This is a genomic window from Rhodococcus sp. NPDC056960 (genome assembly GCF_042674125.1).
GTDB lineage: Bacteria > Actinomycetota > Actinomycetes > Mycobacteriales > Mycobacteriaceae > Rhodococcus_F.
Genome location: NZ_JBHURF010000013.1, coordinates 113,062 through 225,950 on the forward strand (window position 1 = coordinate 113,062; position 112,889 = coordinate 225,950).

Consider the following 112,889-nt stretch of genomic DNA (forward strand, 5'->3'; position numbering starts at 1 on the left):
CACGGTGATCGAACGGGAAGACCGGGTGCTGGCCCGCGTCGCCAGCCCCGAACTGTCCACCGCCCTCACCGACTTCCACCGCACTCGCGGCACTCGCATCCTCACCGGTGCCGAGGTCCGCGAGATCACCGGAACGGCCGGCCGAGTCGGCGGCGTCACCCTCGGCGACGGTACCGACATCCCGTGCGACCTCGTGCTGGTCGGCGTCGGCGCGATCCCGAACGACGCGCTGGCACGCGAGTCCGGCCTCGAGTGCCTCGCCGGGATCGTCGTCGACGGTTCGGCACGCACCAGCGATCCGCACGTCCTCGCGATCGGGGACGTGACCTACCGCCTGCACGACACGCTCGGAAAGATGGTGCGGCTCGAAAGCATCCCCAGCGCAGTCGAACAGGCGAAGCAGGCGGCGGCGGTGATCATGAACGCACCCCTGCCGCCGCACGAGGTGCCGTGGTTCTGGTCGGATCAGTTCGACCTGAAGATGAAGATGGCGGGGATGGTCGGTCCCGACACGAGGGCCGTCCTGCGCGGCGACGCCTCCGACACCTCGTTCGCCCTGTTCCACCTCGACAGTGACGGGATTCCCGTGGCGGTCGAGACCGTGAATGCGGCAAGCGAATTCATGGCAGGAAAGAAGTTCATCGGCAACCGCACCAAGGTGGACCGCACCGCCCTCGCCGATCCCGCGACGCCGTTGCGGGAAACCGTTCTCTGATCATTCGATTTCCACCGGTCCTGCAGGGCCGGCCCACACCACAGGGAGCATTGATGATGGAAGCACTCGCAGCAGTCGCGAGAGAACCGCACACCGAGTTCACCCTCGAACCGATCACCATCGACGGACCGAGGGCCGGCGAGGTGCTCGTCGAGATCGAGGCCGTCGGCATCTGCCACACCGACCTCGCCGCCCGCGACGGCGCCCTCCCGACCGCACTGCCGGCCGTCCTCGGGCACGAAGGATGCGGTGTCGTCCGGGAAGTCGGCGACGGCGTCACCAAGGTCGCACCCGGCGACCGCGTCGCCATCACCTTCAACAGCTGCGGAACCTGTCCGTCGTGCACCACCGGGGCGCCCTCCTACTGCCACCAGTTCATGCACCTCGCCTACGACGGCGTCCGCGACGACGGCACCGGCCCGATCACCACCCCCGACGGCGAATCCCTGACCGGTCTGTTCTTCGGACAGTCGTCGTTCGCCACCTACAGCCTCGCGTTCGAACGCAACGTGGTGAAGGTTCCCGCCGACGTTCCCGCCGAACTCCTCGCACCGCTGGGCTGCGGCATCCAGACCGGCGCGGGCGCCGTCATGCGTTCTCTCGACTGCCGGCCCGGATCCGCGATCCTCGTCGCCGGCGCCGGATCGGTCGGGCTGGCCGCCGTCATGGGCGCCGTCGTGCAGGGCTGCGCCACCATCATCGCCGTCGAACCCCACCAGTCGAGGCGCGACCTCGCCCTCGAACTCGGCGCCACCCACGCCCTCGATCCCGCCGCCGGCCCAGTCGCCGAGCAGGTCCGCGCCATCATCCCCGCCGGCGTGGACTACGCGATCGACACGTCCGGCATCCCCGCCGTGATCGAATCGCTCATCGGCTCCATGACCTTCCACGGCAAGGTCGGGCTGATCGGTGTGCCCGCCGACCCGGAGTCCTCGGTGCCGCTGAACATCATCAACTCCCTCGCCATGGGTCTCACGATCACCGGAATCATCGAGGGCGACAGCGTCCCCGACGAGTTCATCCCCGAACTCGTCGAGCTGTACAAGGCCGGCCGGTTCCCGCTCGACAAGCTCGTCACCACATTCCCGTTCGCCAAGATCAACGACGCGATCGACGCGCAGCACCGCGGCGAGGTCCTCAAACCCGTGCTCGTGCAGGACTGACCACCCCCTCACCGAACTTCCCGAGAAGGACACCCGATGACGATCGACTACACCGATCTCTATATCCGCGGCGGATGGACCCGGCCGTCCGGCGCCGCCACCATCCCGGTCATCTCCCCGACCACCGAGCAGCAGATCGGCTCGGTCCCGGAGGGCGCCGAGACCGACATCGACGACGCTGTCGACGCCGCGCGCGCCGCACTCACCGAGTGGGCGTCGTGGACCGCCGCACAGCGCGCCGAGGTACTCGGCCGCTTCGCCGACGAACTCGAGGCCCGCGCCGAGGACACCGCCACCCGGGTGAGCAGCCAGAACGGTATGCCCATCACCCTCGCGCGGCAGTTCGAGGGCGGCTTCCCGCCCGTCCTGCTCCGCTATTACGCCGAGATGGCGGCGAAGCAGGAGGACGAGATCCGGCCCGGCATGCTCGGCGGTTCCACCCTCGTCACCCGCTCCCCGATCGGCGTCGTCGGCGCCATCGTCCCGTGGAACGTGCCGCAGGCCATCACGTTCCTCAAACTCGCCCCCGCCCTCGCCGCCGGGTGCACCGTCGTCCTCAAGCCCTCACCCGAGACCGTGCTCGACGCGTTCCTCATGGCCGAGGCCGCCATCGCCGCCGGGCTCCCCGCGGGTGTGCTGAACATCGTTCCCGGCGGCCGGGAACTCGGCGCCTACCTCGTCGCCCATCCCGGCATCGACAAGGTCTCGTTCACCGGCTCCACCGGGGCCGGTCGCGCCATCGCCCGCACCTGCGGCGAACTGCTCCGCCCGGTCACCCTCGAACTCGGCGGCAAATCCGCCGCCGTCGTCCTCGACGACGCCGATCTCGCCGCGAACCTCGAATCCTTCTTCGCGGCAACGCTGCTGAACAACGGGCAGATCTGCTGGCTCGGCACCCGCGTCCTCGCGCCACGGTCGCGGTACGACGAGATCGTCGACACCATCACCGATCTCGCGAGGGGCCTGTCGGTCGGCGATCCCCTGTCCGACACCACGCAGATGGGACCACTCGTCTCCGCCCGACAACGGCACCGCGTCGAAAGCTACATCGACAAGGGCCGCGCCGACGGCGGACGCGTCACCACCGGTGGCCGCCGGCCCGACAACGCCGACCACGGCTGGTTCGTCGAACCCACCGTGTTCGCCGACGTCGACACCGGTCACACCATCGCCCAGGAAGAGATCTTCGGACCCGTCCTGTCGGTCATCCCCTACACCGACGAGGCCGAGGCCATCGCCATCGCCAACGACTCCGACTACGGACTCGGCGGCTCGATCTGGACCGCCGACCCCGAGCGCGGCGCCCAGTTCGCCCGCAACGTCGCCAGCGGAACCGTCGGCATCAACGGCTATTCCAACGATCCCACCGCCCCCTTCGGCGGGATCAAGAGCAGCGGCCTCGGCCGCGAACTCGGACCCGAGGGACTCGCGAGCTACCAGCAGCTCAAGAGCATCTACCTCGACGTGCGATGACCCACCGGGTGCGGCCGTGCGACTTTTCGCACGGCCGCACCCGCGTACCCCGACAGAAGAGAGAAGGAGACGTCGTGACCAGGGAAGAACTCGGCATGCTCGACTTCGCGGTCAAATGGGCACCCTTCGGCGGCGGCGACGACCACATCCTCCCCGAATTCGGGATCTTTCCGGCCGTGTTCTACCGCCGGTTGCAGCGTCTCCTCGCCCATGCCACCGTCGACGACAGCGTCCGGCGGCGGCTCGACGAGCTGTGCACGACGAAACTCGCGCCCGCGCGACCGGGCAGGAAAAGGTCGTACTCGCGGGTCCGGACGGCGCGCTCGAGCACGTCTCCGGCAGGAACCAGGTGACAGCTTCACAGAAGGTCCCAGGCACCACGTAGTTCGTCCCTCGAAAGTTCTCGGCAGCCCATCCGGCGTTCCGCCACGGCCGTCTTCGGCACCAGGCTCCCAATCGCAGAGCGATCGGAAAATTACATCAATCTACTTTGATGTATCTGGTGGTATGCTCGTGTCGTGGTACCGGTCCGTCAACCCGTCCCGTCCTTCGTGCAGCTGGCCGCTCATCCGCTGCGGTGGCAGCTGTTGACGACCCTGTCGGGCAGTGACTACCGGGTCCGGGAGATGGTGACACTGATCGGTGAGCCGCAGAACCTGATTTCGTACCACCTGCGCCTGCTGCGCGACGGCGGACTGGTGAAGGCCACCCGCAGCAGCTTCGACGGCCGCGACAGCTACTACCACCTGAACCTGAGCCGCTGCACTCAGATGCTGGCAGGAACCGGCGCCGCACTCCACCCGGCGCTCGACCTGAGCCCCACACCCCCGTCGTTCGACCCGACTACACCCCTGGCGGTGTTGTTCGTGTGCACCGGGAACAGCGCACGCTCCGCCATCGCGGAAGCACTGCTGCGCCGCCACACCGACGGCCTCGTCGAAACAATCAGCGCCGGCACCCGCCCTAAACCGCACATGCATCCCAATGCGGTCCGGGTGCTACGAGAAGAGTTCGGAATCGACATCTCCGACCAGGATCCCCGCCACCTCGATACCCTCGCCGACCTCCGGTTCGACACCGTAATCACATTGTGCGACAAGGCCCGCGAGGTCTGTCCGGAGTTCGGCGACGGCACACGCTGGATCCATTGGAGCATTCCCGACCCGGCGTCAGCAGGGGACACCGACGCGGACACCTACCCAGCCTTCCAGGCCACCGCCACCGAGATCGACACCCGCATCCGGTACCTGCTGCCGATTCTCACCGCCGAACCGTGAAAAGGAGTGCCCGATGACCACCCCAGACCAATACGCCAGCGTCCGCTACCTCGTCGACGACGTGCCCGCAGCCATCGCCTTCTACACCCGCCACCTCGGCTTCACCCTGCACACCAACCCAGCCCCCGCCTTCGCCGACGTGATCCGCGGCTCCCTGCGCCTACTGCTGTCCGGCCCAGCCACCTCGGGCGCTCGCGCCACCCCCACCGACATCACCGGCCCGGGCGGCAACCGCATCCACCTCATCGTCAGTGACCTCGACGCCGAGATCGCCCGCCTGCGCGATGCCGACGTCGCATTCCGCAGCGACATGGTCACCGGCCCCGGCGGCCGCCAGATCCTGATCGCCGACCCCGCCGGCAATCTGATCGAACTCTTCCAGCCCGCCGCCCGCACACCTCCCCACCGATCCTGACCCGTGTTCACCGGCGTCGACACCGGTCACACCGGACCACCGCGGCTATTTCGGTGCGGATTCCTCGACGACCCTGAGCCAGTGCGCATGCGCCTGCGCCGACCACTGTTCGCGGCGTCTCTGGAAGAGCACCGCGCCGTCACGGCCGATCCATTCCGGCAAGAGTTCCTTGGGGAGTTGTGGGTCGAGCCTCATGAACCTCTGTTGCAGACTCACGAGTTCGATGTAGGCAAGTAGCAGTTCATCATCGTCGCCCGGCTCGGATGCACCGTCCTGTATGAGCAGTGTTTGGTAGCTTTCGGCAAGGTCGGTCAGATCCCACGCTCTCTCCACGACGTCGTAGTTGCCCAGCCCTCCCGGGCGAAGATTGCCGGTGAGAACGAGTGCCGATTCGGTCAGACCGAGCGTCGAGATCAATTCGCTCAGCTCTCGCGCCCTGTCGACGTGCGGTGTAACCCAGACTCCTGGTGTCGGATTGCCCATCCCCAACCAGGTCAGGCCTCCGTTGAGGCGGTTGCGAACCGAGTTCTTGCGCTGGGGCACCGTTATCGTCAGCACGAGCCATTCGTCCTTCCACGGCGATGGCCCGTCGAGGAACGCATGCGACCGCTTGATACCGTCGGCCGCCAACGCGCGACCGTGGTCGGCGAGATGCCAGCGCACCCCACGACCGACGCGTTCACGCTTGATCCACTTGGCCGATGCGGCGCGCGAGAGCAATTGCCGCGCAGCGTGATCCTCTATCCCCATCCCACCGAGGACCTTCATCAGTGCAGCGGTCCACGCCCCCTCTTCGGCGTCGTACAAGAACTCACCGATGACCGTCAACAGCATCGACCGCGCACTCGGCGGCGGCAGTGGCTGCCGAGCAAGACGGTTCGACGCTATCAACGAGTCCTCCTACTGTGTTGCAACGAACGTATTCACTTCGACCCGTGAAAAGAACTCGTAGGCCCCCAACTTCTCCTCCAACGACTCGATGTCGACGCTCGACGCCGATGCGGGTGTCAGCGTCACGGTCACTTCTCGGCGCAGACCGGTGTCGTCGAGCGCGATATCGCAGACTACGGGTGCCCGGCTCGAACTCGACACGACGTGACGAACCTCGTCCTTCAAAGCCAATGCGCGGAGCGCAGGCTTCGATATCTTACCGACGGGAGTCAGCGGCAGTCGATCGAGCACCGTGACATGGACCGGGGTAGCCGCTTTCTCCTGCACATGTTCGCGGCAGAACTGCAACAGGTCGGCGGACTCGGCAACATGCCCCGCCTTGAGCTGGACATACGCGACCGGCATCTCCCCCTTCGCCTGGTCCGGTCGACCCACGGCAGCCACCACTTCTACCGCAGGATGCGAGCCCAGCGCCTCCTCGATGTCTCGTGGATCGATATTGTGGCCACCACGAATGATCAGATCCTTGCTGCGTCCCGACACCCAGACGAATCCCGAGGCGTCCACGGTTCCCAGGTCGCCCGTCCGTCCCCATACTCCACCGCCGGGCACACCGGCCACGAAGAAGCCGGCATCGAGATGCGCATCGTGGTATCCGGGGCTTACAGTCGGTCCGCCGATCAGCAACTCTCCCTGCTCCCCTGGATTGCAGTCACGAATCCACCGGCCGTCGATATCGAGAACGACAGCGCGCACCTGGGAATGCGGCAGGGGCCGGCCGGCCGAGCCCACGCGCGGTTCGACACCGTCGTTCGGATGCCCGGTGATCGTTCCGTGAAACTCTGTGCCACCCCAACATTCGCGCAGCCATATTCCGAACCGATCGTGGAACGTCCGGATCAGAGCAGTGGACACCGTGCTTCCACCGACGTGGAAGTCGGTCAGCGTCGTCGAGCCCTTCGGTGCGTCCGCCGCGTTCAGGATCGCGAATGCTGTCGTCGGGGTGGCCATCGTCGATGTCATGCCGTATCGCTCGACGATCGCCCAGAAATTCTCGACAACGTCCCGTGACCGGAAGCCACCGGACGTCAAAGTCAGCAACGTCTGTCCGTAGACGACCGATCGAAGGGCAAGCGCGATGCTTCCGCCGCAGTGAAAGTTCGGCATACCGTGGCCGACCACGGCATCTTCCTCGCACCCCATCAGTGCTCCGACGTTCCACGCCACGACGAGTTGACCGCTCTGTGACATGCGCACCAACTTCGGCGCACCCGTCGTACCACCGGTAGGCATGACCATTGCATCCCGGTGGGGGTCGTCCTCGACGCCGACGGTGCGGCCGCGATGTTCGGTCAATGCTTCCGTGAACGTGCTGTTGTCACCGCCGACGAGAAGGACATCCCGAAGCGTCGGGACAGTCGTCAGAACCGCAGCCGCGTCCACACCGCGTTCCCGAAGGATCTCGTCGGTCGTGACCAGAACGGTCGCCGAGGTGAGCTTCAGGATGTTGACGAGTGAGGCGAGTTCGAGAAAGGGGTTCAGCGGCACCGCCGTCCCCACCCGCTGAGCACCCCAGGTGGCGAACAATCCCTCGGGCACCATCGGGACCATCACGGCGACCACACTCGGAGCGTCCGCAGCACGCTCGAGGAACACCGATGCCGACGCCTCCACCCCTCCGAGCAGCTCGCGGTAGGTGACCTCTCGGGTCGGCGTCATGAAGTCCGGACCGTCGAGATGCAGAATCGCGCTCTTGTCCGGGTGCCGACGAGCCGATTCGGTAAGACATGCGTGAATGGTCGAGCCGGGTAGCAGGTGCTGGTGTCGCTGCTGTTCCACGTCGAGGATGTCCTCGCTCGACCGGACACGACGGCGCACCAAGGGCGCACGTGTGCTCATCTCAGGCAACGGAGATACCACCGTTCACACTGATCACCTGTCCTGTAATTCTGCGCGAGAGTGGAGATGCGAGGAACAGAATTGCATCGGCCAGGTCCTCGGGCTCGGTCAGACCCAGCTGGGCCTGTGAGACGATCTTGTCGAAGATCTTCTTGCTGAACTCGGCATTCATCGCCCGATCGTACGATCCGGTGTTGACGATGAGTGACGGTGTCAGAACATTGACACGAACGCCGTATCGCTTGGCTTCGACGGCGAGTGTTTGCGAGAACGTCACGATCGCAGCCATCGCAGCACCGATTCCGGTCTCTCCCGGGGTGGGGACCTTCGCTGCGTCCGACGCGATGGTGACGATCGCGCCGTGTCCGCGCTCGCGCATCACGGGCACGACGGCCCTGCTCATCAAGATCGGTCCGATTGCCTGCTGGACCAGGATGTCGATCAGCTTGTCGGGTTCGATGTCGTGCAGCAACGTGGGCTGATATTGCGCGACCGTAGAGTTGACGAGAACATCGACTGCGCCCAGATGTTGGTGTGCCTGCCGGACGACTTCGTCCGCTGCCCCGGCTTCGTTGACATCTGCGGCGACGAACAGGACGTCGCATCCGGGGTTGGTCTCTGCGAGCCGAGCAAGTGCGTCCTTACCGCGACGTTCGTTGCGGCCGACCAGTACCTGCTTCGTTGCCCCTGCGTCGGCGAAGTATCTCGCGGTGGCAAGACCCACCCCCGACGTCCCACCCGCAATGAGAATGCCTGAGCCGGAAAAGTCGTACGCGCGCTGCGCGGACAGTGGCGATGTGTGCGGAGGGATCATTGTGCGTTGCTCGCTTTCATTGAAGATGACGGAGAAGTCTGCGTGACAGCCGAGTCCTGCTGCGGAGCGTGAATCTTGACGATGTAGGCGGCGCTGACGGCACCCAGAGCGCATAGTGCGAGGCACAGCGCGCTGACGGTCCACACACCGCCGGCGGTGGGTTCGAGCGCGGTCGCGACCAGTGGCGCGAAGCCGGCAACCAGCGCCGCCAGCTGCATTCCGAACGATCCTGCGGTGTATCGCACAGCGGCAGGCAGGCTCTCGACGACGAAGGCCGGGAAGATGCCGTTGACCACCGCGTGCCCCAGCCCTGCAACGAGGATGAGTGAGATGAACACCAGCGCCAGGTTGCCGACGCCGAGCGTTGCGAAGTAGAAGAACAGAAGTACGGCCTCGCTGAGCAAACCGAAGACGATGAGCCGACTTCGACTGACCTTGTCGGAGAGTGCCCCCCATACCGGGTTCATGAGGACGACGACCAGCGTTGCTGCAGAGACCACCCACAACATGCTCGTTCGAGGGATACCCGCGTGGTTGACGGCATAACTGAGGCTGTACACGGTAATGACGTACCAGATGGACATCATTCCGGCCATGATGAACGTGATACCGAGGATCGTCATCGGATGCTTCGAGAGCGCGTCACGAATCGGATTGTGCTTGACCGCAGCCGCGTCAGAGGACGAAGCAGCACGGTCGGCCTGACTCTGCTTGAAGTCGGGTGTCTCGTCCAGACCGCGGCGGATCAACATTCCGACGAGAACGATGACGGCACTGAGCAGGAACGGAATCCGCCAACCCCACGAATTGAACCGCTCGTCCGGCATCAACGTGACGACGGCGAAGACGATCGTCGCAAGGAGTGTTCCGCCCTGGGCGCCCGCGGTAGAGAAGCTGCCGTAGAAGCCACGCTTGTTCTTCGGGGCATGTTCGACCGAGATCAGGACAGCTCCACCCAGTTCACCGCCGACTGCCAGTCCCTGCAGGACTCGTAGGACGACGAGGAGGACCGGGGCAAACGAACCGATCGAGTCGTACGTCGGGAGCAAACCGATGCACACGGTCGCGGCGCCCATAACGGAGATCGTGAGCAACACTGCGGTCCGGCGACCATACTTGTCGCCGATGTATCCGAACAACAACCCACCGAGTGGACGAGCTACGTATCCTGCGGCGAAGGTGGCGAAGGACAGCAGCAGTGCGACATGGGTGCTGACGTCGCGGAAGAAGAGATCGCTGAAGACGAGGGCTGCGGCAGTTCCATAGGCAACGAGGTCGTAGTACTCGATTGCCGATCCCGAGAAGGCCGCAAGAGATGCGCGGCGGGAGGTTGCTTTCGATGGTGGCGTGACTATGTCGAGAGGCAGGGACGAAGTCATATCTGCTCCTGGAGCACTGGAAGAGGAAGGATCGCGACGAAGGGTCGACCGCGACGTCGATTGCCGAGCGGCCCGCGAATGGAATGACCATAAAATGTGACGTGCATCTCGTCAAGTGGACCGTCCGGACGGATTGGCGTGAGGCCTGTTGCAGGCAAACGTATTTCGTCATTTCGCGCGAGCCGGCAGCAAGCCACCACACATCGCTCCCGTGATCCGGTTCGCACGTTCGTAGCCTCCACATCCGCCTCGCACTCATCAGAGTAGCCCATCTAGCTGCAACGTTGTACAAATTTTTAAACATCTAGTTGCAACTTGTGAAAAATGGGCGCATGATCGCTCCTGTCGGGTACGTCACAACCGAAGACGCGTGCCTGGGTCCAGCGCCATGAGTCACACGAGAAAAGGACGGGCGAGAACCATGCCGTCGACATTCACACGGGCAATGCGCGCCATGAGCGCCGTCGCCGATAGTCCGAACGACTATGTCGCACAGTGGAAAAAGCGAACCGGGAGAATGGCACTCGGAGTGTTTCCGATGAACTTTCCCGCCGAACTCGCGCACGCCGCAGGTGTACTTCCCGTGATCATCCAAGAAGACCGGCAACCGATCACCGTCGGGCGTAATCTGCTGGGCGAGTTCAACTGTGGATATACCCGAAACGTCGCCGATCAAGCAGCACTCGGCCGTTTGGACGTCTACGACGGCTTCTTCCATGCCGACCATTGCATCCAGTTGCTGGGTGCCATCGACGTCGTGCGCGAGGATGAATCGGACAAGCCGGTCTACTTCGGCCAATTGATGTCCTCCATGAGCGACGATTGGGCATTTCCGCAGGTACTGGGAAAAATGGAAGATTTTCGCAGCGAGCTCGAGAAGTTCGCTGATCGCAGGATCTCCGACGCGGATCTCTCGCGAAGCATCGACGTCTTCGACGCCAACCGGCGCCTGATGCGGACGATCTTCGAGAACAGGCGGTCCGGCGACGCCGCACTGACATCCGCCCAGCTCCAGGTCCTCGTCAAGTCCAGCATGATCATGGACAAAGAGGAACACACAGAACTACTTGGCGACGTGATGGGCGACTCGAGCCATGTGCCGCGCGACGACCGCATCCGCATCCACCTCTCCGGCCACTTCTGCCACGCCCCCAAACCGGAACTCCTGGACGTCATCGAGGACTGCGGAGCCATCGTGGTCGACGACGATCTGTTCCACGGAACACGGTACGTATCAACCGATGTCGGATCTGGAGGCGATCCTCTCGAAGCCGTCGCGTCGGTGTACCTCCGGCGCAACACCGCCGTACCCTGTCCCACCCGCGTTCAGCACGAAGTGGACTGGGACCGGTTCCTCGTCGACTCGGTCGCCGCCAGCGGCGCGCAGGGCGTCATCGTCCTGATGGCGAAGTTTTGCGAACCGCACATGCTCTTCTACCCGGAGCTACGGAAAGCATTGGAAGCCAGATCGATTCCGCTGTTGCTCATCGAAACCGAACACGAGGGTCTACCGATGGAATCCATCCGCACCCGGGTGGAAGCGCTGGTGGAGCGAATCAGACGCAAGCAACTGTCCACCGTCTAGCACCCACACCTACCTTCGGAGGAATTCACTGTGTCAGCCCCCACGCTCGGCAATTCCAACAAGATCGTCATCCCGACCGCCACCAACATGGTGGGCGACTACTGGGAGAACCTGTTCACGGCGAAGGAACGCGGCAAGCAGGTGGTCTGGTACAACGGTTCGGCCGTGAACCCGATCTTCCAGGCCGCCGGACTCGAGTGGTGCCACGGCGAGGCGTTCTCGGCACGCCTGGCCGCACAACAGCTCGAGAAGCCGGCTCAGCTCGCCGGCGAGGAATACGGGTACATCGGCGAGTTGTGTTCGTACGCGAGAACACATCTCGGCTGCGCCGTACTCACCAAGCAGGCCAAGTCCGAGGATGAGAACGGCATCGTCGGACTCGTCGACCAACAGCAACTCGCCTCCCGCCTGCCTGCACCGGACTTCTTCGTCAACGCGTACGCCGGCTGCAGCACCGGCCAGCAGTGGGACGAGATTTCGTACCGCGTCTTCGGAAAACAGGTGCCGATCTTCAACGTCTCCCTCCCCTTCCTGCCCAGCAACAAACCCGACGCAGGCTACCTTCGCGGTGAGGAGTGGGAGCAGGCATCACGTTATGTGGCCGATCAACTGCACAAGCTGATCGCCTTCCTGGAGACGATGACAGGCCGGCCGTTCGACTGGGATGCGCTACGGCAGAACATGTCCTACATCAAACGCGCCTCGGAACTACGACGCGAGGCGATGGCGTTGTGCCGTGCCGCCCCGACACCGGCCACCTACTGGGACTGGATCGCCAGCATCGCACACATCAACTTCATGCCCGCCGGACCGGAACTGGTCCAGTACTTCGCCGACGTCAAAACCGAAGTCCAGTACCGTCTCGACAACGCCATCCCCGGCGTCCGCAACGAGCGCTACCGTCTCTACTTCGACGGCATCATGAACTGGAACAAGCTCGGCTGGCTGTCGCGCAAATTCGCCGACGCCGACGTCGCCGTGGTCTGCGGCAGGTACACGCACAATGCGTTCTGGCAGGAACCGCACCTGATCGACACGGAAGATCCCATTCTCGGCATGGCGCAGCACTATTTGCTGTGCCCGACTAACCACGGCGTCAAGACGCTCAAGCACCTCACCAACCGCGACTGCGTCGACTACGGAATCGACGGAATCGTCTTCCACGCCTCCCGTACCTGCCGAGCATTCACCAACCCCCAGCACCTGCTCGCGAAGTCGGCGCAGAAAGAACTCGGAATCCCTTCGATGTTCTTCGAAGGCGACGTCGCCGACGCATCCTTCTACAAGGACGAGATCCTCGAAAGCCGTCTGGCAGCCATGCTCGAGGGCATCGACGTCCGCCGAAGCCGGGTTTGATCGACGTGACGGAATACTTCATGGGAGTCGACCTGGGATCGACGTCCGCCAAAGCCGTCATCCTCGACGGGTCCGCGGCGTTTCTGGGCGCGAGCGCCGTTCAGATGGGCGCCGTGAGCCGAGCTGGAATGCGGCAGGCAATCGACGACGCCCTCGGCCGGGCCTCGGTGGCGTCGTCGCAGATCACCGCCACCATCAGCACCGGCTACGGTCGCAGACTCGTCCCCGGCATCGGGCGGACGTTCACCGAGATCACCTGTCATGCGCGCGGCGTCGCAGCACTGTGCCCCGGCGTCCGCTTGATCGTCGACATCGGTGGGCAGGACAGCAAGGTCATCGCTGTGGACGACGAGGGACTCGTCGAGGACTTCGCGATGAACGACCGATGTGCCAGCGGCACGGGGCGATTCTTCGAGGTACTCGCGAGGGCCATCGAGTGCGAGGTCGAGGAGCTGGCCGACCTCGCCATGTCGGGTGACAAGAACCTGGAGGTCAGCAGCATGTGCGCAACCTTCGCCGAAACCGAGATCGTGTCGCTGCTCGCAAGCGGGTGCGAGCGGACGGACATAGCCGCCTCCGTTCACCGGGCCGTATCCGCCCGGACGCTCGGTTTGATTGCCCAGGTGGGCAAGAAGACGCCGGTGGTGATGACCGGTGGGGTGGCGAAGAATGCCGCGGCCGTCCATTTCCTGAGCTCGGCGCTGGGGGTGCGCGTGGACGTCCCGCCGGACCCGCAGATCACCGGCGCCTACGGTGCAGCTCTCCTCGCGCTCGAAACGTGCGGCACCGTGGCTTCGCCCCCGGACGTCGAGCTCTCGCCCACCGGCCCGCCGGCTGCCCACTCGTGCGGAGACTGCACCGGTTCGATCGAGCTACACATGCCGGCCGTACCGGCGTCATAACCCTGCCGCCCCACCTGCCGAACAGACCGTAGCTGCACCAACCACCTGACGATCGAGCTCTGTCCACGACGTACGGAGATCAATGAAGCACACGCGTAATTCGTTCTGCCGGATCTGCATCAACCACTGTTCGATACGTGTCGACGTTGACGAGGGAGTCGCGACCGCGATCCACGGGAACAGTCGCAATCAGGTGTACGGCGGATACACCTGCGTCAAAGGACGATCACAGCACGAATACCTCCGGCACGCCGATCGTCTCGTGCACTCGCTGGTGCGGACACCGGACGGCCATGTGCGTGTCCCCGTCGAGCAGGCCATGGACGAGATCGCCGCCAAACTTGCGGACATACGCGATCGGTATGGACCTCGCGCGATCGCCAGCTATGCAGGGACCATGGCGCACATCACCACCGCGCCGACTGCAGCACCCGTCCACAACGCCCTGTTCGATGCCCTCGGCTCCGACATGAGGTTCGACCCGAACACCATCGACAAAGGCGGGAAACAGGTCGCGCAGTCCCTCCTCGGGTACTGGTCCGCCCCGTCCCAGGGATTCGACGCACCGGAGGCCATCCTGCTGATCGGGATCAACCCGGTGGTTACCTGCACGGGCTTTCCAGCGGGCTCGCCCAAACGTTGGCTCCTGGACACCCTTGCCCGGGGGTGCAAACTCATCGTCGTCGATCCGCGCCGGACCGATGTGGCACGACACGCCGATTGGTACCTGCAGGCGGCACCCGGGCACGACATCCCAATTCTCGCGGCCATGATCAGGATCGTCATCGACGAGGGCCTGTTCGACCGGGACTTCGTCGCCCGCCACGTGCGCGGCCTTCCGGAGTTGACCGCCGCGGTGCACCGGTTCGATCCCTACGAGGTGGCGCGGCGGGCGGGGATATCCGGCGCGGACCTCGTCGCCGCCGCCCGCTGCTACGCCAGCGCGAAACGTGGCTACACCATGGCGGGAACCGGACCGAACATGGCGGGCGAGGGCACGCTGGTCGAGTACCTGGTGCTCGCCCTCGAGACCTTGTGCGGACGCTGGCTGCGCGCGGGCGAGACCGTGTCGGCCTCACCCACGTTGCTCCCGTCCTATGTTCCTGTCGCCCAGGCCACATCGCCGGATGCCGACTGGGCGTTGCCGGGCACGGTGCGGGTACGCGGATTGCGTAAGACCCGGGCGGGCATGCCGACGGCAACGCTGCCGGAGGAGATTCTCACCCCGGGAGAGGGGCAGGTGCGTGCCCTGATCAGCTGGGGAGGTAACCCGGCCGTAGCGTTCCCCGACCAGCGGCGGACTGTCGAGGCACTCGAGTCCCTGGAATTGTTCGTCCAGATCGATCCGTGGTATTCCGCTTCGGCACGTGTGGCCGATTACGTGATCGCACCGACGATGCCGTTGGAGGCGCCGTCGACGACCGTGTTTCTCGATGCGCTCGCAGCGAGGGGAACGGGCTATGGAATCGGGCAAGCCTACGCACAGTATTCGCCTGCCGTCGTCGAGCGCCCCGAGGGGTCCGATGTCATCGAAGAGTGGCGGTTCTTTCACGGGCTCATGACACGACTCGGGTATCCGGTCGAGGTATCGCCGTTCGGATGTCCGTCGTCTCCCCCTCGGCCGATCGACGGCGTCTCGACAACCGACGAACTCATCGACATCCTGACCGAGGGTTCCGCCATCCCCCTGTCGGAGGTCAAATCCCATCCCGACGGAATGACCCGGACGACCCGCCTCCTACAGGTGCAACCGGGCGACCCCGACGTGCTCGATCGCCTCGACATAGGCAACGGCCTGATGCTCGCCCAGTTGGCCGGACATGTCGGCGTCGTCGAGCTACCCCGGTCGGACCGGCCGTACCGTCTCCTGTGCCGACGACACCTCCACGTCTACAACTCCTCCTGCAACATCGATCGAACCCACCGCGGCGTCCCGTACAACCCGGCGTTCCTGCACCCCGACGACATGACCGAGCTCGGTGTGTCCGACGGCGCGCTCGTTCGTATCAGCTCGGACCTGTCCTCCATCACCGCTGTGGCAATGAAAGATCCAGCACTACGAACCGGAATGGTGTCGATGGCGTTCGGCTACGGACCCACCGGTGACGCCGAAGAAGTATGGGCAGTCGGCAGCAGCCCCAGCCGGCTCGTGTCCAACTCCGAGAAGTTCGACCGGTACACCGGGCAGCCGCGAATGACGAACATTCCCGTCTCGATCGAGAGAATCGACCCTCCATGCCACACGTGATCACCCAACAGTGCTGCAACGATGCGAGCTGTGTGAGCGTCTGCCCCGTCAACTGCATCCACCCCACTCCTGAAGAGCCTGACTACGCACGCGCGGAAATGCTCCACATCGACCCTGCGACCTGCATCGACTGCGGGGCATGCACGGATGTCGACGTCTGCCCGGTGGACGCGATCGTCCCGGACTCGGCTCTCACACCCGAGACCATCCGGTACGCGGACCTCAACGCGCGCTTCTTCGACGACTCGACACGCACGCAATACAGGCGCGAAAGAGTTGCGCGCGAGCGATCCGACCACAACCGGTCATCCGTAGGCCCGCTGCGTGTGGCGATCGTGGGGTCCGGGCCGAGCGCCTGCTACGCGGCGGACGAGTTGACGACCACGCCGGGTCTCGACGTCGAGGTTCACATCTTCGACCGTCTGCCCACGCCGTGGGGCCTGGTTCGCTACGGAGTTGCACCGGACCATCAACACACCAAGTCCGCGACCCGGACATTCGAGCGGATGGCAAGTCGACCGGGGGTGTTCTTCCACCTCGGGGTAGAGATTGGCACGCACCTCACCCACGACGAACTCCTTGCCCACCATCATGCGGTGATCTACGCGGTAGGTGCGCCCGCCGACAAGCGACTGGACATTCCCGGAGAAGACCTGCCGGGCAGTGTGTCGGCAACCGATCTGGTCGGGTGGTACAACGGCCATCCCGATCACACAGACCATGCCTTCGACCTGTCCACCGAGCGGGCGGTGATACTGGGCAACGGGAATGTGGCGCTGGATATCGCACGGATCCTCACACGCGACGTCAAGGAATTGGCACGTACGGATATCGCCGGACACGCCCTGTCGGCGCTGGCCGGCAGCGGCATCCGAGAGGTCGTCGTAGTAGGTCGCCGTGATCCGGCGTATGCCGCTTACACGACACCCGAGTTGCTGGGGCTCACCGGGTTGACAACCGAGGTCGAGGTAACCCTCGACTGTCCCGCGACGGAAGTCGACCCTGCCGAGAATGACAACGATCAGATGGCCTGTCCACCGACGACGCTGAAGGCGCAAGTTGCAGATGAGCTCGCGTCACGACCCGCAGGTAGCGCCCCACGCAGGATAGTGCTGCGATATCTGGCATCACCGGTGGAGATCCTCGGCGACGATCGCGTGCGAGGAATACGGTTGCGACGCAATGAGATGGCCGCCGATGGTAACGACCGTTCCGCTATCCGGCCCACGAAGACCACAGATGTGCTCGAATGCGGACTCGTCGTACGGTCGGTCGGTTACCGAGGCCGCCCGATGCCCGGCCTTCCCTTCGACATCGACCGCGGAATCATTCCGAACCACAACGGTCAGGTTGTGGATCCGACTACAGGAGAAACTCGGAAGGGTGTGTACGTGACCGGGTGGATCAAACGTGGCCCTTCCGGCGTCATCGGCACGAACAAGCACTGCTCGATCGAAACGGTCACGAGTCTTCTCGACGACCACGCGAACGGGCGACTCACAGCTCCAGCGAGAGGCAGTCGATCGTTGCTGGATCTCCTGCGAGAACGAAGGCCGGAATCGATCGACTACGAAGGGTGGCAGGCCATCGATCAGTTCGAACGGGCTGCGGGGAAGCAGGCGGGACGTCCGCGGGTCAAGATCGTCGACATCGACGGCATGCTTGTTCGGGCCCAATTTTCCTGACGCTACGCCATAAAACCCCACCACCCCCCCTGGCGGCGAGCGCTCCCCGCGGCGGGTGGGCGAGGGTGGGGTTCATGGTGTGTCAGAAGGCAGAGATGCCGCCGTTGACACTGATCGTCTGACCGGTGAGGCGAGCGGCATCGGGGCCGCCGAGAAACACGATGAGGGACGCGAGATCCTCGGGCACAGCCACACCGAGATGAGCTTGAGCTGACGCCTTCTCGAAAAGCGACTTGCTGAAACCATCGCTGAGCACATTGGCCGCTGTTGGTGTGCCATCGATCAACGAGGGAGTCACCGCGTTCACTCGCACACCGTTGCGCTTGGCTTCGATCGCGGTCACCCGCGTGAACATCACGATCGCGGCCATCGCGGCCCCGAGGGCACTCTCACCGGGCGTCGGCACCTTGGCTGCATCGGACGCGATGTTGACGATGCTTCCCCCTCCCTGTTGCTGCATCAACGGCAACACCGTCCGGGTCATCAGCATCGGGGGTAGGGCCTGCCCCATCAGGATGCCCGCGATGTCGGCGACTGGAGTACGGTGCAGCAACTCGGGCCGGTAGGACGTGGTTGTGGAGTTGACGAGAACGTCGACCGATCCCAACGCCCGGTGAGCCTCGGCGACGGAGGATTCCACCTGACCGATTTCGGATGCATCAGTCGCGATGAAGGTTACGTCGGCATCCGAACACCGATCCTGGACCGTTCGCTCTGCGGCTTTCCCTCGCTCTTCGTTCCGACCGAGCAACACGATTCGGCGTACGCCCGCGTCAACAAAGCCGAGCGCCGTCGCGAGGCCGACACCCGACGTGCCACCGGCGATCAGTACTCCCGAGTCTTCGTAGTGTCGGACCAGCGTGGATGAAGACATGCATTTACCTCCAGAGACGGCGCTACCGCACCTTAGTTGACAGATATTGATGTGACATGGACATTTATGTAGAGTATAGACACAGCGCAGCACATCTCCGGAAGGGCTTCAGGAATTCGGAGGTCTTGGTCATTTTCGATTGATGATGAGGTAAACGTTCCATCCTGGCCGGCATCGCAGGCATCCAGAGCACTCCCCGGTTCGGCGCTCCAGTCGTATGACAATGCTGGACGAATCTCGGTTTTCGATGTATTACTTCAGTGTGTGATAGAGGCAACAAGGTTTCGAGATGCCTCGTGTACCGCGTATCGAAACGACACTTCAACTCTCAAACGCTGAAGACAGGATTACGCACCATGCACCCAGAATTGTCACTGTGGCCGTCGACTCCCAGCACAGGAGTTCGCGACATCACCCTCGGTGGGTTGCTTCGCGAGGCTGCAAGCACAGTGCCCGACCGTATCGCCCTCGTCGACGCCGTTCCGGACCCCAGCGAGCGGACCTCGTGGACCTACAGCGAACTGCTGGCCGAGGTCGAGTCGGTTGCCAAGGCACTGTTGACCAAGTGCGAGCCTGGAGATCGGATCGGCATCTGGGCTCCGAACAGTGCCGATTGGGTCATCCTGCAGCAGGCCGTCGCGATGGCGGGGATGGTCGTCGTCGCGGCGAATCCGGCCTACCGCGCCCATGAACTCGAATACGTGCTGAAGCAGGCCGGCGCCGTTGCGCTGTTCTATCGCGACTCCTACAGAGGAGTCGACCTCCGATCGATCATCGACGAGATCCGGCCCAATCTTCCCGGGCTGCATACGATCGTCAGCACCAGCACGTGGCGGTCGTTCGTCGACGCCGCCGACAGCACGAAGGAATTGCCCGACGTAGACCCTCGGGATCCCGTGCAGATCCAATACACCTCGGGAACAACGGGTTTCCCGAAGGGTGCCCTACTGCACCACAAGGGCATCATCAACGAGGCCAACTTCGTATTCGACCGCGCCGACATGGAAGAGGGCGGCGTGTGCATCAATGCGATGCCGATGTACCACATCGGCGGCGGCGCGGTCACCGAGTTGGGGACTTTCTCGAAGCGAGGCACCTACGTCGTACTCCCTGCATTCGATGCCGCGCAGACTCTGGAAATGGTCGAAACCTACAACGGCACGCACTCGCTGATGGTCCCCACGATGCTCATTGCACTGCTCGAACACCCAGATCTGGAGACGAGGGACATTTCCAGCCTGCGCACGGTACTGTCCGGAGCCGCAACCGTGCCCGAGAGCCTGATCCACCGAGTCATCGACCGCCTCGACTGCCGGTTCACCATCCTGTTCGGACAGACCGAGATGCACGGAGTGATCAGCCAGACGCGCGTCACGGACGATCCGGTCGATCAAGCCACCACCGTCGGTCAGCCGTTACCCGAGCTCGAGGTAAAGATCGCGGACCCGCTGACGAGTGAAGCCCTGCCGATCGGCGAACAGGGTGAAATCTGTTGCCGCGGTTACCAGAACATGCTCGGCTACTACGAAATGCCCGATGCCACCTCCGCGACCATCGACGCCGAGGGATGGCTGCACATGGGAGATCTCGGCACCATGGATACCCGTGGCTTCATCAAGGTCACCGGACGCCTCACCGAGGTGATAATCCGCGGCGGCGTGAACCTGTATCCTCGCGAGATCGAGGAGCTGCTGTTCCAGCACCCGTCGATCGCCGACGTCATCGTCGTGGGCGTGCCGGACGAACGGTGGGGCGAGCAGGTGGGGGCGGTTATCCGACTCCACGACGGCCACGATCGGCCAGACCCTTCTGCACTCAAAGCCTGGTGTCGCGAACGCATTTCGGCACACAAGGCGCCGTCGCTCTGGTATTTCACCGACCAGTTCCCGATGACGCCCAGCGGCAAGATTCAGAAGTTCCGGCTGCGCGACCAAATCATCGCCGGCGAGTTGGCGTCGGCCTCCGAACGCGCGGACGTCAGTTGACGTATCGAGGTGCTCACGCACCTACTTTGTAGAACTACGCACACCCCATTCGGCAGGAGTCCCATATGCATCCCCTCACCAACCGGTATACCCGCCTGATCGGAATCGACCACCCGATCGTCCAGGAAGGACTCGGCCCGTTCCGGACTCCCAAACTCGCGGCCGCTGTCTCCAACGCAGGTGGGTTGGGGACGGTCTCGATGCCCGGCATGCCTACCGACCTCGAGGCGGGCGCACGCACGTTCCGCGAACATATCGAGGAGTGCGCGTCCCTGACCAGCAATCCGTTCGCAGTGAACATTCCGGTCGGCGTCGACGGCAACGGCGTCGTACTGCCGTTCACCGACGTCTACATCCGCACGGTACTCGAGGCTCGGCGATCAGATTCGGCACTGACCGACCAGTTGACCGTACTCACCACCTCGGCGGGCTTCCCCGGCGACTACATCGGGCCGATCAAAGACGCCGGCATGATCCACCAACACAAGGTGGGGTCCACGAGGCAGGCCGTCAAGGCCGCAGACGCCGGCGTCGACGTCGTCATAGCTGCGGGATTCGAGATGGGCGGCCACGCACCCAGCAAAGCCGTTCACTCGTATGTATTGATTCCCAGCGTCACCGAAGCTGTCGACGTTCCGGTTCTGCTCACCGGCGGCGCCCGCGATGCCCGGGGACTCGCATCGGCGTTGGCGATGGGTGCGGACGGTGTGGCGATGGGAACCCGGTTCATCGCCAGCACCGCGAACTCCGACTGGCATCCGGCGTATATCCAGGCAATTCTCGGCGCCGGGGAGGGAGACGACGTCGCATTCGACGGTGTCTACGGACCGTGCCGAGGCCTGCGCAATGCGGCATCGAAGAAGCTCACGAATCACCAGGAATCGGCGGGTGAGATCCTCGATACCGTCGAACTCACACGGTGGAAGATCGAATCGATGCAGCGCGCTCAGACCGACGGGGATGTCACCGACGGCCTGGTCCTGACCGGACAGGTGGCGTCCGCGATCAACGACATCATCGATATCGCCGAGTTCGTCCCTCGCATGGCGTCCGAGGCGGCCGACATCCTTCGCCGACTCGCATCCGCGTTGCCGACACCGGTGCCGACGCCGGCCTGACCAGATTCCGGGCAGCGGTGGTTCGAGTGGTCGCGGATAGCATGTCGTCCGTGACCGAATCAATGTCGAAGCCGGCGGCGGGTGGGTCGAGCTCGGTTGGCAGCGCGCGTTCCGCACTCATCTCGATTCTCGGCGAGTTCGTCGCTCCGTACCGTCGACCGGTGCGGACGGCGGCGCTGCTCTATGCCCTCACCGGCCTGGGCTTCGGGGAGGCTGCCAGTAGGCAGGCAATCGCTCGCGCAGGTGCATCCGGTCTGATCACCGCCAAGCGAGACGGTCGCGAGACGAAGTGGAGCCTCACCGAGCGGGGCCATCAGCTGTTCATCGAAGGCACGATGCGGGTGTTCCCGGACGCGTCCCAGGCCGGGCGATGGGACGGCCGGTGGCTCGTCGTCATCGTTCCTGTTCCCGAGTCGCACCGGGCGGTACGGAAGAAGCTGTATGCCGCGTTCCGATGGGCCGGTTTCGGCAACCCCAGTCCCGGCGTGTGGGTCACCCCGCACGTTGATCGGCTGGCCGAAGCCACGAAGGTGATCGATTCCCTCGGACTGTCGCCGAACACCGTCTCCTTCATCGGGTCGCCCGCAGCCGCCGGCATCTCAGAGGACGAGTTGGTGCACCGCTCGTGGGATCTCGAGAAGATCGCCCACGACTACGACGACCTCTTGACCAGGTTCGCAGACAAGAAAGGCCTGTCGGGCGAGGCCGCACTGTTCGCGCACCTGGAGTTGGTGGACGCACTCCGGCAGACGCCCTACATGGATCCGCACCTGCCGGACGTCCTCCTGCCCGACTGGCCCGGTCTCGGGGTCGTGAAACGACTCCAGGATTTCCGCACCGAGTGGGCACCTGCAGCGCACGCGCACTGGCTGTCGATAGCGCGCCTCGACTGAAACACCGACTCGACACATTCGGGCACACCTCTGCCCAGATCTAGTTTTACATTTCTCGACAGCACATGTCCTGAAATGTATAGTTCTGGGCAGCGCCGTTGCGGTGCGTTTCACTTGAGGAAGTTGAAGGAGAACAGTGAGCGAACTCCACGCACCCTCGCTGGCCACGCTGCGAACTGCCGCCGACGATCCGGTTTCGTACGCACAGAATTGGAAAGACACACATCGACGACCCGTCATCGGCTCGTTCCCCATGAACTTTCCGTCCGAGATCGTGCATGCTGCAGGCGCCTTGCCGGTGATCGTTCAAGAGAGCAAGACACCGATCACCGAGGGTCGTAGCATGCTCGCCGAGTTCTACTGCGGATACACCAGGAGCGTCGCCGACCAGGCGGCCCTCGGCGAACTCGACGTGTTCGACGGATTCGTCGCTGCCGACCACTGCGTACAACTTCTGGGCGCCGTCGATGCCATCCGCTACGTACGGCCCGAAAAGCCGGTGCATTTCGCGCAATTCACCAGCGCGATGGATGACGCCTGGACCAAACCCCGAGTCGACAGTCGAATCGGCGACCTGAAGACCGAGATCGAAACCGTCGTCGGCACTGCCGTGACCGCCGAGGACCTCGCACGCAGCATCGGACTGTTCAATGCGAACCGTCGCCTGCTCCGCCGGTTCTACGACTTGCGCCGATCAGGCCTGATACGCATCACTGCCGGCGAGATGCAACTTCTCGTCAAATCGAGCATGGTCATGGATATCGAGGAGCACACGTCCGTCCTCGAGACATTGCTCGATCGACTCGTGCTGCGCGATCAGGCACCGGATGACCTGGTGCGGCTGCATCTTTCGGGCCATTTCTGCCACGCACCCAAACCTGAGATCCTCGACGTCATCGAGGAATCCGGCGGACTAGTCGTGGACGACGACCTGTACACCGGCTACCGATACATTTCTACCGATGTCCCCGAAGGTGACGATCCACTGACGGCGCTGTCGACGTGGTACATGCAGCGAAACATCAACGCACCGTGCCCTACTCGCGTTACCAGCAAGGTTGACTGGGATACGTACCTACTGAATTCGCTTGCGGAGAGCCGCTCGGTCGGGGTCGTCGTGCTGATGGCCAAATTCTGCGAGCCGCACATGCTGTACTACCCGGAGTTACGCAAGGCGCTCGAAGAGCACGATGTGCCATCGCTGTTGATCGAGACCGAACACGAGGGCATTCCGGTGGAGACGTTGCGGACCAAGATGGAGACCTTCATCGAGCGCATCCGCCGTCATTCTGCACCCGTCCCTGCCTGATTCGTAACCCACGTTCGAAGGAGTTCGTAGTGTCGATCGCAACGCCCCGAGACAAGACCAACCGATTGTCGAGCACTCGAGTCGGCGGAAAGATGACCGCCGATTACTGGGACAACATCTTCACCGCCAAGGAGCGTGGCAAGCACGTCGTCTGGTACAACGGTTCCGCCCTCAACCCCATCTTTCAGGCAGCGGGCCTCGAATGGTGCCACGGTGAGGCGTTCGCTGCCCGCCTCGCCGCACAGCACCTCGAGGAGCCGGCCCAGGCTGCTGGTTCCGAGTACGGCTATATCGGTGAGCTCTGCTCGTATGCCCGCACTCACCTCGGGTGTGCCGTCCTGACGCAGAAGAACGTCAACGAACGCGAGAGCGGCGTCGTGGGCATGCTCGACCAACAGGAACTCGCAGCCAAACTTCCCGCACCAGACTTCTTCGTCAACGGATATGCAGGCTGCAGCACCGGTCAGCAATGGGACGCGATGACGTATCGAGTCTTCGACCGAAAGCTCCCCATCTTCAACGTGTCGATTCCGATGCTGTGGGGCAACAAGCCGGACGCCGGATACATGCGCGGCGAAGAGTGGAACGAGGCCAGCACCTACGTGGAAGGCCAGCTGCGGGAATTGGTCAAATTCCTCGAGCAGCAAACCGGGCGACCGTTCGACTGGGATGCGCTGAGCGAGAGCATGTCCTACATCAAGAAGGCATCGCGACTGCGCCTCGAAGCGATGGAACTGTGCACGCTCGCCCCGACGCCGGCGACGTATTGGGACTGGGTCGCCAGCATCGCACCCATCAACTTCCTCCCCGGTAATCAGGCACTCGTCGACTACTTCGCGGGTGTGAAAGCCGAGATCCAGCAGCGAATCGTCGACGGCGTCTCCGCCGTCGCAAATGAGCGGTACCGCGTGTACTTCGACGGAATTATGAACTGGAACAAACTCGGATTCCTCACCCGCAAGTTCGCCGAGTACGACGTCGCTGTGGTCGCCGGTCGCTACACGCATGAATCCTTCTGGCAGGAACCGCAACTCATCGATGTGGACAATCCGCTGCGCGGGATGGGCCAGCATTACCTGCTGTGCCCACTGAACCACGGGCTCAAGAATCTTCAGGAATTGCTGCTCAAGCGCCTCGACCAGTACTCCATCGACGGTATCGCCTTCCACTCGACTCGCACGTGCCGCGCAATGACGAATCCACAGTCGATGCTGGCCAAGGCAGCCGAACGGGAACGCGGGGTCAAGTCGTTCGTCTTCGAGGGCGACGTCGCGGACGCTTCGTTCTACAACGATGAGCTGTTCGACAGCCGCCTCGAGGCGATGTTGGAGGCCATCGACGTGCAGCGGATGAAGACGCTGGTCTGATGAACTGGTACGTGATGGGCGTGGACCTCGGCTCGACGACGGCCAAGGCCACCGTCGTCGACCAGGACGGTGGCCTGGTCGGCTCGAGCGTTGTCCAGATGGGTGCCGTCAGTAGAGATGCGGTGACCCGCGCAATGAACCGGGCGCTGACGGCCGCAGATGTCACTCAGGACGACATCAGACGAACCATCAGCACAGGATACGGGCGCAAGCTCGTTCCCGGCGCCGACCGGTCGTTCACCGAGATCACCTGCCATGCGCGCGGAGCAGCAGCCCTGCACCCGGGGGTCCGATTGGTCATCGATATCGGCGGGCAGGACAGCAAAGTCATTGCGGTCGACTCCGACGGTTTGGTGGATCGCTTCGCCATGAACGATCGGTGTGCGAGCGGGACCGGGCGCTTCTTCGACGTGCTCGCGCGCGCACTGGAAGTCGATGTCGAGGAGGTGGGCAGTCTTGCGCTGGCGGGTGCCGACGGCCTGGAAGTCAGTAGCATGTGCGCCACCTTCGCCGAGACGGAGGTGATCTCCCTCCTGGCTCAGGGGCAAGCCAAGTCCGATATCGCCGCCTCCGTCCACAAAGCTGTTGCCGCGAGAACCCTCGGTTTGGTCGCCCAGGTCGGCAAGGCGACGCCGACCGTCATGACCGGTGGTGTCGCCCAGAATGCGGCAGCCAGGCATTACATCGAATTGGCATTACGCCACCCTCTCGAACTGCTCGAGCAGCCACAGATCGCAGGGGCCTACGGCGCCGGCCTTCTGGCACGGGACGAGTACGCAGGATCGGTCGCCCCGACCGAATCACGTGATGGCGCAGCCAAGCAGCAGCTGGCCGCACGGGCAGCGGGGATAGTTCCCCAATGCGCCGGTTGCGACGGGACCGCCGGTGACCACAGCCACGTCTCGATTCCGCTGACGGTACGGACCACGACATGAGCCCCGTGCGTGACTCCACGATCTTCATCGTGGGTGGTGATCGTGGAGCCGGTTTGCTGATTGCGCATCGACTCGTCGAACTCGGTGCGCAGCGCATCGGTCTGATCGGTCGCGATGTCGAGCAAGGTGAAATTGCGGCAAAAATGCTGTTCGAATCGGCGTCGGGTATTTGGGCGCTGTCCGGAGCCGGGGATCTGTCGTCGAACGAGGACGCCTGCCGGGTAGTGGCGGAACTCGCCGCGTCACTCGGCGATGCCGACATCCTCGTCTACTGTCTGCCCGGCGACAATGCCGTCTCTGACGTCGTACTGAAATCCATGCGTGCGCTCGGCCACGGAACCGTTGTGACCGTCGGCGGAACTTCGGAGTCCGATTCCGGCGGTGTCCGTATTCGATCGGTCGCACTCGACGAGGATCTCGTCGTCGCGAACGAGGTGCTCGCCCGACTGCAAGACAACTAGCGCACCTCTGCGTCAGACTCGGCATGACAGGTGAGAAGTGTCTTTTACCTGTGCGCCCCGGGCAGAGGCCTGATCCGCTGCGCACTACCTTGGCCCTTGCCCCGTTTCGCCGCCGCCTACCGCGAGCGATATGGTGTCGCACCGTCGGAGACATTGCGCCGCGCCTGATCTGTCAGGTGGTGATCAGCTGGATCGGCACGCCGGACCCGACAGGGTCGATGACGGCGTCGAGGATGGTGCGCTGAGTCTGGGTGAGATGGTTGGCACAGGCATCGGCTGCGGCGCCACCGTCGCGGTCGCGGATTGCCCGGCACATGGCGCGGTGTTCGGCGAGGGACGTCTCGAGCCTCTCCGGGCGGGAGTGCGCGATGGTACGCAGCCGTGCGCTGTGGGGTCGCAGCTCGCCGAGGGAGCGGGCGAGGTGTGCGTTGCGGGTGCGCGCGATGACGGCTTGGTCGAAGGCTTCGGCGAATTCATAGAACCGGGTCCGGCGTTCGTCGGACGGCTCCTGGCCGGCGAGAAGGTCGAACGCGTCGAGGATTTCCGCGAAGGCCTTCTTCGCCGGGGGTGATGCGTCGATGCCGTCGGCGACCATCCGCATCGCCGCCGATTCGAGCATCATCCGCAGTTCGAACAGGTCCCGCACCCCCTGGATCGAAATCGGCGCGACCCGGGCGCCCTGCCGGTCGATGAGTGAGACCAACCCTTCGGCCTCGAGCCGGAGCAGCGCCTGCCGGACCGGGGTCCGTGAGGCAGCGAAGCGTTCGCTGACTCCGATGACGCTCAGGGACTCCCCGGGCGACAGTTCTCCGGTGAGGATGTCCCGTTTGAGCTGCGCGTATACGAAATCGCTCTTGCTGTCGGCCGCCATGTATACATCATAACGAACACTATAGGACTCGATATAGTGCGCGATACGGTATACCGTGATGCACACCACTACAACGGAGGAAGTCCGATGCTCGTCATACTCGGCTTTTCGATGATCGCGGTATTCATGTACCTGATCATGAGCAAGCGCATCACTCCGGTCGCGGCCCTCATCGTCGTGCCGACCGTATTCGCCCTTTTCGCCGGAGCGGGAATGGGTTTCAGCGACATGATCATGGAGGCACTGCTCAAACTCGCCCCCACGGCGGCGCTGTTGTTCTTCGCGATCACGTTCTTCGGGATCATGATCGACGTCGGGTTGTTCGACCCGCTGATTCGGCTGATCCTCAAATTCGTCCGGAACGACCCGATGAAACTTGTCGTCGGCACGGCGCTGCTGACGTCGATCGTCTCGCTCGACGGGGACGGGTCGACCACATTCATCATCGTGACCTCGGCGTTCCTGCCGATCTACCTCAAACTGCGCATGAGCCCGGTGGTGCTGACCGTCGTCGCGGCCACCGCGAACGGGGTGCTGAACACGGTGCCGTGGGGTGGATCGACTGCCCGGGCCGCGGCCGCGCTGAACGTCTCACCGATCGACATCTTCGTCCCGATGATCCCCGCGATCGCGGCCGGCCTGGTCGCGGTACTCGTCCTGGCCTACTTCCTCGGTCGGAGCGAACGCAGGCGCGTGGGTCTGCTCACCCTGGACTCCGACACCGAAGCTGCAGAAGAAGCGGCGCTGGTGGGGGCCTCGGGCGGCACGGGAACGTCCACGTCCGGCACCGCTGCGGCGCCATCCCACTCCATCACCGGCGGTGGCGACGACGTCTCCGATTTCGCGGACCTGCCCGAGACCGGTGACCATCTCGAGCGGCCCAAGGCCCGTCCGAAGCTGGTGTGGGTCAACTTCGCGCTGACCGCCGCGGTGATGACGCTGCTCGTGCTCGGGACGTTCGCGCCGCCGGTGATCCTGATGCTCGGCGTCGGAATCGCCCTGATCATCAACTTCCCCCGGGTCTCGGAACAGGCCGATCAGCTCAAGGCGCACGCCTCCAGCGTGGTCTCGGTGGTGGCGCTGGTCTTCGCGGCCTCGGTCCTCACCGGGGTGCTCTCGGGCACCGGGATGGTCGAGGCCATGGCTCAATGGCTCGTCGACATCATCCCGACCAGTTTCGGCCCGCACCTGGCGGTCGTCGCCGGCCTGCTCAGCCTGCCGCTCACGTTCTTCATGAGCAACGACGCCTTCTTCTTCGGCGTGCTGCCCGTGCTCAACGAAACGGCCTCGCACTACGGTATTTCCGCGGAAGAGATGGCCCGCGCCGCGATCATCGGACAGCCGCTGCACACCTCCAGCCCCCTGGTCGCCTCGTTCCTGCTCCTGGTGGGCCTGGCGAAGGTCGAACTCGGAGACCACCAGAAGAAGGCGATCTGGCGTGCCTCCCTGGTCGGGCTGGTCATGCTCGTCGTCGGAATCCTCGTCGCCGCATTCCCCGGATAAGGACGGAACCCGCCATGAACTACGTCATCTTGCTCACCGACCGCCCGGAAAGCCACGGCGCACTCGACTGGACACTCGAGACCGCCGCAAAGCTCGCCGACGACCCGGCGGCGGTGACCGTGCACATCGTGCTCGCCGCCGGCGCCGATTCCCCGGCCGGCCCCAACTACACCTCCCCGGCACTCGCCACACAGGCCCGGAAGCGGCTCGACGAGACCGGCGTGAAGTACGAATTGCACGACGCCGAAACCGATCTCGCGGACCAGGTCGTCACCCTGGCGGCCGAGACCGGCGCCGCCCTCGTCTCACTCGGACTGCGTCGACGGTCTGCGGCAATGAAGCTGCTCCTCGGCAGCCACACTCAGCGCATCCTGCTCGACGCGCCCTGCCCCGTCGTGGGAGTCAAGGAACCCACCTGACCCTACGCAGCATGCCGCCCGCACCAGGAGATGGTGCGGGCGGCACGCTTTCGGAAAGTCCGCCGCGAGGAGGATCTGTGGTCAGGCGGCGACGAAGGTGATGCACGAAGGGGTGCCGGTGGTGATCGCATCCCCGTGGCGGTCCAGTCGGCCGGTTGCGTCGTCGAGGACGAACAGAACGATGTTGTCGTCCTTCCGGTTCGCCACATACAGGGCGCTACCGGCGGGGTCGAGCGTCATGAACCGCGGTTGGTGGCCTGCGGTGTCGGTGAACGACGGCGGCAGGAGTGATCCGACCGGACTGATGCCGAATACGGCGACCGAATCGTGCCCACGGTTGGATACGTAGACGAATCGACCGTCGCGGCTGATCACGATCGCGGCGGCGGTGGATTCCCCGCCGACGTCGGCCGGCAGCGTCGACAGGCTCGGCCCCGCGGTCGCCACGGCACTCTGCCGGTCGTGTGGTAGACGGTGACCTGGGACGACAGTTCGTCGACCAGGTAGAACGCCGGCAGATACGGATGATGGGCCAGATGCCGGGGCCCGGTTCCGGGTGCGGTGAGCACCGGGTCGCCGAGGGGCGACACGGTGCCCGAACCCGCGCCGACGGCGACCGCGCCCACCGCCCCGGCGCCCGCGGCGAGGAACGCCCGCCGACTCCACCGCGGCCCGGTCACCGCGCCGGCTCCGCGGTCAACCCGACATCGAGGCCGGCCACTTTCCACACTATGGGTGTCCTCGTCTCCGATGCGTCTTGCGCTGGGCGGATGGTCAGGTGAGGTTGGTGCCGTGTTCCTCGTCGATACGGGTGGTCACCCCGGTGGCGACGATGGTGCGGTTCGCGTCGACCGAGGCGTAGGTCCAGAAGATGTGCAGTTCGTCGGTGTCGGACGTGTTCTGGAAGAAATGCGCGATGCCGGCGGGGATGAACGAGTTGTCGCCGACGGTGACCGGGTACTCGACGCCGTCGATGTGCGCGACCGCCGAGCCCCTGATGATCAGCACGGACTCGTCGCAGTTGTGGATGTGTTCGGGGATCGCGGCGCCGGGTCCGAACATGGTGATGCCGTTGAGGAAGTCCTTCGCGCCGACCTGCTGGGAGACCAGCGGGATGGTGCGGGCGCCGCCGCCGCGCTGACGCGGGGTGATCTCCCCGGACTTCAGCACGACGGCGGGGCGCCCGTCGTCCCCGGCCGATGTCGTCACGAGGTGCCCGGGGGCGGGATCGGTGGTGGTCAAGAGAGGTCTCCTTCGGAAGTGGTTGCGGGAAAAACTATTCGGAAACCGGTGCCTGGGATCCCGGTTCCTTCATCGCCCACCAGGTGCGGACATTGACGAATTCCCGGATCCCCGCCGAGGCGAGTTCGCGGCCGTAGCCGGAGCGTTTGGTGCCACCGAACGGCATCCGGGCATCGGACGCGACGACGGAATTGATGAAACACGCCCCGGACTCGATGCGCCTGCCGACCGCGATCGCCGCCTCGACGTCGGTGCCCCACACACTCGCACCGAGCCCGAAACGGGTGTCGTTGGCCACCGCGACCGCCTCGTCCGGCCCGTCGACCGCGATGATCGCCGCGACCGGCCCGAACGTCTCCTCCTCATACACCGACATCCCCTTGCGGACGTCCCCGAGCACGGTCGGCGCGTAGAAGAACCCGTCCGTGCCCTCGAGTGCAAGCCCGCCGTGCAGCACGGTGGCACCCTGCCCGACGGCGGCCCGCACCTGCCGGTCGATGCCGTCGAGCAGGTCCCGGCGGGCCATCGGGCCGACGTCGGTGCCGTCGATCTCCGGGTCGCCGACCTGCAGCCGGCCGACGTGGTCCACGAATAGCCGGGTGAACTCGTCCACGATCGAGGCGTCGACGACGAACCGCTTCGGGGAGATGCAACTCTGCCCGGCGTTGAGGAACCGGCCCCTCGCGGCGAGCGCCGCCACCCGCGGCAGGTCGGCGTCGGCGAGGATCACGAACGGATCGGAACCGCCGAGTTCGAGGACGGACTTCTTGATCTCCCGACCGGCCAGCGAGCCGACCGCGCTGCCGGCACGTTCGCTGCCGGTGATGGTCACCGCCCCGATCCTCGGGTCGGCGATCAGACGCTCGGTGGTGGCGGGCACGTCCGGTTCGGCCACCAGCAGCGCCGTGAACAACCCGTCCGGCAGGCCCGCCGCGCGCAGGATGTCCTCGCTCTCGACCGCCGACCCGGTGGTGTTCGGGGAATGCTTGAGCAGGGCGGCGTTGCCGGCCATCAGCGCGGGGGCAGCGAACCGGAACACCTGCCACAACGGGAAGTTCCACGGCATGATCGCCAGCACGATCCCGACCGGCTCGTAGGAGACCCAGCTGTCGTCGGCGGACGTCGCGTAGGTCTCGTCGGCGAGGAAATCGGCGGCGTGATCGGCGTAGTACTCGAGCCCGACCGCGCACTTCTCCACCTCGGCCCGGGACTCGACCAGCGGCTTCCCCATCTCCCGGGTCACCAGCAACGCCAGCGAATCCCGGCGGCGGCGCAGCTCGGCCGCCGCCGCGCGCAGCACCTCACCGCGAGTCTTGAAATCCTCACCCGCCCAGGATTTCTGCGCGGATGCGGCAGCGTCGACGAGAGCGTCGATCCGCTCCGGCGACATCGCCGCATAGGTGGCCAACGGTTGGCCGGTCGCCGGGTTGACGGTGGTGATCGATGCGGTCATGAGCGAGTCCTTCTCAGCGGTGGGGGTGGGTCGGGCAGGGTGAATCAGGCGTGTGCAGTGTCGGTTTCGCTGATGTGCACGTCGCCGAAGGTGTTGACCTGACTGCCGGGAACGAGGCACTCGTCGGCGCCGGCCCGCCAGTCCGCGAAATGCGGGGCCGCCTTGTGCTGGGCGAATGCTTCGGCGTCCCGGTAGATCTCGTAGAAGAAGAAGTGGTTGCGCTCGGCGGCGTGCTCGACGACGTCGAAGCGCAGGCACCCCGGCTCGTCCCGCACCGACCGCAGCGCATTGTCGGCGATCACGGCCAGGAACCTGTCCCGCTTGTCCGGCTCGACCTGCACCGACACGATCAGACTCAGCATGGGTCTCCCTTGAACTCTTTCGTGCATCCGTCTTGGTATGTCATAGTGTATACCGTAACGTATCGATTAGGAACGGGGAACCGACATGAGTGATGTCCGCGTGAAGCCCGAGGCTCTGGCCGCCTTCGGCTGCGAGGTACTGGAGAAGATCGGCGTGCCTGGCGACGACGCAACCCTGGTCCTCGACAGCCTGGTGCAGGCCGACCTGTGGGGCCACCAGTCCCATGGAGTTCTGCGCCTGCCCTGGTACGCGGCCCGATTGCAGTCCGGGGCGATGACGACCGTGACCAGCCCGGAAATACTCGTCGACGGTGGAGCCCTGCTGCTGCTCGACGGCCGCGCCGGCATCGGGCAGGTCCTCACCGACACCGCCCGGCGGGAGGCCGTCGCCCGCGCCCGCACCCACGGCGTCGGCGTGGTCGGGGTGCGCAACTCCAACCACTTCGGCACGGCGATGTACTACACCCGCCGCGCCGCCCAGGACGGCTGCGTGTCCATCCTGACCACCAACGCGAGCCCGGCGATGGCGCCGTGGGGTGGACGCGACAAGGTCCTCGGCACCAACCCGTGGTCGATCGCCGCCCCGGCGCCCTCCGGCTCAGGGGTCGTCGCGGTCGACATCGCCAACACGGCCGTCGCGCGCGGCAAGATCTACCTCGCCCGCAACCGGGGCGAGCAGATCCCGTCCACCTGGGCAATGGATTCGGCCGGGCGCGTCACCACCGACGCTGCCGCCGCTATCGACGGGGTCATCCTCCCGATGGCCGGGCACAAGGGCTACGCCATCACGTTCATGATGGACATCCTGTCCGGGGCGCTCACCGGAAGCCACACCGGAACCCGTGTCCGCGGACCCTACGAAGCCGACAAGGCCAGCGGCGCCGGACATCTGTTCATCGCCGTCGATGTCGCCGCGATGGGCTCGACCACCGCGTACCTCGACTCCGTCGGCGAACTCATCGACGAGGTCAAGAACACCCCGCTCGCCGAAGGCGCCGAGGAAATCTTCTACCCCGGCGAACTCGAAGACCGCGCCGAAGTCCGCAACCTCGATGCCGGCGGCGTGGTCCTCCCCGATCAGACCCGCACCGATCTCGAAACCCTCGGTGCCCGGATCGGAATCACCGCGGACTTCTGACAGCGCGACACCGCACGGTCGGCACGGCGCACCGCGCAACACGATCTCCGCGCAGCCCATCGAGGAGCCGGCTTCGGAACAGCTCTCCAGCAGCTGACCGCCGGCAGGCCTCCCCCCATCACAAACCGCTCGGTCTGTGTTCTATAGTTCGGGCGGTCCGCGGCATCGGGCCGACCGGTTCTGTGGGGAGTGGGGTTGTGGCGCGAGTTTCCCTGCCGGTTTCCGATGCGCATCCCCCGCTGTCGTTCGAGCGGACCGTGCCGCGCAGGTATGTGCATCGGCAATCGGTGTCCGAGGTCTTCCTCACCGACTGCGTCCCGCTGCGGGTGCCGGACCGGTTCGTTCTCGCAGCGCAGTGGCCCCGCCTGCACGGCTTCTATCGGACTCGCGGCGGGCGCTACGACACCATGCTGTTGGCGGAAACGCTCCGGCAGGCCGCGATCTACCTGGGTCATACCCGCTACCGCGTCCCGTTGCCGAACCGGTTCGTCATGCAGCACCTGCAGGTTTCCGCGACGCCGGATGCGCTCGCGGTCGGCGGCGCGGCTGCCGACGTGATCGTCGAGGTCGACGTGTCGCGGCACGCCTACCGGGGCGACGCGCTCGCCGCGTTCCGCGTCGACCTGCGGTTCCGGCACGGCGGGCAGCAGGTCGGCTTAGCGACCGGTGACGCGGCCGTCTTCCCGCCGCCCGCGTACGCCCGCGCCCGCTGGGGTGATCTCGGGCCACGGACCGTCGGGGCGCCTCGATGCCCGGACCCGCTCCCGTCCGGTCTGGTCGGTCATCTCGACGATGCGCACGTGGTCCTGGGACCGCAGGTCGCGCGGGACGAGTGGGAACTGCGGGTCGACACCGCGCACCCCGTCCTGTTCGACCATCCGTGTGATCACATTCCGGGGATGCTCCTGCTGGAGGCGTTTCGGCAGGGTGCCTGCGCCCGGCTCGGTTTACCCGACGTGCACCTCGAATCGCTGGGCGCCACCTTCGTCCGATTCGCCGAACTCGACGAGCGGACGACGATCCGGCTGGACGTGCTCGACGACGATGCAACGTCGGTGCGGGGATCGATTCGGCAGGGCGGCGTGGCGGTCGTCCGGGGAGCCGCCGCGCTGGCCGCCACCGTCCCTAGTGTGGTGAACGCGTGCCCGCGGGTCTAGTCGTCGTCGACGGGTATCCAGCGTGCCCGGCGGATCCGGGCGATGTCCTCGTGCCGGGCCGTCGGCATGACTCCGGGAAGCAGGAACCCCCACATGTCGTCGACGCGCAGCTCGAGGTCCGTGCGCTGCGTCAGCACCTGGGAGACGGTCTGCACACCGGTGAAGGCGCCGATGACGAACCGCGCGAATCTCGGCGGGTCGATGTCCGCACGGAGGTCGCCCTCCTCGACGGCCCGCTTGGCGAGCATCTCGCAGCTGTTGATCCAGTCGAGGTAGGGGTCGGCGGGCCCCTGATCGTCTGCACTGAGTTCGAGGGTGATCCGGATGCCGGCGCGCACCACGGGATCGTGAATGATCTGCCGGGCCATCTCGTGGCAGAGCATCACGATCTGTTCGATCGCCGACACCTGTTCACGGCCGATCGCCTCGACGGACGCGATGGAGATCCGATGCTGCTCGGCGATGATGAAACGAGCCAGATCCTCTTTCGAGCGGAAATGGAAGTACAAGGCCCCCTTCGTGATTCCGGCGCTCTCGACGATGTTGCCGAGCCGGGCTCCTTCGAACCCCGACTTCTCGAACATCTCCGCCGCCCCGCGGACGATCTGCTGTCGGGTCGCCGCAGCACGCGCCTGCTGAACCACGTTCACACCTTTCCCTGCCGCACGAGAGAAGAACGATGACGATGCAAGGACGGAACACTCGCCCGTTGCCCGGAGAGACGGTACCAGCGTCGACGCTGCCGGAGAACGGTCGAACACTGTCGACCCCGTTACGTGTCGCGGTCGTGGGAGCCACGGGGTTCGTCGGATCCGCCGTCGTGACGGCGTTGGTGGCGGCCGGAATCCACTGCATCGCGGTCGCCCGGGGCCCGCGGCACCCGGACGTTCCGGGCGTGGTGTTCGCGCGCGCGGATCTGACCGACCCGGAGAGTCTCACCGCGGCGCTCGCCGGAGCCGATGTGGTGATCCACGCCGCGTCCTACACCGGCGACGACGCGGCGCAGTGCGTCCCGGTCAACGTCGACGGCACCGAGAATCTCCTCGCCGCCGCGGCCCGGAACGGCGTCAGCCGGGTCGTCTACATCAGCACGATCGGCGTCTACGGTCCCGGACCGCACAGTGGTATCGGCGAGAACGCGGCCGTGCCCACACCCGTCTCCGCGGTGAGTGCGAGCAGGCTGAGCGCCGAACAGCGGGTCCTCGCCCAGGGCGGCTGCGTCGTCCGTCCCGGGTTCGTCCACGGCCCCGGCGATCGCTGGTTCGTCCCCGGACTGGTCCGGATCCTCGGGACGCTGGGGGCCTGGATCGACGAGGGGCTGTCCCGGGTCTCGATCATCGCGGTGACCGACCTCGCCCGGCTCGTCGCCGGCCTCGCCGTGCGGTCGCCCGCGCACCCCGGTGCCGTGTTCCACGCCTGCCACCCTGATCCGGTGACCGTCCGCGAACTCGGGCAGGCACTCGCGGACGCGGGACTGCTGGCGCTACCGGCCACCAGCCTCACCTTCGACGAAGCAGTCGAAGCCGGCGCCCGGCACGGCCTGACCGAACGGCACCTAGACCTGATCGGCCGCGACCACTGGTACGACCCCATCCGCATCTGGGCCGCCACGGGCACGGCCGCAGACCACAGCGCCCTGCACCGATTCCCGACCTGACGGATTCTCCGTCGCACGGAACGTTCCGTCTTCGTCCGCCGCCCCCGCACGAGGTGTATACCCAGATTGAGGATCATGTCCCCCACCTGACGGAGTGTCGAGATGGCCCTTCTCGCCGAGATCATCGTGGACACCGAAGGCGACAGCCGGGTAGTGGTGCTGTATCCGGTGATGTGGCTGTTCGTCGCGGTCCTGGTCACGTTCGTCGTCACCCGGGTCATCACCCGCCGGATCCGCGCGAAGACGGGAGCGACTGACGCGGACGAGCCGGAGCCGGAGGGCGGTCTGATCGGCGACATCACCGTCGGCGGCGTGCACGTCCACCACCAGGTTCTCGGGATCCTCCTGATGACCCTCGCCGGAGTGGCGCTCATCGCCACCACCCCGGAGGGCACGGCGCTGAACATCTTCGCGGCGGCGTTCGGGGTCGGCCTCGCGCTCACCTTCGACGAGTTCGCGCTGTGGGTGCATCTCGACGACGTGTACTGGAGCACCGCCGGCCGGAAGTCGGTGGACGCGATCTTCTGCGCGCTGATGATCACCGGCCTGATGATCGGCGGTGCCGAACTCGTGACCGGACGGATCGGCACCGCCGAATGGTGGGGGTCGATCGGGTACCTGTTCGTCGCGCTCGGCATCTCGGTGATCTGCCTGCTGAAGGGCAAGTTCGTCACGGGGATCGTCGGGGTGGTGTTCCAGCCGGTCGCGATCGTCGGCGCGATCCGTCTGGCCAAGCCCGACTCGTGGTGGGCGGTGCGCCGCTACCGGACCAGGCCGAAGCGGATGGCCCGCTCCGAGGCACGATTCGACGAGCGTTACCACGCCCGCTGGAACCGGGCACGCGACTTCGTCGCCGGGACGCCGGACCCCCATCACGCCGGCACGCAGCACTAGCCGTCGTCGGCCGTCCGCGAGCGCCCCATCATCTCCAGCCCCGCCATCGCCTTCTCCGCGCCCGCCTCGTCCACCTTCTCCATGGCGAAACCCATGTGGATGACGATCCAGTCGCCCGGCTCCAGGCGGACGTCCTCGGGGAGCATCCCGACGTTCACCTTGCGTTGTTCGCCGACGACGTCGACGAGCGCGAGCTGGTTTCCGTAGCCCTCCAGCATGCGCACCACCCGACCGGGGATTCCGAGACACACGATTCAGCCCTCCGTCCCGTCCGGTAGCACCGTGGCAGCGGAGTCGGACGCCAGCAGTTGATCCACGATCTCGAACACGGCGTCGACGGCCGGTCCGACGGCGGCCTCGACCCGCGGCGACAGCCCGATCCCTTCGTCGGTGGTCGCCACCTGACAGCCGAGCACCACGGTCCGGGGCGGGGTTCCGCCGAGCGCGCGCAGACTCGCGAACACCGCTGCCGGATCCATGCTGTGGGCGTCGAGCGGCGCCACCGGACCCGCCTCGGGCCCGACCTCGAACACGCGCAGCGCACCGGGCTCACCGCGATCGGGAACTGCGTCCACCAGCAGCAGCGCACCCCACCCGTCGAGCAGCTCGTACGCCAGATGCGTTCCGCGGATCCCGAAATCGACGGCACGGACACCCGGCGGCAGCGACCTCGCCGCGACACCTCGCAGCACTTCGGGTCCGAAACCGTCGTCTCCGAAGAAGATGTTGCCCACACCGGCAACCAGCAGTCGCCTGTCCACCGTCACGCGCAGCTCACATCTGCCGCATACGCAGATATCGCTTGATGTCGGGAATCGAGATGATGGCGACCGCCACTCCGGCGACCGCGACCAACGCCAGCGCAGCGGTGGTGGCCTCTCCGAGAATCTTCATGATTGTTCATCCTTTCCGGTGTCGGCCGATACGGGCTCCACCTCGTCCGGGGCAAAGTACAGATACCGTCCGTACCATTCGTGCAACTCCGAGGCGGGGTCGTCGATCATGACGACGCCGACGTGAGTGCCGCCGTCCACGTCGGCGTGCACGGTCACGACCCGAGCCAGCTGTCCCGCGAAGAAGAGGTCCTGGGCATCGGCCCGGCGCGACGGGTGGATCCGCACCACGGTGCCCTTCGCCACCCGGACCCCGTTCACGATGACGCCGTCGACGTCGGGACGGACGGCGGTGTCGGCGTCCGGGTCCCACCACGGCACGTCGTCGGTCAGTTCCGGGACGAGCCCCATGTCGGGCAGGCCGCGCTCGGCGACGTCGGGGTCCGGGAAGTGCGGGTTTCGCAGCACGCCGTGCATCTGGGCGAGCGTCGCCGGCGACATCTGCTCGCAGCGGTCGATGATCTGGGCGGCCAGCGGGTCGGTGGCGCGGGCCTGCCGCTTCTCCTCTTCGGTGAGCGTCATGACGCGGAGGGTGAGGATCTCGTCGATCTCGGTGGCGTCGAACAGGGCTCCGTCGCTCTGCTCGGCCACCTCGGGGTGGTCGTACAGGATGATCGGTGACACCAGTACCAGGTCCGACTCCCCCGGCAAGCCGGCGAGCACGGGGTAGCACCGGTGCTGCACACACGTGCTCGCCAATTGCTCGGCCTCGGCGGGAGGCTCGAGGAGCGAGACGAATTCGCTGTTCTCGGCCGCCAGGATCAGGTGCGCCCCGATCAACGAGTGCCGGATGGCCGAATCCTTCGACCACGTGCCGATTGCGTCGATCTTCACGTTCGCGGTCGATACCCGCAGCAGGTCCAGTCCGCCGTGCCGGTCGCTGCCCACCCGCACGACCGCGCGCAGCGGCCACCGGGTCCGCACCACGCGCCCGGCGACGGTCCCGTCCGCCTCCCGCAGCTCCTCGACGTCCACACCACCCTCGACGTCGACGTCGAGCCGGCAGTCCTCCAGCTCCCCCGCCGGGTACACCGTGCCCAGATCGATCTCGCGTTCCACCGCCTCGTCCCAGCTGAGCCAGCTCGTTCCCGCGACGGTCAGTTCGTCGACGGGCACGAAGTCCGGCGATCCGTCGACCGCGCGCTCGACGCTCCGCACCTGAAGCTGCAGGAATCGGACGGTGACGTTCACCCCCGCACGGTCACCGGCCCGCATCAGCGTCTGGCAGGACATCCGCGGGTCCTCACCGACCCCCGACTCCATCGCCCCGGGCGGCCCGAGCACTCCGAACTGCCACCGCGACTGATTCTTCGACGAGCTCGCGCGATACGGATACAGCAGGTAGCCCTCGTAGAGCACCGCGTCGGCCACGGCACGCACACGCTGCAGGGACGCCGGGGAGATCACGCGATCACCTCCCCGGCTCCCTGCAGCAGGTCTGCGATGGCGACGTCGAGGCCGATCAGGCCGTGCGCCGCCTTGTACCGCGCCAGCGCGGCGAGCGTGTCGTGGTCGAGACGCACCCACCCCGTGTTCGGGTAGTGCGCCTGGACGAGTTCGCGCCACACGGCGACCGGCAGGTCGAACGTCGACTCCCGGTCCCAGGGGATTCGTTCCACCCCGAAACCCGCGACCCCCCGGGTGAACACCGTTCCGCTGAACAGAAACACCAGCAGCACCGTCGATCCGGCGCCGTCCAGGGCGTGCAGATACTTCGAGGCGGTCACCTCGAAGTCGTACGTGCACGGCAGCGGCAACTCCACCACGCTCGACCCGGTGAATCCCTGGGCCACGGTGCTGGTCTGCATCCACTGGAAGGGTTTCAGGGTCGACGTCCACCGCTCGCGGGGCCCGAACAGATCGAGGAGGCCCTCCGCCTCGGCGTCCGTGTACCGGCGGCGCTGCGGGTCGATGCGCACCTGGCACCGGACGGCCATCGCATGCACGACGGCACCCGTCGACTCCGTCACCGCCACGCGCGCAGTGAGATTCGGCGCAACCGCGAACGGCTCCGGAAACACGTCCTCGACGTGGAACGACAACTCGGTCACGTCGGCTCCTTCGCGACGCGACTACGCGTACGCACCGTCTCGAAGAACGTGTCGATGACCCGGCGCGCGTCCTGGCCGCCGTCGAATCCCCGCCACACCTGCCGCAATTCACCGACCAGCTGATAGCAGGCATCGATGGGGACGAGATAGCACTCGGGGTCGCCGTCGCCGTGCTCGGGAACCCTCAGCAACAGCGCCTCGGTATCGGCGGCGAGCTGGCCGAGCGCCGGATTCGCGGCGAGCACACCGTCCCAGGCGTCGAGCGGAAGCTCCGATTCGGTGGCGCCCGCCGGGCCCGGATAGAACGCGACGGTCTTGGCCAGCAGCGAGTTCCGGAACACGAACGCGAGCCCGACGGGGATCTCCAATTCGTCCCAGCGTCCGGGTGCGAGGTCGAAATTCGGAAACGACAGGTAGCGTTCCGGGACGGCCCGGAAGCGCAGTTCGGCGTTCTCGTCGGTGAACAGCAGATAGCACCCACGGCACACGCACATGAGCTGCCGGTCCTGCACGTTGACCACGTGCTGATGGGCGTCGGCGATCGGTTCGGCGCACATGTCGCACCGCTCCCCGACCACCGGTTTCGGCCGCTCGGACGCGATGCGCTGCAGAATCCGCAGCCCGTTACCCGACGGGCTCATCACGCCACCTCCGCGGCGGGCACCGCGACGGAGACGACGCCGTCGCGGACGAGGACCGGAAGCGGCGCCAGTGGCTCGGCGTCGGCGTCGCCGTCCAGCCGGAGACCCGCACGGCGGGGGTCGAAGTGCGCCCGGCACGACGGGCAGCGCAGCACCGCGTCCCCGACCTGCCCGCCCGCCTTCCGCTGCAGGGTGGCGCCGGCCAGTGAACGGGTGCAGGCGGCGCACCGGTCCCGGTACGCGAACAGCTGCTCCCCGATCCGGCACACCAGGATCGGCAACCCGGCCACGGAGAACCCGGCGACCTCGCCCGGCGTGAGCTCCTCGAGTTCGGGAGCCGACACCCACGTCCCGGTACCACCGGTTCCGTCCGAACCCTCCGAATGCACATGGGAGAAGAGCGATTCCGCGGCGATCAGCCCGGATCCGGCCGCGGGTGTCGCACCCACCACCTCAATGTCGACGGTTTCCGGTGCCGCGGCGAGGACCGCGTCCTTGACCGCGAGTTCCAGCGTCACCGCCGACGACGGGCAGCTCTGACAGCTCCCGGTCAGCCGCAGCCGCACCACCCCGTCCATCACGCCGAGCAGTTCTACGTCACCGCCGTGGGACCCCAGGTACGGGCGGACGCTGTCGAGTGCGGTGGCCACCCTCGTCTCGACGTCGTGCGGATGAAGTCCGTTGACCAGCAGCAGGCTGGCCACGAGTTCGTCGGCGGCCAGCCTGTCGACGAGGTCGTCGTCGCGGTCGCCGATGATCTCGAGGATCCGCTCCAACCCGGCGCCGTACAGTTCGACGACCTCGCGGACCAGTTGTTCGGCACGCTCACGCGCCACCGACCCGCCTGTCGAACTCGCGTCCAGCAGGCTGTCGATGCGATCGCCGGCTGTCCGCCACCGATCGGGGGCTTCCTCTACTGCGTCACTCCCCCACGTCTCCGATCCAGCACTCTCCATGCGTCCCTCGTCACTCGCCGGTCACGGACTGGGTGGGCGAATGCAACTTCTCCAGCGTCTTTCCCTCACCCAGGTACATGTGCACGCCGCACGGCAGGCACGGATCGAAACTGCGGACGGTCCGCATGATGTCGATCCCCTTGAAGTGCTCGCGGTCGTTCTCCTCGAAGATCGGCTGGCCCTGCACCGCGTCCTCGTACGGTCCCGGTGTCCCGAAGCTGTCCCGGGGGTTCGCGTTCCACGGGGTCGGTGGATACGGGTGGTAGTTCGCGATCTTGCCGTCGCGAATCACCATGTGGTGCGACAGGACTCCGCGCACCGCCTCCGTGAAGCCGCAGCCGATGCCCTCGTCGGGGACCTCGAACTTCTCCCACGTCTTGGTGTGCCCGGCCCGGATCTCGGCGATCGCCTTCTCCGCGAAGTGCAGCGCGCACGCCGCCGCGTAGGCCTGGAAGTAGGTCCGCGCCCGGTCCCGCTCGATCGTGTTGCTGCCGTGCTGCGGAATCTTCCATTCCAGCTCGACCGGGCCCTTCAGCGCGGTCTTCGGCAGGTTGATCTTCACGCTGTGCCCCGTCGACTGGACGTACCCGATGTCGACGAGCCCCGCGAGGGCCGTGCTCCAGAGCCGGGCCAGCGGGCCGCCACCGGTGTCCAGCGCGAGATGATCGGTGCCGTCGAACCACCGCGGCGACATCACCCAGCTGTACTTGTCCTCCATGTCGCGTTTCTGCGGGTGCGGATTGGTGTGCTGATTCCACGGATGCCTGCGGTCGATCGGGTTGCCGAGCGGATCGTTCTTCACGAACATTTCCTGGTCGGTCCAGTCGTCGTAATACGAACTGCCCAAAAGGATTCGGATACCGAGATTGATGTCGACGAGCGACGTCGTCACCAGTTTGCCGCCCACGACGACACCCGGTGTCACGAACATGGCCCGCCCCCACTTCTCCATGTCCTTGTAGGAGAAGTTGCACACCGCCGGATCCTGGAACGACCCCCAGCAGCCGAGCAGGGTGCGGCGCAGGCCGACCTTCTCGTACCCGGGCATCGCCTCGTAGAAGAAGTCGAACAGGTCGTCGTGCATGGGCACGACCTTCTTCATGAACTCCACGTACCGCATCAGCCGCGTCGTGTAGTCGGTCATCAGCTGGATCGTCGCCACCGTGCCGACACCACCCGGATACAGGGTGGACGGGTGCACGTGCCGACCTTCCATGAGACAGAACATCTCTCGCGTCCACCGGCTGACCTGCAGGGCCTCCCGATAGAACTCACCCGTGAACGGGTTGAGCGAGCGCATGATGTCGGCGATGGTCTTGTAGCCGTGCTCGCCGGCGTGCGGCGCCTCGGCCTTCTCGGCCTGCGCGAGTACCCCCGGATTGGTCTCGGAGACCATCTTCTCGCAAAAGTCCACACCGACCAGGTTCTCCTGGAAGATGTTGTGGTCGAACATGTATTCCGCGGCCTCGCCGAGGTTGACGATCCACTCACCGATATTCGGGGGCTTCACACCGTAGGCCATGTTCTGCGTGTAACACGAACACGTCGCGTGGTTGTCACCACAGATGCCGCAGATACGGCTCGTGATGAAGTGGGCGTCGCGGGGATCCTTGCCCTTCATGAAAATCGAATAGCCCCGGAAGATCGACGAGGTGCTGTGGCACTCCACGACTTCCTTCTGCTTGAAGTCGATCTTCGTGTAGATACCCAGGCTGCCCACGATGCGCGTGATCGGATCCCACGCCATCTCGACCAGGCCGTCGGATTCGGACTTGTGCGAGGGTTCCGGAATGATCGTTGTCATCGACGTGCCTCTCAATGCTCCACGGCTGGGGTTCGAGGTCGGCGGACGCCCCGCCGGATCCTCGAGCGGGTCTACCAGGTGCGGGTGGCGCCCGTGGTCAGTTTCGTACCGCGACTGCGCCAGTGCGGTTCCTGGTCCAAGGTGTGCTTGGTGATCTTGCGCAGGCTACGGATCGCCGACCCGTACAACCCGGATGCGGCCGTCGACAGCCTGCCGCCCGGCGGCTCGTCCATGAACGGCATGAACTTGTCCGGGAAGCCCGGCATCGTGCACCCGATGCAGATACCACCCACATTCGGGCACCCGCCGACACCGTTGATCCAGCCCCGCTTCGGGACGTTGCACTTCACGACGGGACCCCAGCACCCCAGCTTCACGATGCACTTCGGTGACCCGTACTCGGTGGCGAAATCACCCTGCTCGTAGTAGCCGGCGCGGTCGCAGCCCTCGTGCACCGTGGCCCCGAACAGCCACTGCGGACGCAACGCGTCGTCGAGCGGAATCATCGGCGCCTGATCGGTGGCCATGTACAGGAGATACGTCAGCGTCTCCGACAGATTGTCCGGCTGGATCGGGCACCCGGGAACGCAGACGATCGGGATGCCGGCCTTCGACTTCCAGTCCCAGCCGAGATAATCGGGAACACCCATCGCGCCGGTCGGATTACCCGCCATCGCATGGATACCGCCGTACGTCGCGCACGTCCCCACCGCGACGACCGCCGTCGCCTTCGGTGCGAGACGATCGAGCCACTCGCTCGTCGTCACCGGCTGGCCCGTCTCGGGATTGTTGCCGAAACCGCACCAGTAGCCCTCGTCGTGAAGTTGCTCGTTGGGGATGGAGCCCTCCACCACCAGGACGAAGGGTTCGAGCTCACCGCGGTCCGCCTTCCAGAACCACTCCAGGAAGTCGTCGGCGCCGCCCTCCGGGCCGTTTTCGAAGTCGATCAGCGGCCAGTGCACGGCCACTTTGGGCAGGCCCGGCAGGGCCCCCAGGGCAATCTCCTCGACACTAGGCTGCGTCGCCGCTGTCAAGGCCACCGAATCGCCGTCGCAACTGAGTCCCGCATTGATCCACAGCACGTGAATCAGGGTGTCCTCGGCGTTGATTGCTTCCTGTGTCGGCATGGCAGGTCGCTTTCCGGAGTGAACACAACTCCTGTCGCCACCGGAGTCGACCGTCGGCCCACCTGCGTGGCGCTGATATTTATTTAGCTCCGCCGCCGAGCGGATGTCAACGGTCCCCGGCGCGTCGCACCGCGCGTGGCGACGAGGTCGTGTAGAGGTCTCACTGAGACGCAATCCAGTCGTACCACCGCTGAATGCCCTGGCCGGTGGTCGCCGACAGCGTGATCATCTGCAGGTCGGGATTCACCGACCGGGCATATTTCGTACACAGGTCGACGTCGAAGTCCACGTACGGCAACAGGTCCGCCTTGTTCACGATCACCAGATTCGCCGCCGCGAACATGTGCGGGTACTTGAGCGGCTTGTCCGTCCCCTCGGTCACCGAGATCACCACCACCCTGCTCTTCTCGCCGAGATCGAACAGTGCAGGGCAGACGAGGTTGCCGACGTTCTCGATGAACAGCAACGAGTTCGGCTCGGGGTCGAGGGCGGTCAGCGCGTCGCGCATCATCTCGGCGTCGAGATGGCATCCGGCGCCCGTGTTCACTTGCACCACAGCACAACCCGTCGCCTTGATGCGGTTGGCATCGAGCATCGTCTCCTGATCGCCCTCGACCACCGACACGGGCCGCTGCCCGCCGATGTCGGCGATGGTCCGTTCGAGCAGCGTCGTCTTCCCCGACCCCGGCGAACTCATCACGTTCAGCGCGAGCACCCCGCGTCCGGCCAGCCAGCCGCGGTTGCGTTCCGCCGTGAGGTCGTTCTTCGCCAGCACCTTCTGCTCGAGCGTGATCGTCTCGGTCGGGTGCTCGTGAGTGTGCGGGTGCTCGTGGTCGTGCGGGTGTTCGTGGTCGTGCGGGTGTTCGTGGTCGTGCGGGTGTTCGTGGTCGTGCGGGTGTTCGTGGTCGTGCGGGTGTTCGTGGTCGTGGTCGTGGTCGTGGTCGTGGGGCACCGTGATTCTGGTTCCGGTCTCGTCTCCGCATCCACAGGTGGCACACATATCCGTCAGCTCACTTCCATCGAGAGGATTCGCAATTCCCGGCCCGACGTGACCTCCACGTCCGCACTTCCGCACGGGCACAACAACACCAGGTCCGTAAGCACGAAGTCGGCGCCGCATTCCCGGCAGTGCGCACCACCCGGCGTGTGGTCGATGTCGAGGCGGGCCCCGTGCGCGACGGTCCCTTCGGTGACCAGTTCGAAACAGAACTGCATCGAATCGGCGACCACCGCCGTCAACGCGCCCACCTCCACGCGCACGCTGCGGACCGTCCGTCCCGCCGCGGTTTCGCAGACGGCGTCGACGACACTCTGGGTGATTGCCAACTCGTGCATCACGGCCTCGTTCAGGACTCGGCACCTGTCGTTTCGAGGGTAGCGCTTCGCGCCCGTGAGTACTTGTTAACCGCGGGCGGTTAACAAGTACTCACAGCCGTTCGATGACGGTGGCGTTGGCGGTGCCGCCGCCCTCGCAGATGGTCAGCAGACCGTAGCGTCCGCCGGTGCGTTCGAGTTCGTTGAGGAGGGTCGCCAGCAACTTGGTACCGGTGGCGCCGAGTGGATGCCCGAGGGCGATCGCGCCGCCGTTGACGTTGACCTTCGACGGGTCCGCGCCGATCTCCTTGATCCACGCGAGGACGACGGGCGCGAAGGCCTCGTTGATCTCGATCAGGTCGATGTCGTCGATGCTCAGGCCCGACTTGTCGAGCGCGTAGCGGGTGGCGGGAATCGGGGCGCTGAGCATGAAGATCGGGTCGGCGCCGCGGGCGCTGAGGTGGTGGATGCGGGCGCGGGGCGTCAGTCCGTACCTCTCGACCGCGTCCGGTGAGGCCAGCAGGACCGCGCTCGCTCCGTCGGAGATCTGGCTCGCCACCGCCGCCGTGAGACGTCCGCCGTCGGTGAGGGTCTTCAGCCCCGCCATCTTCTCGAGGCTGGTCTCGCGGGGACCCTCGTCCGTCGTCACGTCACCGAACGGAACGATTTCGCGGTCGAAGCGACCCTCGGCGATGGCCGTCCGCGCCCGCTCGTGGCTCTGCAGCGCCCAGCGTTCAAGTTCCTCGCGGCTGATGTCCCACTTGTCGGCGATCAGTTCGGCGCCGTTGAACTGCGACACCTCCTGGTCGCCGTAGCGTTCGGTCCAGCCCGTCGACCCGCCGAACGGGGTGTCGAATCCGTACTGCTGTCCGACGACCATCGCCGACGCGATCGGGATCTGGCTCATGTTCTGCACACCGCCCGCGACGATCAGGTCGGCGGTGCCGCTCAGGATCGCCTGCGCCCCGAAGTGCACGGCCTGCTGACTGGACCCGCACTGCCGGTCGACGGTGACACCGGGGACCTCTTCCGGGTAGCCGGCGGCGAGCCACGCGGTGCGGGCGATGTTGCCGGCCTGCCCGCCGATCGCGTCGACGCACCCGAAGACGACGTCGTCGACACCGGCCGGGTCGATGCCCGTGCGCTCGACGAGGGCCTTGATGACGTGCGCACCCAGATCAGCGGGGTGCACGCCGGACAGGCCACCGTTCTTCTTGCCGATCGGCGTGCGAACGGCGTCGACGATGTAGGCCTCGGTCATGTGAAACTCCTAGTCAGTTATCGGGGACTCGCAAGTCCGTCCAGGACGATCGAGAGGTATTGCTTGGCGACGGTGTCGACCGTGACCGTGCCGCCGGGCCGGTACCAGCGGACGGCCACCCAGGCGGTGTCGCGGAGGAATCGGAAGGCGAGCTCGACGTCGATGTCGGCCCGGAAGCTGCCGTCCTTCACACCCGCCTCGAGCACACCCATCCACAGCCCGCGGAACTCGGTGTTCAATTCGGACAAATATTCGAAACGCTCGTTGGCGACGAGGTGCTTCACCTCGTCCTGATAGATCGCGACCGCCGAATGCGACGCGTCGATCGCCTCGTACGACGTGGTGACCAGCGCCTCCAGCGTCGCGCGGCTGTCGAGGCCGGACGCGACGATCTCGCGGTACTTGCTGAACAGGTCGTCGAGGAAGCCCCGTAGGATCTCGTCGACCATCGATTCCTTGGAATCGAAGTGGTGGTACAGGCTGCCCGACAGGATGCCCGCGGCGTCGGCGATGTCGCGCACGGTGGTGGCCCGCAGGCCGCGTTCGGCGAACAGCGTGGCCGCGATGTCGAGGAGTTCGGCCCTGCGTCCGGTCTTGCTGGCCGAGTCGTCGGCGCCCTGGGGTGGAGTCATCGTCCCATCCTATCAACCAAGCGCTTGCTAGGGCCTCCGGCCCCGTGCGCCTTTCTGGTTGTTCCAGCTACCGAAAAGGCGCACAGGGCGGCTACGCCCTCTGCGACGAGATCGACACGACCTCGCCGGTGAGGTAGGTGGTGTAGTCGCTGGCGAGCATGGCGATGGTGGCGGCGATTTCCCACACCTCCGCGGCCCGGCCGAACGCCTCGTCGGACGCCAGCTTGTCGAGCAGTTCCTCGCTGGTCACCTTCGCCAGGAACGCGTGCCGCGCGATGGACGGCGCGACGGCGTTGATCCGGACGCCGTACTCCGCGGCCTCGATCGCGCTGCACCGGGTCAGCGCCATGACGCCGGCCTTCGCCGCCGCGTAGTGCGCCTGCGAGTGCTGGGCCCGCCACCCGAGGACGGACGCGTTGTTGACCAGCACGCCGTTGTGCTCCACCCCCTTGAAGTAGCGGAGCGCGGCGCGGGTGGCCCGGAACGTTCCGTTCAGTGTGATGTCGAGGACGCGGTCCCACTCCTCGTCCGTCATGTCGACGAGCGGCGTCTCGCCGCCGAGTCCGGCGTTGTTGACGAGGACGTCGATCCGGCCCAGCGCGTCGGCGGCCCCGGCGATCAGGGCGTCCACCTGCTCCGTGCTGGACACGTCACACGTCAGCGCCGCGACCGCCTGCCCGGGGAACTCGGCGGCCAGTTTGTCCCTGGTCTCGAGCAGACGCCGCTCGTGCCAGTCGGACACCAGGACGTCGGCGCCCTCGAGCAGGGCGCGGCGTGCGGACGCGAATCCGATGCCGGTGCCTGCGGCCGCGGTGACGACGACCTTCTTTCCTTTCAGCAGGTCGTGTCCCGGCGTCTCGACGGGCGCGGTGGCGAGGGGTGAAGTGTCGGTCACGGTCGTGCCTCTCGGGGTAGTCCGAGCACGCGCTCGGAGATGATGTTGCGCTGGATCTCGTTGGATCCGCCGTAGATGGTGTCGGCGCGGGTGAAGAGGAACAGCCGCTGCCATTCGTCGAGTTCGAGGTGTTCGGGGTCGGTGATGTCGGACGACGGTCCGGCCGGGGCGAGCAGCGATGCCGCGCCCTGCACCTCCATGGCCAACTGCCCGAGGTCGCGGTGCCAGTTGGCCCACAACAGTTTCGCGACGGACGCCTCCGCGCCGGACGTTCCGGCGTCGACCGCCTCGAGGGTGCGCAGCGCGTGCGCGCGCATCACCCGCAGGCCGACCCAGGCGCGCGCGATCTTCTCCCGAATGTTCGGGTCGGATGCGGCGCCGGTCGCTTTCGCGAGGTCGACGACGCCCTGCAGTTCGCGGGCGAACCCGATCTGCTGCCCGAGCGTGGAGACGCCACGCTCGAACGTCAGCAGGCCCATCGCGACCCGCCACCCGTCGCCGGGCTCCCCGACCACCAGATCGGCATCGGTGACGGCGTCGTCGAAGAACACCTCGTTGAACTCGGACGTGCCGGTGAGTTGCTGGATGGGCCGGACCGTGACGCCGGGCTGGTCGAGCGGAACGAGCAGAAAGCTCAGGCCCTGGTGCCGCTTCGACCCCGGTTCGGTGCGGCACAGGACGAATGCCCACTGCGCGACGTGCGCGAGGGACGTCCACACCTTCTGGCCGTTGATCACCCATTTGTCGCCGTCGCGTCGGGCGGTGGTCGCGACGTTGGCAAGGTCGGAACCGGCGCCCGGCTCGGAGTAGCCCTGCGCCCACAGCTCCGTCACGGTGTTGATTCCCGGCAGGAAGCGGCGCTTCTGTTCCTCGGTGCCGAACGCGATGAGCGTCGGGCCGAGCAGTTCCTCGCCGACGTGACTGACCCGCGCCGGCGCGCCCGCCCTGGCGTATTCCTGATGGAACACGACCTGCTGCGCGAGCGTGGCGCCGCGTCCGCCGTATTCCTTCGGCCAGCCGAGGCAGGTCCATCCCGCTGCGGCGAGGTGCCGGTCCCAGGCGAGCCGTTCGTCGAAGAACTCGTGCTCGCTGCCGGGGCCGCCCTTGCCTTTCAGCCGGGCGAAGTCTCCCGTGAGGTTGTCGTTCAGCCACGTCCTGACGGTCTGCGCGAAGTCGTCGTCGGTGATCAGCCCGTCCGGGCTCTCGCTCTGGTCCACGTCTGTAAGATAACCTACCAAGCACTTGCTAGGTAGGTAGGGAGCCCAGTGACCGAACAACCGACAACCACCCCGTCTGCCCTGAAACGGGCCGCACGTGAATTCGGCGAGCTCACAGCCGTGGCGGACGGCGACGTCCGTCTGACCTTCACACAACTGCACGACCGTGTCCGCGATTTCGCCGCCGCGCTCTGTTCCCAGGGCGTGCAGCCGGGAGCGCATGTCGCCGTCTGGTCGCCCAATACGTACCACTGGGTGGTCGCGGCGCTCGGCATTCACTACGCCGGTGCGACGCTGGTACCGATCAACACCCGGTACACGCCGACCGAGGCGGTCGACCTTCTCGACCGCACCAAGGCCACCGCGCTGGTGGTCGCGGGCAACTTCCTCGGCGCCGACCGCTATGCGGCGCTACGGGACGCGTCGAGCACCCTCGACGTGCCGACCGTCGTGCGCGTTCCCGTCGACGGCGGCGACGTCCCGACACCCGGCGTGTACGACTTCGACGACTTCCTCGCCCTCGCCGACGAGGACACCCGGGCCGAGGCGGACGCCCGCGCCGAGGCCGTCTCCCCCGACGACGTCTCGGACGTCATGTTCACGTCGGGCACCACGGGACGCAGCAAGGGCGTGATGTCGGCGCACCGGCAGACGGTCGGTATCGCCGGGGCGTGGGGTGAGTGCGCGGAGGTGACCGCCGACGACAACTACCTCATCATCAATCCCTTCTTCCACACGTTCGGATACAAGGCCGGGTTCCTCGTGTGCCTCCTGAACGGCGCGACCGTGGTGCCGATGGCGGTGTTCGACGTGCCGAAGGTGATGGCGACCGTGCACGACGAGCAGATCACAGTGCTCCCCGGCGCCCCCACGATCTTCCAGTCGATCCTCGACCACCCGGACCGTCCGCAGTACGACCTGTCCAGCCTGCGGGTCGCGGTCACGGGCGCCGCAGCCGTTCCGGTGGCGCTCGTCGAACGCATGCAGTCGGAACTGAGTTTCGACGCCGTCCTCACCGCCTACGGGCAGACCGAGGCGGTGGTGGTCACCATGTGCCGCACCGACGACGACCCGGTGACCGTCTCCACGACCTCCGGTCGCGCGATCCCCGGCATGGAGGTCCGCATCGGAGACCAGGGCGAGATCCTCGTCCGCGGCGAGAACGTGATGCTGGGTTACCTCGACGACCCGGAGGCCACCGCCAAGACTGTCGACGCCGACGGCTGGCTGCACACCGGCGACGTCGGCACCCTCGACGACCGCGGCTACGTCGACATCACCGACCGCCTCAAGGACATGTACATCTCCGGCGGATTCAACGTGTATCCCGCTGAGGTGGAGAACGCTCTTGCCCGGCTCGACGGCGTCGCCGAGTCTGCAGTCATCGGTGTTCCCGACGCCCGGATGGGTGAGGTCGGGCGCGCGTACATCGTGACCAAGGCCGACGTCACCGAGGACGCGGTGATCGCGTACTGCAAGGAGCACCTCGCCAACTTCAAGGTGCCCCGATCGGTGCGCTTCGTCGACTCCCTCCCCCGGAACCCCTCCGGGAAGGTCATGAAAAACGTTCTGCGTGAGGAGAAGAAATGACGGTTCCGGACGAGGGTGACGTGGTCACCTACGAGGTGCGCGACGGTGTCGCATTCGTGACGCTCAATCGCCCCGACTACCGCAACGCCCAGAACTCGGTGATGACGTATGCCCTCGACGCCGCGTTCGAGCGTGCCGTCGAGGACGACGACGTGAAGGTGATCGTCCTCGCGGGCAACGGCAAGCACTTCAGCGCCGGGCACGACATCGGCACCCCCGGCCGCGACCATCACGTCCACTACGACAACAAGGCCGTGATGTGGTGGGACCACGTCGACAAGCCCGGCGGCGACCAGCGGTACGCGCGCGAGATGGAGGTCTATCTCGGGATGTGCCGGCGGTGGCGGGAGATCCCGAAGCCGACCATCGCGATGGTCCAGGGCGCCTGCATCGCCGGTGGCCTCATGCTGGCGTGGGTGTGCGACCTCATCGTCGCGTCGGACGACGCCTTCTTCTCCGATCCAGTCGTACGTATGGGCATCCCCGGTGTCGAATATTTCGCTCACCCATGGATGCTCGGACCGCGGTTCGCGAAGGAAATCCTCTACACCGGAGACCGTTTCACGGCTCAGCGCGCCTACGAGGTGGGCATGGTCAACCGCGTCGTGCCCCGCGAGGACCTGCAGCAGGAGACCCTCGCCATCGCCGGCCGGATCGCCGCCATGCCCCGGTTCGGTCTCGCCCTCACCAAGAGGGCCGTCAACCAGTGCGAGGACCAGATGGGCATGCGGAACGGCATGGACTCCGTCTTCGGCCTGCACCATTTCGCGCACGCGCACAACGCCGAGATCGACACCGATCCGCTCGGCGGCATGGATGCCAAGTCGATGGCGGCGAGCGCCCGCAACTCGGAGAACGGGGCCAAGTAAGTGGATCTGGAGTACGACGACGCCACCCTCGCATTCCGAGACGAGGTGCGTGCGTTCCTGATGAACAACGTTCCCGCCGAACCGCTGCCGTCGATGGACACGGCCGACGGCTTCGAGGCACACCGCGCGTGGGAGCGCACCCTCGCGGACGCCCGGCTGTCGGTCGTGTCGTGGCCGGAGGAACTCGGCGGACGGGACGCGTCCCTGTTGCAGTGGGTGGTGTTCGAGGAGGAGTACTACCGCTCCGGGGCACCCGGACGCGTCAGCCAGAACGGCATCTTCCTGCTCGCCCCGACGCTGTTCGAGCACGCGCACCCCGAGCAGCTCGCCCGCATCATGCCGCGGATGGCCCGCGCCGACGACATCTGGGCGCAGGCCTGGTCGGAGCCCGAGTCGGGCAGCGACCTCGCGTCCCTCCGCTCCACGGCCCGGCGCGTCGACGGCGGCTGGGTGCTGAACGGGCAGAAGACGTGGAGTTCGCGGGCAAGCTTCGCCGACTGGGGATTCGGGCTGTTCCGGTCCGACCCGGACGCGCAGCGGCACAGGGGCATCACGTACTTCATGTTCGACCTGCGGTCGGAGGGCGTCACGGTGCGGCCGATCGATCAGCTGGACGGCGAACCCGGATTCGCAGAAATCTTCCTCGAGGACGTGTTCGTCCCGGACGACCCCGCGAACCCCGGCGAGTCGGGGGTGATCGGCGGCGTCAACGAGGGCTGGCGGGTCGCGATGAGCACGGCGTCCAACGAACGCGGACTGTCGCTCCGCAGCCCGGGCCGGTTTCTCGCGACGGTCGATCGCCTCGTCGACCTGTTCCGGAACAGCGGCCGTACCGGGGACACCGCGCTGCGCAACCAGGTGGCCGACGCCTGGATCGGCGCCCGCGCCTACCAGCTGAACACGTTCGGCACCGTCACCCGGCTCGCCGACGGCGGGCAGTTGGGCGCCGAATCGTCGATCAACAAGGTGTTCTGGTCGGAGTGGGACATCGCCACCCACGAGGCCGCTCTCGAGCTGCAGGGCGCCTCGGCGGAACTCGCGGACAACTGGATGGACGGGTACCTGTTCTCCCTGTCCGGTCCGATCTACGCCGGCACCAACGAGATTCAGAAGAACGTGATCGCCGAGCGGCTGCTCGGCCTACCGAAGGCGGATCGATGAGATTCACACTCGACTCCTCCCATCAGGACTTCGCGTCCAGCATCGACGCGCTGCTGTCGAAGGCCGACATGCCGTCGGTGATCCGGTCGTGGAACACCGGAGACACGGGCCCGGGCCTGAAGGTGTGGCAGCGCCTCGCCGAGACCGGCATCAACGGACTGCTCATCGCGGACGAGCACGACGGCCTCGGTGCCGACGCCGTCGACCTCGTGGTGGCCGTCGAACAACTCGGACGTCACGCGGTGCCCGGCCCGGTGGCCGAGACCGTCGCCGTCGCACCGGCCCTCCTCGCGCAGGTCGCCCCGGACCGCCTGTCTGCGCTGGCATCCGGATCACTCGTCACCGTTGCCGCCGCACCGCACGTGCCGTTCGCCGTCGACGCCGACTCGGCCGATCTGGTCCTCCTCGTCGACGGGTCGACGGTGAGCGTCGGTACGCCTGCTGCGGCGCAGACGTCGGTCGACCAGTCCCGACGGTTGTTCCCACTGACCGCCGGCGACGCACTCGGTGACGCGGACTTCTCGCCCGCGTTCGACCTCGGCGCCCTCGCGACCGCGGCACAACTGCAGGGGCTCGGGCAGACCCTGCTCGACGTCACCACCGACTACGCCAAGCAGCGCAAGCAGTTCGGCAAGGTGATCGGGCAGTTCCAGGCGATCAAGCACCACCTCGCGGAAGTGGCGGTCGGGCTGGAGATGTCGCGGCCGCTGCTGCACGGCGCGGCGCTGTCCGTGCGGGACGGGTCGGCCGACAGTTCCCGGGACGTGTCGGCGGCCAAGGTGGCATGCGGCGACGCGGCGTACCGGGCGGCACGGGTGGCCCTCCAGGTGCACGGCGCCATCGGGTACACGCAGGAGCACGACCTGTCGCTGTGGCTCACGAAGGTCCGGGCGCTGGTCACGGCCTGGGGCACGCCGGCGTTCCACCGCGGCCGCGTCGTCGATTCGCTCGTGGAGGCGTCATGAGTTTCGACAACGACGAGCGGACCGCGCTCCGCGAATCGGTCCGCGACCTGCTGGGCAAGCACTCCGACTCCGCCGCGGTCCGGCGGGCGATCACCACCGAGCGCGGGTACGACGACGCCCTGTGGGCCAAGTTGTGCGAGCAGATCGGCGTCGCCGCGCTCGCCGTGCCCGAGAAGTACGACGGTGTCGGGGCATCGCTGCTGGAAGTCCATGTGGTGCAGGAAGAGCTGGGTCGCACGCTGACGCCGTCACCGATGCTGGGCAGCGCCGTGCTGGCCGCGCAGGCGCTGGTGCTGTCGGGGGACGACGACGCATGCGCCCGGCTGCTGCCCGGTATCGCGGCGGGCTCCGTGGCCGCGCTGTGCTGGGCCGGCGCGGACGGCTGGTCCGGTTTCGGCGTCACCGCCGCGGGCGAGACGCTGTCGGGGACGGCGTCGTACGTGCTCGGCGGCGACGTCGCGGACGTACTCCTCGTTCTCACGGCCGACGGCCTGTTCGAGGTGGATCCGTCGTCCGAGGGTGTGAGTCGATCCCGCGTTCCGACGATGGACCCGACGCGGTCGCTGTCGGAGGTCACCTTCGACGGCGTCGCGGCACGTCGGCTGGTCTCCCCCACCGACCTCGTCCAGCAGTTGCGCACGATCGCGCTGGTCGCGTTGTCGGCGGAACAGGTGGGTGCGGCGTCCGCGGCGCTGGAGCAGACGGTCGAGTATGCCAAGTCACGCAAGCAGTTCGGACGCACCATCGGGTCGTTCCAGGCGCTGAAGCATCGCATGGCAGACATGTACGCCCTCGTCGAGACGGCCCGGTCGATGTCGTACGCGGCGGCGCTGTCGGGGACGCACGAGGACGCCGTCGTCGCGAAGGTGTACTGCTCCGAGGCACTGCAGCACGTCGCGGCCGAGGCCATCCAGTTGCACGGCGGCATCGCCATCACCTGGGAACACGACGCGCAGCTGTACTTCAAACGCGCCCACGGCAGTGCCCAGCTCTTCGGGCAGCCGCGGGAGTTCCTCCCTCAGCTGGCGACGGCCGCCGGGCTGTAGGCGTTTCGCGCCCGTGCGTGGTTAGCGAGTCTCTGCACTCGCTAACCACTTACGGGCGCGGAGCGCCAGTTCGCTCAATGCAGACGAGTAGATGCCGGTGATCGCCCCGGCGAGCTCTGCCTCGGCGTCCGGGGAGGCGGCTGCGAACTCGGCACTCCACACGACCTCCGCGCCCTCGGGATGACTGTTGACGGTGAAGGTCGAGGAATAGAACGACAGCGGCAGCGGACCGGAGACGTATTCGTAGGTGTAGCTCCGCTGTCCGTCGTCGTGTGCGACGATCCGCTCCGTTGCCTCGCCTCCGCCCTCGGCGAAGGTGGCGTACCGCAGGTCGCCCTGCTGGTGCGACTTCTCCAGCGCGGGAATCCAGTTCGCGACGTTGGCGGTGTCTCCGCCGACCTTCCACACGGCGTCGGGCGTTGCTCCGATGACGCGGGTCTCGACTACTCGCATGAGGTGTCCTTACGGTCGTATGTAATGAGCAGTTCCGCCAGTCGGCGCACATCGTAGGGCTCTATCCCGTTGTCCCGCAGCAGAGCATGGACGCCGCCGTATCGCCGGTCGACGTGGTCGAGGAAACGCTCCATCGCGTCCGCGGGAGCCGTCCATGCCTCCGGCGGATAGAGATCGGCTGCGGCGCCGTAGGAGCTCATCTGACGTAGCCGGTGCATGGATGCGACGACGTCGTCGGGGGCGGCCGCGTAGTCGGCGGCGATCTCCGACCGGAGCACCCCGATGGCGTCGAGGAGCAGGGCGATCGCCACCCCGGTGCGGTCCTTGCCGACGGTGCAGTGCACCAGAACCGGGAGAACGTCGGGTTCGAGGAGCCGGGTGATCAGCGACACGACTCCGGCGGCGTCCTCGGCGAGATACTTCAGATATCGGGTGACCAGCGGGTCGTCACCGTCCATCGGCGCGACCGCCGAGTCTTTCGCAATGCGGTCGCCGATGCTGAACGGGTGCGAGAAGTGGTCGATTCGCAATTCGTCGAGCGGCCCTCGTCCCTCCACGGCAACCTCGTGGGGCAGCCGCAGATCGATGGTCGCCCGGATCCCGGTGTCGGCGATCAGCGTCCGCGCGGACTCCTCGTCGAGGAACTGCGGTGTCCCGCTCCGGAAGAGAACTCCTGTCCGAACACGCGCGCCGTCCCGGGTTCGGAGTCCACCGACGTCCCGGAACCCGAGCAGCCTGGCGTATGTGGTGGTCACGACTGCGTGGACAGGATGGTGACGACGCAGGCGTTGCCGTCCATTCCTGCCGCTCCCCCGCCCATCGTCTCCACGAGCCCGACTCGATGCCGGTCGACCTGCCGCGCACCCGCCCTGCCCCGTAGCTGCCACGCGATTTCCGCGAGCTGCGCCATTCCTGTTGCGCCGAGCGGATGACCGCGCGAGAGCAGCCCACCGCTGGGGTTGACCGGTTGCACACCGTCGCGGGTGGTGTGCCCGGAGGGTGCGAGTTCGGCGCCCTTGCCGCGGGGTGCGATGCCGAGCGCTTCGAGGGTGATGATCTCCCCGATGGTGAAGGCATCGTGCACCTCGAGCACGTCGATCTCCTGCGGGGTGCGATCGGCCTGCGCGAAGGCCTTCTCGGCGGCGCGGGCCACGCTGGCGTATCCCCAGACGTCCTCGCTGCGCTGGTCCCACAGGGCCCCGGAGACCATCGCGGAGGACTCGATCCGCAGATCGCTCTGGTTGCCGCGGTCGCCGCCGACGATCGCCGCGCCGGCGCCGTCGCTGGTCGGGCAGCACTGCAGGAAGGTCAGGGGTTCGGCGATCAACCGGGAGTCGAGCACTTCCTGGACGGTCGGCACCGTCCCCCGCAACTGGGCGCGGGGATTGTCCATCCCGTTGCTCTTGTTCTTCACCGCGATGGCGGCGAGTTGTTCCGGGGTGACGCCGAATTCGCCGACGTACCGCTGCGCCTGCAGGGCGTACAGCCCTGGCAACGGCAGCGACGCCGCCCCTTCCGGGTCGGTCGCCTCGGGGACGATGGCCCCGGAGAACAGAGTGGACATCTGATCGACGCCGAGCACCAGGACGCACCGGAATCGACCGTGCCGCACCGCCTCGACCGCCTCGTGGTAGGCGGCGGTGCCGCTGGCGCACGCGTTCTCGACGGTCCACATCGGCACGGACGGCATGCCGAGTCCGCGCTGGATACGCGTCGCCACCCCGGGCGGGCCGAATACCGACCCGACGATGATGGCGTCGATCGCGTCGGGCCGGATGCCGGCGTCCTGCACCGCCTCGGCGGCCGCGGTCCAGGCGAGCGATTCGACCCGCTGGTCCGGGAATCGGCCGTAGGACGAGGTTCCGACGCCCCACAACATGGCCTGGTTCATCGCTGTCCCTCCGCAGTGGCGACGAGGTCGCCGTCGTCTGTTCCGGTGATCTCGACCCGGGTACCGAGTTCGAGCACCGCCGGTTCGGCCAGGTGGACGAGGATCCGGGGGCCGTCGTCGAGGTCGACGTACGCCAGCCCGAAGGGGGGCCGGTGTGTACCCACCGGGATGGCGACCACCGTCGACGACCAGGTCGTGCCCGTGCAGGGGAAGCGAGCCGCTTCGGTTGTGCTGTAGCACACCGGACACCACGGCAGATTCTGTTGCGCGGTCGGGTACCGGCACACCGTGCACCGCGAGCCGAGCACGGCGTCCCCGTCGAGGACCGGCCGCGAGTCCGCGACAGGCAGTCCCCCGACGGCGGAGCCCGCCCGCCGCTTCGTCGGGCGCCCCACCCCGAGTTCGCTCATCAGTGGTCGCCTTCCAGGGTCAGCGAGAAGTCCTCCGCCTCGATGTGCAGGTACGCGCCGACGGAAGTCTCGACCAGGTCCCGGATGTATTTCATCTGCCTACTGGTCGGGGCGAAGTCGCGGTTGCGCGGCGGGGTCGCGCGCATGATGTCGATGTCGTTCTCGGGGACGAGCAGCCGCAGGAGCAGTTCGTCGTCGCTGATCGACTCACCGAACTTCTTGCGCAGATCGTCCAGGCTCGGCTGCGGGGGCTCCCAATTCCGGTAGCTCTTCGCCTTGGGCGAGCTCATGATCGTGTCGAGCACGTTCGGGTCCATCGGCGCGGCCGGTGTGCCGTAGAAACCGTGCGCGTAGATCATCACCTCGTCCGGCACCACCGAGTACCGCGATCCCGTCACCACGTTCAGCACCGCCTGGGTGCCGACCAGCTGCGAGAACGGGGTGGCCATCACCGGATAGCCGAGTTCTTCACGCACCCGGGACATCTCGTCGAGGACCTCTTCGAAACGATCCTCCATGCCGCGATCACGCAGCTGCGCCTTGAACGTGCCCGCCATTCCGCCGGGAAGCTGATGACGGTACTGGAACAGGGAGTACTCGGCCGGCTGACCGACCGGCAGGTCCTCGTATTCCGCGACGCGCAGCAGGTGCTGCTCGACCGCGGCGAAGCGGGACTCGTCGAGGTCGACGTCGAAACCCGCGTAGCGCAGATTCGCCACCGTGTTCTCGGTCGAGGGCAGCGACACCCCGGCGGCCAGCGGGCGGCTCGCGGTGTGCACACGGTCCGCACCGGCGAGGACGGCCTCGAGGTAGTTGAGCGGCGCGAGCGCGTTGTTGCTGTGGAAGTGGACCTCCACCGGCAGGTTTCCGGCCGCGCCCTTGATGGCCGCGATGAGCGAGCGGGTGCGCTCGGGGGTGAGCAGCCCGGCCGCATCCTCGAGTTCGATGCCGTCGGCGCCGAGCCCGGCCAGCTCCCGCGTGCGGGCGGCGTAGTACTCGTCGGTGTGGTACGGAGTGTCGGCGTAGAGGATGCAGGGCAGAGCCTTGGCGCCCTCGGCCTGCACAGTCTTGACGAGGCGGCCGATCTTGTCGATGTTGAACAGGCCGTCGTAGATCCAGAAGCTGCCGATGCCGTGGGCGATCAGCCGCTGCACCCACAGGTCCATCACGCTGTCGGCGGTGAGCCCGAACGTGACGATGCCGTTGCTGCGGGTTCCGGCTCGGACCGTGGTCTCCGGCATGGACTTCGACAGCGAGATCAGCTGCTCCCACGGGTCTTCCTTGCAGTGCCGCACCAGCACCTCGAAGAGTGAGCTGCCGGCGAGGTCGATGGTGTGGAAGCCTGTGCGGTCGAGCTCGGCGGCCATGGGCAGGCCCATGTCCTTGCGCAGCCGCATGCCCCACCAACTCTGCGGGCCGTCGCGCAGTGTCTGGTCGACGATGTCGATCTTGCGCCGGCTGCCGTCGGCGTTGCGCGGAGCGATGTCGAGGTAACTCATGAGATCTTCTCCAGATAGTCGGGGAGGCCCCGAGAGGCGATCCACTCGGTGGTGACGGTGCCGGCCCGGAAGTCCGGATGATCCAGTGCCGCACGGGCAAAGCCCGCGATGGTGGGAACCCCGGTCACCCCCAGCCTCCCGAGGGCGGCGACCATGCGGTCCGCCGCGGCGTCACGGTCGGGTCCGTGCGCGACGATCTTGGCCAGCAGGGAGTCGTAGTAAGGGGTGACGACGTAGCCGGGTTCGCAGTGGCTGTCGACGCGGATTCCTTCCCCCTCCGGAGGATCCCAGGTCTCCACCGTGCCGGGGTTGGGGATGAATCCCCGGGCCGGATCTTCGGTGGTGATGCGGACCTCGATGGCATGACCGGTGAGGTCGATGTCGTCCTGGGTGAACCGGAGCGGTTCGCCCGCCGCCGAACGCAACTGCTCGGCGACGAGGTCCACACCGGTCACCATCTCGGTCACCGGGTGTTCCACCTGGATTCGGGCGTTGAACTCGAGGAAGGCGAATTCGGAACGGTCGGCGTCGTAGATGAATTCGACGGTCCCGGCACTGTCGAGTTCGAGTGCCTCGGCGAACGCGACGCCGCTGCTGCGGATGTGCTGCCGGATGTCCTCGGGCAGGTTGGGAGCGGGCGACTCCTCCACGACCTTCTGGTGCCGCCGCTGCAGCGTGCAGTCGCGTTCCCCGAGATGGATGACGGAGCCGTGCTTGTCACCGAGCACCTGGACCTCGATGTGGCGGGCGTTGCGGATGAACCGTTCGACGTAGAGCCGGCCGTCACCGAACGCCGACTGCGCCTCGGCCCCGGCGGGCGACCAGCGGGCCCGCAATTCGGTCTCGTTCTCGACCACCGACATGCCCCGGCCGCCGCCGCCGGCGGCGGCCTTGACCAGTACCGGATAACCGAGTTCGGCCGCAGCGGCGACCGCCGCCTCGGCCGAGTCGAGGATCGGCGATCCCGACAGCACGGGAATGTTGGCCGAGCGGGCGAGTTCGCGGGCCCGGGCCTTGTCCCCGGCCTCGGCGACCGCTTCCGGTCGCGGTCCGACGAACGTGAGTCCCTCCGCCACGCAGGCCGCGGCGAATTCCGGATTCTCGGACAGGAACCCGTAGCCGGGGTGCACGGCGTCGCATCCGGCACCGAGGGCGGCGCTGAGCACGGCGGGGATCGCCAGGTAACTCTGCGCTGCCGGGGCGGGGCCGATGCAGACGGCGCGGTCGGCCATCCGCGCCGCGAGTCCGTCGCGGTCCACGGTCGAGGTCACCGCCACGGTTTCGATCCCGAGGGCGCGGCATGCCTTGATCACGCGCACCGCGATCTCGCCGCGGTTGGCGACGAGGACCCGCCGCAGGGGCGTGCGCCGCGGCGACTCGGTGGTCAGGGTCGCCGGGCTAGCCATCGGTCGGCCTGATCAGGAACAGCACCTGGTCGAATTCGACCAGGTCCGCGTTGGTCGCGCAGATCTGCACGATCTCTCCACCCTGCGGTGTGAGCACCGGGTTCATCAACTTCATGACCTCGACGATCCCGATCTGCTGTCCGGCCTCGACGGTCTGACCGACCTGCACGAACGGCGGATCGCCCGGGCTCGGGGACACCCAGAACGCGCCCACCGTCTGCGATCGGACCTCGATGCAGCCGGTGGTGTCGACCGCGGCGGCCGGTGCCGACGGTGCCGAGGCGCTCGCGACCGGGATCACGGGAGCCGGCGGCGGGACGGCAACGGAAGCCGCCACAGGGGCCGCAGTAGGTGCCGGGGCCGTGCCCGGTGCGGCCGGGGGGCCGTCCTTGCCGACGGTGACGCGCATGCCGTCGAGTTCGAGGGTCATGGAGGCCCATCCGGACTCCTGGAAGGTGCGCAGGATTTCCCGCACCTCGCGATGGGTCACCCGCTCCGGCGTGGTCATGACATTCTCCTTTGGTGTGCGATGGCGGCGAGCAGCACCGGCAACCGGTGGGCGGTGACGATCGCGTCGACGCCGGCGTCGAGTGCGGCGCGCACGCCGTCGGGGGCGCAGAACACCGCGCCGCGTAGGGTTTTGGTCCCGGCCGGGATGGCGGGGAGTTGCTCACCGAGGTCTTCGGCGGGGAGGGTGTCCGCATCGAAGACCGGTTCGACGGCGACGTCGGTGCCCACCCGCAGCGGCGTCGCGCTCTCGGCCCACCCGGTGAGGCGGCGGAGGTCCTCGTCCTCGCTCTCGTCGACCGCCGAGGTCGGCAGTTCGCCGGCGTAGACCGTGCCGGTGGTGGCGTCGACGGTGACGGTGCGGCCGACCAGACTCTCGACGGTGTCGGCGCCGCAGCCGACGACGCAGGGGGTGTCGAGGGCCCGGCTGACGACGGCCGCGTGTGAGGTGGCGCCGCCCTGCTCGGTGACGACGGCGGCGGCGGCGATCATGCCATGGACGTCGTCCGGGCTGGTCGACTTGCGGACCAGGATGCAGCCCGGATTCGACTGTGCCGCTTCGGGAGTATCGACCACCATTCCGGTGGCAACGCCCGGGCTGGCGGCCACTCCGGTCACGAGCACCTCGGCACCGTCGGCGGCACCGGCGGCGATTTCCGGCCGCAGGAGGGTGCGGATCTGGTCCGCGGTGACTCGGGTCAGCGCCTCGGCGGGTTCGAGGACACCTTCGTCGACGAGTTCGACGGCGATCCGGACCGCGGCGCGGGCGGTGCGCTTGGCCGGGCGGGACTGCAGCAGGAACAGCTCGCCGCTCTGCACGGTGAATTCGATGTCCTGGGCGTCGCGGCCCTCCCGGTCGAGGCGCTCGGCGGCCTCGAGGAGTTCCCCGTGCACGGTCGGCCATCGCTCTTCCAGATCGGACAGGGGTTTCGGGGTGACCCTGCCGGACACGACGTCCTCCCCCTGACCCCGCTGGAGGTACTCACCGTAGGGTTCGCGGGTGCCGTCGACCGGGTTGCGGGTGAACAGCACCCCGGTGCCGGAGTCGTCGTCGAGGTTGCCGAACACCATCGCCTGCACGGTGACCGCGGTTCCGAGGTCGTCCGGGATGCCGTAGTGCTTGCGGTAGGCGAGGGCACGCCGGGACCGACTCGACTGGAAGACCGAGGCGACGGCGGCGCGCAGCTGTTCCCACGGGTCGGCCGGCACGGTCTCGTCGACGTCGGCGGATATCGCGGCGCGCACCGACGCGGTGTCGGGCAGGTCCTCGAGGTCCTCGGTGCTGCCGAGGACGAGGCGGCCGTAGAAGCCGGTGAATCGGCGGTGCACCTCGGCCGCGAAGTCGGGGTCCCCGCTTTCGGCGGCGAGGGCGGCCTCGACCTCGTCGTTGCAGCCGAGGTCGAGGATGGTGTCCATCATGCCCGGCATGCTGATCGCGGCGCCCGATCGAACCGACACCAGCAGCGGGCGTTCGCTGCCACCGAAGGTGCGGACGAGTTGCTGCTCCAGCAGCCGGATGCCGGTGACCAGTTCGTCGGCGAGCCCGTCGGGCAGGCCGCCGTCGGCGAAGTAGGCCGCGCAGGCGTCGGTGGTGACGACGAACGCCGGCGGCACCTTCAGTCCCAGTGACTGCATGCGCCACAGGCTCCAGGCCTTCCCGCCGACCAGGTCGCGGCTCGGCTCGGCGGCGTCCTCGTCGGGGACGACCAGCCAGCGGAAACTCGTTGCGGTGCTCATTCGGGGCGCTCCCGTCCGGTCAGGCGGAGGATGTGCTCGTGCATCTGGAACCACACGGTGTGCGCGGAGTCGACGCGGACCCCGCTGACGTAGTCGGTCTCGCCGCCCTCGGCGCGGATCAGGGCCGCACCGATCCGGTCGAGGAATCGGTCGACCAGCGGATCCGCATCGGCCAAGGGGCGCAGCACTTTCTGCGTCTTCTCGTGCACGCGGCCGAGTTTCTCGATGATCTTGGCGTCGTAGTCGGCGTCGGCGTGGTCGTTGCTCACGCGGGCGCCGTCGACCTCGACCGTCTGCCAGTCGGTGGTCAAGGCCAGGACCTGCTTGTTCACGCCGGTCTCGAAGGAGTCCATCGCGGCTGTCACCACGTCGTCGGACCGAATCTCCGCGAACGCTCGGGAGTACACGCCGTCGAGGAATTCGCGTCCGGCCGGGGTGATCATGTAGTTGCCGCGTGCGGACATCACCGCGCCGTCGGCGACGGCCTTCTCCAGCGCCGTCTCGACGTCGACGACCGGGAGGGCGTTGATCTCGGCGAGCTGTTCGGCGGATCCGAGCTGACGCAGGGTCAGGGTGTGAACGGTGAGTTCGTAGGGGTCGAGCATGATGGGTCCTTTCGGTATCGGGGTCACGCCCGCGCGGCGACCATGCGGTCACGGACTTCGCGGCGCAGGGACTTCCCGACCGGGCTGGTGGGGATGTTCGGCCAGATCTCCAGGGAGCGAGGACGTTTGAAACCTGCCAGCCGATCGGAGCAGAACTCGAGGATCTCGTCGGGTTCGGCGGTGGAGCGGGTGACGACGGCGGCGGCGACGCGTTCGCCCCACTTCTCGTCGGGCAGGCCCACGACGGCGGCCTCGACCACCGCGGGGTGCGTCAGCAGGGCGTCTTCGACCTCACGCGGGTAGACGTTGAAACCGCCCGAGATGATGACGTCGTGTCTGCGGTCGAGCAGGTGCAGGTATCCGTCGTCGTCCCAGCGTCCGATGTCGCCGGTATGCAGCCAGCCGTCCGGTTCGATCGTCTCGGCGGTGGCGTCGGGGCGACGCCAGTACCGGCTCATCGTGTGCGGCCCCCGGGTCAGTACCTCCCCGACCTCGCCGGGCCCGAGCGCGGTGCCGTCGCTCGCCCGGACCTGCACCTCGACGAAGGTGTAGGGCTTGCCGGCGGAGGTCAGCCGCTCGGGGGTGTGTTCCCACGGTTGCAGGCAGGTGATCGCCAGCGGCGCCTCCGCCTGACCGTAGAGTTGCGCGAAAACCGGTCCGAGAATGTCGATTCCGCGTTGGAGCACGCTGGTCGCGATCGGGGCGCCGCCGTAACACAACCGCTCGAGGGCGAGGTCCGCCGTTGCCGCGGCGGGATCCTCGAGCAGCATCGCGATCATCGTCGGCACCATGAACGTCGACGTGGCCCGGTACTTCTGCGCGGCCTCCAGGAACGCGGTGGGCGAGAACTTCGACACGAGGACGTTCGGGGCACCCTTCACCAGGTGTGGCAGGAAGAATGCGCCGCTGCCGTGGGTGATCGGTGCGGCGTGCAGCATCACCGAATCCGGCCGCAGGTTGGGCAGCAGGTCGACCAGGAAGTTGGCCACCTCGGCGAGTTCGCTGCGCGTGGTCAGCACCACCGCCTTGGGTTTGCCGGTGGTGCCGCCGGTGTACGCCAGGCGCAGCGGTTCGTCCTGGTCGCGCCGCACGTCGCAGGGGCCCTCGGGGGCGCCGGCGATGAGCCCGGGCAGTTCGTCGGCGGTGATCATCACCTCGACCTGAGCGGGTGGTTCCCCGGCGTGGACCAGCGCTCGTGCCTGTGAGTCCTCGACCTTGTAGGCGTGCTCGTGGGCGGTCTCGCGGACGTTCAGCGGGACCCGGACCAGGCCGGCCTTCGCGAGGGCGTAGTAGACGACGACACCGTCGATGCCGTTGGGCATGAGGACCGCGACGCGGTCGCCGGACTCGAGGCCACGGGCCAGCAGCGCGTGGCCGAGCCGGTCGGTGAGTGCGTCGAACTCCGCGAAGCTCACCACCCGGTCGCCGTCGATCAGCGCGGGGGCGGCACCGAATTGACGCCCCGCGCGGCGGATCAGGTCACCGATCTGCATGGTCATTCGCCGTTCCCACTCGCGGCGGGAAGGTCTGCGCGACGCAATCCGGAACCGCGGCCCTCCAGGTTCCGGGAGCCCCGCTGGGCGAGTCGGTACAACTCGTCCGCCTGCGGGGTGCCGTGGTTCCACTTCACCCATTCCTCGTCGAGGTACCGGTTGGGTCCGTCGAGAACGGCGGGGGTGAATCCTCGTGCGCGCGTGTTGTAGTCGTCGATGTCGATCCGTCCGGCGCTGGTGGTCCACAGTCCGGTCTTCTCGGGCAGGCTGGACGATCCGGTGAACGTGTCGCCGGCGGTGGGCGCGTAGTCGTCGTCGGTGAGGACCGAGAAGGGGATTCCGGTGAGCATGTTGCGGTTCAGGTCGGAGTAGCGGGCCATCGTGTATTCGTTGCTGGTCTGGTGGGGCAACCCCAGCAGTCCCACCATCTCACCGAGGTTGTCGCGACCGTATTCGTCGTTCAGCAACGGCTTGAACCGCTGCACTCGTTCGTCGATCTGGAACCAGTCGTCCTGCCGGTAGGTTCCGGCGAGATGCGCGAAGTCCTTACCGACCGAGGAGTAGACCATGGCGCCGGCGTCGATCATCTGCTCGCGTGACCAGTTCGCGATCCGCTTCCACAGGTCGGTGGTCGCCTCGTTGAGGATCTCGCGGTACTGCTCCATGGTGTCCGCCAGGGTTTCGGCGTTGTCCATGCCGACCGGAATGTACCCGTCGGTCAACGCGTCCGAGGTGTACATGCCGACGGCTTCGATGTTCGCGGCGTTGTAGCCCGGTTCGGCCTCGAACGACGCCCAGTCGTCCATGAGGTGGAAGTTGGTGCCCTTGAACACGATCGGGATCGTGAGATTGTTGAACGGCAGCTGGGAGGCGATGCCGTCCAGCCACGGGTAGTCCCCCTCGGTGAGGTCGAAGAAGTCCCGCATGATCATCTGCCGGTTGTCGCCGAAGTTGTAGGGTCCGCTGTTGTGCAGGCCGATGCGGCACTCGCAGTGGGCGAGGAACGCGTACTGGGACAGCTGGGCCACGAGTTTCGTGGCGGCGGTGTGCAGCCGATCCCCGGGAACCACGCCGTGCAGGTCGGACTCGAACACCTGCAGGGTGCGCTCGGGCAGGAACTGGCTGCGGTCGCCGAACTCCTTGTTCGTGAGGTGCCCGTCGTTGCGGTGATATGCCAGATTGAAGCGCCGGGAGAAGTCGAGCACGTCGACGACGTCGTCGACGGCGTCGGTGGGTCGGATCAGGCCCCAGTTCATCAGCATTTCGCGGCCGATGAGGTAGAACGCGGGCATACCCCACGCCGCGTTCACGGTGTCCACCTTCAGGCTGACCTCCCTGGCGCGGTCCCCGAGTTCCTCGGCCGGCGTCGCCGCGTCGATCTCACGCAGCAGGGTGGGCAACCGGTAGAAGCTGTTGAGATAGCTCACCAGCATGTACGGGTTCATCGGGAACAGCTTCGACTCCTGTACGGTGCGCGTGATGCACAGCCAGTACGTGGTGTCGGACAGGCTCCGCAGGTAGTTGTTGGTTTCCAGCAGGGTCCGGTAGTTCAGGTTCGCCATGGTCTCAGCCCTCGTTCTCGATCAGCCAGATCCGGGCATGCCCGGTGTCACCCAACTCGTATGCGTCCGACGCCGGAGGTGCCGCGGTCACTTCGAGTTCCACCACGTCGCCGTTCTTCAGGTCGTTGATCTTGCAGTTCATCAGCGTGGGGACGTCGTACTCCCGGGCGAGGATGCCCAGGTGGGACCGGACGGTCCCGCCGAGGCAGATGACGCCGGCGAACCCCTCGATGATCGGGGCGGTCAAGGTGCCGCCCGAATCGTCGATCACGGCGATGGTGCCCGGCGGGATGCCGTCCGCGAGGAATTCCATGACCTGCTCGATGGTGGACACCAACGCGACCGGTCCGGTGACCGTCTGAGACTTCTTGATGACGTTGTCGCCGACGCCGACGTGACGACGACCGTCCGAATCCAGACCCTCGGCGAAGGTCCGCGCCTCGCGGTCGGCGCGCTTGTACTTGTCCGGCTCGGAATCGAGCGAGACCGTCGCCGAGTACTCGAACCGGTACCCGGAATCCAGGGCCTCCTGCTCGACGGCCAGGGCGTCGTCCACGGAGAAGAGATCGAACTGGCGTTCGAATACGATGTCCTTCCACTGACCATCGGTGGCGGCCCGTCGTTGCGCCACCAACGACCGCACTGCGGTGTTGAAGCGGCCGGGCAACGGGAGCATTTCGGTCGATCCCCATTTCGGGGTACTAACCACGGAGTCGGACATGTCACCTCACTCGTTTGTGCGGCGGCCTTCACGCCACCGACGCCGAAATTGGGGCCTCTACCTGGCCCTTTTTCTCCGGCTTCTTTTCGTTGTGAGGAAAAACTAGCTATGATCGCGACTGTGACCCAGTCCACGTTGGGGGACAGTTCCGAGACGTCTTCGAAAACCACACAGTCCACGTCCGGAACCCACTCCCCCCTCCGCGCCCAGCTGCACAAGGCTGACTACGAACGCGCTTTCGACGTCCTCGAACAGTGCGCCGACGCAGCCTGCCTTCCCGACTTCAAAGAGCGGGCCGTCGACGCGATCAGCGAGCACTTCGAGCTCAGACACGTCTCCTTCTTCGCCGGTCCGACCTTCCACACCGTGTTCGAGGACTCCGCACCGCTAACGGCAGGCAAAACCGCCAAGATGCTGCCCGAATACAAGGCTCGGTGGGCCCGCTACGACATCTTCGGCACCCCCGTGGCGATGCGCCAACTCGTCCACAGCGGGCTGTCCACGCTGGACGAGCTGCAATCGATGGGACAACTACCGGCTGCAGCGGACGCCTACGTCAGGTACTTCCTGCACTCCACGTGGCGGATGCAGACCGCGGCCGCGTTGCGACTGGAGCTCAGCTCGGGGCACACCGCCCTACTCGGCATGTTCGACCCGGAGCCGGGCAAGATCGGCACCGCCGAAGCGGCCACGCTGCGACTGCTCAGCAAACAGATGTCGGCGATGGCGCGCGGGCTGCCGGCGTCGAAGCCGCAGGGGGCGCTGGCGAAACTGTCCGAGCGACAGCGGCAGGTCGTTCAGCTCGTCGCGGACGGGTTGTCGAATGCGCAGATCGCAGAAATCCTCTCCCTCGCCGAGGACAGCGTGAAGAAGTACGTCACCCGGATTCTCACGTCCACCGGATGTCAGTCGCGCATGGAGCTCGCACTGCTCGCGCGGGCCCAGCGAATATAGTTCGGGCCCAGCGCATTCGGCCGGGTCTCGGCGGAGACACGAAAGGGGGCCGCGGACGATTCGTCCGCGGCCCCTCGTCACGCTCCGATCAGAGGAAGGAGTTCTCCTTCGTCAGCCCGTAGCGGGGATGTTCACCGATCACCATCGATTCGAAGATGCCGTACCCGACGGCATCGCCTTCACGGCAGCGGATCACGCAGTCCCGCAATTGATGTACTTCCCGCGCCGTCGCGGCGTCCGAGACATCCGCGTACCGTTCGCCGTCGAGATGCGACGGACCGTGCCACTGACCGTGCCGGTGACCCTTGAACCCGAAATACAGGCCCGTGCCGAGGTGGAAGCCGGTGTCGCTGACCGGTTCGATCTCGATGGTGCGGGTCTCGCCCCACCCGACGTCGAATGTCAGCTTGCCGCCGAGCAACCGGCGGTTGACCGGATCGTATTTCAGATCGTCCTGCAAGCCGTGCAACGGAACCTGGGTTCCATCGGGCCGGTTCTCGAAACCGGAGAAGTACGTCGTCGCACCGTCGACCCACTGCAGGTAGTGATGGATCTCGTAGCTGGAGCCGTCCGGGCGCTGCAACCACATCGGGCTCCAGGTGAGGAGGAAGTCGCCGTCCAGCCGCTGGGGCTTGTAGACGTCCGGGGCGGGTTCCCCGACGTCCATCCGCACGCCCCACGAGTGATCGCGGAATCCGAACCACTCTTCGTCGCGGACCTCGATGCGTTCACCGTCGATCCAGATTTCACCACTGATCGTCGACGCCTGGTGGTAGCGCAGGAGATCCGACTGGACACGGAAGCCCTGGGTCTCGCGCTGCGCATCCTTCTGTTCCAGGAATGGTGGCAGCACTCCGGTGACGGTGAGGTCGAAGCGAACCGGAATGACGTCGTTCTCCTGCAGCGTCCACCGCACCTTGCGTAGCGGCTCGAGGACCTCGTAATCCAGGGGACCGACCCCCACCCGTTCTGCATCGAGGTCGAGTTGCCGGCTCGCGCGGACGGTGAGCTGCTCCTTTCCGCGGGAGATTCCCGCGAACATGTCCATCACGTTCCGGTTGTGGTACTTCCCGATTCCCACATCGACCTGTATCGATCCGTCGCGGGAGAAGAGCGACGACCACAGTTTCTCGGTCCACGTGTTGTCGGCCTGGCTGATGGTGGCAAACGTCTCGGGCGTCTGGTGGAACAACATCTCGTCTGCCGAGACGATCTTCTGCATCGATTGGCGCACGGCGGGCCTCCTTCTCGTTGTCTATCGGATGGGTGAGAACGATCCCGGCAGCCCATTGGCCACGAGAGCGCTCCCGAAGATTTCGGCGGCACGGTCGTCGTCGTCGAGGGGATCGGGATAGAGGGCCAGCGTGTCCGGGGCCATCGTCCAGTCGATCCGATCGGTCACGCCCGCCACCGCGGCGAACGGGCGCAGGCCCGACGTGTACATCGTGGTGGCAGCAAGAATTCGCTCTTTCCGGCTCATCGCGGCGAAGCGTTGATAGAGCGTCATGTGCCATCGGCTGAGGTCCACCGCCACCTCCGCCCAGGATTCGGGCGCGAGCAATTCCCGGGTGCCATCGGCACGGTGACCGTACACGGCAGCCTCGTCCACCGACGCCAGCAGCTGGTCGGGTTCGGTGAACGTCGTTCCCCAGTCGTTGATCTCGAACTCGGTGAACACGGTCCGGTCGAACGTCAGCGCCATCGTCAACCCGACGTAGGTCGGCGCGAGGTCCTCGGCCCACGGGTAGGCCCAGCTACTCGGGGCGAGCGAGAGATAGTCCCGCACGATCGTCTGCCGCGTCCCCGACCGGGGGTAGGGCCCCGAATCGCAGATGCCCACCCGCGAGTCGCAGAAGTAGAGGAACGAGTAACCGGACACTGTGGCGTTCAGCCGTTTCAGCGCCTTCGACGTCGACGGGTCGAGAACCTGTGCGCCTCCGGTCAACTCGTCGACGACATTGCCCGAAAGGTAACGGTTGGTGAATCGGGCGTCCTTGTAGTCGAGCGTGCCGTCGCCGCGGTGCGCGAGCGTGAGCCGGCGCCAGAAGTCGACCACCGTGCGGATGTCTTCACGTCGGTCACCGGGCGCAAGCTTTCCCATCTTGATCAAGCATTCCCGGCCACAGAGGAAGTGGTAGCCGATCATCCAGATCCACAGGGGGCTGACCTTGTTCGGACCCTCACGCAGCCGCCGGCCCAGTTCCTCGGCCGGCATGGCCTCGTCGATGATCGCTACCCGCTCGGCGTAGCTGTGGAAGTCCTCGATCACCGACATCGACATGTACGGCAGCATCGGGAACAGCTCGGACGTGAAACCGGAGCGGCGCGTGATCTCCGGTTTGAAGGCCCGGCCCATGTGCTGGATCAGGTCGTCGAGCCGATCGTCCGTCAACTCCTCCGCGATGAGTGCGTCGAGCGCGGCCGGGGACACCGTGACATCGAAGTCCTTGACCGCGATCTCGTCGCCGACCCGCCGGATGTACGCCCACCAGGCGTCGCCGACGTCGGCCGGAGAAGATGGTTCCTCGGTCTGCGCGGCCTCATACACGACGCCGGCGCCGTCCTCGATCGCCAGCGTGACCGTCGTGCCGTCGGCGACGTCGGTGATCAGTTCGGTGCCGACCAGGCAGGGCACTTCGAATTCCCGGGAGACGATCGCAAGGTGCGACCGCAGCGTGCCGTCGAGGCAGATGATCCCGCCCAATCTCCCGAGGATCGGGGACAGGAACGTGGTTCCTCCCGACGCCACCAGGGCGATGGTGGTCTCGAGGTCCGAGTCGAGCGACGAAATCACGTCGTTCGGTGACGAAAAACGCCGAATGGTCCCTGTCGCGTCCGCGAACGAGTACGACGGAACGCCTTTGCCGATGATGGCCACTGTTACCTCCCCAACGGACGGAAGCAACCGTCGCGGTCTTGCGGTACGAAGACGCCGCCGATCAGTTGCAGAGCGAGATCCGGATCGCTGAACTTCTGGAAGGAGTCGGCGATTCTCGGTGTGATGGCCCAATCGATCTCGTCGTAGCAGCCGGCGAGTCGAGCCCAGGCCTTGAGTTTCCACGCGTACATCTCGGTGGCGTAGAGGTTGCGTTCCTCCGGATCGGACTCGGCCAGGCGCTGATACAGCGCCCGGTGCGCCTTCCGGATCGCCTTGGTGGCCTCCTCGACCTCGTCGGCGCCGAGCGGTCGGAGGGTGCCGCCGTCCGTGCAGAACACCCGCGTTTCGATGATGTCGGCCTGGTAGTCGCTGGGGGTGAACCAGGCGGTGCCCCAGACGTTGTTGTCCATCTTCACCGTGGCGGGCAGCCGGTAGGCGATGACGAAGTGGTGGTAGGGCAGCGTTTCCCGGATGCCGTCCACCCACGGGAAGTCCCCGTCGCCGTCCGTGCAGGTCTCACGCAACGCCAGGAAGGTGCCGTCCTCGAGTTGGTACGGTCCGGTGTCGCACACCGCGGTGCGCGCGTCGCAGTTCTCCAGGAAGGCGTATGCGGTCAGGCGCGCACCGAATTTCCGGATTCCCGCCTTGACCGTGTCGTCCGCGGCGACGAGGTGGGACCGGATCTCGGCAAGCAGGTCGTCGTCGATGACGTGAGAACTGTTGGCAGGCTCGGCGTCCATGTTGAACAGGACGTTGTCGGTGCGCATCGCGATGGTGGCCTCGCGCCAGAAGCCGAGAACCTCGAGCTGATCCTCGAGACCGTCGGACAGGCTGTTCTCGCCCAGGTCGACGAACAGTTCGCGGCCCGTCAGATAGTGCAGAGGGGTAGCCGCGAGGTTGATGAAGCTGCGCTTGTTGCCGATCGGCAGGGCCTTGCGCACCAGTTCGGTGGGCGTGGCGTGCTGCCGGATGGTGCGGATGCGCTCGGGCACCCGGAGGTAGTCCTCCATCATCGACATCAGGATGTAGGTGTTCATCCCGAACAGTTCCGACTCGAACACGGTCCGCGCGGACAGTTCGGACTTGTAGGCCGCACCGGCGGCGTGGACCAGCCAGTTCCACTCCTCGAGTGTGGGTTCGTAGTCCGGGTCGGTGTAGAGGGCCTCCACGTTCACGGGAGTGGTCAGCTGCGCGGTCATGCGGTCACCGCCCCCACCGTCACGGCCACGCGCGCGGTCTCGGCATCGGACAGGTCCATCACCACGGTGTCGCCGTCGGAGACCTCTCCGGTCAGGTCGGCGGCGAGCACACACGGGACGTCGGATTCCCGGCACAGGATTGCCAGGTGCGACTCGCGGCTACCTGCGGTGCACACGATGGCCCGCAGGTCCGGCAGGATCGGTGACAGGAAGGTCATCCCGCCCTTGCTGACGAAGGCGATCGTGTCCTCCAGATCGTCGTCGTCGATCGACAGCACGTCGGCCGTGTCGTTGAACCACCTCGCCGTACCGCGCACCTCACCTGCGGTGAATAGATTGACACCGGTCCCGACCTCGTTCAGGTATCCGCTCATCACTGCTCCGTTCCGCCCGACGATGGGGCGTGAATTGACTCTGAGGCGCATGCCCAGCGCTGATCGCACGCTACGAGCCGAGCCGTGGTGTGACCCAGTCCACTTTGGGGGACAGTATCGATCGGCGTCACACAACCCTGGTCGTCACCGTTCGGAGGAAAGGCGAAGTGACCGGGTCGTTCAGGTGGTCGCTGCGGTTCGCCGCATACGACGGACGGCGGCGACCGGAGACCACACACCCTTCCGGGAACGGGTGATCGGGTAGCAGCAGAGGCCGAGCAGGACGGCGGTGAAGTGTCCGACCGCGGTGAAGTTCAGGTGCACGAACAACGGAACCAGATAGAACACCAGGACGGCGGCGAGATACGGATAGCGCCACGGCGGTGCGATTCGGTAGGTGAGTACCGCGACGACCCCGGCCAGGCCGTAGCTGACCCCGATGTCGAGGGTGTCGACGGCGGAGGCCGGCGCGCGGCCGTGGCGGATCGCCCAGTACAGGACGCCCTCGCTGAGGTAGGTGGCGCCGACGTGTGCGATCGCCACGACGGTCACCCATCGCAGAGTGCCCAGCCATCGCTCGGCCGGGACGTGGAAAACGTTGTAGAGGAGAAAGTAGGTGACCCAACCGCCGCCGGCGAGCCAGAAGGCACTCGCGATCAGCACCCTGACCGGGTCCTCCGCGAGATGGTGCAGGTTCGTCGACCGGTCACCGAGCACGACCTGAAGTTGCTCCGCCGAGAGATGCCGCGACACCACGGTTGTCGCCAGGAGCACCGCGAGCCACACGAACGTGCCGGGCGCCCGCCGAACATACGTCCACGCCGCCCGTATCCAACTCCGAAAGCGAGACGCCGTGAGTGCTTTCACCGATGCCATTGTGCGCCGTGCGACGGTCGGCATCAACGGCCCGCCGGGCCGCGGCCGGGTCAGTCCGGGAGCCCGTGCTCGACCAGCGTCCGTGCGACCTCGCTGAGCGGTTGGTTGACGTGCTGGGACTGCTCCGTCAGAAGCGCGAAAGCCTGCGCGGCGTCGATCGAATACCGCTGCATCAGCATGCCTTTGGCCTGTCCGATGATGTCGCGAGAGGCGAGGGCGTTGCGAAACTGTTCCTCGCGTTCGGACGCGATGAGCGCGATGGCGGCATGCGTCGACAGGGTGCTGCCGATGCTGAGCGAGGTGTCACCGAATGCGTTCGGGCGGCTCGAGTGCAGGTTCAGCGCGCCCAGCGTGTCTTCGGTGGTGTACAGCTGAAACGACAGCATCGACTGCACCCCGATCCTGGACGCTTCCGGCGCGAAGGCCGGCCAGCGCTGCTCGGTCCGCATGTCGGTGACGAGCACGGTCTCGTGCTCCCAGATCGCCTGCACACACGGGCCCTCTCCGAGGCGGTGTTGCAACTCGTCGACCTTCCTCTGCATGTCCGACGTCGCCGCCCGGGGTTCGAGCACTCTGCCACGGGCGATCAGGGTGACCCCGGCGTCCTCGGTCCCCGGAACGATGTCGCGGGCGGACTTGGTGATCACCTCCAGACATCCTTGGAGGCTGCCGTGTTCGGCCCGCATGTCACGCGCGATTTGTTCGAATTCAGTCCGCAACCGGCGTTCGAAACTGCTACCAGGGGCGGATTCTCGACTTTCGGTATCCAAGCTCATCCCAATACTTTTCTTTTCACTCGACCGGACGTCACGCCGATCGACCCCGGCGGAGTCCACAAATCGATGCAGTGGGCATTCCGTGCTAAATGCACGCCCAAATTCTCCACCGGGTGATCGCCCCCGGTCGATTTTTCCGACGGTATGGAACGGTATCGATGCGGCGCCGTTCGTGCGCCGTTCACAGCGGTGGCTCGGCTCCCACCTGGTGAGCCGAGCCACCACTTACCCCAGGTCCGGCGCGATCAGCCGATGCCACCGCCGAGGTTGAACGTGACACTCAGCCACTTCAAGAACGCATCGAGAGCTACGTTGAAGTCGATTCCTGCAGAACCCATCAGAATTCCACTCCTTCTGTCGATGGATAACCACGGGATTATTTCCTCCCGCTTATTCCGTATATCGCAGCGACCGCCGCGGCGCGTTTCGCGAATTCACGTAATTCTCACATGCTGAAATTGAACAACTGACCATCTCGATACGAAATAGGGCGTCATTTTTGTGCTATGACCTGCGATGATCGGTGAATATCGCAGCGCGGAACTCCCCGCGGGTTTTACGGTGAAATCAGTGAGAGCTACCCGTCGCTACTTCCGCCTCCGAGCGGAGCGGCGCGGCGCGGGTTCACGCTCGGCGTCCGACCCACCGAGCAGCTCGCCGAGGGTCTCACCCACCGCTTCGAGTGCGCCTTTCGTCTTCGATTTCGTGCTTCCGGCGCCCTTCACATCGGACACCAGATCTGTCAGACCCTTGGGTTCGCTTCCGATCGCGAGGCGATTGGCGGCCTCGGCGAAGCGCAGATAGGTGTCGACACTCGCGACCACGATGCGGGCGTCGATAGTCAGCAGTTCGATGCCGACCAGCGACACCCGCACGTAGGCGTCGATCACCAGACCCTTGTCGAGGATCGTGTCGATGACATCGGCGAGACTGCTCGAACTCGGACCCCCTCCGGCTGTTGTCATCACTCGCACTCCTTCGCTCCGGCTCCCGGCCATCGCCGTACCCGAACAGGACTACCCGGAACCGAGCGAAATCAAGCGGCCAAAAATCGGACATGACTGAGCAATTCGACAGTGGGCCGTGCGCGGAAACGTTCGGACCGGTCTCGATCCCGGTACGGGTGTCCCCCTGTCGCGCTACCCGGAACGGCGGCTCGCCCCTCGGGTCGCCGCAGGGACGGGGTGCAGGGGCGGCCCGGCGACGACAGTGTTGTGGATGGTGCCGATTCCGTCCACGGTCATGGTGACGGTGTCACCGATGCGGAGGGGTGGCGGTTGCCGCTCGCCGCGCCATCCCCACAGTTCGGCGAGACAGCCGCCGCCGCAGGTTCCGGAGCCGAGCACGTCGCCGGGCCGCACCCATGTGCCACGACTGGCGTAGGAGATCAACTCGGCGAAGGTCCAGGCCATGTTCGCCAGGGTGTCGCCGCCGATGCGGGTGTCGTTGACGAAGACCTCCATGCCGAGATCGAATCGGCCGTCGACCTCGTGGCCGGCGAGTTCGTCCACGGTGACCATCACCGGCCCGAGGGTGGTGACGGTGTCCTTGCCCTTCGCCGGTCCCAGGCCTACCCGCATCTCACGACCCTGCAGGTCGCGAGCAGACCAGTCGTTGAGAATGGTGAACCCGGCGACATGGTCGAACGCTTCGTCGAGGGACAGGTTGTAGCCGGCCCGGCCGATCACGACCGCGACTTCCAGTTCGAAATCGAATACTTCGCACCCCGGCGGCATCGGAACCGTTGCGCCCGAGCCGATCGCCGCGTGAGGGTTGGTGAAGTAGAAGGCGGGTGCGGCATACCAGTCCTCCGGGATCTCACCGGCGCCGGTGACCGAACGCAGCGAGCCGAGAGTGTGCTGCTCGAAGGTGATGAAGTCCCGAATGGTGGCGACCGGGACCGGCACGGCCAGTTCCGCGGCCGGGTCCCACGGCAGTCGGCGACCGGTCAGCGCTCCGCTCGGGTCGTCGGCCGCGGCCACTGCGAAGACGTCGGCAGACTCCGTCAGGAGGTCGAGGTGGTCGTCGACGACGACGCCGAAGCGCTGGACGCCGTCCACGAGCAGTGAACCGATTCTCATTCCTGCTCCTCGTCGAAGATCGCGACCGCGCGGGTCCACCCGGCCGACGCTCGATGGATCTTCACGGGGAAGCATGCCACCTGGAATCCCGAGGATGGGATCGAGTCGAGATTGCCGAGCTTCTCGATGTGGCAGTAGCCGATCTCCCGTCCGGCGCGATGGCCTTCCCAGATGATGTCGGCGTCATGGTTCTCGGCGTATCGCCGGGCGGTGTGGACGAACGGCGCATCCCAGCTCCAGGCATCGGTGCCGGTCACCCGCACGCCTTGACGCAGCAGGTGCAGTGTCGCCTCGCGTCCCATGCCGCAGCCGCTGTTCACGTAGTCGTCGTTGCCGTAGCGGTCGCCCGCGCGGGTGTTGACGACGACGATGTCGAGCGGTGCCAGAGTGAATCCGATCCGGTCCAGTTCGCGGTCGATGTCGTCGGCGGTGACGACGTAGCCGTCGCCGAAATGCCGGAAGTCGAGTTTGACGCCGCGTCCGAAGCACCAGTCGAGCGGGACCTCGTCGATGGTGATGGCCCGCTGCCCGCCGTTCATCGTGGACGCGTAGTGGTAGGGGGCGTCGAGATGGGTGCCGTTGTGGGTGGACACGCGCACGCGCTCGATGGCCCACCCTTCTCCGTCGGGCAGGTCGCCGACAGCGGCTCCGGGGAAGAACTGCAGCAGATCGCCTCGAGTGTGCTCGTGGTCCAGGTAGTCGATCTCGGGCAGGTGACCGGGTGGATCGGACGGAATTCCTGCCTGCAATGACACGGACAGGTCGACTATTCGTCGCATGATATGGATGTCCTCAACTGTTCGGGGGATGGATGCGGTCGGCTCACTTCGCCGGTATCACGGGCAGCAGCAACGAGGTGCCCGAGTCCGGACCGGTGTGCAGAGTGGTCAGCCCGTCGAAGATTCCGGCCGGTCGATCGTCCGGGTCGTCGTGGACGAAAACCCCGTTGCCGCGTTGCTCGATTCCGTACGCCACCGGCCACGGCCCGTCGCCCGGCAGCTGGAAGTCACGGCCCGACAGCGTGACGCCCAGCCGGTAGCCGGGCGGGACGACGATCGAGGTGGGCCAGATCTCGACGTCGAGGTCGACCGCCTGCCCGGGGGTGAGCGGCAGGATGCGGGTGTGCGGATGCCAGGGCCGGTGGGGCAGGCTGCGCTCCTAGTCCAGTTCCCGGTGGGAGGCACGCAGCCACCCCACGGCGAGCACACCGTGTTCGTCGATCGCGGACACGAGCGTGACCTCCTTTCCGTCGGGGTCCTGCACACGCAGGGTGACGAAGAGGTCGGCGTCGGCGGTCGTGGACGCGAGTCGGACCCGAGCGGAGGCCGGCCCGGTGATCTCCAGCGGCTCGGACAGCGGTTCGGTCCAGAAATCGATGCCGGGCCCCAGCGCCGGGAAGTCGACCGCATGCTCGGTGCTCGGTTCGGTGGTGGTCAATGCGGCGGACGCGGCGTCGAGGTGGAACCGCGTCCACCGGGTGCGGGCGAGCGGCCACTCCTGCTCGTCACGACCCTCGAAGGATCCGTCGACGTGGCGGACGTTCAGGCGCACCGGTGGCTGCCGGTCCCAGCCGGTCGCCTCATCCTTGAGGAAGTGGCCGAAGAACTGCTTCTGCAGACCCACGCCGTAGTCGGTGTAGAACTCGGCGTAATGCTCGTGACCGTGCACTTCCAGCCATTTCTGCGGTGACGACACCTGGGTGTAGCCGTCGAAATTGCCGCGGGTGTGCAGGTGGTGTGCCCAGTTCCCCGCCGACAGCACCGGGACCTCGATGCGCGTCAGGTCAGGCGTGCGCGCTCGGCTGAACTCGTCGAGCAGGACCCGGCGTTTGGCCTCGGCGACCGTCTCCACGCGGTTCGCGGCGAGAGCATCGTCGTCCAGGGTCGGGGGTCCGGCGACGAGTTCGCCGTTGTTCGGGTTGCGCAGGCCGCGCTCGCCCACCCCGTGCTGGACGGTGAAGATCTGACGGTCCTGCCAGGCCTGACCGAACCGGGACAGGATGCCGCCGTGCCGGTTGAAGTCACGGTAGAAATCCGTGAACCCCTCCCACGGGCAGATCGCCGTCAGGTGCGGTGGCCGCAGTGCCGCGACCAGCCACTGGTTGGCTGCGTAGTACGAAATTCCGAGCAGGCCCACTCGACCGTTCGACCAGTCCTGGGTCCCCGCCCACTCGATGGCCGCGTAATAGTCGTGGGCCTCCTGCTCGCTGAGCATGTCCAGCAGTCCGGCCGAGCGCCCGGTACCGCGCGAGTCGACTCGAATGCAGACGTAACCGTCCGGCACCCACTTCTCCGGATCGACGGTTTCCCACACCTGATAGGCGTTGGTCGATCCGGACACCGCGTCGGGATACACCGCGGCCAGACGCTGCCACATCCCCGCGAACCCCTCCTGGAAGGCCAGCCCCTTGCCGTACGGACCGAGGGTCATCAGCACCGGATACTCGCCGTCGTCGTCCGGGCGGAAGACATCTGCCCGCAGCACGGTGCCGTCCGGCATCGGCACGGGCACATCCCACTCGATCCGCATGCCGTCCGCCGTCTCGCTGCGTGCGGTGATCCCGTCGTCGACGGTGACCGATTGTCGTGAACGCATTCCACTGCCTCCTCTAAACGCAAGTTACTTGCATTAGCAGTATGCGCTGGGTCACACCACAAACGCAAGAGACTTGCGTTAAAGTGGGGCATGACCGAACCCGGGAGCCGGCCACGCCCCGGCGGCAGATCCGCGCGAGTTCGCCGCGCAGTGCTCGACGCCACCCTCGACGTGCTGCACCTGCACGGCATGGACGGGTTGACGGTGGCCGAGGTCTCGACCCGGGCCGGCGTGCACGAGACCTCGATCTACCGCCGCTGGGGCACGCGCGAAAACCTGATGATCGACGCCCTGCTCGAAGAGGCCGAGGAACTGCTCCCCATTCCCGACACGGGATCACTGCGCGACGACCTGATCGCCTACCTCACGTCGCTGGCGGCGTACCTCACCACTCCCCAGGGCAACGCCTTCGACCGAGCACTGGCCGCTGCCGGCGACGACCCGGCGGCCAGCCAGGCCCGCAAGCAGTACTGGGACACTCGACACTCACTCTCCGGCGAGATCATCACGCGCGGAATCGACCGCGGAGAATTACCCGGCACCACCGATCCCCGCCTTGCGGTGGAAATGCTCGTCGCACCCCTGCACTTCAAGGTCGTACTCAGCCGCGAACCGCTCGACCCGGGCCTACCGACGCGACTGGTCGACGCACTCCTCCGGGGAATCGTCGCGGACGAGGACACGAGCGGACGCGACACCGACAGCTGATCGTGCCGGATCCGACAGAGTGACAGATTGTGTGGCCCACTTCTCATTTTCGGGTTGACTGCAGACGGGCGAAATAGCACAATTACAGTCATATCCAGTCAGTCACCCACAAGGACGGTCACAGATGCTTCCCGTCGAACGCCACAAGGCCATCGTGAACGCCGTCAATGCCGCCGGTGTGGTCAGCACCGAAGGGCTGGTGCAACTGCTCGGGGTGTCTGCGGAGACCGTGCGGCGCGACCTCGCGTTGCTCGAGGAACGCGGCACCGTCCGGCGGGTACACGGCGGTGCGGCGAGCGTCGTCGCCAGGGGCGGTGAGGAGCCGTCCTTCACCGAGCGCGCGCAGCTCGAACACGAGGCCAAGGCCGAACTCGCCCAGGCCGCCGTCAGCCTGATGCAGAGCGGTCAGACCATCGTGATCGACATCGGAACCACCGCGGTCGAGGTGGCCCGCGCGATTCCCCACAGCTTCCGCGGAACGGTCGCCACGCCGTCCCTGCTGGTCGCCGCGGAGCTCGCCGAGCGTCCGGGCATCGACCTGCTGGTCTCCGGTGGCCGGGTGCGCAGAGGCGATCTGGCCTGCGCGAACGCGCACGCCAAGTCGTTCTTCGCCGATCTGTACGCCGATGTGGCGTTCATCAGTTCCGGTGGGGTGGACGCGGAGGTCGGGTTGACCGACTTCCATCTCGACGAGGTCGATGTCCGCAAGACCATCCTCGCCAACAGCGCCCACAGCTACGTACTCGCCGATTCCTCGAAGATCGGCCGGGTGGCTCCCTACCGGGTGTGCACTCTCGACGCTGTAGCCGGCCTGATCACCGATTTCCCTGTGTCCCAAGACATTGCCCAGGCATTCAAGGAAACCGGCGGGGTGATATTGACGGCGTGAACGGGGGCGGATCCACCGCCAGAGAAGAAAGCGGGCGACGTTGCAGCGTCGCCCGCCGGATCGAACACCCAACTCCAGTCAGAAAGACGATCCAATGAGTCATCATTCCACACCCCCCGATTCCGCCGGAGTGGGTGAGTTCGGGTACACCGAGTCCCTCGAACGCTCGACCGGCCGGTTCGCCTCCTTCGCCGTCGCGTTCGCGTTCGTCTCCATCGCGACCGGCATCTTCACCACCTACGGCAGCGTCCTCACCACCTCGGGACCGCTCGGGATCTGGACGTGGCCGATCGTGGTGGTCGGTCAACTCGCGGTCGCGCTGATCCTCGGTTCCCTCGCCGCCCGCATCCCCGTGACCGGCTACGCCTACCAGTGGGTGTCGCGACTGGCCAATCCGGTGCTCGGCTGGATCACCGGGTGGATCTCGTTCACGTTCCTGGCCATCGTCGTCGTGGCCGTCGACTACACCGTCGCCTCCACCGTGTTGCCCTCGTTGTTCGAGTTCTACGGCACGCCCACCACCAGTTTCGTCATCACCGGCATCGTGCTCCTCCTGCAGGGCCTGTTGGTCGGCCTGTCCACCAAGTGGACCGAGCGGGTCAACAACTTCGCGGTGACCGCGGAACTGATCGGCATGGTGGCGCTGGTCGCGCTGCTGCTGATCGTGGGGGTCGTCGCACACAAGCTCAACGTGGGCAACCTGTTCGAGCGTGGCGACATTCCCGCCGACGGGTACTTCAGCTTCGGCACCGCCACCTCCGCAGGCCCGTGGATGATGGGATTTCTGCTCGGCGCCTTCACCATCGTCGGTTTCGAGTCGGCGGCCAACCTCGCCGAGGAGACCAAGCGGCCGGAGGTCGTCGTGCCCCGGGCGATGTGGCAGGCGGTCCTCGCGTCCGGCGGTCTCGGCTTTCTGTTCCTGCTCGCGGTCACCGCGCTCGCCGACGACCCGGTCGCGCTCGCGCAGTCCGGGACACCGGTCGCCGACGTCATCCGCGCCGTGCTCGGCTCCTACGTCGGGACCGCGCTGCTGGTGCTGGTCGCCGTCGCCATCTTCGCCTGCGGTCTGGTCATCCTGATGACCGGGGTGCGGTTGGTGTGGGCGATGTCCCGCGACGAGCGCTTCCCCGCCTGGCAGTACATGCACAAGGTCTCGCCCCGGTTCAAGACTCCGCTCAACGCGACCGTCCTCGTCACCGTCGTCGCCGCGCTGATCCTCGCGATCTTCTCCACCCGCACCGACGCCCTGTTCAATCTGTTCGCCGCCGCCACCCTGTTGCCGTCGATCATCTACGCCGTCACCGTCGCCCTGTACATCGTCAAGCGGCGCTCGCTGCCCCCGACCAACGGATTCCAGTTGGGGCGCTGGGAGATTCCGGTGCTCGTCGTCGCCGTCGTGTGGTTGGTGTTCGAACTGTCCCTCTTCCGCGACGCGTCCTTCCGCGATCCGTGGCTGTACGTGCTGATCATGGTCGTCCTCGGCGGCCTCTACCTCGGATTCCTCCTGCTCACCCGCGGCACCCACGGCCTCCGGATGCCGGACATGCGCTCGATCGACGCCGAACTCGACGCCACCGCTGCCGCAGACAATGGATTGGAGTCGGCGAAATGACCGTTCTCGCCATCGACCAGGGCACCTCGGGTACCAAGGCGGTCGTCCTCGACCCCGACGACGGCGTGGTCGGGGTCGCCGAGATCCCGATCCACCCGCACTACCTGAGCGGTGGTGGCGTGGAACAGGATCCGGGCGAACTTCTCGAGTCCGTCCTGCAGGCCGGGCGCACCGCCATCGCGGACGCCGGACGCCCCGTCCACGCCGTCTCCCTGGCCAACCAGGGCGAGACCGTGCTGGCGTGGGACCCGCAGTCCGGCAAGGCCCTGACCCAGGCCCTCGTCTGGCAGGACCGGCGCGCCGAAGGGTTGTGCCGGGACCTCGACGCCCACAAGGACGCAATCGCCGCCCGCACCGGCCTGGTGCTCGACTCCTACTTCTCGGCCCCGAAGATGGCGTGGCTGCGCCGCAACGTCGAGACCGCGGGCGTGGTCACCACCTCGGACACCTGGCTGCTGCATCAGCTCACCGGTGCGTTCGTCACCGACGTCACCACGGCCAGCCGATCCCTCGCGGTCGACCTCGACGACCGTCGGTGGAGCGGAGAACTGCTGTCCCTGTTCGGACTCGAGGGTGAGCGTCTGCCCGACATCGTCGCCAACGACGAGATCGTCGGGACCACCTCCGCGTTCGGCGGCGACATCCCGGTCGGCGGCATCATCGTCGACCAGCAGGCCGCCCTGCTCGCCGAGGGATGCCTGGACGCCGGAATGGCCAAGTGCACCTTCGGCACCGGCGCCTTCCTGCTCGCCAACACCGGTGCGACGGGAGTCCGGTCGACGTCCGGACTGACCTCGTCGGTGGCGTGGCAGACCGGAGGTGAGGCCTCCTACTGCATCGACGGGCAGGTCTACACCGCGGCCTCCGCCGTCCGCTGGCTGTGCTCACTGGGCATCATCTCCGCCGCCACCGAACTCGATACGGTCGCCGCCCCCGACAGCAACGGCGTGCTGTGTGTGCCCGCCCTCGCCGGGCTCGCCGCCCCCTGGTGGCGGTCGGACGCCACCGCCACCATCACGGGCATGTCGCTGTCGACCGGGCGCGGCCACCTGGTGCGGGCCGTGCTGCAGGGCATCGCCGCCCAGGTCGGCGAAGTGATGTCCGCGATCGAGGCGGACATCGGCACTCCTCTGGCCCGCCTACGGGTCGACGGCGGCCTGACCCAGTCGAAAGTACTGATGCAGGCCACCGCCGACATCCTCCAGATCCCCGTCGACGTCTACCCGTCCGCACACGCGACCGCGCTCGGCGCCGCTGCACTGGCCGAGCTGTCCCTGAACCCGGGCCGCGGCCTCCGCGACGTCGTCCCGGCCTGGGAGCCGGCCTCGACGTACGAACCGCAATGGAGCGCCGACCGGACCGACGAATTCCGCACGGCCTGGCGCGATCTCGCTGCCACCACCTACAACACCCAGGAGTCATTGTGAACACCCCGCCAGTCCACGACGTAGTCGTCATCGGGGCGGGCATCGTCGGATCGGCGATCGCACGCGAACTCGCCGGTTACGAGTTGTCGGTCGCCCTCCTCGACGCCCGCTCGGATGTCGGCGACGGCACCAGCAAGGCCAACACCGCCATCCTGCACACCGGCTTCGACGCCAAGCCCGGCACCCTCGAATCGAAGATGGTCAGCCGCGGCTACGAACTGCTCTCCGAGTACTCAGGCCTGACCGGCATTCCGGTCGAGCACACCGGCGCCCTGCTGGTGGCGTGGGATCAGGAACAGCTCGACGCCCTGCCGTCGCTGAAGAAGAAGGCCGAGGCCAACGGCTACGAGAAGTGCCGGATCATCGACGCCGACACGGTCTACGCCCAGCTTCCCCACCTCGGCGAGGGAGCGCTCGGCGCCCTGACCGTCCCCGACGAGTCCATCATCTGCACCTGGACCACCAACCTCGCCCTCGCCACCGACGCCGTCAACCGCGGCGCCGCATTGCTCACCAGCCACGCCGTCGGCGCGATCGAGGTCGGCGACGAGCTGACCACCCTGCACACCGGAGGCGGTCTGGTGCAGGCGAAATGGGTCGTCAACGCCGCCGGACTCGGAGCCGACGTCCTCGACGAGCAGTTCGGCTACAAGCGGTTCACCGTCACTCCCCGCCGCGGCGAGCTGCTCGTCTACGACAAGCTGGCCCGCCCGCTCGTCGACAGGATCGTCCTGCCGGTCCCCACCGCCCGCGGCAAGGGTGTTCTGGTCTCCCCCACCATCTACGGCAACGTGATGCTCGGCCCGACCGCCGAGGACCTCGACGACAAGACCGCCACCGGAACCTCACAGGCCGGCTTCGACTTCCTCCTCGACAAGGGCCGGAAGCTGATGCCTCAGCTCCTCGAAGAAGAAGTCACCGCAACGTATTCCGGGCTGCGCGCCGCCACCGACCACGGCGACTACCTCATCGAGGCCGATCCCGACCAGCGCTACCTCCTCGTCGGCGGCATCCGCTCCACCGGGCTGACCTCCGGCATGGCCGTCGGCGAATACGTCCGCGACCGGCTCGAGGAGGCCGGGCTGAAACTTGTCGCCAAGGCCGAACTGCCCGCCCCGCCGCGGATGCCCAACCTCGGCGAAGCGTTCACCCGCCCCTACCAGGACGCGGAGAAGATCGCCGCCGATCCCGCCTACGGAAAGGTGGTGTGCTTCTGCGAGCGTGTCACCCGGGGCGAGATCCGCGACGCCTTCGACTCGGTCATCCCCCCGTCGGGGCTGGAGGGACTGCGCCGCCGCACCCGCGTGATGAACGGCCGGTGCCAAGGCTTCTTCTGCGGCGCGGAGGTGCAGAGCCTGCTCGACGAGCGCGGACACACGCCCTGCGGGCGTAAACCAGACAGCGCCCCTCAGCCGGGCACGATGAAGCAGGAGATCGGACGATGACCACCGCCCTCACCCCCGACGTCGCCATCATCGGCGCCGGACCCGCCGGCCTGACCGCGGCCGCGGAACTGGCCGAAGACCGGTCCCTCGATGTCCTCGTCCTGGACCGCGAATCGGTCGCCGGAGGCATCCCCCGGCACTGTGATCACCTCGGCTACGGCATCCGGGACATGAAGACCTGCATCACCGGCCCCGCGTACGCCCGCAAACTCGTGGACAAGGCCACCGCCGCCGGTGCGCAGATCCGCACCGACGCCACCGTCACCGGGTGGGCCGGCGACCGGTCTCTCGAGGTGACCTCCCCGCAGGGACGGCTGCGGGTCGACGCCCGCGCGATCGTCCTGGCCACCGGAGCCCGCGAACGGCCCCGCCCGGCCCGGTTGATCCCCGGCGACCGCCCGTCCGGGGTGTACACCACTGGGCAACTGCAGAACCTGGTCCACCTCCACCACCGCAAGGTCGGCAAGCGTGCGGTGGTGGTCGGCGGCGAATTGGTCAGCTGGTCGGCGGTACTCACGCTCAAACACGCCGGCTGCAGCACCGCGCTGATGACCACCACCTATCCCTCGCCCGAGTCCTACGCACTGTTCAACCTCGCCGGCAAGTCCCCCGTCCTGGGCGTCGACGTCGCCACCCGCACCCGGGTCACGAACATCATCGGCAAACCCGCCTTGCGGGCGGTCGAAATCGAGAACATCGACACCGGGGAACGGCGGACCGTCGACTGCGACACCTTGGTGCTGACCGGCGACTGGATCCCCGATCACGAACTCGCCCGCACCACCGGCCTGGAGATGGATTCGAAAACCAAAGGCCCCCTGGTCGATACCGCGCTGCGCACCAGCCGCGACGGCGTCTTCGCCGTCGGCAACCTCCTCCACCCGGTCGACACCGCCGACATCGCCGCCCTCGACGGCCGACACGTCGCCGCATCCGTCCGGAGCTATCTCGGCGGCCGACCGCCTCTGCACGACGGAGTGCGCATCCTGGCGGACGCACCGCTGCGATGGATCGCCCCCGGCCTGCTCCGCCCCGGCGACACCGCCCCCGCCCGCAACCGGCTGCTGCTGTGGACGGACACCCTGGTGCGGATCCCGAAGATCGTGGTGCGCCAGGACGGCAAGATCATCGCCCGCAGGACGCTCCCGTGGCCCGCCTCTCCCGGACGCGTGTTCCGGGTGCCGTCCAGCGTGCTCGACAAGGCCGACAGCCGGGGCGGACCCGTCACCGTCTCGCTCGGCTGATTCCCCTCGACCCACCATCAGAAGGAACACCATGCGCAAGATCTTCCTGGCCTGCCCGTACAGCCACACCGACCCGTCGGTCACCCACGACCGGTTCATCGAGTCGAACAAGGTGGCCGCGACCATCATCGAATCCGGTCACACCGTCTTCAGCCAGGTCTCGATGTCCCATCCGATCAACCTCACCTTCGACGGCAAGGACAAGGCCGAGATCGGCGCCCTCTGGGCCCCCGTCGACGAAGTGTTCATGAACACGCTCGACGAGCTGATCATCCTCGACCTGCCGGGCTGGGACCAGAGCTCGGGCATCAAGCGGGAGATCATGTACTTCGAAACGCGCGGCCGCCGAGTCAGCCTGTGGTCGAACGTGTCCCACGAATTCGACCGCGACGCCGTCGCTACGGCCTCACACTGACCCCTGACCCACGGCGACGGGCAGCATTCCCCGCCGCTGGGGACTAGCGGTCCGAGGCTCGCCGGGAAGTGGACGGCATCTTTGCAAGGACGCGCGGTCGAGTGCGATTACGCACACCGCCGGCCCCGGGAGGGTTGTCCCGGGGCCGGCGGTGCGCTTACATTTCTCGATCGATGCCTTATTAGTGGGTGAGCTCGGCCGCTGCCTCGGTGAGGCTCATACCCTTGGTCTCCGGTGCGAGCCATTGCGACAACGCGGCACCCGCGACGGCCACGGCGGCGGCGATCAGCATGGTCCAGCTGGCGCCGAGGCTGCTCATCGATACCGGCATCAGGAAAGTGCCGATTCCTGCGCCCACTCTGCTGACGGACGTCGCGAAACCCGTTCCAATGGCGCGGATCTCGGTCGGGAGAACCTCCGGTGGATAGACGCCGGTCAGCGCGTTGTACATGGCGTTGAAGAACGAGAACACCAGGAACAGGGTGAGCACGACGGCGGCCGGGGCGCCCGCCCACAGGCCGATGACGGCAAGGACGGCGGCGCACAGCCACTGCGGCGGAACGGTCAGGACGCGCCGGCCGACCCTGTCGATCAGGAAGAACGTGAGCACGACTCCGGCAAGGGCGACCGCGGAAAGTCCGACCCCACCGGCGAGGCCGCCACCGAGCCCGTACTGATGCAGCACGCTGTCGGCGAACGTGGCGATCGCGAAATACGGGGTGACGGCGCAGAACCAGAACCCGGAAATGAACAGGGTGGACCTCCAGTGCTGCTTGTTGAAGAGCATCCCGAAGGTGCCCTTGGCCACGTCTTCGTGCTCGACGTCGGCGAGCACATCACTCGCCAGGTACTTGTGGGCGAGGGCGCGGGCCTCGTCCTTGCGACCCTTGCTCCACAGCCACCGCGGGGATTCCGGCAGCCCGAGCCGGCCGAGGAACAGGACCACCGCGATGACCGTGCTGGTAGCCAGGATCAAATGCCAACTCAGGCTGGTGTACTCACTGAGCAGATAGCCGATCAGGAACGCCGTCATGAAGCCGCCGTACCAGGCGATCTGCATTGCGCCAAGCAGTCGCCCACGTAGATGAGTAGGCGAGAACTCGCTCATCAGCGGCCAGCCGACCGAGTACTCGATGCCGATCGCGATGCCCATCAACACCCGCACCACCAGCAGCCATATCGGGGAGTCGATGAACAACTGCATACCCGAGGCGACGGTGAACAGGGCGATGTCGAAGGTGAACAGCGGTTTGCGGCCCCATTTGTCGGCCGCCCAGCCGCCGACCGGCGAGCCGAGCAGCACACCGATCAGGGCGGCCGCGGCGATCATCCCCTCCCACAGCGCCGAGATCTGCAGGTCGTCGGCCATCGTGGCCGAAACCGGACCGATGATGCCGAGGATGTAGCCGTCCAGGAACATGCCGCCGATCAGGACGGTGACCATCCTGATCATGAAGCGACGTCTACTCGCGTCCGAGCCCTGATCTCGACCGGCGGTTGTGTTCTTCACGGTTAACATTGGTCTTCCTGTCGGTCGGGATGGTGGTACCGGATTTGCCGTCTTCGCAGCGCTACTAGTGGCCGCTCGCGCATGGCGTTCATAACGGTGGCGTCGTTGAGGGTGAGCATGACGACGATCTGCGGCTTCACTCGAGTTCCGCTTTGCCGAATTCGAGAATCTTCCTCGCCAAGTTGTCCTACAACTTCGAATGCAATCGACTATAAGTGACCTGAATCACCCATGTCAACAGGCGATATTTGTCTATGAAGTTGTGCTACCTCTGCGTACGATGTGAGACATGAAGGCAGAGGCCGATGCGCGTGCTCGAAGACCAGCGACCGCGGACACCCCACCGCGCCTGAGCGCCACCGCACGGGCCGTCCAATCACTCCGGCTCCGGTTGTCACAGGAATCCTGGTCGGCCGGCGACCGCCTGCCCTCCGAACCCACACTCGCCAAAGAGCTGGGCGTCAGCAGAGTCAGCATCCGCGCAGCACTCGCACAACTCGAAAGCGAAGGCCTCGTCGACCGGCGCCACGGATCCGGCACCTACGTCAACTCCGTCCGACCCCTCGTACGCAGCCTGCACCTCAACGTGGGCTCGGACGAACTCATCAAGTCCCGCGGACACATCCCCGGCATCTCGGAAATGTCCTGGAAGCAGGAAGCCGCCACCGAAGAGATCGCCGAACGCCTCGCCATCGACACCAAGACACCGGTCGTCCACCTCTACCGAGTACGCACCGCCGACGACACACCCGTCACCATCTCGCACGACTACTTCGCCGCGGCTCTATTGCCCGACGAGCAACCACTGAGCCTGGGCCCCTCGCTCTACACATTCCTCTCGGCAGTCTGCGGCGTCGACGTCAAATTCGGCGTCGCGAACCTCGAACCCGCACTCGTCGACGACGAACACGCGGCGGTCTTCGGCGTCGACGCCGGCGAACTATGCCTGGTGATCAAACAAATCGACTACGACCTCGACGAACGCCCCGTCTCCTACTCCGTCGAGTACCACCTCGCCAGCGCCTTCGACTTCCAACTCGTCCGACAAGGACCAGCCACCCTCACCCGCCCAGCCACCCGATAAACCCACACAACCGAATCCGACAGCCACCGCCACGGCGCCGGACCCGTCACTGGTCGTGCCTGTACTGCTCATCGCGTTCGAGATCTCCTTCATCAGGAGCGACGCTCGGAGGGAAGCTTTTTCGCCTCCTCTTACGGCGTACAACGAAAGGTACGCGTGGCGTGCCTGCGACCCCGGCGACAACTCCCAATAGGGCCCACAGCGAGGCGGCCTCGTCTGCGACGGACGGCCGCGACATGGCCGGCAAGCCGCAGAGCGTGAACCGTACCGGCCGATGCCACGCATCGAGGACCGCGAGAGTGAGGCAGCACCTAATGACGGTCTCGATTTTCCATGCGTCGTAGACGGCCCGCCAAGTGTCGATAGTGACGTCGGGATCGGCTGTGGACGTGCGTCCGTAGCGGCTCTGGTCGCGAGCGGCATCGCCCTTCCCTCACCGGCTCGGACTGCGAACTACGTTGGGGATGGCCGATCGCCGGCTAGCGGGTGAGCTCGGCCGCTGCCTCGGTGAGGCTCATACCCTCGTCTCCGGTGCCAGCCCTCGGCGAGCCGAGCAGCACACCGATCAGGGCCGCCGCGGCGATCATCCCCTCCCACAGCGCCGAGATCTGCAGGTCGTCGGCCATCGTGGCCGAGACCGGACCGATGATGCCGAGAACGTAGCCGTCCAGGAACATGCCGCCGATCAGGACGGTAACCATTCTGATCGTGAAGCGACGCTTACTCGCCGCTGACGGGCCGACCCGTTCCGCGGTGGTGACTGTTTTCATGGCTGGGTTTCCGTCGGTCGGAGCGAGCGATAGACGTGAGGTCGCCTAGTGCGCGGGCGGGGTTCCGGGGCCGCCGGCCCAGACCATGAGTACGGGCTCGGATCCGCGATTGTGGATCCGATGTGGCACGTTCGGTGGAACGGCCAGCGCGTCGCCGGCGGCTAGCAGGTATTCGCTGTCACCGTCGTCGAGGATCCCTACACCCGAAACGCAGTAGAAGATTTCCCACGCGCCGTCATGACCGGGGTCCACGTCACCGGTGTCGCCGGGATTGACCAGCGAACTGCCGAACCAGAGGTCGTCGTTTCGGAAGTATTCCCGGCAGAGCTCGGGGCCTTCGTAGAAGACGTTCGCGTCGTCCGGTCGGACGATGTACGGGGTGGTGGAGGTGGTCATGGTGTGACTCCTTGGGGTGGAGTTGATTGCGGGAGAATGTCTTTCGTCAGTTGCCGAGTTGAGCCAGGGCGGCCGCGAGCTTCGAGGTGTGTTCCGGCGAGAGTTCGAGGAAGGGCTCTCGGGGGGAACCGACTGGTTCGCCGCGCAGCCGCAGGCCGGCCTTGACGGCTTGGGAGAACGGCATTTCGAGCATCGCGTCGATGACGGGGTAGACCCGCTGCCACTGTGTTCGGGCACCGTCGATGTCACCGGCAGTGATGGCCCGGTACACGCCGACGATCTCGTCCGGCACCACGTTCGCCGCACCGGCCATCACGCCGACGGCACCCTCGAGGAACGCGCTGAAGATGAAGCTGTCCCAGCCCATGATCAGGCCGATGTCGTCGCGGTGGTGGTGGATCAGCCGCAGTGCCTGCTCCCAGTCCCGGCTAGAGTCCTTGACGTACTTGATGTTCTCGATCTCGCGGCCGAATTTCGCGAGGGTGTCGGCGTCGAGGTTCACCCCGGTCACGCCCGGGTTGTTGTACAGCATGACCGGAATCTCGACCGAGGCGGCGACATCGGTGATGTACCGGGAGATCTCAGCGGAAGTCAGGGCCTCGTAGAACGGGGTGATCAGCATGATCACATCCGCACCGGCGCGCTCGGCGGCGCGGGACAGGTTGATCGCTTTCGATGTCGTCAGTGCTCCGGTGTTCGCCACTACCGGAACCCGTCCGGCGGTGCGCTCTATGACGGTATCGAACACGCGGAGGCGTTCGTCGCTGCTCAGTGCGGCGACCTCACCGGTCCCGCCGCCGGCGACGAGTGCATTCACGCCGGCGTCGATGGAGCGGTCGACGACCTTGTTCAGCAGGGGGACGTCGATCTTGTCGCTGTCGTCGAAGGGTGTCGTGAGGGCGGTCAGGATGCCGCCGAGTTGCTTGGTCATGTGTGGGTTTCCTTGTGATGTGGGGGTGTACGACTGAGGATCGCTCTAGACGGCCTTGATCGGCCGCGTGGACGCCAGGTGCGCGGCGGACTGCAGCCTCGTCGACAGCAGACTGGCCGCTTCCTGCGCGGCGGTGAACCCGGAGGAGATCGCGGTCTCGGTGTACAGGGTGCCGAGGTAGTCACCGGCGAGGAAGATCCGCTCCGACGGACGGGTGAGCGTGGGCTGCAGGTGCCTGCGACCGGGGAAGCAGTAGGGCGAACCGAACGGGAACTTCTCCACGCGAGCCTCGGTCACGATCGACTCGAAGCCCGGGAAGATGGAGTTCAGGTCGTCGATGTACGTCTTGGCGATCGTGTCTTCGTCGACGTCGAACAGTTTCCGCCCCAGACTGGCGGGCGAGAACGTCATCATGCTGCCGCCGGGCTGACGAACGGTCTCCCTGCCTCGCACGAGGTTTCCCTGGTTGAGCGCGACGCTGAACGACTTGTTGGCCGCGGCGATGCCGTAGGTGTTGTCATAGGGCATCGGGGTCGTTTCGTTGGTCAGGAACGCACCGGCGACGTGCGGCCCGTACAGGATCTTCGACAGGGCCTCCCGCAGATCGTCGGGCAGGTTCACGCCCAGCCGATGACTGATCGACGCCGGTGTGGCCAGCACGGCGGTGCGTGCCTTGACCTCGTGATCGACCCCGTCCTTGGTGTAGCGGACCACGACGTGGTCCTTGTTCTGCACCACTTCGTGGACGTCTGCTCCGAGATCGATGCGATCACGCATGGTCTGGGCGATGCCCTCGGTCAGCGTCGACGCCCCGCCGAGGATGCACCGGCCCAATCCCTGACCGATGTTCCAGATCAGGCTGAAGTACCCGATGCCGGCACCGGCCGAGAGCTGGTCCGGATCGGCCGCCGACCGCGTCACCGGCGGCAGGAAGAAGCTCTGCTCGTCTTCGGAGAGAGTGCCGATGTAGTCGGCGAAGGTGCGGTCGTTCTCGAAATCGTAGATCCGCTGCTGACGGACTTCGCCGGTCTCACCGGGCCGGGACGCGACCGCGCGGGTGTAGCGCAGAACGTCCTTGCCGACCTTGGCGCCGGTCTTGAGGATCGCCAGTCGCGACGACATCGACATCGGGAACCGGAAGGGGTACGTCTGGATCGGCCCGGTGGTGATGAACTTGCCGTTCATCGCCATGCCCTGGAGCGAACCGGGGATCCGCATGGACCGGGTTCCGGTTTCGGCGAGCAGCTCCATCGTCGAGCTGCCTTCGCCGGCGTACATGTGGCCGCCCCAGTTCAGCACGTACGGGCCGCGCTTCTCGGACATGACGCGCCCACCTACTCGCTGGTCCGACTCGAGCACCTGGATGTCCCAGTGGCGGAGCCGCCACGCTGCGGACAGTCCTGCCAGCCCGCCGCCGATGATCACTGCGTCCTTCATGGAAGCTTCCTTTCGTGGAGTGTTTTTCTGCTGGCGCACGGGGCGCGAACGATGGGTCACGGATGTCTACTGGGCGCCGACGGCCGGGCCGAGCAGCGGCTTCAGCGCATCTTGAAGGGTCATGAAACGGGCAAACAGCTGGTCGTAGACCTGGGCGTTCTCCGGCCGCGGATCAAACGAGCGGTCGAACTCGACCGCCGACCGGGCGAGGGGAACGGCGGAGGGCCACAGACCGGCTCCGACACCGGCGATCAGCGCCGCACCGCGGCAGGCGGCACTACCGGCGCCGTTCAGAGTCCGCACCGGCAGCTGGGCGGCGTCGGCCTTGATCTGGCACCAGGCGTCACTCTTCGAACCGCCACTGAGGGAGATGATTTCGGCCACGTCGACGCCGAGCTTTGTCGTGGAGTCGATCATGCGCCGCAGTACCATCGCGACCCCTTCCATGATCCCGCGGGACAGATGCTGCTTCTTGTGAGCGAGGGTCAGTCCGAAGATCACGCCGCGGGCATAGGGGTCGAGGTCGGGCGGACCCGATCCCTGCAGGTGCGGCACCACGACCAGACCCTCACTGCCGGGCTCGACCTGCTCCACCTCCCGGTCGATGAGGTAGTAGGCATTGATCCCGCAGAGCTCCTCGATCTGGGTCTCGCTCGCGCAGAACTCGTCGCGGTACCAGCGCATCACCATCCCGCCGGTGGAGAAGTTGTGCAGCATGTACTGCCCCGGGATCGCCGCGGGGAAGCACGGGACGTGACCGGCCGGGTCCAGGGTCAGTTCTTCGACGATCGTGACGGTCGTCAGCGCCGAGCCGGTGCTCTCGGAGAAGATGCCGGGGACGGCGTTCCCGACTCCCAGAGCACCACAGGCTTGATCGAGTGCCCCGACCGAGACGGCGAGCCCGGCAGGAAGACCGAAATCGGCCGCTCCCGAGATGCCGATTGAGCCCACGATCTCCCCCTGCTCGGCGATCTCGGGCAGCTGGTCGGCAGAGATGCCGAGGTAATCGAGCATCTGCGGCCAGTACTGACGGGTGTTGATGTCCCACAGGATCGTCGAACACAGCAGCGAGTCCTCACTCACCAACCGCCCGGTGAGCCGGTAGACGAGGTAATCCTTGAGGAGCGCGAACTTGGCTGTACGCGCGAACAACTCGGGCTCGTTCCGCTGGAGCCATAGAATCTTGGCGGCGGGCCAGATGGCGTCCATTGCGACCTGACCGGTCGTCGCGTGAATGGCGGGGCACCCGAAGTGGCGCTCGATTTCTTCCGCTTCCGCGGTGGCCCGATTGTCCATCCAGACGATGGCCCGGCCGATCGGTTCGTTGTTCTCGTCGAGGCACAGCATCGTCTCGCCCTGTGCGGACAAGCCCAGCGCGGTGAGGTCACCGGCCGACACGGACAGGTCGGAGAGGGCGCCGCGAACAGCTGCGGAGAAGGTGCTGGTGTAGGTGTGGGCTTCCAGCTCGACCCAGCCGGCGCGTGGGGTGAGCAAGGAATACTCCTCGGAGTGACTCCCGACCTCGACTCCCTCGGAGTCGAAGACGGCCGCCTTGACCGCCGTCGTCCCGACGTCCACGCCCAACAGGTAAGTACTCATCGGTCTCGTCCGTTCATTGCCGCGTCGATGTTCACGACGTGCTCGAGGTTGTCGCGGAAGGACCCGCCCGGAACGAAGACACCTTCGAACAAGGCGCCGCCCATCGTGTACCCGAACGGTCCGATCTCATGCATGCGCTGAATCCGATCAACGGAGTTGATACTGCCCGCAATGATCAAATTCTCGCCCCCGAGCTGATACTCCACCACCTTCGCGAGCTGGATCGGGTCCCCGCCGGCATATCGGTAAGCCACGAGGTCGACACCATCGGCGCCGAGCTCACGCAGCCGGGCGGCGTCGCCCAGCACGTCTTCCGGAGACCCGGTCAGTTCGATCGGCGAACCACCGACGGCACCGCAGAACGGGTAGTACTTCATCCCCGCGGCCTGCACCCGCTCCATGACAGCCTGCGAGAACACCCCACCCGTGAAGTATTCGACACCGCAGTCGACGGCGAGCGCAGCGGCCTCGAGCAGATCTTTCTCGTCGAAGTTCACCACCTCCAGTACCGGCGTTTTGCCCGCCTCCTTGAAGTCGCCGACGAGCTTCTCCATCTCGGGCGTGTCCAAGCCCACGTCCTTGAAGCCCCAGTACTGGACGGGCAGATCCGCAGCATCACGGAAGCAATCGCGGGCGTTCGTAACGGTGACGTCATTGTGGGTGAGCATGACGACGATCTGTGGCTTCACTTGAGTTCGCTCTCCAAAGTTCGGGTTCGGGTGGTGGACCGACAAGACAGCGACGGTGTCGCGGCCACGAAAGAGGCATCCGCGGGACTTTCAACACGCGGTTGCCTCGGAGATTCCGCCTACTTGAATCAAGTGATATCACTATCACCAAGTTGTCCTACAACTAAAACTGTAGGTGAGCTGCATCACTCGTGTCAACAGGGAATCCCCACCCTTTGAGTTGTCTAATCTATATGTACGATGTGAGACATGACGGCACCGACCGATGTGCGCGCTCGAAGACCAGCGACCGCGCACACCCCGCCGCGTCTGAGCGCCACCGCACGGGCCGTGCAATCACTCCGGCTCCGGCTGTCACAGGAATCCTGGTCGGGCCGGCGACCGTCTGCCGTCCGAACCCACACTCGCCAAAGAGCTCCCCGCCGCCCGATAACCCCCACGACCGAATCCGACGGCCACCGCCACAGCGCCACTGGTCGCGATCCACCCAGCGCGCGAAGTGCCCCCCGTGCATTACCCAGACCTCGGCACTCGAGGCCGCCACCGTTACCCGAAAGGACCATTCGTGAGCGTGAGCACTACTCCCCCTGCCCGTCCCGGACCCTTCGTCCGAAGGCGTCTCCCCTGCGGACACCGCACCGGCCAATGGGCCCAGATACTCACCGAAACCACCACCCACAACCAGCCGCACTACCTCGTCATATACCACGACAGCGACACCGAACTACTTCCGGCTGAAGCCCCTGAACACCACTACGAGTTCGGGCCGGCACCTGCCCATTGGAACTCTCGAATCGGCACCCCTGGAGCGGGATAGCCGTTCCGGTTTTCGTCACGAAGACGTAAGGCAAACACCGCCGCCACGTCCGGCCCGCGTTCCGAAGTCATGTCGGTCTAGAATGCCTGCTCCCGAGCGGTCGGCCGTGGAATCTGACACGAACAATGTTGGCCGCCAGTGTATCTGCACTCAGATTGTCGAGCTGCACATCCCTCACGAGATCGCGTCGAGACCTCGACGCGGTGCGCCTCCTCCCGGAAGACGTTGCGGGGCAACGGCCGCACACCCGACCGGACGCATTGTGAAAGAATTCTTCACGATCAAGTGGGAATTTATGCGCTTTACTGCGACTGTGATCTGCGCGACCATTCTTGTGTCGCCTTCCGAACCCGCTCGACGGTCACCGCGATACATCAGCTCATCGAAACCCTCAGGAGGAACCCCATGTCCGACGCATCCGTCAACCGGTTCGCCAGCAAGCAGATCGCCTTCCACGAGATCCCCGTCATCGATGTCGCGGCCCTCGTCGACGGAAGCGACATCGCGGGCGTCGCGCGCCAGATCGGAGATGCCTGCGAACAGGTCGGGTTCTTCTACGTGAAGAACCACGGCGTTCCCTCCGAGCTCGTCAAGCGCATGTACGCGGCCACCGAGGAGCTGTTCAACCTTCCCGATGAGGCCAAGGCAAACATTCGCGTCGAGAAGTCCGGTCCGACCGCTCGCGGATACATCTCCCCGTCCGCCGAGAACGCGGACCCGAACAAGACCACCGACCTCAAAGAGGCCTTCGACTACGGCGCCAAACAGGAGACGGTGTCCCCGTTCTTCGGGCCGAACCTGATGCCCGAAGAACTCCCCGAATTCGAACCGACCTGCGACGAGTACTACGCCGCGATGCGCACGCTGGCCGGCAAGCTGGTCAGCGCCTTCGCAATCAGCCTGGGGCTCGAGCCCGAGTACTTCGAGCGCATGCAGACCAACCCGATCACCATCCAGCGTTTGTTGCACTACCCCCCGCAGGACCTCAACTCCGACGGCAACGCGATCGGCATCGGCGCCCACACCGACAAGGGCGTCCTGACGATCCTCTCGCAGGACAGCGTCGGCGGACTGCAGGTGCAGAACAAGGACGGGGAGTGGATCACAGCCCCGCCGATCGACGACGCCTTCGTCATCAACATCGGCGACCTGGTCCAGAAGATGACGAACGGGAAGTACTCGTCGACGGTCCACCGCGTGGTGAACGCAAGCGGCGCCGAGCGCTACTCGGTCGCCTTCTTCATCGACCTCGACTACGACGCCCTGGTCGAGACCGTTCCGACCTGCGTCGACGACGAACATCCCGCCGACCCCGCCCCCTACACCTGCGGCAAGTACAAGAACGACTGGTTCGTGAAGGTGTACCCGCACCTGAAGAACGGCATGGAATTCACCGCCTCCCACTCCTGACATCACTGACCAGACTGTGGGCTTCGATAGTCGTCGAAGCCCACAATCGACTTTCCTACGTCGCGCGAGACACCTGCACCTACTGTTGATCAGATGAAGACGCTACCTAAGGTCGGGCAGTCCGGTGCTTGACCCCAGGATCAAGGTTCTGCAGGCAGTCGATCACCACGGCACTGTCACAGCCGCTGCGAATGCCCTGTCCTACACTCCATCGGCGATCTCCTACCAACTACGCCAGTTGTCGGAGATGCTCGGGGTCGAATTGATCGAGCCCTCGGGCCGCGGTATCAAACTCACGCCGGCTGCACGCACCGTGCTACGGCACGCCGCCATCATGCAGGCTCAGTGGGAAAGAGCACAGAGTGAACTCGCAGAAACGGCCGACGAGCTGTCCGGACCGTTCACACTCTGCGGGTTTTCCACGGCGTCAACACAATTGCTGCCCTACGCCGGCAGGGCTCTACGCGATCGCCATCCCCGCCTACGCGTGCATCTGGTTGAGACCGATCCCGCCGAATGCTTCAGGCTGCTCGAAATGGAGGAGGCGGACCTCGCCTTGGTGATGGTGACCGCGGACTCCCCTCCCCTGGACGATCTCCGTTTTGATCAACAGCTATTGGTGGACGACCCGTTGGATCTGGTCGTACCCGCGAATCATCCACTGGCATCCCGGAACCGAGTCACGCTCGCCGACGCCGCTGACGAGCAATGGGTTGTCGGGACCCCCGGTGGCGCCTACCACCAACTCACCGTGACCGCCTGTGTCGCCGCTGGATTCACCCCCAACATCGCTCACCAGGCCGACGAGTGGGAGACCGGGGCAGCGATAGTTTCTCTGGATATGGGGGTCATGCTCGTGCCACGGCTGTGGCTATTGGGTTCGGAGTGGGCAGTCACCCGGATCCGGTTGTCGGGTGAACCTGTGCCCGCCCGCAAGATCGTTGCCGCTACTCGCAGGGGCGCCGCACGTCATCCGCTCGTCGCGGAGACGCTCGAACTCGTCAAAGCACGATGCCTCACCCTGTACTCGAATTTATCCGAAGGCTCCGGAAGTGCCCCGGAAACCGAAAACGACCAAGGAGACACGACGCATGAGCCCCCTGCCTGAAGTGGCGGTCCAGCGCGAGGAGATTGCGCAGATTGCCCGGACCGCGCTGCAACAGTCCGGCGCATCGACCGCGGTCGCCGATCTGCTCGTAGATGCCGCTCTGTTCGCCGAGGACCGGGGCGTGCGCGGCGTCGGCGTCGCACACCTCCTCGACTACCTGCACGCCATCGACGCCGGTCGCCTGGATGGGAACGCCATTCCGCGGATCGAGCAGCTCGCGCCGGGGTTCATCTCCTGCGATGCTCGGGGCGGGACGTTCCACACAGGATTCGACGCGGCCTTCGACGAACTCGTGGCCGCCGCTCGGTCACTGGGTGTCGCGGTGTTCGTGCAGTCGGGTGCATTCGCCGGCGGGCAGCTCGGGTGGTTCACCGAACGTCTCTCGACGCACGGGCTGGTGGCGCTGGGCGCCATCAACTCCAACGCACTCCTTGCCACTGCACCGGGTACCGGTCGCGTCCTGGGTACCAACCCGATGTCGTACTCGTTTCCTCGGATGGAGCACCAGGTCATGACGGTTGACCAGTCGTCGAGCGCAGCGGCCTACGTGAACGTCCGCGATGCGGCCGCCAGGGGCGAGCAGATTCCTGCCGGGTGGGCAGTCGACGCAGCCGGTGAGCCCACCATCGACTCCAAGGCCGCACTCGAGGGCGCGATGCTGCCATTCGGCGGTTACAAGGGCGCCAACATCGCGTGGATGGTCGAGCTGCTTGCCGGAATGTCCGGAGCCAACTGGTCCCTCGACGCTCCGTCCTTCGACTCGGGATCGGAGCACCCGGGGGTCGGCATGTTCATCCTGGCACTCGACGTGAGCAAGCTTCGACACGATTTCGTCGCGAGGGCCGACGCCCACGTAGACCGGTTGAGCGCCCTTGGCGTTCGCCCTCCCGGGACGTCACGCGTTCTGCCGCTCAGCGAGATTCAGGTACGCACGGATGTGCTGGATCAGCTCTGCGCGCGCTCCGGCCGTTCGGGTGGCCAACCCTGAATGCGCGGCCGCCGGCCCACACCATGACGACCGTGTCCCGGATCCACTGAACCGGCGTCTCCCGGTTCGACAGTCGAGGCACCGAACCACACGGCGTCGTTCCGAGACAACTCCCGGCAGAGCTCCGGGCCCTCAAAGAAGACGTTGGCGGCCTCCTGCCGAACGATGTAAGGCGCTTCAGTCGTTTGTCGTAGTCCTCGTGGTCTGCGACAGGGCGTCTCCCCCCACCCGGCTCAGCCCGGTTCCTCGCCCACCGCGGGCTTGCGGTACGTGCGTATTCACCTACAGCAGCAATTGATGCCATCCGTCTTACGTGGAGAAGGCGCGCGGCGGAGTCGGGGTCGATGATCAACCGGAGCTCGTCGGTCAGCGCCGACAGCGGCCCGCCCCGGGGACCTTCAGCTGGGCGGCACCCTCGCCAGTTCGATTCCCGATCAACCACAGTTCGCCCCAGTCCCATAACGAAACACCCAATCATCCACCGAGCCAGGAGCTACAGCCATGATGCACTGCCTTGCCGCGAGGAGAATCCGATGCCAACGATGAATGCCACGAGCGCCGGGGCGTCGACGACGTCCCACGCCTTCAAACGACGTTTCATGATTCGGCTCGTCGCCGTCCTTCTCGGGGGAATGTTCCTCGACGGCTACATTCTCGGCATCATGGGACCGGTGACCAACACGGTCAGCGACGACCTCGGTCTCTCGTCACTGGCGATCGGACTCGTCGCCGCAGCTCCTCTGTTCGGCATCTTCGTCGGCGCCCCGCTGGCCGGCTGGGCGACCGACAAGTTCGGGCGCAAGCCGATGTTTCTGGCAGACATCGGCCTATTCGTCGTCGCGTCAGGCCTTCAGGTCTTCGTGGGGAGCACCGACCTGTTTCTCACCGCCGCGGCGCAGCTGTTCATCGTGCGATTCCTGATGGGCATCGCAATCGGTGGCGAGTACTCCATCGGCTGGCCCCTGATGTCGGAGTTCTCACCGCCGCGACTGCGCGGGCGTCTGATCGGCCTCACGCTGATAGCTTGGTACGCCGGCTTCATGGTCGCCTATGCCGCCGGCTTCATCCTCACCGAGTACACCGACCTGAGCTGGCGGCTTATCCTCGGTAGCAGCACCGTGCTCGCCGTGGCCATCTTCTTCGCCCGCCTCGGTCTCCCCGAGTCTCCGCGGTGGCTCTGGAACAAAGGGCGCAAGGACGAAGCTCGGGCTGTCGCAACCAGTTACATGATGGAATCCAGCGAACTCGACGACATCCAGCGCGAACAGGTCAAGAAGGGCAGCTTCGCACAGCTGTTCAACAAAGCGAACTGGCGGGCGACACTCTTCACGTCCGGATTCTGGTTCTGCGCAGTCACTCCGTACTTCGCAATCGCCACCTTCGCCGACTCGATCCTCCACAAGTACGGACTCGGCGGCGGGCTCGCCGGCGGAGTGGGATTGTCCGCCCTCGCGCTTCTCGGCGTCATCCTGACCGTACTTCTGATCGACCGGGTCGGCCGCCGAGTCCTCACCGTTCCGCCGCAGTGGCTGTGTACCGTTGCACTCGCCGTGATCGCGATCTGGGTAGGTGCACCACCCATCATCGTGCTGGTTCTCTTTCTCGCCTTCTCGTTCTTCAACGCGATGTACACGACTCTCACCGGCATCTATCCGGTCGAGATCTTCCCCACCGAAATCCGTGGGATCGGAACAGGGTTCGCCACTGCAGCCAGCCGGATCGGTGCCGCACTGGGCACCTTCCTGCTGCCCTGGGCAATCACGAACCTCGGATCATCGGTGTCCATGGCCATTGCCGCGGTCATCGCAGGGCTGGGCGCGGCCCTGTCGCAGTGGCTTGCTCCCGAAACGAAGGGACAAAGCCTCTGCGATACCGCCGGGGAAGTAACGCACTGAGGTAACCGGCCGCGTCGAACCTCGAAGGTGACCGCGCCGCCGCCGCTACGGCCTCGCGCTGATCTCCGGACCGGGTGCTGCGTGGTGGACCACCACGCAGCACCGGCCCGGCCCCGGGGCAAGCTCGGCGCGCGCGTCTCGCTGCGTGCTTCCGGCGATCGCGCCCTCGACGAGTCGTAAGTTCAACCCGCACACCACGTCCAGGTGGTCACGGGCAACCCGATGAAAGGGACAGTTGCGGAGGTCGACACGACCGTCGGCGACGACCTGAGGCAGGTAGCCGCAGCTGCGGAGCGCCTCCAGCAGATCTCCGCCGGTGGCAGCGGCGGCCCGTTTGCCGGCATCGACGGCGGCCTCGTTCACCGCTGCCCGCACGGCGCCACTGGCGTCCTGTTCGACCGAGGAGACAAGTAACCGGGCGAGCAGTTCGTAGTCCCGGGGCGGCACGCTGACGCTCAATTCCGTGGCCGCCCGCGTGTACAACTTCGCCGGACGTCCGGCGCCGGGCCCGCCGCGGCCGGCCGGCCGCTGATAGCTGACCGTCAGCAGTTCGGCATCGGCCAGCTTGTCGAGGTGATAGGCCGCGAGGGTTCGGCCGACGTCGACGGCGGCGGCCGCCTGCTCCCGCGAGACCGGTGCGTCGCTCTCGGAGACGTATTCGTAGAGCCTGCGTCGCAACGGGTCGTCGAGGTTGCTCAGCGCGGCGAGAACCGCCGGCGAGACAGACCGGGGCGTGGACATATCTCGACTGTAACACCAAAAAGTATTGACAAATACGGGGTGATGGGCAGATTCTAAAAAGAGTTCCCATTATTTTTACAAAGGGGTTTCGTGATGACTACTCCCACACCTCACTCGGAGACAACCGCACACTCACCCGGGCAGACTCTGCAACGCGCTCGCAGCGACCCCGCATACAGTGCGTTCCTGTTACTGCGGATCGGATTCAGCGTGCTCCCGATCGTCATGGGCATCGACAAGTTCACCAATGTCCTCACCACCTGGGAGGACTACCTGGCGCCCTGGATCGCCGACCTCAGCCCGCTCAGCGCGCACCAGACCATGCTGGTCGTCGGGGTGATCGAGATCGTCGCCGGCATCGCGGTCGCGGTCAAACCGCGTTATGCCGCCTACATCGTCGCCGCCTGGCTCGCGGGAATCGTGATCAACCTGCTGACCTACCCGGGCTTCTACGACGTCGCATTGCGCGATTTCGGACTGATGCTCGGCGCACTCACGCTCGGCCGGCTGGCCTACGTGTACGACCCGGCCTGGCACAGGCACACCGCGCCGTCCGCGAATCTCGCTGCCGCATAACCGATCACTCACCGCACCTGCCCGACGGCGCCACCGGCACCGCCGGGTGGATGCGTCACATTCTCGACGAGGAGCACCGACGATGTCGTCGAACGCGACACTGCACGTTCTGCATCAGGCGCCGGGCAGAGACCTGTCCGCCGCCGAGGATGCGGCCGCCGCCTTCCTGGAAGCGCTCGGGATCGACCTGGACACCGAGAGCCTGCGAGACACGCCGCGACGCATGGCCCACGGCTACGCCGAGTTGTTCACCCCGCGCGCCTTCGATCTGACCACGTTTCCCAACGACGAGAACTACGACGAACTCGTGCTGGTTCGCAACGTCCCGCTGCGGTCGGTGTGCGAGCACCACCTGCTGCCGTTCGTCGGCACGGTCCACATCGGGTATCTGCCCGGCGAACGCATCATCGGGCTGTCCAAACTCGCCCGCGTCGCCGAGCACTTCGCCTGCCGACCGCAGGTTCAGGAACGGCTCACCAAACAGATCGCCGACTGGCTCGACGAACAACTGCACCCCCGCGGCGTCGGGGTCGTCATCAACGCAGAACACAGTTGCATGACCCTGCGCGGAGTGTGTTCGACCGGATCTGCCACCGTGACGTCCACACTGCTCGGCGTCCTGCGCGAGGATCCTCGCTCGCGCCAGGAATTCTTCGCCCTCGCCGGCATCAATACCTGACCGACCCGGGCGCACCCGCGGTCGGCACTCGGATCGAGATAGTCTGGATGCCTCCCCGGTGATTGGAGCGGCCGATGACTTCACCCGACGGCGCCGGGAGCATGCGCGCCGAAGGCGACAGCTGGGACATCAAGACCGGCGTCGGCTCGACGGCGCTGATGGTCGCGGCGGCCCGCGGACTGGCGGCACGCCGACCGAACCCCATCGTCGTCGATCAGTTCGCCGAGGTGTTCTGCCGTGCCGCCGGCGACGAATGGGCCGCACTGTTCGATGCCGATGAGGAACAGACGCGGGATCACCCCCTGCGGTCACCCGATTTCGGCGAATCGTTTCAAGTATTTCAGGCGGCCCGGACGAAGTACTTCGACGACTATTTCGATGCCGCGATCGACGCCGGCGTGCGACAGGTGGTGATCCTGGCGGCGGGCCTCGACTCGCGGGCGTACCGGTTGCCGTGGCGAGGCGGCACCGTCGTGTACGAACTCGATCGGCCCCAGGTACTCGATTTCAAGCGCCGCGCTCTGGCCGACCACGGTGCCCGGCCGATCGCCGAACGCCGCGAGGTAGCGACAGATCTGCGTGAGGAGTGGCCGCAAGCGCTACGCGAGAGTGGCTTCGACCCCGCCGTCCCGTCCGCCTGGCTGGCCGAAGGGCTCCTGCTCTACCTGCCTCCGGCGGCACAGGACCAGTTGTTCGCCGCCGTCGACACCCTTTCGGCACCAGGCAGTTTCGCCGGTATCGAACAGATGGAGATGCTCGACACCGACTCGTACACCGCCATGACCGCACCGGACGACGGAGACAACGACGCGGGCGCACAGTGGGCGGGCCTGATCTACAACGAGCCGCGCAGCGAGGCGACGCACTGGTTCGGCGAACACGGCTGGAGCGCCCACCGCACCGTGCTGACCGACTACCTCACGGTCATCGGTACCGACGTCTCCACCGAACCCGGAACCGTGGGCGCCTCGATGCTGCCCTCGATCACCCTGATTACCGCCACCCGCCCGACGTAGGGCACGCGCACTCGCTCTGACCTTGAACAAGACTGCAGCACTGTGGTTTTCACAATCAGTGAATGCTGCCAGGAGATTGACAGGGTCATGTCAGCCGACCACCAGGATCCGGGCCTGCACTGGGTTGTGCGCTTCCCCAGCCGGGGTTGCCCTCGCCCACCACATCGGCGGGTTTCAGTGAAAGGATCGATGATGATCACACACTCCACCAGCACGGGAACACGGCGACGTCTCTCACGGATCGCAGTGATCGGGGTGCTCGCGGCGGTTCCGATGGCCGCGGTCACGGCACCGGCATTCGCCGCCACCCCCACTGCGCAGGTACAGGTAGACCGAGGCTGGCACGACGGACAGGACCACCACGACGACAACTACCGCGGCAACCAAGACCAGAGCTGGCCGGACGACCAGAATCAAGGGCAAGACGACCAGAACCCGAATTGGCAGGACATCGTCCCCTGGCCCCCGCAGACCGGCAATCAGACCCCCGCGCCGACCACCAACCCCTTCGCCGGACTGCTCGGGTCCAACCCCTTCGCGGGGTTGTTCGGGTCCAGTTAGGTTCGATCGTGGCGGGGAGAATGACTCTCCCTGCCACTTTCAGGATATCGCTCGACGGGGGGCTTGCGGCAAGGCCCCTACCCACGACCAGAATGGTCGGGCCGCGGCCAAAATACCTGCGGAAATGGGGACTGCTCCGGTCGATTCCGCGATTCGGAGCCGCAGGCCGGAAGGTGGTTCTTCGGATTGGGGTTTCACATGTTCGACGTGATCATCAGCGGTGGCGGGCCGACGGGGATGATGCTGGCCGCCGAGTTGCGGTTGCACGGTGTGGACGTACTCGTGCTGGAGAAGGACGCGGAGCCGAGTCGGCTGGTCCGCTCGCTCGGCCTGCACCCGCGCAGCATCGAGATCATGGACCAGCGCGGGTTGCTGGACCGGTTCCTCGCACACGGGAAGCAGTATCCCGGCGGCGCCGGCCGCTTCGCCGGGATCGACAAGCCGCCGCCGGCGAACCTGGACACCGCGCACGGCTACATCCTCGGAATCCCCCAGCCGGTCACCGACCGCCTGCTGGCCGAGCGCGCCGGCGAACTCGGCGCGCAGATCCGCCGGGGTTGCGACGTGACGGTTGTCGAGCAGGACGAGGACGGGGTGAGCGTCGAGCTCGCCGACGGCACCCGGCTGCGCTCGCGCTGGATGGTCGGCTGCGACGGGGGACGCAGCCTGGTGCGCAGACTGCTCGACATCGGGTTCCCCGGCGAGCCGGCCACGACCGAGTGGATCCTCGGCGAGATGGAGGTGACCACGCCGCCGGACGAGCTGACCGCCGTGGCGGAGGAGGTTCGCAAGATCCACAAGGGGTTCGGCATCGGCCCCGCGGGCGACGGCCTGCACCGCGCCGTGGTGCCCGCCGCGACCGTGGCCGAGGATCGCTCGGTCCCGCCGACCCTGGAGGAGTTCCGGACCCAGCTGCGGGCATACGCGGGCACCGACTTCGGTGCCCACTCACCGCGATCGCTGTCCCGTTTCAGCGACGCCACCCGGCTCGCCGAACGATATCGGGTGGGCCGGGTCCTCCTCGCCGGCGACGCCGCGCACGTACACCCGCCGCTGGGAGGGCAGGGTCTGAACCTCGGGATCCAGGACGCCTTCAACCTCGGCTGGAAGCTCGCCGCCGAGGTCGACGGGTGGGCACCGGACGGTCTGCTGGACAGCTATTTCATCGAGCGTCACCCGGTCGCCGAAGACGTGCTGACCCTCACCCGCGCCCAGAGTGTGCTGCTCTCCCCCGAGCCCGGCCCGCAGGCCGTGCGCCGGTTGCTGACCGAGCTGATGGACTTCGACGACGTCCGCCGTTTCCTGGCCGAGAGGGTCACCGCGATCGGGGTCCGCTACGACTTCGGCGACGGACCCGAGCTGCTCGGCAGACGACTGCGCGACATCCCCCTGTCACGGGGCCGTCTCTACGAGCTCACTCGTGACGGCCGCGGGCTCCTGCTGGACCAGACCGGCGCACTGTCCGTGGCAGGGTGGACGGATCGGATCGACCTTGTCGCGGATGTCAGCGGTGAACTGGACGTGCCCGCGGTCCTGCTCCGACCGGACGGCCACGTCGCGTGGATCGGCGAAGACCAGAACGACCTGCTCCGCCACCTGCCGACCTGGTTCGGGGCCGCCGCCGACGTACACGATCGCCGCGCCTGACGGGGTCCGCGAAAGTACTTCGGCGGCGATGTCGAGAACCCGTGTCCGGCTCCGTCCCCGAGGTGAATGCGACCACAATGGGTCGCACCAGCACCGAGGAGAACACGATGGCCAAGTACTTGCTGCTCAAGCACTACCGAGGCGCCCCGGCGGCGGTCAACGACGTGCCGATGGACCAGTGGACGCCGGAGGAGATCTCGGCGCACGTGCAGTACATGCAGGACTTCGCCACCCGGCTCGAGGGCACCGGCGAGTTCGTCGACGGGCAGGCGCTGTCCCCGGAGGGGACGTTCGTGCGGTCCGACGGCGAGGGACGCCCGCCGGTCACCGACGGCCCGTTCGCGGAGACCAAGGACCTGATCGCCGGCTGGATGGTGATCGACGTCGACAGCTACGAGCGGGCGCTCGAACTGGCCGGCGACCTCTCGGCCGCGCCGGGGGCGGGCGGCAAACCCATCCACGAGTGGCTCGAGCTGCGCCCGTTCCTGACCGAGCCCCCGACCATCACCGAGTGACTTCGCACGTGAGCGTGGCCTCAGTGCAGGGCCGCGCTCACGCAGCGGTCCCTCACACTGCGCGGACGCCGTCCACCTGCTCGTAGTGTTCGACCGTCGGTAACGGGTCGTAGAAGTGGTGCAGCAACCGGCGCCACTCCTGATACTCGCCCGATCCGCGGAAGCCCACCGTGTGGTCTTCCAGGGTGTCCCACTCGACGAGCAACAGGAAGCGTTCAGGTCGTTCTTGACACCGCGACAGGCGCAGGCTCCGGAAACCGGGCATGCCGGAGATGATGCGCTTCGCCTGGCCGAAGGCCGATTCGAATTCGGTGGCGACACCAGGTTTCACCTGCAGAACTGCGTGTTCGAGTATCACCAGCGAATGCTAGCTTCTCGTCGCTCATCCAACTCGCCGCGAAATACCCGTGTGGCGTGGATCACACCTTCGCTCGGCCGCCTGCCGGCGGATCTACCATTTCCTGACACCGGCACACACAACTCGCACGGTGTGGAAGTCGAGCCGGACAGCCGAAACCTCGCTGCCCCAATATGTCCCGGCGAGGCCCGGCCGGAGCGCTACATGCACTCCGACCGGGCTGCTTCGGGCCCTACCGCATCCGGCGCATTCCTTGGCGACCCCACGTCGTGTATTGGACGACGGCCGAATGGTTTTCGGAGTCTTCGTCACCCAGGCCCCCGACGCGCATCCGAGCACGTGCAGCCCTCAGCCGAAGCAGATCAGCACACCCACGACCGCTACCGCGATCAGCGAGGCGCCGCCGCAGATCAGCCACGCCTGCGTTGCGAGCTGCCGCCACTGATCACATCGGCCGTCCGCCTCCGCCTCCACGACCGCGACCGGGCGTCGGGAATTCTCATCGGACGCTCGCGGCTCCGAAAGGCGTCGGGCTTTCACGTCCGCCCGTGCCGCCACACCGAACGAGACGGGGACCACCAGCAATGCAACCACCAGTAGCCCAACCATCGCGCCCATACCCGTCCCGAGCATTTCCGTTCCTTTCGCATCACACGGCCGCCCGGACCCACGGGCACAACCGATCCCCTGTCAGCTATATCGCCGCAGCGATGCCCGGTGTTGCATCCCGATCATTCCGGCACCGGCGACGGACCACATGCTGTGCGAGGTCTACACCCCGGGAATGGGGAATTTCCACATCGCCACGACCATCACGCCCATCACCAGTCCGGCCCATACAACGGTGCCAACAACACTGACACGCAACGTATGCAGTAGGTCGGCCCCCAGTTTCTTGCTGATTCGTGCCATGCCAGATCGTCCTTCACGTACAGGGTTTGGTTATCGGCCACGTCGATGACGGTGCACCACATATTCTCGACCGAACTCGGCACCCGCACAGCGGCCGATATACCTACACCCATACCCGCAATTGCGCTACAGCAGGGTCGACACCACATCTCGCTCCCGAGTGTCGGGTTTCTGCACAGAATTCGATGTGTTCCACATCACATAATCGGTCCGGATTTCGACCGGACTCGCTGCGGCAGAGCGGCATCGGCGAACCAGGCTCAACACACTTGACCACATCAATTCCGAAATCGCACTTACCGGTCGGTAATTCGAGAGGCAAGAATAAGTGCAATGGCGTGGATCACACTCGCTGGACTTCCGCGCTCCGGCTCACCAAGATCACTATTACGCCGCTCGTCACGACGTGCAGGCTGTCCGTGTAGTAGCGCCCCTGCCAGCTGATATCCATCGTTGGCGGGGGCTGCGCTTGGTTGCGCCACAAGATGATCCCGTTCCGGAATTCCTCCACGAAACGCGAGGCTCGGCGCTGCGAGACAATTCGTCGAACTACTGGGACTGCAGAATTCTGCGGGCCCGCTCGGCGACGGGTAGATCGACGAATTCGCCGTCGGGAAGTTGCACCGCTGCTCCACCCGCCCTCTCGAAGGCGTGCACGACTCGACGGGCCCAATCGAGGTCGTCCTCGCGCGTCCCGAAGGCGGCATGAATGGTCTGCAACTGCGTGGGGTGGATTGCGGATTTGCCGCCGAAACCGAGAGAGCGTGCACCGGCGGCCTGCCTGGCAAGTCCGTCGGTGTCCCGCAGGTGCGGGTAGACGCTGTCGATGGGGGGTGCGATCCCGGCAGCCCGGGAGGCGATGACGAGGTGGGATCTCACATATCGCAGAGGCGCGTCGCCATCGTCGACGCCGAGGTCTTTCTGGAGGTCGATACCGCCGAGGGCGAGATGTCGAACTCCGGGTACGGCAGCGATGGCGAGGGCATTGGCAACCCCCTTCGCGGTCTCGATCGCGCAGATCAGGGGCTTCGCGGGGGCCCGTTCCACTACCCATCGCACGTCGTCGGCCGATTCGACCTTCGGGATTCGAATGCCGTGGGCGTGGGCGGCGACCGCAGCCAGGTCGTCGGCGGCGAGCGGGGTGCCGACTGCGTTGATTCGTACCCATGCGGGGTGAGCGGGAAGCGCGGCGGCGACGCGTGCGCGGGCGGCGGCCTTGTATTCGGGCGGGACCGCGTCCTCGAGATCGAGGATCACGGCGTCCGCGCCGGCTTCGAAGACCTTGCCGAGCAGTTTCTCGTTGTGCCCGGGCGCGAAGAGGTAGCTGCGGATCATCAGATGACACCCTTTTCGCGCAGAATCTCGATACTCGAGGCATCCAAACCGAGTGTGTCACCGTAGATTTGCGCGTTGTCCTGCCCGAGTCGGCGCCCGGGGAACTGGATGGCGCCGGGAGTGCCGAGCATGCGGAGCATGAGGTTCTGCATCTTGAGGGGGCCGAGGTCCTCGTCGTCGACGGTGGTGATCGTGTCGCGGGCAATGACGTGCGGGTCGTTCATCAACTGCTCGACGTCATAGATGGGTGCGAGGGCTGCGCCGACGCGATCGAACTCGGCGATCACCTCGTCGAGTGGGCGGGCGGCGATCCATTTGCCGACCGCCTCGTCGAGGAGGTCGCCGTTACGGCTGCGTTCACCGGCGGACGCGAACCACGGTTCGTCCACCAGATCCGCTCGTCCGACCAGACGCATGACCCGTTCGGCGACGGAGGTGGCACTGGCCGAGATCGCCACCCACCGGGCGTCCTTGGTCAGGAAGGTGTTGCGGGGAGCATTGTTGGGAGAGCGGTTGCCGTGCCTGCCGGCAATCGTGCCGAGTTGGTCGAAGGCGGTGGGTCCGGGGCCGAGGATCCCGACGAGGGGTTCGAGGAGCGAGAGGTCGATGACCTGCCCGTGCCCGTCGCCCTCGGGACTGTTGCGGTGAAGCAGGGCGGTGACCACACCGAACGCGCCGGTGATTCCGGCTACGCCGTCCGCGAGGCCGAACGGGGGCAGTGTCGGCGGGCGGTCTTCCTCTCCGGTCTGGTGCGCGAATCCGCTCATCGCCTCGGCGAGGGTGCCGAAGGCGCGACGTTGCGAGTAGGGGCCGTCCTGGCCGAAGCCGGTTACACGCAATGTGATCAAGCCCGGGTTGATGTCACTTAGCCGATCCGGCCCCAGGCCCCATTTCTCCAGCACGCCGGGGCGGAAGTTCTCGACGAGCACGTCGGCGTCGACGACGAGGTCCCGCAGGAGCTGTTGGCCTTCGGGTGTGCCGAAGTTGAGGGTGATGCACCGCTTGTTGCGTGAAATGACTTTCCACCACAGTCCGTGGCCGTCCTTGTCGGCTCCGTGGGAGCGGGCGGGGTCACCGATCGGGTGCTCGACCTTGATCACCTCGGCCCCGAAATCTCCGAGGAGCATGGCGGTGATCGGTGCCGCGTAGACGGTGCTGATGTCGAGGACGCGGACCCCGTGAAGCGGGCCGTGGCTCGGCGATGCTGCACCATCGGGTTTCTCCGCGGAAGGTGCGGTGGCGTTGGGCGGATACACAGTCATGGGCAGTCCTCGGCGTTGTCGAGAGCGGTGGGTCTCCAACCTGTCATCCACGTGAGTGAAGTACAATCACAACTATCTTGACTCCCTTTAACTTCTTCTAAAGGCAGGTGGCGGGCATGCTCGACACGACGAGGATGTTCACGCTGTGTGAGGTAGCCAAACACGGCTCCATCACCGCGGCCGCCGCAGCGCTCGGGTACACAACCTCCGCGGTCTCGCAGCAGATCACCAAGCTCGAGAAGGAAGCCGGGCAGCCGCTGTTGGAGCGGCACGCGCGGGGGATCATGCTCACCGATGCCGGCCGCTCGGTCGTCAAACACACCGAACGGATCATCGTCGAACTCGAGGCCGCGGACGCCGAACTCGCGGAGATCCGTGGCCTGCGGGCGGGAATGCTGGCGATCGGGACCTTCCCCACTGCCGGATCGACGCTGCTGCCGCTGGTCGTCAAGGAATTCAAGACCCATCATCCCGGCATCGACTTACGAGTCCTCAGTGGACGATTCGCGCAGCTGGTCGAGTCGCTGCGCCGCCGGGAGACGGAATTGTCGCTGCTGTGGGACTACGAGTGGAATCGGATCGACGATCCCCTGCTGACCTACCACCACCTGATGAACGATCCGACGCTGCTGTTGGTGTCGGAAAAACACCGGCTCGCCGATCGGAAGTCGATCAGGATCACCGAGCTGCGGGACGAATCGTGGGTGGTGCGCGCCGACGATCACCCGGTGGCCCACACCCTCGAACGTCTGTGCCAGGAAGGCGGATTCACGCCACGGACGAGTTTCCTCGCCCACGACTACGGTGAGGTTCAGGCGATGGTGGGAGTCGAGCTGGGGGTTGCCATCGCTCCGCGGCTGGCCGTTCTCAATCCCCGTCCCGATGTCCGGTCCATCCCGCTCGCCACCCGTTCTCCGCAGCGTCGCATCCTGGTGGCGCACCTGACCGAGCGGCGGTTGAGCCCGGCCGCTCAGGAAGCCATCACGCAGTGCATGGCGGCGGCCCGGCGCCTCGAGGAGGGCTTCGCCGACGTC

Annotated in this window: 110 protein-coding genes and 1 pseudogene (2 of these 111 only partly in view); 49 read left to right on the forward strand and 62 right to left on the reverse strand. The window is 66.2% G+C overall.

What is annotated here, in order from left to right; translation table 11 throughout:
* The 6 genes from ACFTWF_RS21580 to ACFTWF_RS21605 form a co-directional block, all read left to right on the forward strand.
* A protein-coding gene (locus tag ACFTWF_RS21580; RefSeq protein ID WP_378463217.1) for an NAD(P)/FAD-dependent oxidoreductase crosses the window boundary here: on the forward strand, positions 1 to 715 show its 3' portion. Its footprint begins 515 nt before the window's first position; the window shows 715 of its 1,230 coding nt (coding positions 516-1,230); its start codon lies off the left edge, out of view; its stop codon occupies positions 713 to 715.
* 56 nt (positions 716 to 771) lie between these two features.
* Positions 772 to 1,878: an NAD(P)-dependent alcohol dehydrogenase gene (locus tag ACFTWF_RS21585; protein ID WP_378463372.1), complete on the forward strand. Its 1,107-nt coding sequence runs from the start codon at positions 772 to 774 to the stop codon at positions 1,876 to 1,878.
* A 36-nt stretch (positions 1,879 to 1,914) separates the two neighbouring features.
* Positions 1,915 to 3,351 carry an aldehyde dehydrogenase gene (locus ACFTWF_RS21590; protein ID WP_378463218.1) on the forward strand — a complete coding sequence of 479 codons (1,437 nt, stop codon included), beginning with the start codon at positions 1,915 to 1,917 and terminating at the stop codon, positions 3,349 to 3,351.
* Between the two features lie 74 nt (positions 3,352 to 3,425).
* Positions 3,426 to 3,704 (forward strand): hypothetical protein, encoded by a 279-nt coding sequence (locus tag ACFTWF_RS21595; protein WP_378463219.1) that lies wholly within the window; start codon positions 3,426 to 3,428, stop codon positions 3,702 to 3,704.
* Positions 3,705 to 3,869: 165 nt separating this feature from the next.
* Positions 3,870 to 4,628: an ArsR family transcriptional regulator gene (locus ACFTWF_RS21600; RefSeq protein WP_378463220.1), complete on the forward strand. Its 759-nt coding sequence runs from the start codon at positions 3,870 to 3,872 to the stop codon at positions 4,626 to 4,628.
* Between the two features lie 13 nt (positions 4,629 to 4,641).
* A complete protein-coding gene (locus tag ACFTWF_RS21605) occupies positions 4,642 to 5,043 on the forward strand; it encodes a VOC family protein (protein WP_378463221.1) in 402 nt (133 codons plus the stop codon).
* A 45-nt stretch (positions 5,044 to 5,088) separates the two neighbouring features.
* On the opposite strand, the gene ACFTWF_RS21610 is transcribed toward ACFTWF_RS21605, so the two are convergent.
* The 4 genes from ACFTWF_RS21610 to ACFTWF_RS21625 all read right to left on the reverse strand — a co-directional run bounded on the left by ACFTWF_RS21610 (position 5,089) and on the right by ACFTWF_RS21625 (position 10,026).
* The gene (locus ACFTWF_RS21610) at positions 5,089 to 5,877 is read right to left on the reverse strand and encodes a PaaX family transcriptional regulator C-terminal domain-containing protein (protein WP_378463373.1); all 789 of its coding nucleotides are present in this window, start codon (positions 5,875 to 5,877) and stop codon (positions 5,089 to 5,091) included.
* 66 nt (positions 5,878 to 5,943) lie between these two features.
* Positions 5,944 to 7,833 (reverse strand): AMP-binding protein, encoded by a 1,890-nt coding sequence (locus tag ACFTWF_RS21615; protein ID WP_378463222.1) that lies wholly within the window; start codon positions 7,831 to 7,833, stop codon positions 5,944 to 5,946.
* 1 nt (position 7,834) lies between these two features.
* On the reverse strand, positions 7,835 to 8,647 hold the full coding sequence (locus tag ACFTWF_RS21620; protein ID WP_378463223.1) for an SDR family NAD(P)-dependent oxidoreductase: 813 nt from the start codon (positions 8,645 to 8,647) through the stop codon (positions 7,835 to 7,837).
* Complete coding sequence (locus ACFTWF_RS21625) at positions 8,644 to 10,026, reverse strand: MFS transporter (protein WP_378463224.1); 1,383 nt, start codon at positions 10,024 to 10,026, stop codon at positions 8,644 to 8,646. Before ACFTWF_RS21625 ends, ACFTWF_RS21620 begins: the two co-directional genes overlap by 4 nt.
* 421 nt (positions 10,027 to 10,447) lie before the next feature.
* Between ACFTWF_RS21625 and ACFTWF_RS21630 the strand changes: the two genes are divergently transcribed.
* The 5 genes from ACFTWF_RS21630 to ACFTWF_RS21650 all read left to right on the forward strand — a co-directional run bounded on the left by ACFTWF_RS21630 (position 10,448) and on the right by ACFTWF_RS21650 (position 17,802).
* Positions 10,448 to 11,611, forward strand: coding sequence for a 2-hydroxyacyl-CoA dehydratase subunit D (locus ACFTWF_RS21630; RefSeq protein WP_378463225.1), 1,164 nt, complete (start codon positions 10,448 to 10,450; stop codon positions 11,609 to 11,611).
* 30 nt (positions 11,612 to 11,641) lie between these two features.
* Positions 11,642 to 12,967 (forward strand): 2-hydroxyacyl-CoA dehydratase subunit D, encoded by a 1,326-nt coding sequence (locus tag ACFTWF_RS21635; RefSeq protein WP_378463226.1) that lies wholly within the window; start codon positions 11,642 to 11,644, stop codon positions 12,965 to 12,967.
* 20 nt (positions 12,968 to 12,987) lie between these two features.
* The gene (locus ACFTWF_RS21640; protein ID WP_378463227.1) at positions 12,988 to 13,869 is read left to right on the forward strand and encodes an acyl-CoA dehydratase activase; all 882 of its coding nucleotides are present in this window, start codon (positions 12,988 to 12,990) and stop codon (positions 13,867 to 13,869) included.
* Positions 13,870 to 13,951: 82 nt separating this feature from the next.
* Positions 13,952 to 16,117, forward strand: a complete 2,166-nt coding sequence (locus tag ACFTWF_RS21645; protein WP_378463228.1) for a molybdopterin-dependent oxidoreductase — start codon at positions 13,952 to 13,954, stop codon at positions 16,115 to 16,117.
* Positions 16,105 to 17,802, forward strand: coding sequence for an FAD-dependent oxidoreductase (locus ACFTWF_RS21650; RefSeq protein ID WP_378463229.1), 1,698 nt, complete (start codon positions 16,105 to 16,107; stop codon positions 17,800 to 17,802). The genes ACFTWF_RS21645 and ACFTWF_RS21650 overlap by 13 nt, the downstream gene beginning before the upstream one ends.
* An 82-nt stretch (positions 17,803 to 17,884) precedes the next feature.
* Here ACFTWF_RS21650 and ACFTWF_RS21655 read toward each other — a convergent pair whose 3' ends face one another.
* The gene (locus ACFTWF_RS21655) at positions 17,885 to 18,676 is read right to left on the reverse strand and encodes an SDR family NAD(P)-dependent oxidoreductase (RefSeq protein ID WP_378463374.1); all 792 of its coding nucleotides are present in this window, start codon (positions 18,674 to 18,676) and stop codon (positions 17,885 to 17,887) included.
* 356 nt (positions 18,677 to 19,032) lie between these two features.
* On the opposite strand from ACFTWF_RS21655, the gene ACFTWF_RS21660 reads away from it, so the two are divergent.
* From ACFTWF_RS21660 to ACFTWF_RS21690, 7 genes are all read left to right on the forward strand, one after another.
* Positions 19,033 to 20,661, forward strand: a complete 1,629-nt coding sequence (locus ACFTWF_RS21660; RefSeq protein WP_378463230.1) for an AMP-binding protein — start codon at positions 19,033 to 19,035, stop codon at positions 20,659 to 20,661.
* Between the two features lie 65 nt (positions 20,662 to 20,726).
* Positions 20,727 to 21,779, forward strand: coding sequence for an NAD(P)H-dependent flavin oxidoreductase (locus ACFTWF_RS21665; RefSeq protein ID WP_378463231.1), 1,053 nt, complete (start codon positions 20,727 to 20,729; stop codon positions 21,777 to 21,779).
* A gap of 41 nt (positions 21,780 to 21,820) precedes the next feature.
* A complete protein-coding gene (locus ACFTWF_RS21670; RefSeq protein ID WP_378463232.1) occupies positions 21,821 to 22,672 on the forward strand; it encodes a PaaX family transcriptional regulator C-terminal domain-containing protein in 852 nt (283 codons plus the stop codon).
* Positions 22,673 to 22,808: 136 nt separating this feature from the next.
* Entirely contained in the window at positions 22,809 to 23,981 is a 1,173-nt protein-coding gene (locus ACFTWF_RS21675; RefSeq protein ID WP_378463233.1) for a 2-hydroxyacyl-CoA dehydratase subunit D, read from the forward strand.
* Between the two features lie 29 nt (positions 23,982 to 24,010).
* Positions 24,011 to 25,348, forward strand: coding sequence for a 2-hydroxyacyl-CoA dehydratase subunit D (locus ACFTWF_RS21680; RefSeq protein ID WP_378463234.1), 1,338 nt, complete (start codon positions 24,011 to 24,013; stop codon positions 25,346 to 25,348).
* The gene (locus tag ACFTWF_RS21685; RefSeq protein ID WP_378463235.1) at positions 25,348 to 26,283 is read left to right on the forward strand and encodes an acyl-CoA dehydratase activase; all 936 of its coding nucleotides are present in this window, start codon (positions 25,348 to 25,350) and stop codon (positions 26,281 to 26,283) included. The genes ACFTWF_RS21680 and ACFTWF_RS21685 overlap by 1 nt, the downstream gene beginning before the upstream one ends.
* Positions 26,280 to 26,744, forward strand: a complete 465-nt coding sequence (locus ACFTWF_RS21690) for an SDR family NAD(P)-dependent oxidoreductase (RefSeq protein WP_378463236.1) — start codon at positions 26,280 to 26,282, stop codon at positions 26,742 to 26,744. The genes ACFTWF_RS21685 and ACFTWF_RS21690 overlap by 4 nt, the downstream gene beginning before the upstream one ends.
* A 172-nt stretch (positions 26,745 to 26,916) precedes the next feature.
* Here ACFTWF_RS21690 and ACFTWF_RS21695 read toward each other — a convergent pair whose 3' ends face one another.
* On the reverse strand, positions 26,917 to 27,615 hold the full coding sequence (locus ACFTWF_RS21695; protein WP_378463237.1) for a GntR family transcriptional regulator: 699 nt from the start codon (positions 27,613 to 27,615) through the stop codon (positions 26,917 to 26,919).
* 87 nt (positions 27,616 to 27,702) lie between these two features.
* On the opposite strand from ACFTWF_RS21695, the gene ACFTWF_RS21700 reads away from it, so the two are divergent.
* Both ACFTWF_RS21700 and ACFTWF_RS21705 read left to right on the forward strand, forming a co-directional pair.
* Positions 27,703 to 29,118, forward strand: a complete 1,416-nt coding sequence (locus ACFTWF_RS21700) for a CitMHS family transporter (protein ID WP_378463238.1) — start codon at positions 27,703 to 27,705, stop codon at positions 29,116 to 29,118.
* Between the two features lie 14 nt (positions 29,119 to 29,132).
* A complete protein-coding gene (locus tag ACFTWF_RS21705; RefSeq protein ID WP_378463239.1) occupies positions 29,133 to 29,537 on the forward strand; it encodes a universal stress protein in 405 nt (134 codons plus the stop codon).
* Positions 29,538 to 29,618: 81 nt separating this feature from the next.
* Here the strand turns inward: ACFTWF_RS21705 and ACFTWF_RS21710 are convergent, their stop codons facing one another.
* From ACFTWF_RS21710 to ACFTWF_RS21730, 5 genes are all read right to left on the reverse strand, one after another.
* Complete coding sequence (locus tag ACFTWF_RS21710) at positions 29,619 to 29,984, reverse strand: lactonase family protein (RefSeq protein WP_378463240.1); 366 nt, start codon at positions 29,982 to 29,984, stop codon at positions 29,619 to 29,621.
* The gene (locus ACFTWF_RS21715; protein ID WP_378463241.1) at positions 29,909 to 30,217 is read right to left on the reverse strand and encodes a beta-propeller fold lactonase family protein; all 309 of its coding nucleotides are present in this window, start codon (positions 30,215 to 30,217) and stop codon (positions 29,909 to 29,911) included. The genes ACFTWF_RS21710 and ACFTWF_RS21715 overlap by 76 nt, the downstream gene beginning before the upstream one ends.
* Before the next feature lie 94 nt (positions 30,218 to 30,311).
* Positions 30,312 to 30,779, reverse strand: coding sequence for a cupin domain-containing protein (locus ACFTWF_RS21720; RefSeq protein WP_378463242.1), 468 nt, complete (start codon positions 30,777 to 30,779; stop codon positions 30,312 to 30,314).
* Positions 30,780 to 30,813: 34 nt separating this feature from the next.
* A complete protein-coding gene (locus tag ACFTWF_RS21725; RefSeq protein WP_378463243.1) occupies positions 30,814 to 32,232 on the reverse strand; it encodes an NAD-dependent succinate-semialdehyde dehydrogenase in 1,419 nt (472 codons plus the stop codon).
* A 44-nt stretch (positions 32,233 to 32,276) separates the two neighbouring features.
* The gene (locus tag ACFTWF_RS21730; protein ID WP_378463244.1) at positions 32,277 to 32,594 is read right to left on the reverse strand and encodes a putative quinol monooxygenase; all 318 of its coding nucleotides are present in this window, start codon (positions 32,592 to 32,594) and stop codon (positions 32,277 to 32,279) included.
* 85 nt (positions 32,595 to 32,679) lie between these two features.
* On the opposite strand from ACFTWF_RS21730, the gene ACFTWF_RS21735 reads away from it, so the two are divergent.
* Both ACFTWF_RS21735 and ACFTWF_RS21740 read left to right on the forward strand, forming a co-directional pair.
* On the forward strand, positions 32,680 to 33,732 hold the full coding sequence (locus ACFTWF_RS21735; RefSeq protein ID WP_378463245.1) for an Ldh family oxidoreductase: 1,053 nt from the start codon (positions 32,680 to 32,682) through the stop codon (positions 33,730 to 33,732).
* Positions 33,733 to 33,929: 197 nt separating this feature from the next.
* On the forward strand, positions 33,930 to 34,889 hold the full coding sequence (locus tag ACFTWF_RS21740) for a ScbA/BarX family gamma-butyrolactone biosynthesis protein (protein ID WP_378463246.1): 960 nt from the start codon (positions 33,930 to 33,932) through the stop codon (positions 34,887 to 34,889).
* Here the strand turns inward: ACFTWF_RS21740 and ACFTWF_RS21745 are convergent.
* Positions 34,886 to 35,533, reverse strand: coding sequence for a ScbR family autoregulator-binding transcription factor (locus ACFTWF_RS21745; RefSeq protein WP_378463247.1), 648 nt, complete (start codon positions 35,531 to 35,533; stop codon positions 34,886 to 34,888). The genes ACFTWF_RS21740 and ACFTWF_RS21745 overlap by 4 nt on opposite strands.
* Positions 35,534 to 35,568: 35 nt before the next feature.
* On the opposite strand from ACFTWF_RS21745, the gene ACFTWF_RS21750 reads away from it, so the two are divergent.
* Complete coding sequence (locus ACFTWF_RS21750; protein ID WP_378463248.1) at positions 35,569 to 36,546, forward strand: NAD-dependent epimerase/dehydratase family protein; 978 nt, start codon at positions 35,569 to 35,571, stop codon at positions 36,544 to 36,546.
* Between the two features lie 102 nt (positions 36,547 to 36,648).
* Positions 36,649 to 37,440 (forward strand): hypothetical protein, encoded by a 792-nt coding sequence (locus ACFTWF_RS21755; protein ID WP_378463249.1) that lies wholly within the window; start codon positions 36,649 to 36,651, stop codon positions 37,438 to 37,440.
* Here ACFTWF_RS21755 and ACFTWF_RS21760 read toward each other — a convergent pair.
* The 15 genes from ACFTWF_RS21760 to ACFTWF_RS21830 all read right to left on the reverse strand — a co-directional run bounded on the left by ACFTWF_RS21760 (position 37,437) and on the right by ACFTWF_RS21830 (position 50,231).
* Positions 37,437 to 37,691 carry a HypC/HybG/HupF family hydrogenase formation chaperone gene (locus ACFTWF_RS21760; protein ID WP_378463250.1) on the reverse strand — a complete coding sequence of 85 codons (255 nt, stop codon included), beginning with the start codon at positions 37,689 to 37,691 and terminating at the stop codon, positions 37,437 to 37,439. The genes ACFTWF_RS21755 and ACFTWF_RS21760 overlap by 4 nt on opposite strands.
* A 3-nt stretch (positions 37,692 to 37,694) precedes the next feature.
* Positions 37,695 to 38,207, reverse strand: a complete 513-nt coding sequence (locus ACFTWF_RS21765; protein WP_378463251.1) for a hydrogenase maturation protease — start codon at positions 38,205 to 38,207, stop codon at positions 37,695 to 37,697.
* 7 nt (positions 38,208 to 38,214) lie between these two features.
* On the reverse strand, positions 38,215 to 38,334 hold the full coding sequence (locus ACFTWF_RS21770; RefSeq protein ID WP_378463252.1) for a DUF6893 family small protein: 120 nt from the start codon (positions 38,332 to 38,334) through the stop codon (positions 38,215 to 38,217).
* Entirely contained in the window at positions 38,331 to 39,740 is a 1,410-nt protein-coding gene (locus ACFTWF_RS21775; RefSeq protein WP_378463253.1) for a hypothetical protein, read from the reverse strand. The genes ACFTWF_RS21770 and ACFTWF_RS21775 overlap by 4 nt, the downstream gene beginning before the upstream one ends.
* The gene (locus tag ACFTWF_RS21780) at positions 39,737 to 40,384 is read right to left on the reverse strand and encodes a DUF6084 family protein (protein WP_378463254.1); all 648 of its coding nucleotides are present in this window, start codon (positions 40,382 to 40,384) and stop codon (positions 39,737 to 39,739) included. Before ACFTWF_RS21780 ends, ACFTWF_RS21775 begins: the two co-directional genes overlap by 4 nt.
* A complete protein-coding gene (locus ACFTWF_RS21785; RefSeq protein ID WP_378463255.1) occupies positions 40,381 to 41,025 on the reverse strand; it encodes a DUF5947 family protein in 645 nt (214 codons plus the stop codon). The genes ACFTWF_RS21780 and ACFTWF_RS21785 overlap by 4 nt, the downstream gene beginning before the upstream one ends.
* Entirely contained in the window at positions 41,025 to 41,981 is a 957-nt protein-coding gene (locus ACFTWF_RS21790) for a NifU family protein (RefSeq protein WP_378463256.1), read from the reverse strand. The genes ACFTWF_RS21785 and ACFTWF_RS21790 overlap by 1 nt, the downstream gene beginning before the upstream one ends.
* 10 nt (positions 41,982 to 41,991) lie before the next feature.
* On the reverse strand, positions 41,992 to 43,785 hold the full coding sequence (locus tag ACFTWF_RS21795; RefSeq protein WP_378463257.1) for a nickel-dependent hydrogenase large subunit: 1,794 nt from the start codon (positions 43,783 to 43,785) through the stop codon (positions 41,992 to 41,994).
* Between the two features lie 71 nt (positions 43,786 to 43,856).
* Positions 43,857 to 44,912, reverse strand: a complete 1,056-nt coding sequence (locus tag ACFTWF_RS21800; protein ID WP_378463258.1) for a hydrogenase expression protein HypE — start codon at positions 44,910 to 44,912, stop codon at positions 43,857 to 43,859.
* Positions 44,913 to 45,072: 160 nt separating this feature from the next.
* Positions 45,073 to 45,912 carry a hydrogenase nickel incorporation protein HypB gene (gene hypB / locus ACFTWF_RS21805; RefSeq protein ID WP_378463259.1) on the reverse strand — a complete coding sequence of 280 codons (840 nt, stop codon included), beginning with the start codon at positions 45,910 to 45,912 and terminating at the stop codon, positions 45,073 to 45,075.
* Positions 45,913 to 45,917: 5 nt separating this feature from the next.
* Positions 45,918 to 46,247, reverse strand: coding sequence for a hydrogenase maturation nickel metallochaperone HypA (locus ACFTWF_RS21810; protein WP_378463260.1), 330 nt, complete (start codon positions 46,245 to 46,247; stop codon positions 45,918 to 45,920).
* Positions 46,248 to 46,338: 91 nt separating this feature from the next.
* On the reverse strand, positions 46,339 to 47,487 hold the full coding sequence (locus tag ACFTWF_RS21815) for an acetyl-CoA C-acetyltransferase (protein ID WP_378463261.1): 1,149 nt from the start codon (positions 47,485 to 47,487) through the stop codon (positions 46,339 to 46,341).
* 17 nt (positions 47,488 to 47,504) lie between these two features.
* Positions 47,505 to 48,119, reverse strand: coding sequence for a TetR/AcrR family transcriptional regulator (locus tag ACFTWF_RS21820; protein WP_378463262.1), 615 nt, complete (start codon positions 48,117 to 48,119; stop codon positions 47,505 to 47,507).
* Between the two features lie 91 nt (positions 48,120 to 48,210).
* A complete protein-coding gene (locus ACFTWF_RS21825; protein WP_185727547.1) occupies positions 48,211 to 49,014 on the reverse strand; it encodes an SDR family oxidoreductase in 804 nt (267 codons plus the stop codon).
* Positions 49,011 to 50,231 (reverse strand): acyl-CoA dehydrogenase family protein, encoded by a 1,221-nt coding sequence (locus ACFTWF_RS21830; protein ID WP_378463263.1) that lies wholly within the window; start codon positions 50,229 to 50,231, stop codon positions 49,011 to 49,013. The genes ACFTWF_RS21825 and ACFTWF_RS21830 overlap by 4 nt, the downstream gene beginning before the upstream one ends.
* Positions 50,232 to 50,279: 48 nt before the next feature.
* Between ACFTWF_RS21830 and fadD3 the strand changes: the two genes are divergently transcribed.
* From fadD3 to ACFTWF_RS21855, 5 genes are read left to right on the forward strand one after another with little or no spacing between them, the layout of a single operon-like run.
* On the forward strand, positions 50,280 to 51,821 hold the full coding sequence (fadD3, locus tag ACFTWF_RS21835; protein WP_378463264.1) for a 3-[(3aS,4S,7aS)-7a-methyl-1,5-dioxo-octahydro-1H-inden-4-yl]propanoyl:CoA ligase: 1,542 nt from the start codon (positions 50,280 to 50,282) through the stop codon (positions 51,819 to 51,821).
* A complete protein-coding gene (locus tag ACFTWF_RS21840) occupies positions 51,818 to 52,690 on the forward strand; it encodes an enoyl-CoA hydratase (RefSeq protein ID WP_378463265.1) in 873 nt (290 codons plus the stop codon). The genes fadD3 and ACFTWF_RS21840 overlap by 4 nt, the downstream gene beginning before the upstream one ends.
* On the forward strand, positions 52,691 to 53,851 hold the full coding sequence (locus ACFTWF_RS21845) for an acyl-CoA dehydrogenase family protein (RefSeq protein WP_378463266.1): 1,161 nt from the start codon (positions 52,691 to 52,693) through the stop codon (positions 53,849 to 53,851).
* Positions 53,848 to 54,816 carry an acyl-CoA dehydrogenase family protein gene (locus tag ACFTWF_RS21850; protein WP_378463267.1) on the forward strand — a complete coding sequence of 323 codons (969 nt, stop codon included), beginning with the start codon at positions 53,848 to 53,850 and terminating at the stop codon, positions 54,814 to 54,816. Before ACFTWF_RS21845 ends, ACFTWF_RS21850 begins: the two co-directional genes overlap by 4 nt.
* Positions 54,813 to 55,862: an acyl-CoA dehydrogenase family protein gene (locus ACFTWF_RS21855; RefSeq protein ID WP_378463268.1), complete on the forward strand. Its 1,050-nt coding sequence runs from the start codon at positions 54,813 to 54,815 to the stop codon at positions 55,860 to 55,862. Before ACFTWF_RS21850 ends, ACFTWF_RS21855 begins: the two co-directional genes overlap by 4 nt.
* Before the next feature lie 21 nt (positions 55,863 to 55,883).
* Here ACFTWF_RS21855 and ACFTWF_RS21860 read toward each other — a convergent pair whose 3' ends face one another.
* The 12 genes from ACFTWF_RS21860 to ACFTWF_RS21915 are packed head-to-tail and all read right to left on the reverse strand — an operon-like array spanning position 55,884 to position 68,146.
* Positions 55,884 to 56,315, reverse strand: coding sequence for an SRPBCC family protein (locus tag ACFTWF_RS21860; RefSeq protein ID WP_378463269.1), 432 nt, complete (start codon positions 56,313 to 56,315; stop codon positions 55,884 to 55,886).
* A complete protein-coding gene (locus ACFTWF_RS21865) occupies positions 56,306 to 57,070 on the reverse strand; it encodes a tyrosine-protein phosphatase (RefSeq protein ID WP_378463270.1) in 765 nt (254 codons plus the stop codon). Before ACFTWF_RS21865 ends, ACFTWF_RS21860 begins: the two co-directional genes overlap by 10 nt.
* A complete protein-coding gene (locus ACFTWF_RS21870; protein WP_378463271.1) occupies positions 57,067 to 58,206 on the reverse strand; it encodes a thiolase family protein in 1,140 nt (379 codons plus the stop codon). The genes ACFTWF_RS21865 and ACFTWF_RS21870 overlap by 4 nt, the downstream gene beginning before the upstream one ends.
* A complete protein-coding gene (locus ACFTWF_RS21875; RefSeq protein ID WP_378463272.1) occupies positions 58,203 to 58,616 on the reverse strand; it encodes a Zn-ribbon domain-containing OB-fold protein in 414 nt (137 codons plus the stop codon). The genes ACFTWF_RS21870 and ACFTWF_RS21875 overlap by 4 nt, the downstream gene beginning before the upstream one ends.
* Positions 58,616 to 60,115, reverse strand: coding sequence for a carboxyltransferase (locus ACFTWF_RS21880; RefSeq protein ID WP_378463273.1), 1,500 nt, complete (start codon positions 60,113 to 60,115; stop codon positions 58,616 to 58,618). Before ACFTWF_RS21880 ends, ACFTWF_RS21875 begins: the two co-directional genes overlap by 1 nt.
* On the reverse strand, positions 60,112 to 61,521 hold the full coding sequence (locus tag ACFTWF_RS21885) for an acetyl/propionyl/methylcrotonyl-CoA carboxylase subunit alpha (protein WP_378463274.1): 1,410 nt from the start codon (positions 61,519 to 61,521) through the stop codon (positions 60,112 to 60,114). The genes ACFTWF_RS21880 and ACFTWF_RS21885 overlap by 4 nt, the downstream gene beginning before the upstream one ends.
* Positions 61,514 to 62,029 (reverse strand): acetyl-CoA carboxylase biotin carboxyl carrier protein, encoded by a 516-nt coding sequence (locus ACFTWF_RS21890; RefSeq protein ID WP_378463275.1) that lies wholly within the window; start codon positions 62,027 to 62,029, stop codon positions 61,514 to 61,516. The genes ACFTWF_RS21885 and ACFTWF_RS21890 overlap by 8 nt, the downstream gene beginning before the upstream one ends.
* Positions 62,026 to 63,765, reverse strand: coding sequence for a pyruvate, phosphate dikinase (locus ACFTWF_RS21895; RefSeq protein ID WP_378463276.1), 1,740 nt, complete (start codon positions 63,763 to 63,765; stop codon positions 62,026 to 62,028). The genes ACFTWF_RS21890 and ACFTWF_RS21895 overlap by 4 nt, the downstream gene beginning before the upstream one ends.
* The gene (locus tag ACFTWF_RS21900) at positions 63,762 to 64,370 is read right to left on the reverse strand and encodes a hypothetical protein (protein ID WP_378463277.1); all 609 of its coding nucleotides are present in this window, start codon (positions 64,368 to 64,370) and stop codon (positions 63,762 to 63,764) included. The genes ACFTWF_RS21895 and ACFTWF_RS21900 overlap by 4 nt, the downstream gene beginning before the upstream one ends.
* Before the next feature lie 23 nt (positions 64,371 to 64,393).
* Positions 64,394 to 65,869, reverse strand: a complete 1,476-nt coding sequence (locus ACFTWF_RS21905) for an AMP-binding protein (RefSeq protein WP_378463278.1) — start codon at positions 65,867 to 65,869, stop codon at positions 64,394 to 64,396.
* Complete coding sequence (locus ACFTWF_RS21910; RefSeq protein ID WP_378463279.1) at positions 65,866 to 67,425, reverse strand: hypothetical protein; 1,560 nt, start codon at positions 67,423 to 67,425, stop codon at positions 65,866 to 65,868. The genes ACFTWF_RS21905 and ACFTWF_RS21910 overlap by 4 nt, the downstream gene beginning before the upstream one ends.
* 4 nt (positions 67,426 to 67,429) lie before the next feature.
* Positions 67,430 to 68,146: a PEP-utilizing enzyme gene (locus ACFTWF_RS21915; protein WP_378463280.1), complete on the reverse strand. Its 717-nt coding sequence runs from the start codon at positions 68,144 to 68,146 to the stop codon at positions 67,430 to 67,432.
* Between the two features lie 108 nt (positions 68,147 to 68,254).
* Between ACFTWF_RS21915 and ACFTWF_RS21920 the strand changes: the two genes are divergently transcribed.
* Positions 68,255 to 69,100: a response regulator transcription factor gene (locus ACFTWF_RS21920; RefSeq protein ID WP_378463281.1), complete on the forward strand. Its 846-nt coding sequence runs from the start codon at positions 68,255 to 68,257 to the stop codon at positions 69,098 to 69,100.
* 88 nt (positions 69,101 to 69,188) lie between these two features.
* Here ACFTWF_RS21920 and ACFTWF_RS21925 read toward each other — a convergent pair whose 3' ends face one another.
* The 10 genes and pseudogenes from ACFTWF_RS21925 to ACFTWF_RS21970 all read right to left on the reverse strand — a co-directional run bounded on the left by ACFTWF_RS21925 (position 69,189) and on the right by ACFTWF_RS21970 (position 79,879).
* The gene (locus tag ACFTWF_RS21925; protein WP_378463282.1) at positions 69,189 to 70,334 is read right to left on the reverse strand and encodes a hypothetical protein; all 1,146 of its coding nucleotides are present in this window, start codon (positions 70,332 to 70,334) and stop codon (positions 69,189 to 69,191) included.
* A gap of 21 nt (positions 70,335 to 70,355) precedes the next feature.
* A complete protein-coding gene (locus tag ACFTWF_RS21930) occupies positions 70,356 to 71,978 on the reverse strand; it encodes a PEP-utilizing enzyme (RefSeq protein ID WP_378463283.1) in 1,623 nt (540 codons plus the stop codon).
* Between the two features lie 2 nt (positions 71,979 to 71,980).
* Complete coding sequence (locus tag ACFTWF_RS21935) at positions 71,981 to 73,177, reverse strand: hypothetical protein (RefSeq protein ID WP_378463284.1); 1,197 nt, start codon at positions 73,175 to 73,177, stop codon at positions 71,981 to 71,983.
* Positions 73,174 to 73,551: a PEP-utilizing enzyme gene (locus ACFTWF_RS21940; RefSeq protein WP_378463285.1), complete on the reverse strand. Its 378-nt coding sequence runs from the start codon at positions 73,549 to 73,551 to the stop codon at positions 73,174 to 73,176. The genes ACFTWF_RS21935 and ACFTWF_RS21940 overlap by 4 nt, the downstream gene beginning before the upstream one ends.
* A 180-nt stretch (positions 73,552 to 73,731) precedes the next feature.
* Positions 73,732 to 74,418, reverse strand: coding sequence for a rhomboid-like protein (locus ACFTWF_RS21945; protein WP_378463286.1), 687 nt, complete (start codon positions 74,416 to 74,418; stop codon positions 73,732 to 73,734).
* Between the two features lie 59 nt (positions 74,419 to 74,477).
* Positions 74,478 to 75,113: a GAF and ANTAR domain-containing protein gene (locus ACFTWF_RS21950; protein WP_378463287.1), complete on the reverse strand. Its 636-nt coding sequence runs from the start codon at positions 75,111 to 75,113 to the stop codon at positions 74,478 to 74,480.
* 677 nt (positions 75,114 to 75,790) lie between these two features.
* On the reverse strand, positions 75,791 to 76,168 hold the full coding sequence (gvpJ, locus tag ACFTWF_RS21955; RefSeq protein WP_378463288.1) for a gas vesicle protein GvpJ: 378 nt from the start codon (positions 76,166 to 76,168) through the stop codon (positions 75,791 to 75,793).
* Between the two features lie 174 nt (positions 76,169 to 76,342).
* On the reverse strand, positions 76,343 to 77,284 hold the full coding sequence (locus ACFTWF_RS21960) for a fumarylacetoacetate hydrolase family protein (protein ID WP_378463289.1): 942 nt from the start codon (positions 77,282 to 77,284) through the stop codon (positions 76,343 to 76,345).
* Positions 77,281 to 78,063: a cyclase family protein gene (locus ACFTWF_RS21965; RefSeq protein WP_378463290.1), complete on the reverse strand. Its 783-nt coding sequence runs from the start codon at positions 78,061 to 78,063 to the stop codon at positions 77,281 to 77,283. Before ACFTWF_RS21965 ends, ACFTWF_RS21960 begins: the two co-directional genes overlap by 4 nt.
* A 43-nt stretch (positions 78,064 to 78,106) precedes the next feature.
* Positions 78,107 to 79,879, reverse strand: a pseudogene (locus ACFTWF_RS21970) (CocE/NonD family hydrolase).
* 90 nt (positions 79,880 to 79,969) lie between these two features.
* On the opposite strand from ACFTWF_RS21970, the gene ACFTWF_RS21975 reads away from it, so the two are divergent.
* The 7 genes from ACFTWF_RS21975 (at position 79,970) to ACFTWF_RS22005 (ending at position 87,619) form a co-directional block, all read left to right on the forward strand.
* Complete coding sequence (locus ACFTWF_RS21975; RefSeq protein WP_378463291.1) at positions 79,970 to 80,587, forward strand: TetR/AcrR family transcriptional regulator; 618 nt, start codon at positions 79,970 to 79,972, stop codon at positions 80,585 to 80,587.
* Positions 80,588 to 80,711: 124 nt separating this feature from the next.
* Positions 80,712 to 81,476 (forward strand): DeoR/GlpR family DNA-binding transcription regulator, encoded by a 765-nt coding sequence (locus ACFTWF_RS21980; protein ID WP_378463292.1) that lies wholly within the window; start codon positions 80,712 to 80,714, stop codon positions 81,474 to 81,476.
* 94 nt (positions 81,477 to 81,570) lie between these two features.
* Complete coding sequence (locus ACFTWF_RS21985; RefSeq protein ID WP_378463293.1) at positions 81,571 to 83,088, forward strand: amino acid permease; 1,518 nt, start codon at positions 81,571 to 81,573, stop codon at positions 83,086 to 83,088.
* Positions 83,085 to 84,515 carry an FGGY family carbohydrate kinase gene (locus ACFTWF_RS21990; RefSeq protein WP_378463294.1) on the forward strand — a complete coding sequence of 477 codons (1,431 nt, stop codon included), beginning with the start codon at positions 83,085 to 83,087 and terminating at the stop codon, positions 84,513 to 84,515. Before ACFTWF_RS21985 ends, ACFTWF_RS21990 begins: the two co-directional genes overlap by 4 nt.
* Entirely contained in the window at positions 84,512 to 85,960 is a 1,449-nt protein-coding gene (locus ACFTWF_RS21995; protein WP_378463295.1) for an NAD(P)/FAD-dependent oxidoreductase, read from the forward strand. The genes ACFTWF_RS21990 and ACFTWF_RS21995 overlap by 4 nt, the downstream gene beginning before the upstream one ends.
* The gene (locus ACFTWF_RS22000; protein ID WP_378463296.1) at positions 85,957 to 87,204 is read left to right on the forward strand and encodes an NAD(P)/FAD-dependent oxidoreductase; all 1,248 of its coding nucleotides are present in this window, start codon (positions 85,957 to 85,959) and stop codon (positions 87,202 to 87,204) included. Before ACFTWF_RS21995 ends, ACFTWF_RS22000 begins: the two co-directional genes overlap by 4 nt.
* Positions 87,205 to 87,235: 31 nt before the next feature.
* Positions 87,236 to 87,619, forward strand: a complete 384-nt coding sequence (locus ACFTWF_RS22005; RefSeq protein WP_378463297.1) for a DUF1937 family protein — start codon at positions 87,236 to 87,238, stop codon at positions 87,617 to 87,619.
* 181 nt (positions 87,620 to 87,800) lie between these two features.
* Here the strand turns inward: ACFTWF_RS22005 and ACFTWF_RS22010 are convergent, their stop codons facing one another.
* Positions 87,801 to 89,138 carry an MFS transporter gene (locus ACFTWF_RS22010; RefSeq protein ID WP_378463298.1) on the reverse strand — a complete coding sequence of 446 codons (1,338 nt, stop codon included), beginning with the start codon at positions 89,136 to 89,138 and terminating at the stop codon, positions 87,801 to 87,803.
* Between the two features lie 280 nt (positions 89,139 to 89,418).
* On the opposite strand from ACFTWF_RS22010, the gene ACFTWF_RS22015 reads away from it, so the two are divergent.
* The gene (locus ACFTWF_RS22015) at positions 89,419 to 90,213 is read left to right on the forward strand and encodes a GntR family transcriptional regulator (RefSeq protein ID WP_378463299.1); all 795 of its coding nucleotides are present in this window, start codon (positions 89,419 to 89,421) and stop codon (positions 90,211 to 90,213) included.
* A gap of 479 nt (positions 90,214 to 90,692) precedes the next feature.
* On the opposite strand, the gene ACFTWF_RS22020 is transcribed toward ACFTWF_RS22015, so the two are convergent.
* The 6 genes from ACFTWF_RS22020 to ACFTWF_RS22045 form a co-directional block, all read right to left on the reverse strand.
* Positions 90,693 to 90,983, reverse strand: a complete 291-nt coding sequence (locus tag ACFTWF_RS22020; protein WP_378463300.1) for a hypothetical protein — start codon at positions 90,981 to 90,983, stop codon at positions 90,693 to 90,695.
* Positions 90,984 to 91,028: 45 nt separating this feature from the next.
* Positions 91,029 to 91,379 carry a cupin domain-containing protein gene (locus ACFTWF_RS22025; RefSeq protein WP_378463301.1) on the reverse strand — a complete coding sequence of 117 codons (351 nt, stop codon included), beginning with the start codon at positions 91,377 to 91,379 and terminating at the stop codon, positions 91,029 to 91,031.
* Positions 91,380 to 91,425: 46 nt separating this feature from the next.
* Entirely contained in the window at positions 91,426 to 92,310 is an 885-nt protein-coding gene (locus ACFTWF_RS22030) for a dihydrodipicolinate synthase family protein (RefSeq protein WP_378463302.1), read from the reverse strand.
* 45 nt (positions 92,311 to 92,355) lie between these two features.
* Entirely contained in the window at positions 92,356 to 93,747 is a 1,392-nt protein-coding gene (locus tag ACFTWF_RS22035) for a protoporphyrinogen/coproporphyrinogen oxidase (protein WP_378463303.1), read from the reverse strand.
* A gap of 66 nt (positions 93,748 to 93,813) precedes the next feature.
* Positions 93,814 to 95,346 (reverse strand): FGGY-family carbohydrate kinase, encoded by a 1,533-nt coding sequence (locus tag ACFTWF_RS22040; protein ID WP_378463304.1) that lies wholly within the window; start codon positions 95,344 to 95,346, stop codon positions 93,814 to 93,816.
* Positions 95,343 to 96,035, reverse strand: a complete 693-nt coding sequence (locus ACFTWF_RS22045; RefSeq protein ID WP_378463305.1) for a hypothetical protein — start codon at positions 96,033 to 96,035, stop codon at positions 95,343 to 95,345. Before ACFTWF_RS22045 ends, ACFTWF_RS22040 begins: the two co-directional genes overlap by 4 nt.
* 1,222 nt (positions 96,036 to 97,257) lie before the next feature.
* Between ACFTWF_RS22045 and ACFTWF_RS22050 the strand changes: the two genes are divergently transcribed.
* From ACFTWF_RS22050 to ACFTWF_RS22065, 4 genes are all read left to right on the forward strand, one after another.
* Positions 97,258 to 98,262 carry an isopenicillin N synthase family dioxygenase gene (locus ACFTWF_RS22050; protein WP_378463306.1) on the forward strand — a complete coding sequence of 335 codons (1,005 nt, stop codon included), beginning with the start codon at positions 97,258 to 97,260 and terminating at the stop codon, positions 98,260 to 98,262.
* 124 nt (positions 98,263 to 98,386) lie between these two features.
* The gene (locus tag ACFTWF_RS22055) at positions 98,387 to 99,370 is read left to right on the forward strand and encodes a LysR family transcriptional regulator (RefSeq protein ID WP_378463307.1); all 984 of its coding nucleotides are present in this window, start codon (positions 98,387 to 98,389) and stop codon (positions 99,368 to 99,370) included.
* Entirely contained in the window at positions 99,354 to 100,358 is a 1,005-nt protein-coding gene (locus tag ACFTWF_RS22060; protein ID WP_378463308.1) for an Ldh family oxidoreductase, read from the forward strand. The genes ACFTWF_RS22055 and ACFTWF_RS22060 overlap by 17 nt, the downstream gene beginning before the upstream one ends.
* A 533-nt stretch (positions 100,359 to 100,891) precedes the next feature.
* Positions 100,892 to 102,253, forward strand: coding sequence for an MFS transporter (locus ACFTWF_RS22065; protein ID WP_378463309.1), 1,362 nt, complete (start codon positions 100,892 to 100,894; stop codon positions 102,251 to 102,253).
* Between the two features lie 45 nt (positions 102,254 to 102,298).
* Here ACFTWF_RS22065 and ACFTWF_RS22070 read toward each other — a convergent pair whose 3' ends face one another.
* Complete coding sequence (locus ACFTWF_RS22070) at positions 102,299 to 102,994, reverse strand: helix-turn-helix transcriptional regulator (RefSeq protein WP_378463310.1); 696 nt, start codon at positions 102,992 to 102,994, stop codon at positions 102,299 to 102,301.
* Positions 102,995 to 103,087: 93 nt separating this feature from the next.
* Between ACFTWF_RS22070 and ACFTWF_RS22075 the strand changes: the two genes are divergently transcribed.
* From ACFTWF_RS22075 to ACFTWF_RS22100, 6 genes are all read left to right on the forward strand, one after another.
* A complete protein-coding gene (locus tag ACFTWF_RS22075; protein WP_378463311.1) occupies positions 103,088 to 103,570 on the forward strand; it encodes a hypothetical protein in 483 nt (160 codons plus the stop codon).
* Between the two features lie 82 nt (positions 103,571 to 103,652).
* Entirely contained in the window at positions 103,653 to 104,249 is a 597-nt protein-coding gene (folE, locus tag ACFTWF_RS22080) for a GTP cyclohydrolase I FolE (RefSeq protein ID WP_378463312.1), read from the forward strand.
* A gap of 101 nt (positions 104,250 to 104,350) precedes the next feature.
* Positions 104,351 to 105,265, forward strand: a complete 915-nt coding sequence (locus tag ACFTWF_RS22085) for an SAM-dependent methyltransferase (protein ID WP_378463375.1) — start codon at positions 104,351 to 104,353, stop codon at positions 105,263 to 105,265.
* Positions 105,266 to 105,454: 189 nt separating this feature from the next.
* Positions 105,455 to 105,826, forward strand: a complete 372-nt coding sequence (locus ACFTWF_RS22090; RefSeq protein ID WP_378463313.1) for a hypothetical protein — start codon at positions 105,455 to 105,457, stop codon at positions 105,824 to 105,826.
* Positions 105,827 to 106,024: 198 nt separating this feature from the next.
* Entirely contained in the window at positions 106,025 to 107,473 is a 1,449-nt protein-coding gene (rox, locus tag ACFTWF_RS22095; RefSeq protein ID WP_378463314.1) for a rifampin monooxygenase, read from the forward strand.
* A gap of 107 nt (positions 107,474 to 107,580) precedes the next feature.
* Entirely contained in the window at positions 107,581 to 107,988 is a 408-nt protein-coding gene (locus ACFTWF_RS22100) for a YciI family protein (RefSeq protein ID WP_378463315.1), read from the forward strand.
* A gap of 52 nt (positions 107,989 to 108,040) precedes the next feature.
* Here the strand turns inward: ACFTWF_RS22100 and ACFTWF_RS22105 are convergent, their stop codons facing one another.
* The 5 genes from ACFTWF_RS22105 to ACFTWF_RS22125 form a co-directional block, all read right to left on the reverse strand.
* A complete protein-coding gene (locus tag ACFTWF_RS22105) occupies positions 108,041 to 108,346 on the reverse strand; it encodes an antibiotic biosynthesis monooxygenase family protein (protein ID WP_378463316.1) in 306 nt (101 codons plus the stop codon).
* 348 nt (positions 108,347 to 108,694) lie between these two features.
* Complete coding sequence (locus ACFTWF_RS22110; protein WP_378463317.1) at positions 108,695 to 108,979, reverse strand: hypothetical protein; 285 nt, start codon at positions 108,977 to 108,979, stop codon at positions 108,695 to 108,697.
* A gap of 138 nt (positions 108,980 to 109,117) precedes the next feature.
* Positions 109,118 to 109,258: a hypothetical protein gene (locus tag ACFTWF_RS22115; protein WP_185727528.1), complete on the reverse strand. Its 141-nt coding sequence runs from the start codon at positions 109,256 to 109,258 to the stop codon at positions 109,118 to 109,120.
* A 549-nt stretch (positions 109,259 to 109,807) separates the two neighbouring features.
* A complete protein-coding gene (locus ACFTWF_RS22120) occupies positions 109,808 to 110,593 on the reverse strand; it encodes an HpcH/HpaI aldolase/citrate lyase family protein (protein WP_378463318.1) in 786 nt (261 codons plus the stop codon).
* A complete protein-coding gene (locus ACFTWF_RS22125; RefSeq protein WP_378463319.1) occupies positions 110,593 to 111,855 on the reverse strand; it encodes a CaiB/BaiF CoA transferase family protein in 1,263 nt (420 codons plus the stop codon). Before ACFTWF_RS22125 ends, ACFTWF_RS22120 begins: the two co-directional genes overlap by 1 nt.
* 116 nt (positions 111,856 to 111,971) lie before the next feature.
* Between ACFTWF_RS22125 and ACFTWF_RS22130 the strand changes: the two genes are divergently transcribed.
* Positions 111,972 to 112,889: the 5' portion of a LysR family transcriptional regulator gene (locus ACFTWF_RS22130; protein WP_378463320.1), read on the forward strand. It continues 3 nt past the right edge of the window; 918 of the gene's 921 nt are visible here — the first part of the coding sequence; its start codon is at positions 111,972 to 111,974; its stop codon lies beyond the right edge, outside the window.

What these genes read in the sequence shown, in the direction of transcription:
- ACFTWF_RS21660 (WP_378463230.1), top strand. Translation starts at nt 19,033, where the DNA reads ATGCACCCAGAATTGTCACTGTGGCCGTCGACTCCCAGCACAGGAGTT.
- folE (WP_378463312.1), top strand. Translation starts at nt 103,653, where the DNA reads ATGTCGTCGAACGCGACACTGCACGTTCTGCATCAGGCGCCGGGCAGA.
- ACFTWF_RS21965 (WP_378463290.1), bottom strand. Translation starts at nt 78,063, where the DNA reads ATGCGACGAATAGTCGACCTGTCCGTGTCATTGCAGGCAGGAATTCCG.
- ACFTWF_RS21690 (WP_378463236.1), top strand. Translation starts at nt 26,280, where the DNA reads ATGAGCCCCGTGCGTGACTCCACGATCTTCATCGTGGGTGGTGATCGT.
- ACFTWF_RS21820 (WP_378463262.1), bottom strand. Translation starts at nt 48,119, where the DNA reads ATGACTCCACCCCAGGGCGCCGACGACTCGGCCAGCAAGACCGGACGC.
- ACFTWF_RS21985 (WP_378463293.1), top strand. Translation starts at nt 81,571, where the DNA reads ATGAGTCATCATTCCACACCCCCCGATTCCGCCGGAGTGGGTGAGTTC.
- ACFTWF_RS21920 (WP_378463281.1), top strand. Translation starts at nt 68,255, where the DNA reads ATGATCGCGACTGTGACCCAGTCCACGTTGGGGGACAGTTCCGAGACG.
- ACFTWF_RS21810 (WP_378463260.1), bottom strand. Translation starts at nt 46,247, where the DNA reads ATGCACGAGTTGGCAATCACCCAGAGTGTCGTCGACGCCGTCTGCGAA.
- ACFTWF_RS21840 (WP_378463265.1), top strand. Translation starts at nt 51,818, where the DNA reads ATGACGGTTCCGGACGAGGGTGACGTGGTCACCTACGAGGTGCGCGAC.
- ACFTWF_RS21705 (WP_378463239.1), top strand. Translation starts at nt 29,133, where the DNA reads ATGAACTACGTCATCTTGCTCACCGACCGCCCGGAAAGCCACGGCGCA.
- ACFTWF_RS22040 (WP_378463304.1), bottom strand. Translation starts at nt 95,346, where the DNA reads ATGAGTACTTACCTGTTGGGCGTGGACGTCGGGACGACGGCGGTCAAG.
- ACFTWF_RS22035 (WP_378463303.1), bottom strand. Translation starts at nt 93,747, where the DNA reads ATGAAGGACGCAGTGATCATCGGCGGCGGGCTGGCAGGACTGTCCGCA.
- ACFTWF_RS21610 (WP_378463373.1), bottom strand. Translation starts at nt 5,877, where the DNA reads ATGCTGTTGACGGTCATCGGTGAGTTCTTGTACGACGCCGAAGAGGGG.
- ACFTWF_RS21620 (WP_378463223.1), bottom strand. Translation starts at nt 8,647, where the DNA reads ATGATCCCTCCGCACACATCGCCACTGTCCGCGCAGCGCGCGTACGAC.
- ACFTWF_RS21755 (WP_378463249.1), top strand. Translation starts at nt 36,649, where the DNA reads ATGGCCCTTCTCGCCGAGATCATCGTGGACACCGAAGGCGACAGCCGG.
- ACFTWF_RS21750 (WP_378463248.1), top strand. Translation starts at nt 35,569, where the DNA reads ATGACGATGCAAGGACGGAACACTCGCCCGTTGCCCGGAGAGACGGTA.
- ACFTWF_RS22060 (WP_378463308.1), top strand. Translation starts at nt 99,354, where the DNA reads ATGAGCCCCCTGCCTGAAGTGGCGGTCCAGCGCGAGGAGATTGCGCAG.
- ACFTWF_RS22030 (WP_378463302.1), bottom strand. Translation starts at nt 92,310, where the DNA reads ATGACCAAGCAACTCGGCGGCATCCTGACCGCCCTCACGACACCCTTC.
- ACFTWF_RS22090 (WP_378463313.1), top strand. Translation starts at nt 105,455, where the DNA reads ATGATGATCACACACTCCACCAGCACGGGAACACGGCGACGTCTCTCA.
- ACFTWF_RS22025 (WP_378463301.1), bottom strand. Translation starts at nt 91,379, where the DNA reads ATGACCACCTCCACCACCCCGTACATCGTCCGACCGGACGACGCGAAC.
- ACFTWF_RS21730 (WP_378463244.1), bottom strand. Translation starts at nt 32,594, where the DNA reads ATGCTGAGTCTGATCGTGTCGGTGCAGGTCGAGCCGGACAAGCGGGAC.
- ACFTWF_RS21915 (WP_378463280.1), bottom strand. Translation starts at nt 68,146, where the DNA reads ATGTCCGACTCCGTGGTTAGTACCCCGAAATGGGGATCGACCGAAATG.
- ACFTWF_RS22010 (WP_378463298.1), bottom strand. Translation starts at nt 89,138, where the DNA reads ATGTTAACCGTGAAGAACACAACCGCCGGTCGAGATCAGGGCTCGGAC.
- ACFTWF_RS22110 (WP_378463317.1), bottom strand. Translation starts at nt 108,979, where the DNA reads ATGCTCGGGACGGGTATGGGCGCGATGGTTGGGCTACTGGTGGTTGCA.
- ACFTWF_RS21735 (WP_378463245.1), top strand. Translation starts at nt 32,680, where the DNA reads ATGAGTGATGTCCGCGTGAAGCCCGAGGCTCTGGCCGCCTTCGGCTGC.
- ACFTWF_RS21895 (WP_378463276.1), bottom strand. Translation starts at nt 63,765, where the DNA reads ATGAGCACCGCAACGAGTTTCCGCTGGCTGGTCGTCCCCGACGAGGAC.
- ACFTWF_RS21615 (WP_378463222.1), bottom strand. Translation starts at nt 7,833, where the DNA reads ATGAGCACACGTGCGCCCTTGGTGCGCCGTCGTGTCCGGTCGAGCGAG.
- ACFTWF_RS21700 (WP_378463238.1), top strand. Translation starts at nt 27,703, where the DNA reads ATGCTCGTCATACTCGGCTTTTCGATGATCGCGGTATTCATGTACCTG.
- ACFTWF_RS21785 (WP_378463255.1), bottom strand. Translation starts at nt 41,025, where the DNA reads ATGAGCCCGTCGGGTAACGGGCTGCGGATTCTGCAGCGCATCGCGTCC.
- ACFTWF_RS21980 (WP_378463292.1), top strand. Translation starts at nt 80,712, where the DNA reads ATGCTTCCCGTCGAACGCCACAAGGCCATCGTGAACGCCGTCAATGCC.
- ACFTWF_RS21670 (WP_378463232.1), top strand. Translation starts at nt 21,821, where the DNA reads ATGTCGTCCGTGACCGAATCAATGTCGAAGCCGGCGGCGGGTGGGTCG.
- ACFTWF_RS21940 (WP_378463285.1), bottom strand. Translation starts at nt 73,551, where the DNA reads ATGAGCGGATACCTGAACGAGGTCGGGACCGGTGTCAATCTATTCACC.
- ACFTWF_RS21860 (WP_378463269.1), bottom strand. Translation starts at nt 56,315, where the DNA reads ATGCGAGTAGTCGAGACCCGCGTCATCGGAGCAACGCCCGACGCCGTG.
- ACFTWF_RS21935 (WP_378463284.1), bottom strand. Translation starts at nt 73,177, where the DNA reads ATGACCGCGCAGCTGACCACTCCCGTGAACGTGGAGGCCCTCTACACC.
- ACFTWF_RS22120 (WP_378463318.1), bottom strand. Translation starts at nt 110,593, where the DNA reads ATGATCCGCAGCTACCTCTTCGCGCCCGGGCACAACGAGAAACTGCTC.
- ACFTWF_RS22115 (WP_185727528.1), bottom strand. Translation starts at nt 109,258, where the DNA reads ATGGCACGAATCAGCAAGAAACTGGGGGCCGACCTACTGCATACGTTG.
- ACFTWF_RS22050 (WP_378463306.1), top strand. Translation starts at nt 97,258, where the DNA reads ATGTCCGACGCATCCGTCAACCGGTTCGCCAGCAAGCAGATCGCCTTC.
- ACFTWF_RS21850 (WP_378463267.1), top strand. Translation starts at nt 53,848, where the DNA reads ATGAGATTCACACTCGACTCCTCCCATCAGGACTTCGCGTCCAGCATC.
- ACFTWF_RS21815 (WP_378463261.1), bottom strand. Translation starts at nt 47,487, where the DNA reads ATGACCGAGGCCTACATCGTCGACGCCGTTCGCACGCCGATCGGCAAG.
- ACFTWF_RS21630 (WP_378463225.1), top strand. Translation starts at nt 10,448, where the DNA reads ATGCCGTCGACATTCACACGGGCAATGCGCGCCATGAGCGCCGTCGCC.
- ACFTWF_RS21960 (WP_378463289.1), bottom strand. Translation starts at nt 77,284, where the DNA reads ATGAGAATCGGTTCACTGCTCGTGGACGGCGTCCAGCGCTTCGGCGTC.
- ACFTWF_RS21790 (WP_378463256.1), bottom strand. Translation starts at nt 41,981, where the DNA reads ATGGAGAGTGCTGGATCGGAGACGTGGGGGAGTGACGCAGTAGAGGAA.
- ACFTWF_RS21725 (WP_378463243.1), bottom strand. Translation starts at nt 32,232, where the DNA reads ATGACCGCATCGATCACCACCGTCAACCCGGCGACCGGCCAACCGTTG.
- hypB (WP_378463259.1), bottom strand. Translation starts at nt 45,912, where the DNA reads ATGTGTGCCACCTGTGGATGCGGAGACGAGACCGGAACCAGAATCACG.
- ACFTWF_RS22000 (WP_378463296.1), top strand. Translation starts at nt 85,957, where the DNA reads ATGACCACCGCCCTCACCCCCGACGTCGCCATCATCGGCGCCGGACCC.
- ACFTWF_RS21605 (WP_378463221.1), top strand. Translation starts at nt 4,642, where the DNA reads ATGACCACCCCAGACCAATACGCCAGCGTCCGCTACCTCGTCGACGAC.
- ACFTWF_RS21800 (WP_378463258.1), bottom strand. Translation starts at nt 44,912, where the DNA reads ATGCCGACACAGGAAGCAATCAACGCCGAGGACACCCTGATTCACGTG.
- ACFTWF_RS21645 (WP_378463228.1), top strand. Translation starts at nt 13,952, where the DNA reads ATGAAGCACACGCGTAATTCGTTCTGCCGGATCTGCATCAACCACTGT.
- rox (WP_378463314.1), top strand. Translation starts at nt 106,025, where the DNA reads ATGTTCGACGTGATCATCAGCGGTGGCGGGCCGACGGGGATGATGCTG.
- ACFTWF_RS21900 (WP_378463277.1), bottom strand. Translation starts at nt 64,370, where the DNA reads ATGCTCGACCCCTACGAACTCACCGTTCACACCCTGACCCTGCGTCAG.
- ACFTWF_RS21655 (WP_378463374.1), bottom strand. Translation starts at nt 18,676, where the DNA reads ATGTCTTCATCCACGCTGGTCCGACACTACGAAGACTCGGGAGTACTG.
- ACFTWF_RS22020 (WP_378463300.1), bottom strand. Translation starts at nt 90,983, where the DNA reads ATGAAAACAGTCACCACCGCGGAACGGGTCGGCCCGTCAGCGGCGAGT.
- ACFTWF_RS22070 (WP_378463310.1), bottom strand. Translation starts at nt 102,994, where the DNA reads ATGTCCACGCCCCGGTCTGTCTCGCCGGCGGTTCTCGCCGCGCTGAGC.
- ACFTWF_RS21990 (WP_378463294.1), top strand. Translation starts at nt 83,085, where the DNA reads ATGACCGTTCTCGCCATCGACCAGGGCACCTCGGGTACCAAGGCGGTC.
- ACFTWF_RS21795 (WP_378463257.1), bottom strand. Translation starts at nt 43,785, where the DNA reads ATGACAACGATCATTCCGGAACCCTCGCACAAGTCCGAATCCGACGGC.
- ACFTWF_RS21875 (WP_378463272.1), bottom strand. Translation starts at nt 58,616, where the DNA reads ATGAGCGAACTCGGGGTGGGGCGCCCGACGAAGCGGCGGGCGGGCTCC.
- ACFTWF_RS22125 (WP_378463319.1), bottom strand. Translation starts at nt 111,855, where the DNA reads ATGACTGTGTATCCGCCCAACGCCACCGCACCTTCCGCGGAGAAACCC.
- ACFTWF_RS21975 (WP_378463291.1), top strand. Translation starts at nt 79,970, where the DNA reads ATGACCGAACCCGGGAGCCGGCCACGCCCCGGCGGCAGATCCGCGCGA.
- ACFTWF_RS21905 (WP_378463278.1), bottom strand. Translation starts at nt 65,869, where the DNA reads ATGACCATGCAGATCGGTGACCTGATCCGCCGCGCGGGGCGTCAATTC.
- ACFTWF_RS21665 (WP_378463231.1), top strand. Translation starts at nt 20,727, where the DNA reads ATGCATCCCCTCACCAACCGGTATACCCGCCTGATCGGAATCGACCAC.
- ACFTWF_RS21640 (WP_378463227.1), top strand. Translation starts at nt 12,988, where the DNA reads ATGGGAGTCGACCTGGGATCGACGTCCGCCAAAGCCGTCATCCTCGAC.
- ACFTWF_RS21950 (WP_378463287.1), bottom strand. Translation starts at nt 75,113, where the DNA reads ATGCGGGCCGAACACGGCAGCCTCCAAGGATGTCTGGAGGTGATCACC.
- ACFTWF_RS21885 (WP_378463274.1), bottom strand. Translation starts at nt 61,521, where the DNA reads ATGGCTAGCCCGGCGACCCTGACCACCGAGTCGCCGCGGCGCACGCCC.
- ACFTWF_RS22085 (WP_378463375.1), top strand. Translation starts at nt 104,351, where the DNA reads ATGCGCGCCGAAGGCGACAGCTGGGACATCAAGACCGGCGTCGGCTCG.
- ACFTWF_RS21870 (WP_378463271.1), bottom strand. Translation starts at nt 58,206, where the DNA reads ATGAACCAGGCCATGTTGTGGGGCGTCGGAACCTCGTCCTACGGCCGA.
- ACFTWF_RS21625 (WP_378463224.1), bottom strand. Translation starts at nt 10,026, where the DNA reads ATGACTTCGTCCCTGCCTCTCGACATAGTCACGCCACCATCGAAAGCA.
- ACFTWF_RS22005 (WP_378463297.1), top strand. Translation starts at nt 87,236, where the DNA reads ATGCGCAAGATCTTCCTGGCCTGCCCGTACAGCCACACCGACCCGTCG.
- ACFTWF_RS21770 (WP_378463252.1), bottom strand. Translation starts at nt 38,334, where the DNA reads ATGAAGATTCTCGGAGAGGCCACCACCGCTGCGCTGGCGTTGGTCGCG.
- ACFTWF_RS21590 (WP_378463218.1), top strand. Translation starts at nt 1,915, where the DNA reads ATGACGATCGACTACACCGATCTCTATATCCGCGGCGGATGGACCCGG.
- ACFTWF_RS22100 (WP_378463315.1), top strand. Translation starts at nt 107,581, where the DNA reads ATGGCCAAGTACTTGCTGCTCAAGCACTACCGAGGCGCCCCGGCGGCG.
- ACFTWF_RS21910 (WP_378463279.1), bottom strand. Translation starts at nt 67,425, where the DNA reads ATGGCGAACCTGAACTACCGGACCCTGCTGGAAACCAACAACTACCTG.
- ACFTWF_RS21585 (WP_378463372.1), top strand. Translation starts at nt 772, where the DNA reads ATGGAAGCACTCGCAGCAGTCGCGAGAGAACCGCACACCGAGTTCACC.
- ACFTWF_RS21685 (WP_378463235.1), top strand. Translation starts at nt 25,348, where the DNA reads ATGAACTGGTACGTGATGGGCGTGGACCTCGGCTCGACGACGGCCAAG.
- ACFTWF_RS21880 (WP_378463273.1), bottom strand. Translation starts at nt 60,115, where the DNA reads ATGAGTTACCTCGACATCGCTCCGCGCAACGCCGACGGCAGCCGGCGC.
- ACFTWF_RS21650 (WP_378463229.1), top strand. Translation starts at nt 16,105, where the DNA reads ATGCCACACGTGATCACCCAACAGTGCTGCAACGATGCGAGCTGTGTG.
- ACFTWF_RS22065 (WP_378463309.1), top strand. Translation starts at nt 100,892, where the DNA reads ATGCCAACGATGAATGCCACGAGCGCCGGGGCGTCGACGACGTCCCAC.
- gvpJ (WP_378463288.1), bottom strand. Translation starts at nt 76,168, where the DNA reads ATGACAACAGCCGGAGGGGGTCCGAGTTCGAGCAGTCTCGCCGATGTC.
- ACFTWF_RS21695 (WP_378463237.1), bottom strand. Translation starts at nt 27,615, where the DNA reads ATGGCGGCCGACAGCAAGAGCGATTTCGTATACGCGCAGCTCAAACGG.
- ACFTWF_RS21890 (WP_378463275.1), bottom strand. Translation starts at nt 62,029, where the DNA reads ATGACCACGCCGGAGCGGGTGACCCATCGCGAGGTGCGGGAAATCCTG.
- ACFTWF_RS22015 (WP_378463299.1), top strand. Translation starts at nt 89,419, where the DNA reads ATGAAGGCAGAGGCCGATGCGCGTGCTCGAAGACCAGCGACCGCGGAC.
- ACFTWF_RS22075 (WP_378463311.1), top strand. Translation starts at nt 103,088, where the DNA reads ATGACTACTCCCACACCTCACTCGGAGACAACCGCACACTCACCCGGG.
- ACFTWF_RS21855 (WP_378463268.1), top strand. Translation starts at nt 54,813, where the DNA reads ATGAGTTTCGACAACGACGAGCGGACCGCGCTCCGCGAATCGGTCCGC.